This window comes from Nocardiopsis oceani (assembly GCF_054777395.1).
The window spans coordinates 57,672-138,917 of sequence record NZ_BAAHAR010000015.1; the positions used below are offsets into that span (position 1 = coordinate 57,672).

64 protein-coding genes (1 of these 64 cut by a window edge) are annotated in these 81,246 nt (G+C 70.6%); 31 read left to right on the plus strand and 33 right to left on the minus strand.

The genetic code is table 11. From position 1 onward, the window contains the following. A protein-coding gene (locus ACYVDG_RS10760; RefSeq protein ID WP_460749034.1) for a response regulator crosses the window boundary here: on the plus strand, window positions 1-52 show its final stretch. The gene continues 605 nt to the left of window position 1, outside the view; the window shows 52 of its 657 coding nt (coding positions 606-657); its start codon lies beyond the left edge, outside the window; the stop codon is at window positions 50-52. A 133-nt stretch (window positions 53-185) separates the two neighbouring features. Here the strand turns inward: ACYVDG_RS10760 and ACYVDG_RS10765 are convergent, their stop codons facing one another. From ACYVDG_RS10765 to ACYVDG_RS10775, 3 genes are all read right to left on the minus strand, one after another. Further along, window positions 186-1,964, minus strand: a complete 1,779-nt coding sequence (locus tag ACYVDG_RS10765) for a sensor histidine kinase (RefSeq protein ID WP_460749036.1) — start codon at window positions 1,962-1,964, stop codon at window positions 186-188. A 655-nt stretch (window positions 1,965-2,619) separates the two neighbouring features. Continuing rightward, window positions 2,620-3,966 carry an FG-GAP repeat domain-containing protein gene (locus ACYVDG_RS10770; protein ID WP_460749039.1) on the minus strand — a complete coding sequence of 449 codons (1,347 nt, stop codon included), beginning with the start codon at window positions 3,964-3,966 and terminating at the stop codon, window positions 2,620-2,622. 255 nt (window positions 3,967-4,221) lie between these two features. Further along, window positions 4,222-5,583 carry an MFS transporter gene (locus ACYVDG_RS10775; protein ID WP_460749041.1) on the minus strand — a complete coding sequence of 454 codons (1,362 nt, stop codon included), beginning with the start codon at window positions 5,581-5,583 and terminating at the stop codon, window positions 4,222-4,224. Window positions 5,584-5,843: 260 nt separating this feature from the next. On the opposite strand from ACYVDG_RS10775, the gene ACYVDG_RS10780 reads away from it, so the two are divergent. After that, window positions 5,844-7,142, plus strand: coding sequence for an NAD(P)/FAD-dependent oxidoreductase (locus ACYVDG_RS10780; RefSeq protein WP_460749044.1), 1,299 nt, complete (start codon window positions 5,844-5,846; stop codon window positions 7,140-7,142). On the opposite strand, the gene ACYVDG_RS10785 is transcribed toward ACYVDG_RS10780, so the two are convergent. Continuing rightward, complete coding sequence (locus ACYVDG_RS10785) at window positions 7,093-7,779, minus strand: nucleoside/nucleotide kinase family protein (RefSeq protein WP_460749046.1); 687 nt, start codon at window positions 7,777-7,779, stop codon at window positions 7,093-7,095. The two genes, ACYVDG_RS10780 and ACYVDG_RS10785, sit on opposite strands and share 50 nt — an antisense overlap. Window positions 7,780-7,916: 137 nt before the next feature. Continuing rightward, window positions 7,917-8,453, minus strand: coding sequence for an NUDIX hydrolase family protein (locus ACYVDG_RS10790; protein ID WP_460749049.1), 537 nt, complete (start codon window positions 8,451-8,453; stop codon window positions 7,917-7,919). Between the two features lie 461 nt (window positions 8,454-8,914). Here ACYVDG_RS10790 and ACYVDG_RS10795 point away from each other — a divergent pair, with 461 nt between their 5' ends. Beyond that, complete coding sequence (locus ACYVDG_RS10795) at window positions 8,915-9,268, plus strand: STAS domain-containing protein (RefSeq protein ID WP_460749184.1); 354 nt, start codon at window positions 8,915-8,917, stop codon at window positions 9,266-9,268. 177 nt (window positions 9,269-9,445) lie between these two features. On the opposite strand, the gene ACYVDG_RS10800 is transcribed toward ACYVDG_RS10795, so the two are convergent. Next, window positions 9,446-11,359, minus strand: coding sequence for a PH domain-containing protein (locus ACYVDG_RS10800; protein ID WP_460749051.1), 1,914 nt, complete (start codon window positions 11,357-11,359; stop codon window positions 9,446-9,448). Next, window positions 11,356-11,853, minus strand: a complete 498-nt coding sequence (locus ACYVDG_RS10805; RefSeq protein ID WP_460749053.1) for a PH domain-containing protein — start codon at window positions 11,851-11,853, stop codon at window positions 11,356-11,358. Before ACYVDG_RS10805 ends, ACYVDG_RS10800 begins: the two co-directional genes overlap by 4 nt. 120 nt (window positions 11,854-11,973) lie before the next feature. Here ACYVDG_RS10805 and ACYVDG_RS10810 point away from each other — a divergent pair, with 120 nt between their 5' ends. Together ACYVDG_RS10810 and ACYVDG_RS10815 are read left to right on the plus strand one after the other, a co-directional pair. Continuing rightward, the gene (locus tag ACYVDG_RS10810) at window positions 11,974-12,882 is read left to right on the plus strand and encodes an SPFH domain-containing protein (RefSeq protein ID WP_460749055.1); all 909 of its coding nucleotides are present in this window, start codon (window positions 11,974-11,976) and stop codon (window positions 12,880-12,882) included. 16 nt (window positions 12,883-12,898) lie between these two features. Beyond that, a complete protein-coding gene (locus ACYVDG_RS10815; protein ID WP_460749058.1) occupies window positions 12,899-13,150 on the plus strand; it encodes a type II toxin-antitoxin system antitoxin in 252 nt (83 codons plus the stop codon). 55 nt (window positions 13,151-13,205) lie between these two features. Here ACYVDG_RS10815 and ACYVDG_RS10820 read toward each other — a convergent pair whose 3' ends face one another. From ACYVDG_RS10820 to ACYVDG_RS10830, 3 genes are all read right to left on the minus strand, one after another. After that, complete coding sequence (locus tag ACYVDG_RS10820) at window positions 13,206-13,874, minus strand: Uma2 family endonuclease (protein ID WP_460749060.1); 669 nt, start codon at window positions 13,872-13,874, stop codon at window positions 13,206-13,208. Window positions 13,875-14,054: 180 nt separating this feature from the next. Further along, window positions 14,055-15,719: an FAD-binding dehydrogenase gene (locus ACYVDG_RS10825; RefSeq protein ID WP_460749062.1), complete on the minus strand. Its 1,665-nt coding sequence runs from the start codon at window positions 15,717-15,719 to the stop codon at window positions 14,055-14,057. A gap of 212 nt (window positions 15,720-15,931) precedes the next feature. Beyond that, on the minus strand, window positions 15,932-17,026 hold the full coding sequence (locus ACYVDG_RS10830; RefSeq protein WP_460749064.1) for an alcohol dehydrogenase catalytic domain-containing protein: 1,095 nt from the start codon (window positions 17,024-17,026) through the stop codon (window positions 15,932-15,934). A 295-nt stretch (window positions 17,027-17,321) separates the two neighbouring features. Here ACYVDG_RS10830 and ddaH point away from each other — a divergent pair, with 295 nt between their 5' ends. Together ddaH and ACYVDG_RS10840 are read left to right on the plus strand one after the other, a co-directional pair. Next, entirely contained in the window at window positions 17,322-18,155 is an 834-nt protein-coding gene (ddaH, locus tag ACYVDG_RS10835) for a dimethylargininase (RefSeq protein ID WP_460749067.1), read from the plus strand. Between the two features lie 207 nt (window positions 18,156-18,362). Next, the gene (locus ACYVDG_RS10840) at window positions 18,363-19,001 is read left to right on the plus strand and encodes a TetR/AcrR family transcriptional regulator (protein WP_460749069.1); all 639 of its coding nucleotides are present in this window, start codon (window positions 18,363-18,365) and stop codon (window positions 18,999-19,001) included. A 41-nt stretch (window positions 19,002-19,042) separates the two neighbouring features. On the opposite strand, the gene ACYVDG_RS10845 is transcribed toward ACYVDG_RS10840, so the two are convergent. The 5 genes from ACYVDG_RS10845 to ACYVDG_RS10865 form a co-directional block, all read right to left on the minus strand. Next, window positions 19,043-20,476, minus strand: a complete 1,434-nt coding sequence (locus tag ACYVDG_RS10845) for an aminobutyraldehyde dehydrogenase (protein WP_460749071.1) — start codon at window positions 20,474-20,476, stop codon at window positions 19,043-19,045. Between the two features lie 65 nt (window positions 20,477-20,541). Then, window positions 20,542-22,047 (minus strand): purine-cytosine permease family protein, encoded by a 1,506-nt coding sequence (locus ACYVDG_RS10850; protein WP_460749074.1) that lies wholly within the window; start codon window positions 22,045-22,047, stop codon window positions 20,542-20,544. Between the two features lie 108 nt (window positions 22,048-22,155). Next, window positions 22,156-23,787 carry a thiamine pyrophosphate-binding protein gene (locus ACYVDG_RS10855; protein WP_460749077.1) on the minus strand — a complete coding sequence of 544 codons (1,632 nt, stop codon included), beginning with the start codon at window positions 23,785-23,787 and terminating at the stop codon, window positions 22,156-22,158. Continuing rightward, window positions 23,788-24,747 (minus strand): agmatinase, encoded by a 960-nt coding sequence (gene speB, locus ACYVDG_RS10860; protein ID WP_460749080.1) that lies wholly within the window; start codon window positions 24,745-24,747, stop codon window positions 23,788-23,790. It abuts the gene before it with no gap. Window positions 24,748-24,802: 55 nt separating this feature from the next. Beyond that, window positions 24,803-26,359, minus strand: coding sequence for a sodium:solute symporter family protein (locus tag ACYVDG_RS10865; protein WP_460749083.1), 1,557 nt, complete (start codon window positions 26,357-26,359; stop codon window positions 24,803-24,805). A 234-nt stretch (window positions 26,360-26,593) separates the two neighbouring features. Here ACYVDG_RS10865 and ACYVDG_RS10870 point away from each other — a divergent pair, with 234 nt between their 5' ends. The 4 genes from ACYVDG_RS10870 (at window position 26,594) to ACYVDG_RS10885 (ending at window position 32,624) form a co-directional block, all read left to right on the plus strand. Further along, window positions 26,594-28,168 (plus strand): PucR family transcriptional regulator, encoded by a 1,575-nt coding sequence (locus ACYVDG_RS10870; protein WP_460749086.1) that lies wholly within the window; start codon window positions 26,594-26,596, stop codon window positions 28,166-28,168. 154 nt (window positions 28,169-28,322) lie between these two features. After that, complete coding sequence (locus tag ACYVDG_RS10875; RefSeq protein ID WP_460749088.1) at window positions 28,323-29,627, plus strand: GAF domain-containing protein; 1,305 nt, start codon at window positions 28,323-28,325, stop codon at window positions 29,625-29,627. A 760-nt stretch (window positions 29,628-30,387) separates the two neighbouring features. Beyond that, a complete protein-coding gene (locus tag ACYVDG_RS10880; protein ID WP_460749187.1) occupies window positions 30,388-31,620 on the plus strand; it encodes an aminotransferase-like domain-containing protein in 1,233 nt (410 codons plus the stop codon). A 53-nt stretch (window positions 31,621-31,673) separates the two neighbouring features. Next, the gene (locus tag ACYVDG_RS10885) at window positions 31,674-32,624 is read left to right on the plus strand and encodes a D-alanine--D-alanine ligase family protein (RefSeq protein ID WP_460749189.1); all 951 of its coding nucleotides are present in this window, start codon (window positions 31,674-31,676) and stop codon (window positions 32,622-32,624) included. A gap of 122 nt (window positions 32,625-32,746) precedes the next feature. On the opposite strand, the gene ACYVDG_RS10890 is transcribed toward ACYVDG_RS10885, so the two are convergent. The 7 genes from ACYVDG_RS10890 to ACYVDG_RS10920 form a co-directional block, all read right to left on the minus strand. After that, window positions 32,747-33,733, minus strand: a complete 987-nt coding sequence (locus ACYVDG_RS10890; protein ID WP_460749091.1) for an FAD binding domain-containing protein — start codon at window positions 33,731-33,733, stop codon at window positions 32,747-32,749. After that, the gene (locus tag ACYVDG_RS10895; RefSeq protein WP_460749093.1) at window positions 33,730-36,339 is read right to left on the minus strand and encodes a molybdopterin-dependent oxidoreductase; all 2,610 of its coding nucleotides are present in this window, start codon (window positions 36,337-36,339) and stop codon (window positions 33,730-33,732) included. The genes ACYVDG_RS10890 and ACYVDG_RS10895 overlap by 4 nt, the downstream gene beginning before the upstream one ends. Before the next feature lie 283 nt (window positions 36,340-36,622). Further along, complete coding sequence (locus tag ACYVDG_RS10900) at window positions 36,623-38,065, minus strand: NCS2 family permease (RefSeq protein ID WP_460749096.1); 1,443 nt, start codon at window positions 38,063-38,065, stop codon at window positions 36,623-36,625. A gap of 587 nt (window positions 38,066-38,652) precedes the next feature. After that, a complete protein-coding gene (locus ACYVDG_RS10905; protein ID WP_460749098.1) occupies window positions 38,653-41,088 on the minus strand; it encodes a xanthine dehydrogenase family protein molybdopterin-binding subunit in 2,436 nt (811 codons plus the stop codon). Next, the gene (locus ACYVDG_RS10910; RefSeq protein WP_460749100.1) at window positions 41,088-42,446 is read right to left on the minus strand and encodes an 8-oxoguanine deaminase; all 1,359 of its coding nucleotides are present in this window, start codon (window positions 42,444-42,446) and stop codon (window positions 41,088-41,090) included. Before ACYVDG_RS10910 ends, ACYVDG_RS10905 begins: the two co-directional genes overlap by 1 nt. Continuing rightward, window positions 42,443-42,958 carry a (2Fe-2S)-binding protein gene (locus ACYVDG_RS10915; protein ID WP_460749102.1) on the minus strand — a complete coding sequence of 172 codons (516 nt, stop codon included), beginning with the start codon at window positions 42,956-42,958 and terminating at the stop codon, window positions 42,443-42,445. Before ACYVDG_RS10915 ends, ACYVDG_RS10910 begins: the two co-directional genes overlap by 4 nt. Then, window positions 42,949-43,818 carry an FAD binding domain-containing protein gene (locus tag ACYVDG_RS10920; protein WP_460749105.1) on the minus strand — a complete coding sequence of 290 codons (870 nt, stop codon included), beginning with the start codon at window positions 43,816-43,818 and terminating at the stop codon, window positions 42,949-42,951. The genes ACYVDG_RS10915 and ACYVDG_RS10920 overlap by 10 nt, the downstream gene beginning before the upstream one ends. Before the next feature lie 294 nt (window positions 43,819-44,112). Between ACYVDG_RS10920 and ACYVDG_RS10925 the strand changes: the two genes are divergently transcribed. Further along, window positions 44,113-45,696 carry a PucR family transcriptional regulator gene (locus ACYVDG_RS10925; protein WP_460749107.1) on the plus strand — a complete coding sequence of 528 codons (1,584 nt, stop codon included), beginning with the start codon at window positions 44,113-44,115 and terminating at the stop codon, window positions 45,694-45,696. A 78-nt stretch (window positions 45,697-45,774) separates the two neighbouring features. Next, window positions 45,775-46,479, plus strand: coding sequence for a pentapeptide repeat-containing protein (locus ACYVDG_RS10930; RefSeq protein WP_460749110.1), 705 nt, complete (start codon window positions 45,775-45,777; stop codon window positions 46,477-46,479). Window positions 46,480-46,568: 89 nt separating this feature from the next. Here ACYVDG_RS10930 and ACYVDG_RS10935 read toward each other — a convergent pair whose 3' ends face one another. Next, on the minus strand, window positions 46,569-47,456 hold the full coding sequence (locus tag ACYVDG_RS10935) for an NAD(P)H-binding protein (protein WP_460749113.1): 888 nt from the start codon (window positions 47,454-47,456) through the stop codon (window positions 46,569-46,571). Between the two features lie 6 nt (window positions 47,457-47,462). Beyond that, window positions 47,463-48,323, minus strand: coding sequence for an SDR family oxidoreductase (locus ACYVDG_RS10940; protein ID WP_460749115.1), 861 nt, complete (start codon window positions 48,321-48,323; stop codon window positions 47,463-47,465). Between the two features lie 82 nt (window positions 48,324-48,405). On the opposite strand from ACYVDG_RS10940, the gene ACYVDG_RS10945 reads away from it, so the two are divergent. Then, window positions 48,406-49,398: an AraC family transcriptional regulator gene (locus ACYVDG_RS10945; RefSeq protein ID WP_460749118.1), complete on the plus strand. Its 993-nt coding sequence runs from the start codon at window positions 48,406-48,408 to the stop codon at window positions 49,396-49,398. Here the strand turns inward: ACYVDG_RS10945 and ACYVDG_RS10950 are convergent. The 4 genes from ACYVDG_RS10950 to ACYVDG_RS10965 all read right to left on the minus strand — a co-directional run bounded on the left by ACYVDG_RS10950 (window position 49,340) and on the right by ACYVDG_RS10965 (window position 53,790). After that, on the minus strand, window positions 49,340-50,317 hold the full coding sequence (locus ACYVDG_RS10950; RefSeq protein ID WP_460749121.1) for an alpha/beta hydrolase: 978 nt from the start codon (window positions 50,315-50,317) through the stop codon (window positions 49,340-49,342). The genes ACYVDG_RS10945 and ACYVDG_RS10950 overlap by 59 nt on opposite strands. A gap of 54 nt (window positions 50,318-50,371) precedes the next feature. After that, on the minus strand, window positions 50,372-51,301 hold the full coding sequence (locus tag ACYVDG_RS10955; protein WP_460749123.1) for an aminoglycoside phosphotransferase family protein: 930 nt from the start codon (window positions 51,299-51,301) through the stop codon (window positions 50,372-50,374). A gap of 86 nt (window positions 51,302-51,387) precedes the next feature. Continuing rightward, window positions 51,388-52,518 carry an endo-1,4-beta-xylanase gene (locus tag ACYVDG_RS10960; protein ID WP_460749125.1) on the minus strand — a complete coding sequence of 377 codons (1,131 nt, stop codon included), beginning with the start codon at window positions 52,516-52,518 and terminating at the stop codon, window positions 51,388-51,390. Window positions 52,519-52,536: 18 nt separating this feature from the next. Further along, a complete protein-coding gene (locus ACYVDG_RS10965) occupies window positions 52,537-53,790 on the minus strand; it encodes a cytochrome P450 (RefSeq protein WP_460749127.1) in 1,254 nt (417 codons plus the stop codon). Between the two features lie 371 nt (window positions 53,791-54,161). Here ACYVDG_RS10965 and ACYVDG_RS10970 point away from each other — a divergent pair, with 371 nt between their 5' ends. From ACYVDG_RS10970 to ACYVDG_RS10980, 3 genes are all read left to right on the plus strand, one after another. After that, entirely contained in the window at window positions 54,162-55,853 is a 1,692-nt protein-coding gene (locus tag ACYVDG_RS10970) for a serine/threonine protein kinase (protein WP_460749130.1), read from the plus strand. Between the two features lie 313 nt (window positions 55,854-56,166). Further along, window positions 56,167-57,144 (plus strand): glycoside hydrolase family 5 protein, encoded by a 978-nt coding sequence (locus tag ACYVDG_RS10975; protein WP_460749132.1) that lies wholly within the window; start codon window positions 56,167-56,169, stop codon window positions 57,142-57,144. Between the two features lie 56 nt (window positions 57,145-57,200). Continuing rightward, window positions 57,201-57,866: a lytic polysaccharide monooxygenase auxiliary activity family 9 protein gene (locus ACYVDG_RS10980; protein ID WP_460749135.1), complete on the plus strand. Its 666-nt coding sequence runs from the start codon at window positions 57,201-57,203 to the stop codon at window positions 57,864-57,866. A gap of 199 nt (window positions 57,867-58,065) precedes the next feature. Here the strand turns inward: ACYVDG_RS10980 and ACYVDG_RS10985 are convergent, their stop codons facing one another. After that, the gene (locus ACYVDG_RS10985; RefSeq protein WP_460749138.1) at window positions 58,066-59,010 is read right to left on the minus strand and encodes a sucrase ferredoxin; all 945 of its coding nucleotides are present in this window, start codon (window positions 59,008-59,010) and stop codon (window positions 58,066-58,068) included. Window positions 59,011-59,226: 216 nt separating this feature from the next. Then, complete coding sequence (locus ACYVDG_RS10990; RefSeq protein WP_460749141.1) at window positions 59,227-59,976, minus strand: GntR family transcriptional regulator; 750 nt, start codon at window positions 59,974-59,976, stop codon at window positions 59,227-59,229. A 492-nt stretch (window positions 59,977-60,468) separates the two neighbouring features. Between ACYVDG_RS10990 and ACYVDG_RS10995 the strand changes: the two genes are divergently transcribed. The 6 genes from ACYVDG_RS10995 (at window position 60,469) to ACYVDG_RS11020 (ending at window position 66,537) form a co-directional block, all read left to right on the plus strand. Then, window positions 60,469-61,422 carry an ABC transporter substrate-binding protein gene (locus ACYVDG_RS10995; RefSeq protein WP_460749143.1) on the plus strand — a complete coding sequence of 318 codons (954 nt, stop codon included), beginning with the start codon at window positions 60,469-60,471 and terminating at the stop codon, window positions 61,420-61,422. A gap of 39 nt (window positions 61,423-61,461) precedes the next feature. Next, window positions 61,462-62,421, plus strand: coding sequence for an ABC transporter substrate-binding protein (locus ACYVDG_RS11000; RefSeq protein WP_460749146.1), 960 nt, complete (start codon window positions 61,462-61,464; stop codon window positions 62,419-62,421). Further along, entirely contained in the window at window positions 62,418-63,278 is an 861-nt protein-coding gene (locus tag ACYVDG_RS11005; RefSeq protein ID WP_460749148.1) for an ABC transporter permease, read from the plus strand. The genes ACYVDG_RS11000 and ACYVDG_RS11005 overlap by 4 nt, the downstream gene beginning before the upstream one ends. Next, the gene (locus ACYVDG_RS11010; RefSeq protein ID WP_460749151.1) at window positions 63,275-64,156 is read left to right on the plus strand and encodes an ABC transporter permease; all 882 of its coding nucleotides are present in this window, start codon (window positions 63,275-63,277) and stop codon (window positions 64,154-64,156) included. Before ACYVDG_RS11005 ends, ACYVDG_RS11010 begins: the two co-directional genes overlap by 4 nt. A gap of 32 nt (window positions 64,157-64,188) precedes the next feature. Further along, window positions 64,189-64,974 (plus strand): ABC transporter ATP-binding protein, encoded by a 786-nt coding sequence (locus ACYVDG_RS11015; protein WP_460749191.1) that lies wholly within the window; start codon window positions 64,189-64,191, stop codon window positions 64,972-64,974. A 102-nt stretch (window positions 64,975-65,076) separates the two neighbouring features. Further along, window positions 65,077-66,537, plus strand: a complete 1,461-nt coding sequence (locus ACYVDG_RS11020; protein WP_460749153.1) for a benzaldehyde dehydrogenase — start codon at window positions 65,077-65,079, stop codon at window positions 66,535-66,537. A 79-nt stretch (window positions 66,538-66,616) separates the two neighbouring features. Here ACYVDG_RS11020 and ACYVDG_RS11025 read toward each other — a convergent pair whose 3' ends face one another. Next, window positions 66,617-67,555, minus strand: coding sequence for a LysR family transcriptional regulator (locus ACYVDG_RS11025; protein ID WP_460749155.1), 939 nt, complete (start codon window positions 67,553-67,555; stop codon window positions 66,617-66,619). A gap of 69 nt (window positions 67,556-67,624) precedes the next feature. On the opposite strand from ACYVDG_RS11025, the gene ACYVDG_RS11030 reads away from it, so the two are divergent. Further along, window positions 67,625-68,872 carry an MFS transporter gene (locus ACYVDG_RS11030; RefSeq protein ID WP_460749158.1) on the plus strand — a complete coding sequence of 416 codons (1,248 nt, stop codon included), beginning with the start codon at window positions 67,625-67,627 and terminating at the stop codon, window positions 68,870-68,872. 20 nt (window positions 68,873-68,892) lie between these two features. Here the strand turns inward: ACYVDG_RS11030 and ACYVDG_RS11035 are convergent, their stop codons facing one another. Further along, complete coding sequence (locus ACYVDG_RS11035) at window positions 68,893-69,786, minus strand: Lrp/AsnC family transcriptional regulator (RefSeq protein ID WP_460749161.1); 894 nt, start codon at window positions 69,784-69,786, stop codon at window positions 68,893-68,895. Between the two features lie 270 nt (window positions 69,787-70,056). Between ACYVDG_RS11035 and ACYVDG_RS11040 the strand changes: the two genes are divergently transcribed. The 7 genes from ACYVDG_RS11040 (at window position 70,057) to ACYVDG_RS11070 (ending at window position 78,896) form a co-directional block, all read left to right on the plus strand. Next, window positions 70,057-71,427 (plus strand): MFS transporter, encoded by a 1,371-nt coding sequence (locus ACYVDG_RS11040; protein WP_460749164.1) that lies wholly within the window; start codon window positions 70,057-70,059, stop codon window positions 71,425-71,427. A gap of 12 nt (window positions 71,428-71,439) precedes the next feature. Further along, window positions 71,440-73,131 (plus strand): amidohydrolase, encoded by a 1,692-nt coding sequence (locus ACYVDG_RS11045; RefSeq protein WP_460749167.1) that lies wholly within the window; start codon window positions 71,440-71,442, stop codon window positions 73,129-73,131. Beyond that, a complete protein-coding gene (locus tag ACYVDG_RS11050; RefSeq protein WP_460749170.1) occupies window positions 73,128-74,831 on the plus strand; it encodes a thiamine pyrophosphate-binding protein in 1,704 nt (567 codons plus the stop codon). The genes ACYVDG_RS11045 and ACYVDG_RS11050 overlap by 4 nt, the downstream gene beginning before the upstream one ends. Before the next feature lie 62 nt (window positions 74,832-74,893). Next, window positions 74,894-76,531: a zinc-binding metallopeptidase family protein gene (locus ACYVDG_RS11055; RefSeq protein WP_460749172.1), complete on the plus strand. Its 1,638-nt coding sequence runs from the start codon at window positions 74,894-74,896 to the stop codon at window positions 76,529-76,531. 155 nt (window positions 76,532-76,686) lie between these two features. Continuing rightward, a complete protein-coding gene (locus tag ACYVDG_RS11060) occupies window positions 76,687-77,415 on the plus strand; it encodes a dienelactone hydrolase family protein (protein ID WP_460749193.1) in 729 nt (242 codons plus the stop codon). A 96-nt stretch (window positions 77,416-77,511) separates the two neighbouring features. Next, entirely contained in the window at window positions 77,512-78,426 is a 915-nt protein-coding gene (locus ACYVDG_RS11065) for a DNA-binding protein (protein WP_460749175.1), read from the plus strand. A gap of 347 nt (window positions 78,427-78,773) precedes the next feature. Further along, the gene (locus tag ACYVDG_RS11070) at window positions 78,774-78,896 is read left to right on the plus strand and encodes a hypothetical protein (RefSeq protein ID WP_460749178.1); all 123 of its coding nucleotides are present in this window, start codon (window positions 78,774-78,776) and stop codon (window positions 78,894-78,896) included. A 1,474-nt stretch (window positions 78,897-80,370) separates the two neighbouring features. Here the strand turns inward: ACYVDG_RS11070 and ACYVDG_RS11075 are convergent. Next, window positions 80,371-81,102 carry an LPXTG cell wall anchor domain-containing protein gene (locus tag ACYVDG_RS11075; protein ID WP_460749180.1) on the minus strand — a complete coding sequence of 244 codons (732 nt, stop codon included), beginning with the start codon at window positions 81,100-81,102 and terminating at the stop codon, window positions 80,371-80,373. Window positions 81,103-81,246 lie beyond the last annotated feature (144 nt).

Sequence of the window (81,246 nt, forward strand, 5' to 3'; positions counted from 1 at the left end):
CACCCAGGCGGCCGCCTACGCGGTGCGCCTCTCCATGGACCAGACCGCCTGAGCACCCCGCCGGGCCCGGGCCGCCGGGTCGGCGGAAGTCGCGTGTCAGCAAGCGCACCAACGGGCCGCCCTTGAGGGAGCGGCCCGTTCTGGTGCGGTGGGGTGTCTCGGGTGCACCGCACCCGGTCCCGGGGTCAGCCCGCGGGACCCTCGTCCTCGTCCGGGTGCCGGACCGGGGCCGACCACTCGACCACGGTGCCCTCTCCGGGCCCCGTCGCCACCGCCATCGTCCCGCCCAGCTCCTCGGCACGCGAGGTGAGGTTGCGCAGGCCGCTGCGGGCCGCACCCTCCGGGATGCCCCGGCCGTTGTCGGAGACCCGCAGCACCACCTCGTCACCACCCACCGACAGCTCGACGTCCGCGGTGGTGGCCCCGGCGTGGCGGGCGGTGTTGGACAGGAGCTCGCGCAACACCGCGACCAGGTGCTCGCCCGTCCGCTCGTCCACCGCGTTGTCGATCGGCCCCTGGGTGAGCAGGCGCGGCGCGAAACCCAACGTCTCGGCGGTGGCGTTGACCAGCTCCAGGACCTGGGAGCGCAGCCACGAGGTGTCGTCGTCGGCGGAGCTCTGCAGGGCGAAGATCGTGGACCGGATCTGCCGGATGGTGTCGTCCAGGTCGTCGACGGCGCTCTGTACGCGCTTGGCCGAGGTCGAGTCGTCGATCCGCCGCACGGTGCCCATCAGCGTGATGGCGGTGGCGTACAGCCGCTGGATGACCGTGTCATGCAGGTCCCGGGCGATGCGGTCCCGGTCCTCGAGCACGCTCAGCCGCTCGGAGTCCAACCGGGTCTCGGCCAGCTCCAAGGCGACCGCCGCCTGGTTCGCGAACGAGGACAGCATGCTCAACCAGCTGTTCTGGAAGAGCTCCCGGTCCTGGTTGCGGCCGAGCACCAGGACACCCCTGGCTCCGTCGGGCGGACCGAAGGGCAGCACCAGTGCCGGGCCGATCCCCATCCGGGTGAGGAAACCCGCCCCCTCGTGTTCGGTGGCCGAGACGTCGGTGCGCACCGGGGTCCCGCTCAGGTAGACCCCGCCGAGCAGGGTGTCGGCGGCCCGGGTCAGCGTGGCACCCCGGGCACCCGCGGCCAGGGTCCGGCACTGGTCCTCGGGGCCGTCCCACACCCGCACGGTGAGCGTCTCGGGCTCCTCACCGGGCATGGCGATCACGGCGACGTCGGCGTGCGCCATCGTCCGGGCCCGCCGCGCGACCAGTCGCAGAACCTCCTCCGGGGCCGCGCCGGACAGCAGCCGTGTGGTGATCTGCCCCGAGGCGTCCAACCAGGTCTCGCGGCTCTGCGTCTGCGCGAACAGCTGCGCGTTCTCGATCGCGGTACCGGCAGCCGTGGCCAGCGCCCGCAACAGGAGCTCGTCGTCTCCGGTGAACTCCGCGCCGTCGGTCTTGTCGGTCATGTACAGGTTGCCGAAGACCTGGTCGCGGATGCGGATGGGCACCCCGAGGAAGGTGTGCATCGGCGGGTGGCCCTCGGGGAAGCCGCGCGACTCGGGATGGTCGCGCACGTCCCGGAGCCGGAGGGGTTCGGGCTCCTTGATGAGGAGCCCGAGGATCCCCTCGCCCTTGGGCCAGTGGTCGATACACGCGATCTCGTGCGGCTCCAGGCCCACGGGGATGAACCGGCTCATGTTCCCGTCGGGGCCGATCACCCCCAGAGCGCCGTAGCGTGCGTTGACCAGCCGGGTGGCGGTCTCGGTGATACGCATGAGGAGCGGTTCGAGTTCGAGCCCCTCCCCGATGGAGACGACCGCCTCCAAGAGCGTCCGGATGCGCTCCTGAGTCTGGGAGATCTCCGTCATGCGGTGCCGGACTTCGTCGAGTAGGTCGTCCAGACCCACCCGGGGGAGTGACAGCCGGTCCTGCCCGTCGAGGTCGTGTGGATCGCCGTCTGGCTCGCTCATAGGGGACTCATTTCCGGCAGCGCGGTCTCAGGGCTACAACCGAGTCTAGGGCCGTGTTTTCCGGGTTCGTAGCCGCCTGCTGTATCTCCCCCGTGCCCCATGCCACCGTTGCTGATCAGGTGCTTCTCCCAACTAGAACAGTGTTCCGCGCAAGAGTCGAAAGGCCCCTTTCTGTAGGGACCTATAACCCGTAAAAACATAGGAAACGCACGCAGAAAGCACCAGCAGTTCGTCCCGGCGCTTTCTGGAAAGGAAGGGCTCATCCCGCGCCACCCGAGCAGTTCCGCCCCGGTCAGATCGAGTCAACAGAGCCGGGGCATCTCCACGGTCGGATGGTTGACACCCAGCTTGAGTGCTGCTTCGTACACGTGTCTGCTCCGGGAGGGGGAGACGTCGAGGGCTGCCCTCAAGCTTAGGCCGGGGAGGGCCGGTTCGGCTGTTTTCCACAGCTCGAGCCGGCCCGAGTTCGCGGCCGCCTGTTCCAGCGGGGCTAGGGCATGTTCAGCGGACACATACCCTGCTGCGCGTCGCCCCAGCGGCACTGTCACTGCGTTCTCATCAGTCGACAGCCAAACCCGGGCTGACTCCTTCTTCGGCCTTGTGCCAGCACCACTGGATACGCCGCTCGCGACGGGCAGCATCCACCGAACACGCCCTAGAGCCCTTCGGTGGTGAACTCCAGCGGCTCCGGGTCGAGGCCTTCGGGCCCGCCCCGGTACAGCAGGTAGCCGTCGCTCGGGCTGGGGCTCGCCGGGTGGGCGGTGCTCAGCAACAGGTCGGCGTATCCGTCGCCGTCGTAGTCTGCCAGCGCGTGGTGGCGGTAGGAGCCCAGGTCGGAGGTGTCCGGCACCGGCAGTGCGGCGGCACCCTCGCCGGTCAGGCCGTCGGGGCCGCCGAGCAGGACCGTCACGGTCTCGTAGGCGTAGCCCGGACCGGTCATGATCACGGCGTCGTCGTGGCCGTCGCCGGTCACGTCGCCGACCAGGAATCCGTTGCCGAACCCGTCACCGTCCTCGGACTCGCCGGGAACGCCCTCGCTGTCCAGGGTGAGGCGGACCGGCTCCGCGTCCAGGAATCCGTCGGCGCCCCCGTAGGTGTCGACGTAGCCCGGGTGCAGTTCGTCGTCGTGGCCGGGCTCGTTGTTGGGGATACCGCTCACCCCGATGAGCAGGTCGGTACTGCCGTCGGCGTTGAAGTCTCCGGTCGCGTACGCGTGTGCGGGGGCGGTGTCGCCCAGGACCTCCTGCGCGGGACCCTCGGGGCCCGAGCGCAGCACCAGGTGGCTGCCGGGTGACTCGTCCGAACCGCGGACCAGCAGCAGGTCCTCCGCCGCGTCCCCGTCGGCGTCGAAGACCTCCAGGCTGGCGTCCTGGGCGTCGTCGGGCAGCGGCAGGTCCCGGGTTTCGGCGGGGGAGCCGTCCCGGTCGAAGGGTCCGCGGTGGTAGGCGGTCTCGTACTCGTCGACCGGGGTTCCCTGGAGGCGGTCGAGCACGGCCACGTCGGTGTGGCCGTCGCCGTCGAGGTCGCCGACGGCCAGGGAGACCGCGTTCATGCCGGTCGGATCGTCCATGTCCAGCCAGGGGAGCGGTACGGCCTCTCCGGTGGGGCCGTCCGGGCCTCCCCACACGACGAAGCCGCTGCCGGCGTCGACGAGCAGGTCGGTGTACCCGTCGCCGTCGAGGTCACCGGTGTCCAGGACCGTGAGCGGTTCGCCGTTGTCGGGCAGGCCCAGGTCGGAGCGGGTCAGGGTGACCCCGTTGTCGGGGTCGAGACCGTTCTCACCGCCGAACAGCACCCCCACGTACGGCTCGCCGTCGTCCGAGCCGCCTTGGTTCCCGTCGATCGGCAGGTCGGGGAAGCCGTCGCCGTCGACGTCGTCGGGCACGTCCGCGCCGCCGTCCGTGGTCTCGGCGGCGGTCAGGTCGGCGGTGGGTGCGCTGCATCCGGCTGTCGCGAGCAGGGCCGCGGCCAGCAGGGGTGTGAGGGTGATCCGGTGCTTCATGGGTGTCTTCCGCCGCAGTTGTGCATCTGTTGTGCGTACGACGCCGCGGCGGTAAAGGGCGTTTACCCCCTCGAATATGTGGGTGAAGGTTTCCTTCGGTGCCGGGAACCGGTAAGGGCTCGTGCCGACCGCACCGCACCGGATCCGCGCCCCGCCACGCACAGGCAAAGGGCGGGCCGGTCGGCTCGCGCCGTCCGGCCCGCCCTGGGGAGGTGGGGGTTCGGGGGAGGTGGGGGTTTCTGACGGGTCAGCGGGTCAGTTGGTCACCTTGGCGGAGATGTCGTCCAGGTCGTCGTGCCGGGTCTCCCGGCTGACCAGGAGCGCGCCCAGGGTGATCAGGCCGACCAGGACCAGGTAGCCGCCGACCCACCCCAGACCGAAGGTACCCGCGAGCCAGGTCGCGATGTAGGGCGCGAACGAGGCGCCCAGCAGGCTGGCCAGGTTGTAGGCGGCCGAGGCGCCGGTGTAGCGCACCTTGGTCGGGAACAGCTCCGGCAGCACCGCGGCCATCGGGCCGAAGGTCAGACCCATGAGGGACAGGCCGATGATGAGGAAGGCCATCACGCCGACGGTCCCGCCGCTGCCCATGAGAGGGCCCATGGCGAAGCCGAACACGATGATCGCCACGGTGACCGTGATCAGGGTGGGTCGGCGGCCGAACCGGTCCGCGAGCAGCCCGGAGACCGGGGTGAACAGGCCGAAGAACAGGACGCCGATCAGTAGGAAGACCAGGAACTCGGTGCGTTCGTACCCCAGCCCGTTCTCCGGGTCGGTGCCGAAGCCCAAGGAGAAGACGGTCATCAAGTAGAAGAGCACGTAGGTGGCGACCATGATCAGGGTGCCGATGAGCACGGCGGGCCAGTTGCTGCGGAACACCTCGACGATGGGTGTCTTGACGCGCTCGCCGGAGGCCACGACCTTGGCGAAGGCGGGGGTCTCGTGCAGGGTCAGGCGCACCCACAGGCCGACGATGATCAGCACGGTCGAGAGCAGGAACGGGATCCGCCAGCCGTACGCCAGGAAGGCTTCATCACTCATCGCCTGGCTCAGGACCAGGAAGACACCGTTGGCGAGGAAGAAACCGATCGGCGCGCCCAGCTGCGGGAACGTTCCGTAGAAGCCGCGCTTGCCGGGAGGAGCGTTCTCGGTGGCCAGCAGGGCCGCGCCGCCCCATTCGCCACCCAGGCCCAGCCCCTGGCCGAACCGGCAGATCGCCAGCAGCAGAGGGGCGGCCACGCCGATCTGGGCGTAGGTCGGCAGCAGGCCGATCGCGATAGTGGCGATGCCCATGGTCAGCAGGGACGCCACCAGGGTGGCCTTGCGGCCGATCCGGTCGCCGAAGTGCCCGAACACCCACGAGCCGATCGGTCGGGCCACGAAGGCGATGGCGAAGGTCGCCAGCGACTGCAGCCGGGCCGCCATCATGTCGCCCTCGGGGAAGAACAGGTACGGAAAGACCAGGACGGCGGCGGTCGCATAGATGTAGAAGTCGTAGAACTCGATGGACGTGCCCACGAGGCTCGCTGTGAGGACCTTCCGTTTCGGGTTGGTCGGTGGGTCCGCCGTCTCGGTCTGTGGCCGTTGCGGCGACGGGGTGTCTTCGGCGACGTCCGTCATGCGACTTCTTTCCAGGTCAGTGCGGGTGGGTGGCAGGATGCTAGCCGCCCTAGACAACATATGAAACATTTGTCTTAGTATGTGGACTCATGGGTCGTTCGTGGTTGACTCATATCTTCTGGGTGGATTCCGAGATCCCCTGCCGCCTCGGGCTTCGCGGCTCCAGCGTGATGTGCGGCACGGGCCCGGTGTCACGTTTCCGGACCCCGGGCCCGTCATGTGGATCGAACGCACTCGTACCGCCTGACGGAGGAAGACCCATGGCACACGAACTCCTCGTCCTCGGCGCCGGCTACGCGGGGCTCGCCGCGGCAGGTCGGGCCGCGCACCAAGCCCGCCGCGACCGGATCGATCTCCACGTGACCCTGGTCAACGCCACCCCCGACTTCGTCGAACGGGTCCGCCTGCACCAGGTCGCCGCTGGCCAGGACGTCGCGGTCCACCCGCTGCCCCGCGCTCTCGACGGCACCGGAATCGACCTGGTCGTCGGCTGGGCCGAGCACATCGACACCGAACGGCGCACGGTCAGGGTGCGCACCGAAGGGGAGGAACGGGAGCTCGACTACGACACACTCGTGTACGCGATCGGCAGCGACGCCGCCCGGAACGGTGCCCCCGGCGCCGCCGAACACGCTCTCACCTCCGCCTCTCTGCCGGACGCGCGCGCCCTGGCCGGACGCGCCCGAGACGCGGGGACCCGCACGCTCGCGGTCGTCGGCGGCGGTCTCACCGGCCTGGAGGTGGCCACCGAGTTCGCGGAGAGCCATCCCGGCCTGCGGATCGAACTCCTCACCCGGGGCCGTGTCGCGGACGGGGCCAGCCCGCGCGGGCGCTCCCACGTCCACCGGGTCCTGCACCGCCTGGGTGTCGGTGTTCGTGAACACGCCTCCGTGGCGGAGGTAGACGCCGAAGGTCTCCGGTTGGCCGACGGTTCCCGCGTCCCGGCCGACCTCGTCGTCTGGAACGCGGGCTTCACGATGGCCGGCTTGGCCGCCGAGGCCGGACTCGCCGTGGACGACGACGGCCGGGCCGTGGTCGACGGAGCCCAGCGCTCGGTTTCCCACCCCGACGTGCTCGTGGTGGGAGACGCGGCGAACGCGCCAGGGGTGGACGGCCAGCCCCTCCGGATGTCGTGCGCCATGGGCCTTCCCATGGGGTGGAGCGCCGCGGACACGGCCGTCGCCCGCGCGGAGGGGAAGGAGCCCCGGACGTCCACGTTCGGCTACCTGTTCCAGTGCGTGAGCCTGGGGCGCGGGGACGGGTACATCCAGTTCGTGCGCGGTGACGACTCCCCGGGCCGCTTCGTCCTCACCGGTCGGCTGGCCGCCCTCTACAAGGAGCTCATCGTGGTCTCCGCTCTTCGCGGCGTCTACAACGGGGCGAAGGGCGGCCAGGGCCAGCCCAACCAGTACCTGGCACTGGGCCGCTGGGCTGCCCGGCGCTTCGTCCGCCGCCACCTCGGCCGTCACCTCGGCCGGGGCGTCGGACGGGGTAGTGCGTCCGGGCCGCTCAGCGCGCCGAGTAGCGGTCCGAGGACCGGCTCCTGGGAACCCCGCTGACCCGCACCACCCGTGTGCAGTTGTCCCGAAACGCCTTCACGAACTCCCCGTTGGGCCGGTCGCTGCGCGCAACCCACTCCTTGGCGGCGCTCACGCTCGCCCCGCCGGCCATCTGGCGCCGCTGCAGGCGGCGTTCACGCACTCGGTCCTCGGCCTCGACATACCACAGCTCCGTGATCAGCCCTCGGAGCCGTGCCCAGGGCTCCTCGTCACTGGCGAGGTAGTTGCCCTCGGTCACGACAAGTCGGGTGTGCGGTTCCACCACGTGCTGGGCGGCGATCGGCTCGTGCAGCCTGCGGTCGTAGTCGGGGACGTAGACCGCGTGGTCCGTCTCGGTGAGCAGCCGCCGCACCATGGCCACGTATCCGTGCGCGTCGAAGGTGTCCGGGGCACCCTTGCGGTTCCGGCGGCCCAGCCGGTTCAGCTGGGCGTTGGACAGGTGGAATCCGTCCATGGGCAGGTACCCGGCGGTACCCGGGCGGCCCGACCGCTGGTCCACCACACGCACCAGGTAGCGCGCCAGGGTGGACTTTCCCGCCGCGGGGGCGCCGGTCAGCCCGAGCACCACACGGGCGGGGCCTTCGGTGGGGGCCTCAGGGACCAGGGCGAGGACATCGGCGACGAGGGAGTCGAGCATGGTTGACAGCCTAGGCCCTGAGCGCCGGGTACCCGGGCTCCGATGCACGTGAGCAGGCCCCGCGGCCGAGGGACGGCCGCGGGGCCCGGGCTTCCGTTGGGCCCGGGGGGGTCTGCGGGCCCGGTGCGCGTCCGGGGTTAGGGCGCGTGGCCGACGAAAGCGAGGGCCTGCCGGACCAGGATGCCCTGACCGCCGGGCATGTCCTCGCGCACCTGCGGGCTGGTGGCCTCATCGGGGGTGAACCACACCAGGTCCAGGGCGTCCTGGCGGGGCTGGCAGTCACCGCTCACCGGCACGACGTAGGCCATGGCCACTGCGTGCTGGCGGGGGTCGTGGAACGGGGTGATGCCCGGGGTGGGGAAGTACTCGGCGACCGTGAACGGTTGGGGAGAGCTGGGGATGCGGGGCAGCGCGACCGGACCCAGGTCCTTCTCCAGGTGGCGCACGAGCGCGTCCCGGACCCGCTCGTGGTAGAGGACCCGACCGGAGACCACCGACCGGTTGAAGGTGCCGTCGGGGTCGGCGCGCATGAGCAGGCCCACGTGGGTCACCGACCCGGACTCGTCCACCCGGACGGGCACCGCCTGGACATAGAGCACGGGCATGCGGGCGCGGACGCTCTCCAACTCTTCGGGGGAGAACCAGCCGGGCTGGGTGTCAGCGGTTTCGGTCATCGGGTTCGCGGCCGTCCGTCTGCGCGGCAGCGGGCGGACCGCTCCCTCCCTTCGCTCTCTGCGTGTCCCTGGGGTCGGTCGGCGGCCCCCGTTCCCCAGGGGGAACCGGGGCACCGGCCGTCACACGGGTGTCCAAGTACCGCTTTTACCGCACGGGCGCGCGGAACGCACGGTGCGGGTGGGTGTTCGGGAGTGTCCGAGAGAGAGGGGTGCGGGCCCTGTGTGTACGGGGCCCGGACGGGATCGCGGAAGAACACCGTGGGCAGTGGCACCCAGGGCGCCCGTGAAACCTCTGCAGCGAGAATTCGTCGGGTTTTCTCACGGAAAGCCTCCCGGAACCTCACTGGAGAGGTTACGATCTCGTACGCGGTTGCGTAGTGGAAAGGTTACGTCCGGTGAGAGGTGGACGAGTGGCGAAGGATGCCCTGTTCTCGGCCCGGGAGCGTTTCCCCTGTACGGGAGTGACGGTGGTACGCGTCCACGGCGAAGTGGATCTGGCCACCGCCGACCACCTCCGTGATCGGCTGCTCCAGGCAGCAGAGGCCTCCCGGTGCGACTGCCTGGTCGTGGACATGTCCGGCCTCGGCTTCTTCGACGCCAGCGGCGTACGCGCCCTGGTCGCCGCCTACCAGGTGCTGACCCGGCAGGGCCGACACGTGGTCCTCGCCGAGGCCTCTCCCATCGCCGCGCGGGTACTCGACGCCCTCGGCATGCGGCGCCTGTTCGAGATCTACCCCATGGTGGAGATGGCGCTGACGCACACCAGCGGACTGCGCGTCGACGGCGAGCCCATCTTCGACAACCCCGTCCGCTGAAGCAGGGCCGGAGCCGGCACCGTCCTGAACCCGCGAAACCCCTCCCGCCGCGTTCGCCGCGGCCGAAGGGGTTTCGCGTCCGTGTGTGGCCCGCCCCTGGGGCGCCGCCCCGACCTCTGCCGCACCGGTCCCGCCCTTCAATGGGGCGCGCTCAAGGGATGCTCGTCCGAGGGAGACTCAGGGAAGCGCGGACGGGCGCTCCGGCTTGTCGGCCCCCTCAGGGCGATCCAGGAAGGGCGCGAGGAGCTCGGGGACGGCCTCGTCCGCCCACCCCAGGCCCTGGCCCAACCCGACGTCCCCCGCGGTGTACATGCCGCTGCCGGAGGCCGTGGTCGCCGACACGTTGGCCAGCCCGAGCCTGCGCTGGAACGGCGAGCGGGTGATGCGCCAGCCGATCACCGACGAGCGCTCCAGGGTGACGGTGTCGCGGACCCCCATGCCCCTGCGGACCACCAGGTACTTCGGGTGCAGGCCGTGGCCCAGGCCCCGGTAGGAGCCGACCGCGTACCAGAACGCAACGGCGGTGAACAGCAGCGCCACCAAGAACCAGCCCCAGCCCGGGGTGGACTCGGTGGCCGGGGCGAACAGCGGGACCGGCATGAACTGCTCCTCCGCCTGGCGGAACCCGTCCCACCAGGCCTGGGTGGCCCGCTGCTGCAACCACGTGAGCCCGCCGGCCAGGGCGAAGGCCGTGAGGGAGACGACCGTGGCGCGGGTGAAACGGCGGCGCAGCGCCGCCTTCGGGTGCCGGGCCAGCGGCACTTCCAGCGCGGACTCGGGCTCGCGCATCAGGGCGGCCCCCAGCTCGCGGGCGCGCGTCCGGGGCATGGCGGGGGACAGGCGGCTCTTGGCCGCGGTCTTCTGCGCATCGCCCGCGGACAGCCCTGTCGCCACCGCCCGGATGGACGCCCCGCGCACCGAGCGCAGCACGAACGGCTCGTGCAGGACCACACCGTTGAGGCGGCGGCCCTCCACCGAGAGCGACACGTTGGTCAGCAGTCCACGGCGCAGCCGCACCGTACCGTCGGACTCCCGGACGAGCCGGTAGTCCCACCAGGTCTCCACCGCTGCGAGGACCAGGACGACCACGCCGGACAGCATCAGGCCCAGCAGGGCCAGCGGGACGACCAACAGCAGTTGGCCCATCACGAAGCTGGACATCTCCTGGCCGCTGGGCAGGTCGGCCTGTTCGGAGATCCACCGCCAACCGTGCCCGCCGCTCTGCGCGTTGATACCGATCAGGGTGGCGATCACACCGAGCCCGATGCCGAAGGTCGCGGTGGTGGCGGGCGCGTAGGCGAACCAGCGCGGGTTCAGCCGGACCAGTTCGGTCTCGCCGCCGACCGCGTCCTCCTGCTCCGCCCCGTCCGGGGAGTCCGCGGTCGGCGCGGTCCGGCGCAGGAGTTCACGGCGCAGCTGCTCGCCCTGCTCCGCCGTCACGAATAGCAGCTGCAGCTGGTCCGTGCCGCCGGCTCCGGCGGACTCGCCGGTTCCCACCGTCACCGAGCACAGGCCGAAGATCCGTACGTAGATCGGGGCGGCCACGTCCACGCTGCGTACGCGTTCGCGCGGGATGGAGCGGTAGGCCTTGGCGATGACGCCCGAGCGCATCTCCATGCGTTCGGCGGTGACCCGGTACCGGACGGCGCGCAGCCGGATCAGGTCGATGTAGGTCATCACGCCGATGAAGGCGAGCATGGCGGGCAGCGGAAGCAGCGCCCACAGCGCGGAGATCTCGTCGCCGATGTCGAGGGCCAGGAGAACGGTCGCGACGATGGCGGTCGGCACCGCGAACACCGACACCACGGCGGTGTTGGCCCACACGCTGAGTGCGTTCAGCCCCTCCCAGTCGCCCTCGGGGTCGGTGTCCGCGGGAGCATCCGCGGGGACAGCGGCCTCCGGGGCGTCTGCGGCCTCCGGAGCGTCTGCGGAGGCGTCCCCGGAAGCCTCGTCGGCCACAGGTGGATCCGGCTGTGCGGGGGCCTTTGCCTCGGCCGCCGACTCGGGTTGTGGGCGGCGGCCCTCCTCCGGCTGATGCCCTTCTTCGGGGCGTTGGTCCTTGTCGGGGCGGTGGTCGTCGTTGGAGCTCACGTTGCGTCCCCCGGTACGGCCTGGGTGCTGTCGGTGAGCTGGTCGGCCACCTCGGTCGCCAGCTGGTGGCCCAGGCCGCTGATCTCGATCGGGCCCGCGGCCGAGGCGGTCGTGACCGTCACGCTCGACAGGCCGAACGCTCTCTGTAGCGGTCCGCGCGCCGTGTCGACGGTCTGGATGCGCGACATCGGGGCGACCCGCCACTCCTGCCAGACCCACCCGCTGGAGGTGTAGACGGCGGTGTCGGTGACTTCCCAGCGGTGGACCCGGTAACGCCACTGCGGCATCACCACGGTGATCAGTACCCCGATCCCGCCCAGGACTCCGGCCGCGAGCAGGAACCAGAACCGCACCGGTTCCCAGATCAGGGCGGGCACGGCGGGGACCACGGTGAGGACGACCGTCACGGCCGCGGACTGCGCCGTCCACCACCAGATGGCACGCCGGTTCACTCGGTGGTTGGGCGGTCGCAGGCGCAGAGCGTCGGTGCTCATCCCGGCCACCTCTCCTCTCGATCGGGGCCCTGAGGGTGGGCCGACTATTAAAAGTGATATCACAATGCTATGCTCAAGTCATCACCTGAACGGGTGGCACCCCAAGAGGACGGAAGGCAGATGAGCGACGCTTCGAGTGTCACCAGGCCCGCACCCCAGTACCGCGAGCGCGTGGCCTTCGGCTCTGGCGGGATACCCATGTTCGCCGTCTCCGTCGCGCTGTTCCTGGTCGGCGCTGGGATCGCGTTCCTGCCCCTGGCCGGGTTCCCCGGTTTCACGGTCGTGATCGGGGTCGTGCTGGCCGCCGTGGGCCTCGTCCTGGCCTTCGGGCTGACGATGGTCGCGCCCAACGAGGCCCAGGTCGTACAGTTCTTCGGCCGCTACGTCGGCACCATCCGCACCGACGGCCTGCGCTGGGTCAACCCGCTCACCGTGCGCAGGGCGATCTCCACCCGGATCCGCAACCACGAGACCTCCGTCATGAAGGTCAACGACGCCTCCGGCAGCCCGATCGAGATCGCGGCCGTCGTCGTCTGGCAGGTGGAGGACACCGCGCGGGCCTCCTTCGAGGTCGACGACTTCATCCAGTTCGTCTCCACCCAGACCGAGGCCGCGGTCCGCCACATCGCGGGCAAGTACCCCTACGACTCCTACGGCGAGAGCACCGACCTCTCCCTGCGCGACAGCGCCGACGCCATCACCGAGCAGCTCTCCAAGGAGGTCGCAGAACGGGTCGACGCGGCGGGCGTGAAGATCGTGGAGTCCCGGTTCACCCACCTGGCCTACGCGCCCGAGATCGCCCAGGCGATGCTGCAGCGCCAGCAGGCCAGCGCCATGATCGCCGCCCGCGCCGAGATCGTCGAGGGCGCCGTCAGCCTGGTCGACCGCGCCCTGGAACGCCTCTCGGACGAGGACGTGGTCGACCTCGACGAGGAGCGCAAGGCCGCCATGGTCAGCAACCTGCTCGTGGTGCTCTGTTCGGACCGCCCAGCCAGTCCCGTCGTCAACACCGGGACCCTGTACCAGTAGACCCGGGTGAGGTGCCGTGCCCGAGCGCAAGAAGGTACTGCTGCGACTCGACCCCGCCGTCCACGACGCGCTCGCGCGCTGGGCCGGGAACGAACTGCGCAGTACCAACGCCCAGATCGAGTACCTGCTGCGCCGCGCCCTGGACGACGCGGGCCGGATGCCCAAGGACGCCGGAGGCATCCCCAAGAGGGGGCGGCCCCGCAAGGCCGAGGCCGACGAACCCGCCGCCGGGAGCGAGGGCCCGGAGGAGGAACCGGACCAGACATAACGGAGCCGGGTGCCCGAGGGGGACACCCGGCTCCGTGCTTCTGCGGCCGTGCGCGTTATGCGGTGCTCTCCGGCTTCTCCGGCCTTTCCGCCTTCTCCGTCGCTTCTGCATTATCGACCTCCGTGGGGCCCCCGATGTGCCGACGCCAGTCACCGTCGGTACGCAGCAGCCACTGGGGAGCAACCCGTACGGGGAAGGGCAGTTCGGTGTCCAGCACGTCCTCGCCGAAGGCGGCGGCCACCTCGGTGTACTCACCGTCCTTCAATCGCATCTCGATGACGCTCGGTTCGTTGGGGTCGGGAGTGATTACCCAGTACGAGGCTATGCCGAACTCCGCGTACTCGTGGCGTTTGGTGTGGTGATCCCGCAGGACACTCTCAGGGGAGACCACCTCCACCGCCAGCAGCGGGGGTTTGGTCAAGTACGGACTCTCAGCGTCCTCGGCTCGGATGACCACCAGATCCGGGATGCGGTGATGGGTCTTGTCAGCGTTGAAGTTGATGCCGGGGCCGGTGACGACCTCGCACTCCACTGGCGCGATGTTGCCCAGGTGAGTGCTGAGCCGGGTCTCGACGCGGCTGTGCAAGAACACGGGTGCGGGAGACACGTCAAGCCTCCCGTCGACCAGCTCGTAGCGCCGTCCGTCGTCCGGCGTGCGTTGAAGGTCGTCCACCGTGAGCGGTGCAGGTCCCAGGTCCGACTTGCCGATAGCCATGACACTCATCTTGCCTCCTTGCTTGCATGGAGACCAGCATGGTGGAGCCCTGAGGGCCGCAGGTCGGGAATCATGCAATTCGCGAGTATGTGACTACCTGTTTCGTCTCTTGGGAATGCCCGGAACCGGCATTCGCGGGGGGATCGGACCGAGCTCGTCCCATCCCCCCGCGGATACCGTGCCTACTCCCTATCCGAGTGCTGCGGCGGCGGCCCTGCCCGCCGTCCTGCCGGAGAAGATGCACCCGCCGAGGAACGTGCCCTCCAGGGAGCGGTACCCGTGCACACCGCCGCCGCCGAACCCGGCGACCTCACCGGCCGCGTACACCCCGGGCAGCGGGGTGCCGTCCGCGCGCAGCACGCGGGAGTCCAGGTCGGTGTGTAGCCCGCCCAGGGTCTTGCGGGTGAGGATGTGCAGGCGCACCGCGATCAGCGGACCCGACTTCGGGTCCAGGATCTGGTGCGGTGACGCCACCCGGGCGATCTTGTCGCCCTTGTAGTTGCGGGCCCCATGGATCGCCATGACCTGCAGGTCCTTGGTGAAGGTGTTGGCCATCTCCCGGTCCCGGGCCACCACCTCGCGGGTCACGGTGTCGGCGTCCAGCGCGTCGTCGCCGGAGATCTCCCGCATCTTGCGGATCAGCTCCGGCAGTTTGTCCGCGACCACGAAGTCGGCGCCGTGCTCCTTGAAGGCCTCCACCGGACCCGGGGCGCCGGGCAGGACGCGCTTGAGGACGAGCTTGATGTCCTTGCCGGTCAGGTCGGGGTTCTGCTCGGACCCGGAGAGCCCGAACTCCTTCTCAATGATCTTCTGTGAGAGCACGAACCACGTGTACTCGTGTCCGCTCTTCATGATGTGGTCGAGCGTGCCCAGGGTGTCGAAGCCCGGGAAGTACGGCGCGGGCAGCCGCTTACCGGTCGCGTCCAGCCACAGCGAGGAGGGGCCGGGCAGGATCCGGATACCGTGCTTCTCCCAGATGGGGTCCCAGTTCTGGATCCCCTCGGTGTAGTGCCACATCCGGTCGCGGTTGATGATCCCGCCCCCGGCCTTCTCCGTGATGCCCAGCATCCGGCCGTCCACGTGCGCGGGGACCCCCGACAGCATGTGCTCGGGCGCCGTGCCCAGCCGCTCGGGCCAGTTCTGGCGGACCAGGTCGTGGTTGGCGCCGATGCCGCCCGCAGTCACGATGACGGCCTGCGCCCCGACCTCGAAGTCTCCTACGGCGTCCCGGTTGCTGGCCTGGCCCCGCTCGATGCCGCTCGGCGCCAGAACCGTGCCCCGCACACCGGTGACCGTGCCCTTGGTCACGACCAGTTCGTCCACGCGGTGGCGGAAGCGCAGGTCGATCAGGCCGCGTTCGGCGGCGGCGCGGACCCGGCGCTCGAAGGGCGCGACCACGCCGGGGCCGGTGCCCCAGGTGATGTGGAAGCGCGGCACCGAGTTGCCGTGCCCGTTGGCCAGGTAGCCGCCGCGTTCGGCCCATCCCACCACGGGGAAGACCTTGAGGCCCTGCTGGCGCAGCCAGGAGTACTTCTCACCGGCGGCGAAGTCGACGTAGGCCTCGGCCCACTTGCGCGGCCACTCGTCCTCGGGCCGGTCGAAGGCGGCGGTGCCCATCCAGTCCTGGAGGGCCAGCTCCTTGGAGTCCTTGATGCCCATGCGGCGCTGTTCGGGCGAGTCCACGAAGAACAGCCCGCCGAAGGACCAGAACGCCTGTCCGCCCAGGGACTGTTCGGGTTCCTGGTCCAGCAGGATCACCCGTTTCCCGGCGTCGGCCAGCTCGGCCGCGGCGGCCAGGCCGGCCAGCCCTGCTCCGACGACGACGGCGTCGGCTTGGTCGGCTCCGCTGCTCATGGGGATCTCCTCGGGGGTTGTCCGTGCCACCTCGGGCACAGCGTGCGCCATCGTGACGACTGTGCACCGGCGCGGTCTCCACGGCAAGAGTGTTGTGTGCTCTGTGCCACATCATTTGTCAGGGTGTGACAAACGGGTGCGGGGCGGGCGGCGCCCCGGTGGAGGCCGTGCCGCCCACGCTCGGAAAGGGCCCCGATGTCGGAACCCACCCCTCAGGCGCCGAAGCGCACCAGTGACCGGCCGCCCTTGCCCTGGCGCATGCGCTCGAAGGCGTCGGGGACCCCCTCCAGCGGGATCTCGTCGGTGACCATGGCGGCGAGCCGGATGTCGCCCGAACGGACCGACTCGGCGAGTACCGGGATGTCCCGGGCCGGGTCGCTGGACCCGTAGACGCACCCCTGGAGCGTCCGGGCCTGGTGGAACAGTTCCAGGGAGTTGAAGGACACCTCGTCCTTGGCCGAACCCACACCCACGACCGTCACCGTCCCGCCCCGCCGGGTCGAGTTCCAGGCGGATCGCACGACCTGGGCCTTGCCGACCACCTCGAAGGCGTGGTCGACCCCGCGTCCGCCGGTGAGTCCCCGCACCGACTTGTGCAGGGACGGGTCGGAGACCAGGTAGTCGGTGGCGCCCAGGGACCGGGCCAGCTCCTCCTTGTCCGGGGAGGTGTCCACGGCGATCAGCGGGTCGGCCCCGGCGAGCCGGGCGGCCTGCAGGAGGGACAGCCCCACGCCGCCCAGGCCCAGGACCAGGGCGGACTGGCCGGAGCGCAGTTCGGCGGCGTTGTTCACGGCACCCCAACCGGTGAGTACCGCGCACCCCAGTACCGCGGCGACCGCGGGATCGATCCCGTCCGGCAGCGGTACGACCGCGCTCGCCGGGACGACCGTGGCCTCGGCGAAGGCTCCGGTGTTGAGCCCCGGGTAGACGGGGGTGCCGTCGGTCAGTTCGGCGTAGGGGGTGACGGTGCGGTCGAGGGCGTGCTCGCACAGGTACGGCTCGCCCTGTTCACAGAACCAGCAGGCACGGCAGGGCGGAGCCCAGTTCAGGATGACCTGTTGTCCGGGCACCACCTCGGTGACGTCGGGACCGATCGCCTCGACGGTGCCGGCACCCTCGTGTCCGAGGACCGCGGGCCAGGTCTGGTGCAGCGTCCCGTCGGACAGCGAGAGGTCGGAGTGGCACACGCCCGCCGCGACCATCCGGACCCGCACCTGTCCGGGGCCGGGGTCGGGCAGGACGACGTCGCGGATCTCGGGGGGCGCGCCGGTCTCGTGGAAGACGGCCGCCTTGACGTTGGTACTCATGGGAGGTCTCCAATCACGGAATGCAGTGACCCTAGCAATACCGGCCGGTCGGTCGGTTCCGTGGGGTGCCCGTGCCCCTGGCCGGTGTGCGGGCGTCCTGCCGTGAGCGCCGTGACGACGGTCCTGTGCGCCGCGCGTGAACGCCCGACCTCCCCCTCCCACTTTATGGAAAAGCCTATATTGGCGCGGCTTCCGTGCGGGTATCCCACTTTTGTCCGTCCGGAAACCCCGGATGGTAAATGTCTGTACCACCGCGGGCCTACCGGTCTTCGGTGCGCCTCAAAGGGGAGGTTCCATGGTTCGACCTGTCGACTCGGCAGCGGTGACGCCCCGGCACTTTCTGATGTGCCGCCCCACCTACTTCGCGGTGGAATACGCGATCAATCCCTGGATGGACCCGGCCGCGGGCGTCGACCGCGACCGCGCGATCCGGCAGTGGGAGGGACTCCGGGACCTCTACCGGTCGCTCAGCCACCGGGTCAGCGAGATCACGCCGATCGAGGGGCTGCCCGACATGGTCTTCGCGGCCAACGGCGCACTGGTCGTGGACGGGCGCGTCTACGGTGCGCGGTTCGCCAGCGCCGAACGTACTCCGGAGGGTCCTGCCTACTTGGACTGGTTCCGCAAGGCGGGCTATGACGAGACCCTGGAGCCCAAGCACGTCAACGAGGGGGAGGGGGACTTCATCACCCTCGACGAGGCCATCCTGGCCGCGACGGGCTTCCGTACCGAGGCCGCCGCCCACCAGGAGGCAGAACGGCTCCTGGGCCGCCCGGTCGTGACCCTGCAGCTGGCGGATCCGCGCTTCTACCACCTGGACACCGCGCTGTTCGCGCTCTCCGGAGACCAGGTCGCGTACTACCCGGGCGCCTTCACCGAGGGCAGCCGCAGAGTGCTGCGCTCGCTCTACCCCGACGCGCTCCTGGCCACGGAGGAGGACGCCGCGGTCCTCGGCCTCAACGCGGTCAGCGACGGCCGCAACGTCGTCATCGCCGCCGAAGCCACCGAGCTCGCGGACAGACTGCGCAGCTCGGGTTTCGAGGTCCACCCGGTGGAACTCGACGAACTGCGCAAGGCCGGCGGCGGGGCCAAATGCTGCACGCTCGAACTGCGGGGCGCACCTGCGTGACAAACGGGGGGCGGATTCCGCGCACCTCCGTGCGGAATCCGCCCGCTCAAACTCCCTATGGCGTGGGATGCGTCACGCACCGAATTCGGCTCGGTTCGCGGTCGCACAGGTCACGCGCCACGCGGTCGCGAACACGGGAATCCGGCCGGAGAACTCAGGTCCGACGGCCTCTGGCCAAAGCCACCGATCCCACTAGTGTCGGTTCCCGTGAAGACCAAACAGCGCAGACTCCCGCGTCGCGTCAGGGAACAGCAACTGATCGACGCCGCCGTCACCGCGTTCTCCCGGGGCGACTACCACACGGTCAGCGTGGAGGAGATCGCGGAGACGGCCGGTCTCTCCAAACCGACCGTCTACCACTACCTCGGCTCCAAGGAAGGAATCTTCACCGCCTGTGTGCGCCGGGAAATGGAACGCCTCGTCGATGCGATCCGCACCGCCGTACACGACCCCCTGGCCCCGATCGGCGACGACCCGCTGCGGCGGGGGATGCAGGCCTTCTTCACCTTTGTCGTCGACAACCGGGAGAGCTGGACCGTCCTCTACCGGCGCGCGGCCGTGCAGGGAGAACCGTTCGAGGGTGAGACCACCCGCATGCGCGACCGTGTCACCGCCGAGGTCGCCGCACTCATCACCAGCTGCACCGGCGACGACTACGGCGCCCTCGCCGCCAAGGACGCCCAGCTGCTCGCCCGCGTGGCGGTGAGCACGGCCGACGCCTTCACCGACTGGCTGCTGGAGCACCCCGAGGAAACCCCCGACGCCATGGCCGGACACGTCACCGAACTCACCTGGTCCCACTTGCGGTCCCTAGGAGAAAGACCGCGCGTGCAGCGAGTCGGTTGAGGGCGGGCCTGCCGGGGTGAGCACGCGCGGCGCCGCCGGGATCAGTCCAGCGCGCTCATCACGTGCTTGACCCGCGTGTAGTCCTCCAGGCTGTAGGCGGACAGGTCCTTGCCGTAGCCCGAACGCTTGAACCCGCCGTGCGGCATCTCCGACAGCAGGTCGCCGTGGGTGTTCACCCAGACCGCGCCGAAGTCCAGTTCGGCGCTCACCCGCAGGGCCCGCCCGTGGTCGCGGGTCCACACCGAGGACGCCAGGCCCTGCTCCACCCCGTTGGCCAGATCCACGGCGTCGGCCTCGTCGGTGAACCGCTGCACGGTCACCACCGGCCCGAACACCTCCTCGAGCACGATCTCGTCGTCGGCGCGCAGCCCGGAGACGACCGTCGGGGCCAGGAAGTACCCGCTCTCGCCGACCCGGTGCCCGCCGGTCTCCACCCGTGCGTGCGCGGGCAGGCGCTCCAGCAGTCCGGTGACCCGGGCGAACTGGTCGGCGTTGTTGAGCGGACCGAAGTCGCTCTCCTGCGTGCTGGAGCGCCCGGTGACCTGCTGGGCGGCCTGGCGGGACAGTTCGGCCACGAACGCGTCGTGCAGCGAGTCCTGAACGATCACCCTGGTCGCGGCGGTGCAGTCCTGGCCCGCGTTGAGGAAGCCACCGGCCACCACACCGGCGGCGGTGGCGGCCACGTCCGCGTCGTCGAACACCAGCGCCGGGGCGTTGCCGCCCAGTTCCAGGTGCAGCTGCTTGAGGTCGTCGGCCGCGGACCGGGCCACCTGAGACCCGGCCCGCGTGGAGCCGGTGACCGACACCAGACGCGCGGCCGGGTGCTCCACCAGGAGGCGCCCGGTGTCCCGGTCACCCACCACCGTGTTGAGCACGCCCGGGGGCAGGACCTCTGCGGCGGTCTCGGCGAGCATGACCGTGGTGGCCGGTGTGGTCTCCGCGGGCTTGAGCACCACGGTGTTGCCCGCGGCCAGCGCCGGGCCGATCTTCCACACCGCCATCATGAGCGGATAATTCCACGGGGTGATGCCCAGGCACACCCCCACCGGTTCGCGGCGGATCCACGAGGTGCGGTCGACGGCGTACTCGGCGGCGGCCTTGCCCTCCAGGTGGCGGGCGGACCCGGCGAAGAAGCGCAGGGTGTCCACGCAGAAGGGGATCTCCTCGGCCAGCACGGAGGCGCGCGGCTTGCCGGTCTCGCGGCACTCGGCGTCGGCGAACTCCCCGGCCCGCGCGGCCAGGGCGTCGGCGATCGCGAGGAGGGCCTCCTGGCGCTGGCCCGGGGTGGACCGTCGCCAGGACCGGAAGGCCCGGAGGGCGGAGTCCATGGCGGAGTCCACCTCGGTGGGCCCGCAGATCCCGGCGAGCCCGGTCACCTGTTCGTCGGTCGGATCGACCAGGGTCAGGGTCCGGCCGCCCCCGGGGTGCAGGGGCTTGCCGTCGACCAGGCTGTGCAGGGGAGCGTGGCTGCTCATGAGATGTCCTTCGTGTGCTGCGGGTCGGTGCGTGCGTGTGGGAGGGGCGTGGATGTCAGTGCGGGTCAGCGTGCCGCGGTGGCCGGGGCGTGGCCGGCGGCCGGGTCGGTGGCGTCCTCGTCCTCTCGGGCGGGGACCAGGCGCGGTCCCTCTGGCCCGAACACGGAGCGCGGTTCGGGGAACAGGAACAGTGCCGCGGGGTAGGCGACCGCGGCGGTCACCAGGGCGGCGGGCAGGCTGAGGTCGATGCCCGCGGCCAGGTTCCCCAGCGGCCCGACGAGCAGTGGCGTGTTAGCGAACAGCAGGCCCGTCAGCGCGGCCAGCAGCCACGCCGTCGTCGCCCGCCAGTTGATGCCGGCCCGGAACCAGTACGCGCCGCCCCGGCGGCCCTCGTTGAACACCTGGAGGTCCTCCACCAGGTAGAACCCGCGCCGGAACAGGTAACCCAGCATCATGATCACCATCCACGGCGACGTCAGCAGCACGATGAGGATCGCGAAGGCGTTGATGGTCTCGACGAAGTCGAACAGGAACGTGCCCACGAACACCAGGGCGAGCGCCAGGCAGCCCACCACCACGGTGCCCTGCACCCGGTTCAGGCGCGGCACCAGCGACGAGAAGTCCAGACCGGTCCCGTACAGGGCGGTGGTGCCGGTGGACAGGCCGCCGACCAGCGCCACCAGGAGCAGGGGCAGGGCGTACCAGAGGGGTGACATCGCGGCCAGGCCGGACACGTACTGGTTCGGGTCGGCGACCAGGGTCGCGGTGGCCAGGCCGAAGCCGAACGGCAGCAGCGTGCACACCTGCGCGAGGAAGGGCGCCGCCAGCATGCCTCGGGTGGAGGTCGAGGCGTGGATGTACCGGGACCAGTCGCCGAGGAACCCGCCGAAGGAGACGGGATTGGCCATGATGGTGAGCACGGCGAGCACCCAGGTGGGCCAGAAGCCGCCGAGGATGTAGTCGCCGCTCCCGGCGAACGAGGGGTCGAAGGCACCGCCGTAGGCGGCCGCGCCCAACAGCATCAGTGCACTGCCCGCCACCACGGCGACCTTGTTGATCAAGAGCATGAACTGGTAGCCGTACACGCACACCACGAACACCGCCACCGCGATGCCCCCGTAGGCGGCCGCGCGCAGCCCGTCCCCTCCGTCGAAGCCCAGGCGGGCGGCGGCCCCGACAATGGCGTCGCCGCTCACCCACACCGAGATGGAGAAGAACGTGACGGCGGTCAGCAGCGACAGCAGTGAGCCCAGGGAACGGCCCACCACGCCGAAGTGCGCCCCGGAGGAGACCGCGTTGTTGGTGCGGGTGCGCGGCCCGAACAGCGCCATGGGCGACAGGATGAGCGCACCGAGCACCACTCCGACCACGGTGGCGGTGGCCGCCGCGGCGAAACCGAGACCGTAGGCGATGGGCAGGGTGCCCAGGATGATGGTGGCGAACGTGTTGGCGCCGCCGAAGGTGAGGCGGAACAGGTCGAAGGGCCGGGAGGTCTGGTCGCCGACCGGGATCGGGGCGACCCCGTGGCTCTCCACCTCGGTGACCTTCGGTGCGGGTGCGGTTGGGGACACGGCTGGACTCCTCAGGGGATGAGGGGGATCAGGGAAGAGGGGAGGGAACGGGGGCGCGCGGCGCCGTTGACGCGCGCCCCCGGAAAGGAAGGCTGGGAACGTGGGCGTTCAGCCGTCCAGGTGGGTCGGGGCGAAAAGCCCCACGTGCATCGGCAGCACGACCACGCTCGGACCCGGCTGGGCCAGGGCCGCTGCCAGGTCCTGCTCGACCCGCTCAGGGGTTGTGGCCTTCGCCGGGACCCCGAAGGAGGCGGCCAGCGCCACGAAGTCCGGGCGGGCGAGCTCGGTGTGGGTGGCCTCGCCGAAGGCGCCCTCCATGTACTCGCGCAGGATGCCGTAGCCGCCGTCGTCGACGATCAGCCAGGTCACGTCCAGGTCGTGCTGGCGGGCGGTGGCCAGCTCCGCGATCGAGTACATGGCGCCGCCGTCACCGGAGACCGCCAACACGGGACCGCGCCCCGTGGCGGCCGCGCCGAGGGCGGCGGGGAAGCCGTACCCCAGGCCGCCCGAACCCTGCGCGGAGTGCGCCTGGCCGTCGCGCGGGTCCCAGGCCGACCACGCCCAGTAGGCCAGCACCGTCATGTCCCAGAAGCTCGGAGCATCGCCGGGCAGCGCCGCGCGCACGGCGGCCAGCACGTCCTGCTCGGCGGCCAGGTTTTGACCGGCCAGCCGCTCGGCCACCTTGGCCCGCACCTCGGCGACCTCCGCCACCACGCCGGGGGCCTCGGGGCGGCTCTCCACCCGCCGGGCCAGGGCGTCCAGGGCCAGCGCGGCGTCACCGTGGATCCCCAGCGCCGGGACATTGGACTCGAGCTTGCCGAGGTCGGCCTCGACCTGCACCACACGGCCCTTCGGAGCGAGCGTGTGGTAGTTGCTGGACAGCTCGCCCAGCCCCGAACCCACGACCAGGAGCAGGTCGGCGCCCTCCAGGTACTCGGTGGTGTACCGGTCCTCGAGCCACGACTGGAGCGAGAGCGGGTGGTCCCACGGGAAGGCGTCCTTGCCGCCGAAGGTGGTGGCCACCGGCGCCTGGAGCGCCTCGGCCAGCTCCCGCAGGGCCTTGCGCCCGCCTGAGCGGCTCACCCCGCCGCCCGCGAGGACCACCGGCCGCTGAGCGCCGTCCAACAGGCGCGCGGCCTCGTCGATCAGCTCCGCGCGCGGAACGAGCGGAGCGGGATCGGGGTCCACGTCCTGGACCGGCGGGATGACGGTCGGCTCCAACAGCACGTCCTGCGGGATCTCCACCAGCACCGGGCCCGCGGGCGCCTCGGCGGCGGTCCGCCAGGCCTCGGCCAGCGCGGAGGGGATCTGCGAGGTGTGCCGGACCGTGACGGCCGACTTGGTGACGTTGGTGAAACTCGTCGACTGCTCCGGCAGCTCGTGCAGGTAGCCGTGGCGGCCGCCGCCCAGACCCGCCCGCGGGATCTGGCTGCTGATCACCAGCACCGGGGCGCTTGCCGCTCGGGACTCCTGCAACGACGCCAAGGTGAGCAGCGCACCGGGACCGGTGGAGACCAGCAGCGGAGTGACCTCACCGGTCAGGCGCGCGTGGCCGTCGGCGGCGAAGGCTGCGTTGTTCTCCACCCGGCTCGACACGAACCGCAGCTCCGGCGCGCGCCGCAGCGCGTCGAACAGCCCCAGCGCGTGCTGGCCCGGGATACCGAAGGCCACCCCGGCCCCCAGCGCGGTCAGAGTCTCGGTCACCAGGTCACCGCCGTTGCGCGGTGCGCTCCCACCCATCTAGTTCCCCGTCTTCTTCTGGTGGTTCAGGGCCAGCAGGCTGACCAGGTCGTAGGCCACGTGCGAGGCGGCCGTCGAGGTGATCTGGGCGTGGTCGTAGGCGGGCGCGACCTCCACCACGTCGGCGCCCACCAGGTTCAGGTCGGCCAGGCCGCGCAGGATCTCCAGCAGTTCGCGGCTGGTGATGCCGCCCGCTTCCGGGGTTCCGGTCCCGGGGGCGTGCGCCGGGTCCAGGACGTCGATGTCCACGGACACGTACAGCGGCCGGTTTCCGATGCGCTGGCGCAGAGCGTCGGCGATCTCGTCCACGCCCTTGCGCAGGACGTCGCCGGCGGTGACGATGCCGAACCCGAAACGGCGGTCGTCCTCCAGGTCGCGCTTGCCGTACAGCGGGCCGCGGGTGCCCACGTGGGCGATCGCCTCGGTGTCGAGGATGCCCTCCTCCACGGCCCGGCGGAACGGGGTGCCGTGCGTGTAGGGCTCCCCGAAGTAGGTGTCCCAGGTGTCCAGGTGGGCGTCGAAGTGCAGCATGGCGATCGGGCCGTGCTTGCGGTACAGCGAACGCAGCAGCGGCAGGGCGATCGTGTGGTCGCCGCCGAGCGTGACCAACTGGGTCCCCGCGTCGACGAACGTCGAGGCACCCTGGTCCAGCGTCTCCACCGCGTCCCCGACCGAGTAGGGGTTCACGGCGATGTCGCCGCCGTCGACCACCTGGAGGCGTTCGAACGGGGCCACGTCCAGACCCGGATGGTAGGGGCGGAGCAGACGGCTGGCCTCGCGGATCGCGGAGGGGCCGAACCGGGCCCCGGGCCGGTAAGAGACACCGGTGTCGAAGGGGACCCCGATCACGGCGACGTCGGCGCGCTCGACCTGGTCGATGCGGGGGAGCCGGGCGAAGGTCGCCGGGCCCGCGAAGCGCGGGACGAGGCTGGAGTCGGTGGGTCCGATCGGGGTGGTCATCTGGTTGTTTCTCCTGTCGTCGGTGCGGAAACCGGTTGGTCGGCGCTGTCGGCGGCTATGGCTTGTGCCGGTGGGTGGTGGGGGAGTACGCGTCCGCGGCGCCTACGGGAGCCGCGTCCGCAGGCGTCGTGCCCCCGGCGGGGGTCTCCCGTTCATCGGCGGGCTGCTGCTCGGCGTCCTCACCGCGCAGGCGGCGCCGCCAGGTCTCCAGGACCGCGGGGTCGGTGGGCTTGGTCGAAAGGCTGACGACGACGTAGACCGCAAGGGCGGTGCCCAGGCCCACGTAGATCGGCTCGTTGGCCAGGATGTCGGTCAGCACCATGGTGACGATCACCGCCAGTGAACCGGCGAACATGGAGGCCAGCGCGCCGGCGCGGGTGCCTCGGCGCCACACCAGCCCGCCGAGGATGGCCACGAGCAGCCCGCCGACCAGGATGTTGTAGGCGACGGTCAGTGCCGCGACCACGTTGTCCACCGCCAGGGCCACACCGATGGTGGCCAGGCCCAGTACCAGTGTGAAGACCCGGTTGGCGGCGACCTCGTCCTTCTCGGTGTTGTCCTCGGGCTTGGTCTCGCGGCCGAACAGGCGCTTGACCTCGGGCCACAGGTCGGTGGAGGTCACGGTGGAGCAGGCGATGAGCGCGCCGCTGGCGGTCGACATCACCGCGGACAGGGCGGCGGCGATCACCAGTCCGGCGATGCCCACCGGAAGGGTGGCGTCCACCATCATGGTGAACGAGTCGTCGGGGTTGGCCAGGTTCGGGAAGAGCACGGCCGCGGCGGTGCCGATGAGGGCCCCGCAGACGCCGTAGACCAGGCAGTACAGGCCGGCGCCGATCCCGCCAGCCTTGGCCACCTTGGGGTTGCGGCCGGTGAAGACGCGCTGCCAGATGTCCTGGCCGATGAGCAGGCCCAGCGAGTAGATGACGAAGTAGGTCAGGATGGTCTGCCCGCCGATGGCGACGGGGTCGAAGTAGGAGGGGTCTAGGGTCTCCCGCATCCCGGAGAATCCGCCGGCGGTCCACACGGCGACGGGGGTCAGGATGAGCAGGAGTCCGAGGGTCTTGATGGCGAACTGGGCCATGTCGGTCATGGTCACCGACCACATGCCGCCCATCGTGGAGTAGAGCACCACGATGGAACCGCCCAGGATGATCGCCACCACGCGGGGCAGCTCGAACATGCCGCTGAAGATGGTGGAGAAGGCCAGGGTGGAGGGCACCGTCAACATGAAGGTGTAACCCCACATGACCAGGCCCGACACGACCCGGGAGTTGCCGCCGTAGCGAAGGTCGATCATCTCGGCGACGGTGTAGACGCGCAGCCGGGAGATGCGCTTGGCGAAGAACAGGTGCAGGGTCAGGATGCCGGTGCCGATGGCGATCACCAGCCAGGCCCCCGAGATGCCGTGGGTGTAGCCCAGGCCGATCCCGCCGACGGTGGAGGCGCCGCCCAAGACGATGGCGGCCATGGTGCCGGAGTACATCACCGGGCCCAGGCTGCGTCCGGCCACGAGGTAGTCGGACCGGCTCTTGGCGCGGCGCATGCCCCACCAGCCGAGGCCGACCATACCCAGGAGATAAGCGGCGATCACCACGAGGTCGATGGCCATGACGCTCCTTGCGAGACGGGGAATGAGGCACACGGTCCGCGGCGACGTTGACGCAGGTCACAGTGCTTCGGCCAGCGTAAGCAGCCGGTAAGCTCCACTCCAGTGGCCGAATCGCACAAGTTCGCACCGGCCTTTGGGCGAATCATCTACCGGGTGCGCCGGTGTTCTCGTGTAGGCAAGGTTCGGGAAACGCACCGGGGGAGTGCGCGCACCAGGGAAGCGGAAGGGGGGGACATGGCCGACAGCTCAGGCGGAACGGACAGCCACGACGTACCCCTGAGCGTGGTGCTCGGCCGCCGCGACCTCGCCCTGACCACCGTGGTCGACGCGGGCGATCCGGCCATCACCTGGTCCGTGGCCAGCGAGATGGTCGAACCCGCCACGTACCTGCGCGGCGGCGAACTCCTGCTCACCGCCGGGGTCAACCTGCCCGACACGGCGGCGGGCGTACGCGACTACGTGCGCTCCTTGGTCCAGGCCGGGGTCAGCGCCGTCGGCTTCGGCGAGGCGCCGGTGTACGAGACCGTCCCCGAACGCCTCGTCGAGCAGTGCCACGCCCAGGGCCTGCCACTCGTGGCGGTACCCAGGGTCACCGCCTTCGCCGCGGTCAGCCGCGCCGTCGGGGAGGAGCTGGAGGAACGCCACCTGCGCGACGTGCGCCGTCTGGGCGAGTCCCACCAGGCCTTGGCCCGCGCGGTCACCGCGGCCGCGCCCGAGGCGCGCGTTCTGGCGGTGCTGGCTGACTCCCTCGACGGCTGGGCCGCGCTGGAGCCCTCCGACCCCGCCGCAGCCGCGCACCGCACACCCGGGGCGCCCGCGGACCTCGGCGCCGAAGTGCGTTCCCTGCTCACCAAGCTCGTCGCTCCCTCCGGTCCGCGCAGCGCCAAGGCGCCCAGCGGTGCGGACGAGGTCTTCCTGCACACGGTGGGCCAGCCACCGGAGGAACGGGGCGTGGTCCTCGTGGGCCGCCCCGAGCCCCTGGGAATCACCGACCGGGCCGTCCTGCGCACCGCCACCGCCCTGCTCGACCTGCTGTCCCGCACGGCCGACGAAGAACCGCCCGTCCCCGGGCGGCTGCTGACCGGACTCGTCCTCGACGGAGGCCTCGACGAGCGGACGGAGCCCCTGCTCGCCGAACTCGCCGGCATCCCCGCCCCCGGCACCCGTGCCGGAAAGAAGGGGCGCGGCGCTTATCGGGTCCTGCGGGCCAGCCCTCTTCCCCTAGGCCGCCACACCGCGGCCGGGGATCTTCCCCTGGGTACCCCGCTGGTCGACACCGCACCGGAACCCCGGGGCGGTGCGGGAGCCGGCGGTGTTCCCGCCGTGCGCGCGGTCCTCGCGGGCCGGAGTGAGGGGACCCACCGCGAGCACATGGACCTGTTGCGCTCCCACGGCTGGGTTGCGGCGCTCAGCCCACCGGTGCACTCGGACGGACTCCCCGGCGCCGACCGGAGAGCGGCCGCGCTGCTGGTCCGTGCCCGTGCCGTGGGCGCGCCGCTGCTCTCAGACGAGGACGCCGACCCGTTCGCGGCGCTCATGGACCCCGCTGAGGCCGACGATCTCAGCCGGGAGCTGCTGGGGCCGCTGGTCCAGGACACCGAAGCGGCCCGCACCCTGCGCGCGACGCTGCGCACCTGGATCGCCCGGCACGGCAACTGGGACCGGGCCGCGGTCGACCTCGGCGTTCACCGCAACAGCGTCCGCTACCGGATCGGCCGCATCGAGCGGGACCTGGCCGTGGACCTGTCCGACGCCGAACAACGCATGCGGCTGTGGTTCGCCCTCACCCGCCACTCCGCCGAGGGCTAGGGAGCGGTCGGCGTACCGGCAGTCCCACAGGAAACGGAAGCGGACAACCGAAAGTCCTTCCGAATCTCGTGTGTATCCCGGTTCTGTTGGCCCAGCCGGGGCTGAACCAGGAAACTTGGGAACTCCCTGACGAACACGAGGACTGGGGGGCTGCATGACGTTTCCTCCGTTGGACACGGCCCTGCCCTCCGGGGTGGACCCGCGTGAACACGCGATCCTGCTCCGCCGTGTCCACGAAGCGCTGCTCACCGGACGGCCGACGCCCGCTCCGCTGCGCCCCGTGATCGAGGACTCCTGGGGGCGGATGCGCCGCTTCGGCATCGACCCGGACAGCGCACCGCCACGCAAGCTGGCCCGGCTCGACGAGCTCCAACGCAACCGCGCCGCCTCCCCGATCGCGGAGGTCCTCCCACTGATCCGCCGCTCCCTGGTGTCGGTGGCCGAGGACGCCGAGCACATCATGCTCGTGACCGACGCCACGGGACAGGTGCTCTGGCGGGAGGGTTCCCACCGGATCCGCTCGATCGGTGACCGGGTCGGCCTGGTCGAGGGCGCCTACTGGAACGAGGGCAGCACCGGAACCAACGCCATCGGAACCGCGCTCGTGGTGGGCCGACCGGTCCAGGTCTACTCCGCGGAGCACTACGTCCGGAACCTGCACGCCCTCACGTGCGCTTGCGCCCCCGTGCACGACCCCCGCGACGGGCGCCTGCTGGGTGCCATCGACGTCACCGGCCCGGTCTCCACCGTCCATCCCTCCACCCTGGCCCTGGTCAGTGCTGTGGCCCAATTGGCCGAGGCCCACCTCCAAGGGATCCACCACACCCACCTGGAACGGCTCCGCTCGGTGGCCGCGCCGATCCTGGCGGGGCTCGACCGGCCCGCCTTGGTCGTGGACGACGCTGGGTGGACGGCGGCCGCCGCCCACATGGAGCCGGTGCGGCGGGTGCTGCTTCCCAAACACTGCGAGGGCGGGACGGCCTGGCTTCCGGCACTGGGCGAGTGCGCGCTGGAACCACTGCCGGGCGGTTGGCTGGTCCGCCCCCAACCCGAGAAACATTCCTCGCCCTCCACCATCACCCTGGACCTGACCCGGGCCGGCGCACCCTCACTGTCGGTGGCCGGTGACAGCGGCGAGTGGGTCCAGCACCTGTCCCCGCGCCACGCCGAGCTGCTTCTGCTTCTGGCCGTGCACCGCGACGGGCGCTCCGGTGCCGAGCTCTCCCGTGACGTGTTCGGCTCCGACAAACACGTGGTGACGGTACGGGCCGAACTCTCTCGGATACGGCGCAACCTGGGCGGGGTGATCGAGAGCCGCCCCTACCGCTTCGCCGACGAGGTGCGCGTGCACGTCGTCCGCCCCGAGTCGCCCCTGGACCTGTTGCCCGGTTCCCTGGCGCCCGGTGTGCGGGTCCTGAGGGACCAAGCTCGCACTTCGGACGCGGCTGAATGCCCTTAGTAATTGACTCGCAACCTGTTGCAACCGTTGCTCCCTTCGCGCGGATGGGATCAACTAGATTCCGCGCGGCCCGCCCACCGGTGGGCGGCCTCCGGGCAAGAGAGGGCACGGCGGCTGTTCACCGGTGCGGGGCACGTCCGTGCCCTTCGAGCCTTGAGGGGGGTGAGGGGGGCGGTGCGGACGCGTCGACGGGCTAGGGCGGCATCCTCGGAGCGCACCCTAGGGCCCTGAGGGAATCGGGGGAACCCCCAGGGCCACCGCGCACTAAACGGTACGGCCCGGCGGTGTGGACACCGCCGGGCCGTACCGCTGCCGGGTGAAAAGTGCGTCATGGTCCGGTCATCCGCGTGTGAGTCGGAACACGTCCCTGGGTACCGTGCCCGGTGAGGAACCGGGACCGGCCGCGCCCCGCGGGGGTCGTACGGGTGCGGGAAAGCCCTGCTCGAACGTGTTCGACCCGTACTGGGCTACACTCGGGGCATTTCCTGAACCGCGTAGGTACTCGGTTCACACAACCCGAACGCCGCACCGGGGTGCACACACGGCCCAGCCGTCGCGTAACCCGGTGAACCAAGGGGCCCGACGAGGCGTCGAACCAGGAATCAATGTTGATCCCCGGATCGGCCCGTCCCGACGTCCCCAAAGACCGTCCTTCCTTCGGAGGTGGATCGTGTCCGCTGACCACCGAGAGCAGCAGCCCAGCCAACAGGGTTCGCGTGTCGACCCGCACGTCGGCCGCTACGCGGTCCGAGCACAGGGCATGGTCGCATCGGAGGTCAGGGCACTCTTCGCGGTCGCCTCCCGGCCGGAGATCGTCTCCCTCGCCGGAGGTATGCCCAACGTCTCCGCGCTCCCGCTGGAGCAGATCGGCGACCTGGTCAAGGAGGTCGTCTCCGAAGAGGGCGCTGTCGCCCTGCAGTACGGCTCTGCGCAGGGCGACCCCGTCCTGCGGGAGCAGATCTGCGACTACATGACTTTGGAGGGCGTCCAGGCCAGTCCCGACGACGTCATCGTCACGGTCGGCTCCCAACAGGCCCTGGACCTCATTACGCGCGTGTTCGTCGACCCCGGCGACATCGTGCTGACCGAGGCCCCCACCTACGTCACCGCGATCAACACCTTCGCCGCCTTCCAAGCCGATATCCGGCACGTGGGCATGGACGACCAGGGCGTCATCCCCGAGGAGCTGGACCGCTCGCTCACCGAAGCGGCCAAGGCCGGGCGCACCGTCAAGTTCTTCTACACGATCCCCAACTTCCAGAACCCGGCCGGCATCACCATGACGGCCGAGCGCCGCGCCCGGGTCATGGAGATCTGCGAGCGCCACGACGTGCTCGTACTGGAGGACAACCCCTACGGCCTGCTCCGCTACGACGGCGACCCGCAGCCCACCCTGTACTCGCAGGGCAGCGGCAACGTCATCTACCTCGGGTCGCTCTCCAAGACCCTCTCCCCGGGCCTGCGCATCGGCTGGGCCCTGGCCCCGGCGGCGGTACGCGCCAAACTGGTCCTGGCCGCGGAGTCGGCGATGCTGAGCCACTCCACGTTCAACCAGCTCGTGGTCCGCCGCTACCTGAACACCTTCCCGTGGCAGGAACAGATCAAGGTGTTCAACACGATGTACAGCGAGCGCCGGGACGCGATGCTCAGCTCCCTGGAGGCGCTGATGCCCGCCGGGTGCACGTGGACCAAACCCGAGGGCGGGTTCTTCGTGTGGGCCACCCTCCCCGCGGGCATCGACGCCAAGGCCATGCTCCCCCGCGCGGTCAACGAGCGGGTGGCCTACGTACCCGGTACCGGTTTCTACGCCGACGACCGCGGCCGCGACAGCATGCGCCTGAGCTTCTGCTACCCCACCCCAGATCAGATCCGCGAGGGCGTACGCCGCCTCGTCGGAGCGATCGAGGGCGAGATCGACCTGCGCGACACGTTCGGCGCCGCGTCCTCCCCGCCCACCGAAGGCAGCCAGGCACCCACCCCTGACCTGCCCTGACCCCGCCGCGTAAGGGCACCACCATGACAGCAGCAGAGAAGGAGGTCCGCGCCGTGGCTGACCTTGACCGGGTTCTCGTCCTCGCCGGGGGCCTGTCCCCCGAACACGAGGTGAGCGTCCACTCCGGCCGCAGCGTCGCCGAAGCCCTGCGCCGACTCGGCGTCGAGGTACAGGTCGCCGACGTCGACTCCGGCCTGTTGGACCGACTCGCCGCCGACCCGCCCCAGGTGGTCTTCCCCGTCCTGCACGGGTCCGCGGGCGAGGACGGGGCGATCCGCGAGGTCCTGGAACTGGTCGGGGCGCCCTATGTGGGAGCCCGCCCCGACGCCTGCCGCCTGGCCTACACCAAGCCCGCCGCCAAGGCCCTGCTTGCCGAGAAGGGCGCACGGGTGCCGCGCGGCGCCACTCTGCCCAAGTCGGCCTTCCACGACCTGGGCGCCCCGGCGCTGCTGGACCGGCTCGCCGACCGGCTCGGCCTGCCGCTGTTCGTCAAGCCCGACCGCGGCGGCTCCGCCTTCGGCGCCACCCCGGTCGCCTCGGTGAACGACCTGTCGGCGGCCCTGGTCTCCTGCTTCGCCTACAGCGACTCCGCACTCGTGGAGGAACAGGTCCAGGGCACCGAGCTGGCGGTCGGTGTGCTCGACACCGGCGAGGGGCCCGTCGCCCTCCCGCCGGTGGAGATCGTGCCGGACGGCGGCGTCTACGACTACGCCGCCCGTTACACTGCGGGGCGCACCGAGTTCTTCTGCCCGGCCCGGCTGGACGACGAGGCGGTCGCGACCGCGACCGAGGTGGCCCTGACCGCCCACCGGACCCTGGGGCTGCGCGACTTCTCCCGGACCGACCTCATCGTCGATCCGAACGGCGAGGTCATCTTCCTGGAGACCAACGTCGCCCCCGGCCTGACCGAGACCTCCACGTTCCCGATGGCGGCCGCCGCCGCGGGGATGGACTTCCCGGTCGTGTGCCGCGAACTGGCCCACCGGGCCTACCTGCGCGGCTGAGCGCACACCGCCAGCCATATGCGGGCCGCGGGCCCGGTGCCGACTATGGGCTCGTGCCATGGGAGCCGACACAAGGGTGGGCCGCCACGCCACGGCGGCCCACCCGACCCTGCTCCGAGTCCTTACCGGCCCGGAACGTCCAATGCCCTTTCGATTACACCCTGGACGGTCGCCTGGAGCAAGGGGACCTTGTACCCGGTGGCAGGCAGCGGGGAGCACTGGTCAGCGAGGTCCTCCAGCGCCCCCGCGACCCTCGGCCCGGTCACACGGCCGGGTACCGACCCGACCAGGGCCGCCTCCACACCGGGCAGCCGCAACGGGGTACGGGCCACTCCGCCCACCGCGACCGCGGCCCCGGTCACCGGCCCGGTGCCGCCATCGGCGCACGCCAAGCTGACCACCGCCTCCACCAGCGGCCACTCCGCCCGGGACCGCCCGGTCGCGCGCAGGTAGGCGGCGCGCTCACCGGGAACCGGCGCGGGCAGGGCCACCGACACCACCAGCGACCCCGGGGCCAACACGTGGTCCCGGGTCGGATCGGCGCCGTCGTAGAGATCCGCCACCCCCAGCTCGTACACCCGCCCGTTGTAGACCTGGACCGTGGCGTCGTACGCCAGCAGAGCCACCGCCAGCGACGAGGGGTGCGGGGCCACGCAGGGGCCCTGGTCCACCACCACGCCGCGCAGGTGGTCACCGGAGCGCGCCGGGCACGCGTCACCGCCGGTCTGGAAGCAGTCGAACGCCGGGTTGCGCAGGTAGGAGCAGCGGTTGCGCTGGAGCAGGTTGCCGCCCACCGTGGCCGTACCCCGGATCTGCGGCGTGGCCAGCCCGTCGGCCGTGGCGGCCAGCCCCGGATAGGCGGAGGCGAGGCGAGGGTCGGCGCTCAGCTCGCCGACACTGGTCATCGCGCCGATACGGGAGGTCCCGTCCTTCGACCAGCTCGTGATGCGCAGATCCGGCACGTCGAGCAGGTCGACGAGGGGGCCGGGCGCGACCACGCCCGCCTCCAAGCAGGTGGTCAGGTCGGTGCCGCCGGCGCGCAGGCGCGCCCCGCTCCGGGCCAGGTCCTGGGTCACCTCTCCCACGTTCGTGGGGCGTGTGGTGGTCAACGCGGGCCTCCGATCAGTCGGTCCGGGCGGATGGGCAGGTCGTGCGGGCGCCAACCGGTGGCGTCGTACACGGCGTTGCCCAACGCCGCCGCCACACCCACGACCGACACCTCCCCGAGGCCGATCCCGCCGCCGCGCGCGTGCTCGAACCCCTCCTCGTGGAAGTACACCTCGGTCTCGGGCACGTCGCCCAACCCCGGGATCCGGTAGTCCTCCAGGTTGTCGCTGAGCACCACGCCCGAGGCGGGATCGTCGCGCCGCTCCTCGAACAGCGCATACCCCACGCCCTGGACCACGGCGCCCTCGCACTGGTTGCGGGCCAGCCGTTCGGAGTAGATCCGCCCGGCGGCGATCCCCGCCCAACAGCGGGTGGGCTGCACCCGCCCGAGCAGGGTGTCGACCTCCACCTCCATCACGTGGACGGCGCCGCTCATGCCGCGCCCGAGCGCGAAGTCGTCGGCCATGCTCGGACTCAGCTGCCCCCACCTGTCCAAGGCCCGTTCCCCGACCACGCTCAGCCCGTCGGCGGCGCTCAGCGCCTCCTTGAACGTGTGCTCGGGGATCGGCCCGCTGGCGGGCACCTCCGGTGCGTGCTCGCGCAGGCCCTCGCGCAGCCGGTCGGCGGCGTCGGCGGCGGCCGGACCCATGGAGGCGGTGGTGCGGCTACCGTAGGAGCCCGTGCCGTGCACCGAGGCGCTCTGCCCGATCTCCACCCGCAGGTCCGCCGTGCTCACCCCGAGCCGGTCGGCGACCACGTCACCGAGCACGCTCCGGATCCCGGTGCCGATGTCCTGGGTGGCCGAGCGCACCACCAGCGATCCGCCCTCCACCACGAGCTCCACCTGCGCCTGGGGAGCGAGCAGGTACGGCCAGCCCGCCGCGGCCAGGCCCACCCCGCGCCGGTACCGGCCCGAGCGCTCGCCACGCGGGCGGTCCCGCCACAGCGGCAGGTCGGCGACCCGTTCGTACAGGGCCCGCCGCTTGGGGTTGCCGTCCCAGCGCTGACGCAGCGACAGCGGGTCCTCGCCCAGCCGCACGGCCATGGTGTCCACGGCCTGCTCCAGGGCCCACGCCATGGGCGGGCCGCCGGGGCCGCGCATGGGTGCACCCGGGGGGCGGTGGGTCACCACGTCGAAATCGCGCAGCCGCCGGGGCGAGCGTCCGTACATCAGCGCCGCCAGGGCGGCGACGTTGGAGCCCACCGACACCCCGCCGTCGCCGTACGAGTCCACGCTCAGCGCCCGCAACTCGCCGCCGCGCCCGGCCAGCAGCGCCACCCGGGTCCGGTTACCGGGCCGGTGCCCGGCATCAGTCAGTTCCTCGGCCCGGTCCAGAGACACCCGCACAGGAACACCGACCCGCAGGGCCAGCTCCACGGCGGCCTCGACGTCGGCGGTGATCCCGTTCTTGGCGCCGAAAGCGCCGCCCACGTACTCGGTCACCACGTGCACCCGCTCCCGAGGCAGGCCCCAGCGCTTGGCGGCCTTGTCCGCGATCTTGCTCACCGACTGGGTGGACACGTGCAGGTACAGGTCGCCGTCAACCCAGGAGGCCACGCTCACGTGCGGTTCCAGGGAGCTGTGGACCTGGGTGGCGGTGGTGTACTCCTGTGCGACCAGGAGGGAGTCTTTGCGGCGGTGGGCGGCGCGCAGCCTGGAGACCGCGGTGGGGCCGCGCCAGCTCACCACCCCCGGGCCGCGCACGTTGCCGTTCCAGGGGGCCGGCGGGGTGGGCGCCTCCCCGTAGGCGGGAGCGGCGGCGCGCTCGGCGCGGGTGGGGTAGACGGCGGGGGAGCCAGGGTCCTGAGCGGCTTCGGGGTCGACCGCGGCGGGCAGGAGGTCGTGGTCCACCACCACGGCTTCGGCGAGCTCGCGCGCGGCCGCCGCCGTCGGCCCGGCCACGGCGGCGATCGGCTGACCGACGTAGCGCACGGTGCGGTCCTCGCCGAGGAGGTCGACCAGGACGGGCGTCTCACCGTCTGACGCCGCGAGACGCACGTCGAGGACACGGGCGTGGGGAACGGTGGAGCGCACGATCACCCCTTCCCAGGTGCCGGGGGCGGTCACGTCGCCGCTGAACCGCGCGGCCCCGGTGACCTTGGCCGGGGCGTCCGAGCGCGGTGGGTCCCGGTCGGGTTCGGTGTCGAACTCACCGGCGCAGGCGGCGGCCACGGCCGAGAAGATCCCCTCGTAGGCGCCGCACCGGCACAGGTGGCCGGCCAGGGCATCGGCAACGGTGTCGCGTCCGGGGCGGACGTCGCCGTGCTCGGCGCGCCAGGCGTCCACGAACACGGAGGCCTCCACGACGAAGCCGGGTGTGCAGTAGCCGCATTGGAGTCCGTCGTGCGCGGCGAAGGCGCGCTGCACGGGGTGGTCCCCGTTCAGCCCTTCGACGGTGGTGACCGTGCGCCCGGTCAGGTGGCCGGAGGGCAGGAGGCAGGAGGCGGTGGGGGCGCTGTCCACCAGGATCGTGCAGGCGCCGCACACCCCGGAGCCGCAGGCGATCTTAGTGCCAGTGAGCCCGAGCCGCTCGCGCAGGTGTTCGGCGGAGCTGAGTTCGGGTTCGTCTGGAACGGGCGTGGGTGTGCCGTTGACGCGGCTGTCCATGGCGGCTTCCCGGAGAGGCGACTGAAGTTGACGCTGACAACTTAGGTGGCCCAGCGCGCCCTGTCAAAAACCTGGCATCCCCGTCCTGCCTGTCGCCCGCCACCGCGCCCGGCAGGTTCTGTCCACCGCCGTGTCGTTTCGGCGGGGCCGGTAGCAGTTGGCCCTCCAGTCCGGAGGTGTCCGCACTCAAGAGGGAGACCCAACGGGTCCGGGCCGCCGCCGTCCGTTGGCGGCGGCCCGGACCTGGGCGCTCTGCTCTGCGGGCCGCCGTCGGCCTACACCCCTACAACCCGAGCGCGTGCATCGCGAAGTGGAAGGTGAACACCCCGCTGAGGACCCACATCAGCCAGCCGACCTCGCCGAACCGGCCCTGGGCTGACTTCAGCACCGTGTGGGCGATGATCCCGATCCCGATGCCGCTGGCGATGTCGTAGGCGAACGGCATGATGGCGATGGTCAGGAAGGCCGGGACCGATACCGTGATGTCAGACCAGTCGATCGCCTTGACCTGGGTCATCATCATCGCGCCGACCAACACCATCGCCACCGATGCCGCCTGCGCGGGGACGATGGAGAATACCGGTGCGAAGACGATCGCGGTGAGGAAGAGCAGACCGGTGACTACGCTGGCCAGTCCCGTCCGGGCCCCCTCGCTCACCCCGGCGGTGGACTCGACGAACACGAGCGTGGCCGAGGAGCTGGTCAGACCGCCCGCCACGGCCCCGGCGCCGTCGGTGACCAGGATCTGGTTGACGCGCGGCATCTGCCCCTTCTCGTCGGCGAGGTTGGCCTTGTTCCCGATGGCCAGGATGGTGCCCACCGCGTCGAAGAACCCGGCCAGCACCAAGGTGAACAGGATGACCCCTGCCGTGGTGGGGCCGGCGGTCGTCCAGGCGCCGAACATGTCCACCTGGAACAGCAGCCCGAAGTCGGGAGTGGCCACCGGGCTGGCGGGCAGCTCGGGGACGCCGCCACCCCAGTCGTCGGCGTCCAGTCCCGTCACGTAGTGCACGAACACCGCGAGGGCGGTGGCGCCGATGATGCCGTAGAAGATGGCGCCGGACACCCCGCGGGCCAAGAGCACACCGGCCAGGATCAGCCCGCACACGAACACCAGCACCGGCCAACCCAGCAGGTTGCCCTCGTCCCCGGCGGCGCCGATCTGCAGCAGGCTGTCGCCGTCGCCGCCGCTGACGAAACCGGCGTTGGACAGGCCGATCAGCGACACGAACATGCCGATACCGACGCCGATGGCCAGTTTGAGGTTGTGCGGGAGCGCGTTCATCACCGCGGTGCGCACCCCGGTGACGACCATCATGATGATGGCGATGCCCTGCCAGACGACCAGGCCCATCACCTCGGACCAGGCCATCGCGGGCGCCGCCTGGTAGGCGACCACCGCCATGACGCCGAGTGCTGCCGCGCAGGCGATGGGTGCGCGGCCGATCACACCCATCATGATCGTGGTCAGCCCGGCGGCCAGGGCGGTCATGGTGGTCAGCTGGCCGGGCGACAGGAAGTCGCCGTTCACGTCCGGCACGCTGCTGAGGATGATCGGGTTCAGGACGATGATGTAGGCCATCGCCATGAAGGTGGTCAGGCCGCCGCGGACCTCCTGCCCGAGGGTGGAGTTCCGCTCGCTGATGAAGAAGAAGCGGTCGAGCCAGGATCGATCCGTACCGGTGCGCGGTTCCGGCCGCGAGCCGGTGTCGTTGAGTTTGGTCACGTCCCCTCCTGGAGGGATATGAGCACGGCAATAAAGCACCGTGTGTGGGGGGTTTGCTACTTTGCGTAGTCAAACGTGGGTAGGCCAGGACGACGCTGTCCTGGGCACCCGCCCCGGGGCCGAGGGCGTCGGTGATCCGGGGCGGGTGGACTCGGGGGAGGGACGGCGGGTGCTCGCACTGCCCTCGTGGGAGCTTGCGCGGCCCGCGCGCCGCCCCTCCGCGCTAAACGCCGGGGTCAGGGGTTGCGTGCTGTTGGCGTGTGCATAGGTGGATTTCAGTGAATCTCTGCGCCTGTCTGTGTGGACTGTTAAGTTGTTGGTTGTCTGGCCGGTGAGAGTCAAGCGGTCGGGCGCCCACATCCTGCGGCGGCAGGTGAAACACGCCTTTCTATCCGGGTCTTGGGCCTGGCGTCGTCGGGAGCGGCTCGGAGACGGAAAACTGCACGTGGAGCGGGCATAAGACCGGGCCTTGCCGGGCAGTCCGCTGCGAAGCGTGAACCCATGACCCAGTTCTTCGGGGCCGGGTACGGGACTTTCGCCCAGGAATGGTGCGATTCGTTGACGGATGTAGAAACGTCAGCGAGCGGTCACAGGTCGATGCCCACGATGTCCTCGGGCCGCACCGGCGCGTGCGTCAGCGGGCGCTTGGTCGCGTCGCGCACAGCGGCCACGATGGCCGGGGTCGACGACAGCGTCGGCGGCTCGCCCGCGCCTCGCAGCCCGTACGGGGCGTGCGGGTCGGGTCGCTCGAGAACGTCGATGCGCATCGGCGGGGTGTCCAGGATGGTCGGGATCAGATAGTCGGTGAAGGACGGGTTGCGCATCACACTGTCCTTGACCTGGATCTCCTCCATCAGCGCCAGTCCCAGGCCCTGGGTGGAACCACCCTGGATCTGCCCGGCCAGCTGCTGCGGGTGGAGCACCTTGCCCACGTCCTGGACCGCGTCCAGGGCCACCACCTTCACCAGGCCCAGGTCGACGTCCACGTCCACCACCGCGCGGTGCACGCACATCCCGAACTGGGTGTGGGACATGCCCTGGCCCCGCGTGGGGTCGAGCATCTCCGTCGGCCGGTGGTGGTGCTCGCGGGTCTCCTCGATCACGGTGCCCGACTCCGTGGAGTCGCCGAGCAGGTCGGCCAGGGACACCAGGGCCCCCGCGGTCTCCGACACCACCTTGCCGCCGCTCATCGACAGGTCGGAGTCGGGGATCGCGTCCGGGACGATGCCCCGTTCACGGGCCAGCGCGAACACCGAGGCGCGCACCGACTCGCAGGCCATTTTCACCGCGCCGCCGGTCATGTACGACTGCCGGGAGGCCGAGGAGGAACCGGCCGAACCCACCTGCGTGTCCGAAGGTGCGATGACCACCTTCTCCACGCCCAGTTCGGACCGCGCGATCTGGCCCTTGACCGTCACCAGCCCCTGGCCGACCTCGGCGGCGGCCGTGTGCACCAGCACCACCGGCTCACCGCCCACGACCTCCAAGCGGACCCGGGCCGTGGAGTAGTCGTCGAAACCCTCCGAGAAGCACAGGTTCTTGAGGCCCAACCCGTAGCCGACACCCCGCACCACGCCCTCACCGCGGGTGGTCCCGGCCACGCCGCCCGGCAGGGTGCGCTGGTCGGTCGGGTCCGCCAGCTCGGTGCGCTCCACCGGCATCGGAAGGTCACGGCACCGCTCCAACATCTCCGCCATCGGCAGCGGCATGTCGATCTCCTGGCCGGTGATGATCCGCGACCCCTGTGCCATGGCGTTCTTCAACCGCACGTCGACCGGGTGCATCCCCAGCTGCTCCGCGAGCTTGTCCATCTGCGACTCGTAGGCGAAACAGGCCTGCACCGCGCCGAAACCGCGCATCGCGCCGCACGGCGGGTTGGTGGTGTACACGCCGTAGGCGTCCACCAACACGTGGGGCACCTCGTAGGGGCCGACGCCCAGCGACGAGGCCACACCCACCACCGCGGGGGTCGCCGACGCGTACGCGCCGCCGTCCACGATGATCTCCGCCGTCGCGTACAGCAGCGTCCCGTCGGCCTTGGCGCCGTGCTCGTAGCGCATCTTGGCCGGGTGCCGGTGCACGTGCCCGAAGAAGGACTCCTCGCGGTTGTACACGAACTTGACCGGCTTGCCGGTGTGCAGCGCCAGCATGCACGCGTGGATCTGCATCGACAGGTCCTCGCGGGCACCGAAGGCGCCGCCCACACCCGCCAGGGTCAGGCGCACCTTGTCCTGGGGCAGCCCCAGGGCCGGGCCGATCTGCTTCTGGTCCACGTGCAACCACTGCGTGGCCACGTACAGGTCCACACCGCCGTCCTCGGCGGGCACCGCCATCCCCGACTCGGGGCCGAGGAAGGCCTGGTCCTGCATGCCCACCTCGTACTCGGTGGTGGCCACCGCGTCGGCCCCGGCGCGCAGGCGCTCGAGCACCTCCCTCTGGCCCTCCTCCGACCCCGCCACCCCGGCGAAGTCGCCCGTCCGGATCGGCTGGTGGCGCACCCGGTTGCCGGCCTGGTGGTACTCCTCGTGGATCTCGAGGGTTCCCTCCTCGTGGACCAGCGGGTACTCGGGGTCGTGCGCGGCCCGCCGCGAGTCGCTGACCGGGTCCAGGACCTCGTAGTCGACCTTGATGCGCTCCATCGCCCGGCGCGCCGTCTCGGGGTGGTCGGCGGCCACCACGGCCACCGCCTCACCCTTGTAGCGCACCTTGTCGTAGGCGAGCACGGGCTGGTCCTGGAACTCCAGGCCGTAGCGCTTCTCGCCGGGCACGTCCTCGTGTGTGAGCACCGCCGACACACCGGCGACCTTCAGGGCCTCGGTGATGTCGATGCCCAGGATCTTGGCGTGCGGGTGGGGACTGCGCAGGGTCGCACCCCACAGCATGTCCTCCATCCACAGGTCCGACGAGTAGGCGAACTCGCCGGTGACCTTCAGCGTCCCGTCGGGGCGGCGCGGGCTGGCGCCCAGCCCGTCCCGGGTGGTGCTGGACAGGTCCGTGGTCACGCTGTCTGTGGTGGCCTTCATCAGCGGCTCGCCTCCTGCATGAGAATTCGGTGCGCCGCGCGACCCCGCGCGGCGGCGGTCTCGGCGGACAGGGTGCGCAGCTCACCGCGGTCGACGACGGTGTCGCCACCGACCAGGAGCCGCTCCAAGGGCGGGGTGGGTCCGAAGGTCAGCGCCACCACCGGGTCGGCGATCACGTCGTAGCCGAAGCCGTCCACGCGCCACAGGGCGACGTCTCCGACCTTGCCCACCGACAGGGAGCCCAACTCGGCGTCGCGGCCCAGTACCCGGGCACCGCCCAGGGTGGCCAGCTCCAGCGACTGACGGGCGCTGAGCGCCTGCGGGCCCTTGCGGGCACGCGCCATCAGCAGCGCCTGGTGCATTTCCCCGGCCATCGTGGACAGCTCACTGGAGGCCGGGCCGTCCACGCCCAGCCCCACCCGGGCCCCGGCGTCGAGGAGCTCGGTCACCCGGCAGATCCCCGCGCCCAGCCGGGCGTTGGAGGTCGGGCAGTGCGCGATTCCGGTACCGGTCGCGGCGATCCGGGAGATCGCGGTGTCCGACAGGTGCACTGCGTGCGCGAACCACACGTCCTCACCGAGCCAGCCGAGCTTCTCGGCGTACTCCACGGGGGTGCAGCCGAACTCGTCCAGGCACTGCTGCTCCTCCTCGACCGTCTCGGCCAGGTGGGTGTGCAGCCGCACGCCCTTCTCCCGGGCCAACTCGGCGCCTTGGACCATGAGCTCGCGCGAGACCGAGAACGGCGAGCACGGGGCCACCGCGATCCGGGTCATCGAGTCGAAGGACGAGTCGTGGTGGGCGTCGACCGCAGCGCCGGTGGCCGCCAGCGCGCCCTCCAGCGTCTCGACCACGCTGTCCGGCGGCAGACCGCCCTGACTGTGGCCCCGGTCCATCGACCCGCGGGCCAGGTCCAGTCGGATCCCGACCTCCCGGGCGGCCTCGACCTCGGCGGCGGCGATGTCACCGCGGCCGGAGGGGTAGATGTAGTGGTGGTCCGAGGCGGTCGTGCAACCGGCCAGCGCCAAGTGGGCCATCCCCGCGGAGGTCGTCCCCGAGACCACGCCGGCGTCGAGCCGGTGCCAGATCTCGTAGGAGCCCACCAGCCACTCGAACAGCGTGCCGTCCGCGAACAGACCCTGGGTCGCCCACTGGTAGAGGTGGTTGTGCGAGTTGACCAGCCCCGGTGTGGCCACGCAGCCGCGACCGTCCACCCGCTCGACCGGGCCCTCGACGCTGGGCGCGGGACCGGACCCCACCGCGGTGATCCGGCCGTCACGCACCACGACGTGGCCGTCGGCGTACTCCGGGCCGTCCACGGTCACGACGTGGGCGCCCTCGATGACTACGGACCGGCTCATGCTTGGCTCCCGGCTTCCGCGCGCCGCTCCGCGGCAAGGTGCACGGCGTCGATGATCTTCTCGTACCCGGTGCAGCGGCACAGGTTGCCCGCCAGAGCCTCACGGATCTCCGAGTCGGCCGGCGCGCCCTCGCCCGCGCCCACCGTGCGCTCCAGCAGGTCGTCGGTCTGCACCAGCAGACCCGGAGTGCAGAACCCGCACTGCACGGCGCCCGCTTCGACGAACGCCTCCTGGACCACGCCCAGCTTCCGGTCGCTGCCCTTGCCCGCGCCCTCGGCCAGGCCCTCGACGGTGCGCACCTCGTGCCCCTCGGCCTGCCCTGCGGCGATCATGCACGAACAGGCGGTCACCCCGTCGAAGTAGACCGTGCACGAGCCGCACTCACCCTGCTCACAGGCGTTCTTGCTGCCGGGCAGTCCCAGACGCTCACGCAGTACGTACAGCAGGCTCTCGCCCGGCCACACGTTGTCGGCGGTGACGTCCTCGCCGTTGACGTTGAAATTCACGCGCATCGCGTGGACCCCTTCCGGTAGTCGGTGACGGACCAGCTCAGCGCTCGGCGAGCCATGACCGACAGGGCGTGCTTGCGGTAGTCGGCGCTACCGCGCTGGTCGTCGATGGGACGGGCGGCGGCGGCCACGAGATCGCCGAAGCGGCGGACTACCGCCTCCGAGAGCGGGCGCCCGTCCTCCCAGTCGAACTCGGCCTCCAAGAACTCCTCGGCGGCTTCGGCGCGCAGCGGGGTCGGCCCGGCCGAACCCACGCCCGTCCCCACCCTCCGCTTCTCGGTGTCCAGCGCCAGGCAGAAGGAGGTCACCGCGATCACCATGGCGTTGCGGGTACCGATCTTGGCGAACTGCTGCGGGCCGGTCGCGTTGGGCAGCAGGATCGCGGTGATCAGCTCGTCGTCGCGCAGGGCGGTTGTGCGCAGGGACAGGTAGAAGTCGCGGGCCCGCACCCGGCGCGTGCCGCGGACCGACGCGAGCTCGATCTCGGCGTCCGTGGCCAGCAGCGGCGGGTGGGACTCACCGGCGGGGGAGGCCCCGCCCAGGTTCCCGCCGACCGTGCCGCGGTTGCGGATCTGGGGGGATGCCACCGACCGCGAGGCCTTGGCCAGCGCGGGCGCCTTCCCCGAAAGGTGCTCGATGATCCGGGTGTAGGGGACCCCCGCGCCCAACCGCGTGTGGTCGCCGTCCACACCCCACTCGGTCAGTTCCGGGACCCCGGTCAAGTCGATCAGCGCCGAAGGCCGACTCTTGTCGAAGTTCAGCTCCACCATCACGTCGGTACCGCCCATGATGGGCACGCCGTCGGGGTGGGCGCTCCTGGCCTCTAGGGCCTCCACCAGTGTGGATGGCCTCACGAATTCCATGCTCGTCCTCGTCCTGCGCAGTGCGGTCTGGTCACGCCGATCTCGGGCGGCCCCTCGTTAATGGGGCGGTCATGTGAAGTACAGCACTCGCCGTCCGCGCCCATCCAGCCAGTGATGACATGAAGTGATCATGGAACGAACGGCTACTGTTGGTTGTTTCCTACAAGTGGTCTTGGTATGAGCGCGAAAGACACCCGGTCCTGTCGCTTGGCGGTCTTTCATCGGTGCACACTGTGTCCTGGCACGAAGACACCACTGGTGGGACCCGACGCACCCGAACACAGAGGGAAGTTCATGCAGATCAGTGAGCTGATCGCCGTCAAACGACTGCACCTGCGGTTCTTGGCCGGCGCTGAGCACGCCCACCGCGACGTCCGGTGGGCCTACACCACTGATCTGCTCGAACCCGCTCGCTACCTGCGCGGCGGCGAGATGGTCCTGACCGGGATGATGTGGCGCAACCGCCCCGAGGACTCCGAGACGTTCGTGGCCTCGGTCGCCAGCGCCGGCGCCCTGGCCGTGGCCGCGGGAACGGCGCTCGGCGACATCCCGCCGGACCTGGTCGCGGCCTGCGAGGCCCACCAGATGCCCCTCATCGAGGTCCCCGCCGAAACCTCCTTCGGTTCGGTCACCGAGGAGGTGCTGCGCTCCCTCACCCAGCGGCGCTTCACCACCATCGCCGAGACCCGTGACCGGCACCGGCGCCTCATGGCCGAGGTCGCGTCCGGGGCCGACTTCCCCGAGGCCTTCGCCGCCTCCGCCGAGCAGGCCGGGGTCACCGCCTGGGTGATCTCCGCCTGCGGCCGTCACGTGGCCTCCTCGGGTACGCCCCTGGCCCCGGAGGAGCGGGAGCACATCGCGGCCAGGGCCCAGACCTGGTCGGCCTTTCCACACACCATTCGCATCCCCTCGGGTGGAGAAGGCCGAACCCTCAGCGTCGTTCCGATCCAGACCAAGGAGTCGCACCCGCTCTCCAGCTGGCTGCTGGTCTGTACCGGTGACCACGCCACATGGGGCGAGGAGGAGCACGAGTCGGTCGCCGAACTCGTCTCCGTCGGTGTCCTGGCGCGCAGCCGGGACGAGGAGCGGTCCCTGACCACCGCCCGGCACCTGGAAGGGCTGCCCCGTCTGCTCGCGGCCCAGCGCTTCGACGAGGTCACTGCCCTCATGCGCGGTACCGGTGGTGGTGAGGGTCCCGAGCCCGACGACCGCGCGCACGTCGTAGTGAGTGCCATGATGCTGCCCGAGCCGCGCGTGCCCGACCTGGCGCGCCGCGTGGTCGCCGAACTCGTCGCGGACCACCCCGGTGCGGTCGTCACCGGGGACAACGACGCCCTGGCCGTGATCCCGGTGGCCGGTCCCGACCACCGGTCCCGCACCGGCGCCGAGACGATCCGTGCCGAGCTCGTCCACCGCGCCCGCGTCCTGGAGGGAGGGCTGCTCGACTACCGTCTGGCGGTCGGCCTGAGCTCGGCCGCCAGGGGCGTCGCCGAGCTGCGCGGTGCGGCGGTGGAGGCCCGCCACGCCCGCCGCCTGGCCGAGCTGCGCGGGGGCCGCTCCCGGGTGATCGCCGGGGCCGAGATCGACTCGCACGAACTCCTGCTGGCCTCGGTTCCGGAGGAGGTTCAGACCTCTTATCGCGAGCGCCTCCTGGGTCCCCTGGTGGACTACGACCGCGACCACCGCTCGGAGCTGGTGGAGACGTTGGACCAGTTCCTGGCCCACTCGGGTTCCTGGCAGCGCTGCGCGGCCACCATGCACGTCCACGTCAACACCCTGCGCTACCGCATCGGCCGCGTCGAGGAGCTGACCGGCCGGAACCTGAGCAGCCTCGAACACCGGGTCGACCTGTTCCTCGCCCTCAAGCTCCGGGACTGAGCGGCCCAGCGGGGGAGGGGTAGGGCTCCCTCCGTACGCGGCGGTGCTCTGTCGTCGCCGGAGGCTAGAGTCCCCGGCGTGAGTACCGAACTTCTCGCCGACGCCGAGATCACCGACGCCGACCTGTCCGAACTCGACCTGCGCGAAGCCCTGGCCGAGGACCCGGGTGCGCCGCGCGTGTGGACCCGCTGCGACCTGAGCGGGGCCGACCTGAGAGACGCGCACCTGGTGGACACGCGTCTCATCGACTGCCGTCTGGACGGGGCGCGCCTGGAACGGGCGGTGCTGGAGGGTGCGGCGTTCACCGGCGGGGGTGCCCCGGGCGCGACGTTCGCGCACTCCGACTGCACCGACACCCGCTTCGAACGGGTGGACCTGGCCAACACCCGCTGGCAGGGCGCGCTGCTCAGCGACACCGCGTTCACCGGCTGCCGGATGACCGGTGCCGGGCTGAACTCGCTGCGGGGGATCGGTTACACGTTCTCCCAGTGCAACCTGATGCTGGCCCGCTGTAAGGGGCTGGTCCTGCGCGGTCAGACCCTCGAGGGGCTGCGCATGGACGAGGTGGACCTGGCCTCGGCCGATCTGCGCGAGACCGTGTGGGTGGAGTCGCGGCTGCGCGGCGCCAACCTGGTCAACGCAGCGTTCACCGGGGCGGACCTGCGCGGTGCGGACCTGGGGGAGTTCGACCTGCAGCAGGCCGGGTTCCTGCGCGGGGCCACCATCAGCCCTGCCCAAGCTGGGCTGATCCTGGGTTCCCTGGGCATCACGGTGGCCGACTGACCGGCCGAAGGAAGCAGGGGTGCCGATGCGCGTCGGCACCCCCGTTCCAGTAGGGTAAATCTACGTCGTATAGGTGATCTCTCTGCGGGCTACCTGTCCCACACCCCAGAGGAAACCGCGTCTTTAGCAAACTCCGCGAAGGAGCGCGGCTCGCGCCCCAAAGCCTCCCAGACGCCAGGCGAGACGTGAGCGTCCTTTCCCCTGGGGATGGGGGAGAGAGCCAGGGCCAGCGCTCGCGCGTCTTCCTCCGGCCACCCCCGGGCGACCCGCTCGGACACGAATTCCTCGGCAGTGACGGGTGTGTAGGCGACATCCCGGGCCAGTTCCCGCGAAATCTCCTTGGAGACCTCCCGGAGATCCAGTGCACGGGGTCCGGACAGTTCGTAGGTGCGCCCGTGGTGGCCGGGCTCAGTCAGCGCCGCCACCGCCACGGCGGCGATGTCCTCGGTGTCGATCCAGGTGGCCGAGCCCTCGTCCGTCGGTAGCCGCAGCTGGCCCGACCGCACGTCGTCGCCGAGGACCCCCTCGCTGAGGTTCTGCGAGAACCATCCAGGGCGCAGGACCGTCCACTCCAGCCCGCTGTCCCGCACGGCATGCTCGCCGACCAGGTGGGAGGGGACGAAGTTCTCCTCCGAGGTGAACTCCTGAGGGAAGTAGTCCGGGTCGTCGATGCCGCGGCCCGACAGCAGTACGACCCGTTCCAGACCGTGTGCCGCCGCGCGTTCCACGAACGGCGGGGTGAGCGGTTCGGGATCGTACTGGACCACGTACACCGCACCGGTCCCTGCCAGGACCGGATCCCACGTGGAACGGTCCTGCCAGTCGAATGACCAATCCGAGGAGCGGGACGCCGCCCGTACCCGGTGGCCGCCCTCGCGTAGCCGCCGCGCCACTCGGCTACCGGTCATCCCGGTAGCGCCGAGCACCAGGACCGGCTTCGTCCCGTTGCGGTTCCCCGTGTCGCTGTCATGGGTCATGGCGGATCAGGCCTCCCGAACCGGCTCGTCGGTGAAGGCTTCGGCCACGTACGCCGAGAAGTCGCGGGGCTCGCGCCCGAGAGCCTCCTGGACGCCGGGGGAGACCTTCGCCTCCAGGCTGCGGCGGACGGCCGAAAGAGCCGAGACCATCTCCTGGGCGCCCTCCTTGGGCCACCCTTGGTGCAGGAGCTCGTCCACGTACTCCTCAGTTGACACCGGCTCGTAGCGGACCGGCTGCCCCAGGGCCTCGGTGATCTCCGCCGTGGCCTCCGCCACCGTCAGTGCACGGGGCCCGCTCAGTTCGTAGGTGCGCCCGTGGTGGCCGGGCTCGGTCAGCGCCGCCACCGCCACGTCAGCGATGTCTCGGACGTCGATCCAGGAGGCCGCGCCGTCCCCGGTGGGCAGGCGCAGCACTCCCGTGCGCACCCCGTCGGCCAGCATCCCCTCGTTGAAGTTCTGCGCGAACCATCCCGGGCGCAGGACGGTCCACTCCAGCCCGCTGGCCTTCACCGCCTCTTCGCCCCGCAGGTGTGAGGGGGCCTCCTCCACGCCCTCGAAGTAGCCCGGCTGGTCGATCCCGCGCGCCGACAGCTGCACGATCCGCTCCACGCCGTGTGCCACCGCACGCGCAACGAACGCGGGCGTGCGGGGGTCGAGGTCGTTCTGCACCAGGTACACCGAACCCGCGCCCTCCAGGGCCGTTTCCCAGGTATCCGGTTCGCTCCAGTCGAAGCGCCACTCGGAGGAGCGGGAGGCGGCCCGTACTGCCGCGCCCCGATCGCGCAGCCGTGCTAGGACCCGGCTGCCGGTCATCCCCGTCGCGCCGGTCACCAGGACCGGCCGCTGGCTTTTCTTGTTCTCTGTCATGGTCTTGAGTCAACCGCCTCGCCCTGAGACGTGCCATGGTCTAGAAGCTCAGAACGATATCCAGGCGTCTACACTCACGGGTATGGACGCACTCGCCGACCTCCTGGACGGGGTCCGCGCCCGAGGGGCGCTCTTCAGCAAGTCCGTCATGGCGCCGCCCTGGTCGCTGCGCTTCGCCCACGGCTCGCCCCTGACTCTGGTCACCATGGTGCGCGGCCGCTCCTGGATCGCCCCCGAAGACGGCAGCGACCCCCTCCCCCTGGAAGTGGGCGACACCGCCATCCTGCGCGCCCCCGGACCGCATACCGTCGCCAACCCCGCGGACGCGCCCACCAGCTGCACCGTCCTTGACGGACACCTGTGCCTGGGCCCGGACGGCGCCCCGCTCACCGAGGAGGCCAGCCTGGGCATCCGCACCTTCGGCGACTCCCTGGACGCCCCCGACCTGCTGCTCAGCGGCTCCTACGAGGTCACCGGCGACCTCAGCCAACGCCTGCTCTCCACCCTGCCCCCGGTGCTGGTGGTCCCCGCCGACGAGTGCCACGACCGTTTGGGCGCGATGATCGAGGCGGAGATCGGTTGCGCCGCCCCCGGTCAGCAGCTGGTCCTGGACCGCCTGCTGGACCTGGCCCTGATCACCAAACTGCGCGCCTGGTTCGCCCGCCCCGGCGCCTGCCCGCCCGCCTGGTACACCGCCATGGCCGACCCGGTGGTGGGCCGGGCCCTGCGGCTGCTCCACAACCAGCCCGCCCACCCCTGGACCGTGGGCTCCCTGGCCGAAGCCGCCGGAGTCTCGCGCGCCGCCCTGGCCCGCGACTTCCGCGCACTGGTGGGCACCCCGCCCATGGCCTACCTGGCCGACTGGCGCGTCGGGCTCGCCGCGGACCTGCTCCGCGACACCGACACCACCGTCGACGCCATCGCCCGCAGGGTCGGCTACTCCAACGCCTTCGCGCTCAGCAGCGCCTTCAAGCGGCTGCGCGGCACCACGCCCACCGAACACCGCAGGGGCGGGGTCATGCCCCCAGAACCCGCCGCAACCACGGCAGGCGCTGTTCCCGCGCCGACCGGCTGAGCACGGCGTCCGGCACGAACCCGTCGAAGGAGTGGAAACCGCCCGGCCAGACGTGCAGCTCGGCGGAGCCACCTGACCGCCAGATCCGAGAGGCGTACTCCACGACCTCGTCGCGGAAGGTCTCCGCCGACCCCACGTCCAAGAAGGCCGGGGGCAGGCCGGACAGGTCCTGGGCCCGGGCAGGGGCGGCGTAGGGGGACACGTCCGGTCCACCCACCCGGTCTCCCAACAGGGCGCCCCAGCCGGTCGTGTTGGAGCCCTGGTCCCACACGCCCACCCCGGCCATCTGGTGGGCGGACACGGAGTCGTTGCGGTCGTCCAGCATCGGGCAGAGCAGGAGCTGGCCAAGCGCGGTCGGCCCGCCCCGGTCCCGGGCCAGCAGGCAGGTCGCTGCCGCCAGGCCGCCGCCTGCACTGAGCCCGCAGACCACCAGGCGTTCGGGCGCCGCCACCCCCGCGCTCCCGGCGTGTTCGGTCAGCCACACCAGACCCGCGTAACAGTCCCCGACCGGAACGGGGTGCGGGTTCTCGGGGGCCAAGCGGTAGTCTACCGACACCACCGCCAGGTCCAGCTCGTGGGCGTATTCCAACAACCAGGGGATCTCCCAGCCGCGCGGAGTACCGGCGACCATCCCGCCGCCGTGGATCCAGTACAGGGCACCGGTAGCTCCGGTGGGCCTCGTCGGCCGCCACACCAGCAGGGGGATCTGAGTCCCGTCAGGCCCCTGAGCGGTGCGCTGTTCCTCCTCGAAGGCCCCGTTCAGGGTCATGTCGACCTTGTCGCCGGGCGCCCGCTGGCCCCCGCCCACCCGCAGCGCGCTGATCATCTCCGGGGTGACTGTGGGCGGGATCTCCGCGCCGACCACCTCCAGCGCGGCGGCGAGTTCGGGGTCGAACGGCGGGCGGGGTGGAACGGTCACGGGTGCCTCCGACAGTGCGTGTGCTCGGGTGGTGCGCCACCATCGTGCTCCAGGTCACCGCTGGTTCTCCAGTGCCTCGGCGATCCAAGCCTGCACCGCGGGGACGCGGGCGCCCCCCTCCAACTGCCACAGCGAGTCCTCCAGAACCCGCACCAGGGTCCAGGCGCGGGCCCGCTCCCGGTCCAGTCCCGCCACCTCGGTCAGCAGGTCGAGGCGGCGCCGTGTCTCCCGGAGCGGGTCACCGATGGCCTCGGCCTCCGTCCACCGGTTGCGCAGCGCCGGCAACAGCTCGAAACCCGGATCGCCCACCAGGGGCTTGGGATCGATGGCCAGCCACGGCCCCCGCCCCGATCCGGGCAGGGGCGCCAGCACGTTCTCGTAGTGCAGATCCCAGTGCAGCAGCCGGTCGCCGGGTTCGGCGGCCATCTCCCGGGCCAGTCCGGACCACCGGGACAGCGACCTCCGGGACACCGGCTCGACCCGCTCCGAGGCGGCCAGCTGCCCGGCCCGCTCCGCCAGGTCCAAGGCGATCGCACCGAGGCCGCGCATCCCGTCGGGGCCGCGGTACGCGCTCAGGTGGGCCAGCAGGCCGCCGAGCACCTCCAGCGCCTCATCGATCGCCACACCGTCCAGCCGACGAGTGGGATCCAAGGCTTCCAACAGCATCGACCCGGTCTGCGGATCGTGCTCCAACAACCGCACGGACCCGTCTCCGCCCCACGCACGCAGCGCCGCTGGTTCGCCCTCGGTTTCCTCGTCCACCGGCTGGACCTTGAGCACCGCGGCGGTTCCGTCCGGCCGTTCCACCGGAACCACCAGGGCCACGGCGCCGTGCATCGCCTCTCCCGTGGGCCGCAGCGCCCACCGGTCGCACTGGCGCGCGGCCAGCCCCGGCAGTGCCTCGGCCCACGCGGGACCGAAGAAGCGGGTGGTGGTCGCAGCGAGCCCGGGCGGCACAGGAATCGGGGGCGTGTTCTCGTGCATGTCCCCACTCTCCACTGTCCTTCGTCGTTTCGGCCGTGACGAAGGAGGCGGAGGTGCGCGTGCCTAACGCATACCGAACACCACCCCTAGTCTACGGACCCGAGGGTGCCCTGGGACCCCCGGGCCTGGGCGAGGGCGTCGGTGATTCCGCCCAGCGCGGGCTTGGGCTCGTAGTCCTCGTCGAAGGGCAGGGCCGCCGTGTAGCCGGGGAACCACTCGGGAATCCAGGAGTGGTGGTCGGCGACGCCCCACACCGAGACGCCCACGCAGCGGGAGACCGCCAGGCACGACTCGACGACGTGCTGGTACTCGTCCGCCTGCGCGGCCAGCTCCTCTTCGGTGGCCGGTTCGGGGATGCGGATGTCCACCTCGCTGATCTCCACGTCCAGTCCGAGGTCGGCGAAGCGCTGCATGTTCTCGGCGATGTCCTCGGGGACCTGCTCGTGCACGAAGTGCCCCTGGAAGCCGATGCCGTGCAGGGGGACGTCCCGCTCCAGCAGGTCCGACGCCAGGTCGTACAGGGCGTCGGCCTTGTCGCCGCTGCCCTCGACACCGAACTCGTTGATGTAGAGATCGGCCTCCGGGTCCACCTCATGGGCCATGCGCAGGGCTTCGGCGATGTAGTCGTCGCCCAGCGTCTGACGCCAGAGGTTGTCGCGCAGCTCAGGGCCTCCGTCCTCGAAGGGTTCGTTGATCACGTCCCAGGAGGAAATGCGCCCCTCGTAGCGGCCCAGCAGCTCGTCCATGTGCTCGCGCATCACCGTGCGCAGCTCGTCGCCGTCGAAGCCGCCCTCCGCCAGCCAGTCCGGCTGCTGGTTGTGCCACAGCAGCGTGTGCCCGCGCACGTTGAGGTCGTTCTCCTCGGCGAAGTCCACCACCAAGTCCGGCCCGCTCCAGTCGAACTCGTCCCGTTCCGGCTGGACGTGCTGCCACTTCATCGTGTTCTCGGCGGTCACCGACGTGTAGTGGTCGGTCACCACGTCCCGGTACTCGGAGTCGTGTTCCAGCGGGTTCACCGCCACGGCCACGCCCAGCTCGATCCCGTGCGCCTCGGCCAGCGCCGGAAGCTCACTCTCGGGTTCCTCGGCCGGTCCGGGAAGGACCACCACCAGAACCGCGACCACCACGAAAATAACCACGCACACCGCCCCCGCCGACAGCAGAACTCCCCGTCCGCGCGTGGCCGATCGCCAGCTGCCCTCGACAGCTTCTCGCACCCTTTCTGCCCCCACCCTCTACTGGTTGCCGGTGGTGACCGGGAACGCGGACAGGGACCGTACCGTCGTGGTGGCCCGCCGGGTCGGCATCGCCGTGGGCCGTAGCCCCGGAGCCCGTTCGGACAGGGCCCGGAACGCGATCTCGCCCTCCAGCCGGGCCAGCGGCGCCCCCAGGCAGTAATGGATCCCGCCGGAGAAGGCCAGATGGTCACCGGCGCCGGGCCGGGTGATGTCGAACCGGTCGGGGTCCTCGAACTGCTCGGGGTCCCGGTTGGCCGATCCGATCAGGCACATCACCTGCTGCCCGGCCGGGATGCGGACCCCTTCGACCTCAGTGTCGCGATGGGACCACCGCCCGGTGAACTGGACCGGTGCGTCGTAGCGCAGGGTCTCCTCGACCGCTCCGGAGACCAGCGTGGGATCGGCGACCAGCCGTTCCCACTGTTCCCGGTGGCGCAGCAGGGCCATCACTCCGTTCCCGATCAGGTTGACCGTGGTCTCGAAACCGGCGAGCAGCAACAGACGGCACATCGAACCCAGCTCGGCCCCGGTCAGTTCCCCCTCGTCACTCTGACCTACCAGGGTGGAGACGACGTCCCCGCGCGGGTTGGTGCGGCGTTCGGCCATCAAACGCTCCAACAACAGGTCCAATTCTGCCGTCGCGTCCTGGATCTGGCGCAGGTGACGCGCCGAGCGGGCACCGTCCAGTGCCCCGCTGACCACGTAGCCGATCCGCACGAAGTCGGCGTTGTCGCGCTCGGGCACGCCCAGGAGGCGGCTGATGACCGTGATGGGCAGGGGTTGGGCGAAGTCGTGCATCAAGTCGAATTCACCGCGGGCCAGGGCCGTGTCGAGGAGGTCGGCGGTGATCTTCTCGACTTCGGTGCGGTACTCGGCCATGCGGCGCGGGCTGAACGCGGGCCGTGCGAGCTTGCGCAGCCGGGTGTGGTCGGGCGGGTCCATCTGCAGGAAGGACAGTTCGACGCTGTCGAACTGCTGGGGTACCCGGAGGCCCTCGGGCGGGGCGACGCCGAAGTCGCGGCCACGGAGGACCTGGTCGACGGCGGCGCGGGTGGTGGCCGCGAGGAAGGGCAGTCGGCTGGGGACGACGGGGCCCTGATCGCGCAGCCTGCGGTAGGTGGGGTAGGGGTTGTGCCGCCAGGGCCAGTGGAGCAGCCTGCTGGGGTGGTCGCCGCCCTGTGCGGTGAGCCACGACACGCCGTGGGCCAGGCGCAGTTGGGAGTCGATTCGCAGGGTGTCGAGCGTCTTCAAGGGTGAGTAGTCCTCTCGGTGGCACTTTCGATCCTAGGATTCCCCCTGACACCTGATCTGACCTCGGGGTTGGCCGCCTGTGGCCACGCGGGAACTCAGTGGCCGGGACCGGGCGTTTCACCTCCGCTTTCCGTGTTCTCCGCCCGCAGGAGTGAACCCTTGGGCGCTGTCGGGGATCCCATTGGAGAGGGTGGTCCGAACGGGGTGCCTGGACGGGGCGATCGCTCACTGAACACGCCCTAGACTGGGGCCCCGTTCGGGAACGAAACACGCCGCAGAGCCGGAGGTTGAGGACGTTGGGGCCGCTAGAGAGCACTGATCCGGAGCGCGTTGGTCGGTATCGACTGATCGCGCGCTTGGGCGCCGGTGGCATGGGTCAGGTGTTCTTGGGGCGCTCGGCCGGTGGCCGGGCGGTCGCGATCAAGCGCATCCACCCGCACCTGGCCACCGATCCCTCCTTCCGGCAGCGTTTCGCCCGCGAGGTCAACGCGGCCCGGCAGGTAAGCGGGGCCTTCACCGCGCCGGTCATCGATGCCGGGCCCGACGAGGAGGTGCCCTGGCTGGTCACCTCCTACGTGCCGTCGATGCCGCTGGACGAGGCGGTCCAGGCGCACGGGCCGCTTCCCGAGGCGAGTGTGCGGGTATTGGCGGCCGGTCTGGCCGAGGCGCTGGCCGAGATCCACCGGGTGGGTCTGATCCACCGCGACTTCAAGCCGGGCAACGTGCTGTTGGCCGAGGACGGGCCGCGGGTGATCGACTTCGGTATCGCGCGTGCCACCGACGGCACCGCGGCGACGCAGTCGGTCATCGGGACACCGGGTTTCATGAGCCCGGAGCAGGTCCAGGGTTCGGAGCTCACCCCCGGCAGCGACCTGTTCGCCTATGGCGCGGTGCTGGCCTACGCGGCCTCGGGCATCGGGCCGTTCGGGGACGGCAACATGCCCACGATGGTCATGCGCATCATCAGCAAGGAGCCGGACCTGTCCGGCGTTCCGGAGTCGTTGCGCCATTTGGTCTCGGCCTGCCTGTCCAAGGAGGCCAGGGGCCGACCTGGGCCGGGCGAGATCCTGGACTACCTGGGTGATGTGCCCGCAGGTTCGTCGTGGTTGCCTCCGGCCGTGATGATGGGTGTGCAGGAGCAGGTGGCCAGGGTGAACAAAGCCTTGGCGACCTCTGCCGGTGACCCGGGCGCGACCGGCGGCTATCAGCGCACCGAGGGTCTCGGTGCGGGTGGCGCGGCCGTGTTGGGCGGTGCCGCCGGTGCGGTGGCGGGTGCCGCGGCCGCGGGTGCCTTCGGTGACGACCAGGCCACTCAGGTGTCGCCTTCGGCGGGGGCTCAGGACCCCTCGGGCGGGGCGACCTCGGTGCTGGGCGGCCAGCAGCAGGGCGCTCCCTACCAGCCGACGGCCCAGTTCCCGGGTACGCAGCAGCCGGGGCAGACCCCGGCGACCGCGCAGTTCCAGCCGGACCAGAACGCTCCCACGCAGCAGTACCAGCCGGGTGGGCCGGGTGATGACCCCTACGCTTCCCTGTACGGCGGGCGCCGCGAGCAGCAGGCCGATCCTCGGCAGCAGCAGGAGGAGCAGTACCGGCGCCAGATGGAGCAGCAGCGCGTGCAGGAGCAGCGCGAGGAGCAGCGGCGGCGCCAGGAGGCCGAACGGGCGCACCGGGAGCGGGTGCGTGCGGAGCAGGACGCGGCGCGTCGGGCGCAGTCGCAGGCGCGCAGGGCCGACCAGCCGGGGCTGTGGAGTTTCGTCAAGCTGCTGCCCTTGCTGATCATTCCGCTGATCCAGATCCCGCTCGGCTACGGTGCGGCGCTGGCGTGGGCGTGGTTCACCACGGAGACCGACGTGTGGACCGGGACGGCTTACTACTTCGAGCCGTGGAGTATGGACTCGTTCTGGCACGCGACCATGCTCGGCTACTTCATCCTGAACAACCTGGTGGCGCTGGAGTACCTGGTGCGGTCGTTGCGTACCTCGTTCATCACCGGTGTGGTGTTGGCGCTGGGCGTCATCGCGGCCACCAACGGTCTGCTGTACAGCTTCGGTTTCTGGGCCTGACGGCAGACCCGGAGACGCGCCAGGGGTGGTGGGGGCAGGTTCGTGCCCCCACTACCCCTTTTTTTTTCGATAGCTTCGCCTCATTGGTGTGACCAGTGGTCGCTGATTGCAGCCTGTGCAGTTCAGGGCGGGTGTCGGTGCGCCCGCTACACGTTACTGAACGTGTGCTTAGTAAACCTTTGAGTGAAAAAGCTGGCAGAGCACCCATTGTCGCGGTGTTTCGGTGCTGTTAACTTGCACCGTGAAAGCTATGGGAACGCTCCCATCGCTAGATTTCACGAATGGTACTCATATAGACCGACGGAGAAGCACAGTGCACCGACCCCGCTCTACGGCGTGCTTGCTCGCCCTGGCCCTGTCCCTTCCCCTACTCACCCAAGCCCTTCCGGCATCGGCCCAGCAGACCGGACTGCACGTCGACGACCAGGGACGCCTGGCCCATGCCGACGGCAGCGACCTGCTCATCCGCGGTGTGAGCCACCCCCACGCCTGGTTCACCGAAGAGACCGACTCCATCGCCGACATCGCGGGCCTGGGGGCCAACACCGTCCGCGTCGTGCTGAGCAGCGGCGACCAGTGGGACGAGACCCCCGAGTCCGAGGTCGCCGCCATCGTCGACGACTGCAAGGACCTCCAGATCGTCTGCATGCTCGAGGTCCACGACGCCACAGGCTACGGAGAGGACCCCGAGGCCGTATCGCTGGACGAGGCCGTCGACTACTGGCTGCGGATCCAAGACGCCGTGGACGGCGAAGAGGACCACGTCATCGTCAACATCGCCAACGAGCCCTTCGGCAACGACGAGGAGATCAACGAGGGGTGGGCCGAGGACACCTCCAACGCAGTGGAGCGCCTGCGTGACGCCGGCTTCGACCACATGCTGGTCGTCGACGCCCCCAATTGGGGCCAGGACTGGCAGCACATCATGCGCGACGATGCTCCCGAGGTCGCGGCGGCCGACCCCCACGGCAACACCGTCTTCTCCATCCACATGTACGGCGTCTACGAGGACGAGTCGACCGTCGTCGACTACCTGGAGCACTTCACCGACGCCGGCCTGCCGCTCATCGTCGGCGAGTTCGGGCACAGGCACACCGACGGCGATCCCGACGAGGACGCCATCATGGCCCACACCGACCGGCTGGGCCTCGGGTACATCGCCTGGTCCTGGAGCGGCAACGCGGACGAGGTCGCCTACCTGGACCTGGTCGAGGACTTCGACGTCGACCGGCTCACCGACTGGGGTGAGCGCGTCTTCTACGGCCCCAACGGCATCGACTGGATCTCCTGAGACCTCTTCCGTCCACCACCGAATCCCGCTACCCCGCTCAACCGAAAGGATCCCCCATGAGAACCCTCGCCAGGACCGGAGCCCTGACCGCGTCCGCTGCGCTCGTCGGAGGGCTCGCCATCGCCCTGACCCCTGAGGCGGCCGACGCGCACGGTGCCTTCACCTATCCCGCCAGCCGTACCTACGCCTGCTACGCCGACGGGATCGAGGGAGGAGACGGCGGCAACGTCCAGCCCACCAACCCCGCCTGTGCCGACGCCCTGGAGGAGGGCGGCGAGTACGCCTTCTACAACTGGTTCGGCAACCTGATCAGCGACTCCGACGGCCGCCACGAGGAGTTCGTGGCCGACGGCGAGCTGTGCGGACCCACGGACGATTTCGCCGCCTTCAACGCCGTGCGCGACGACTGGCCCACCACCGACATGCCCGCGGGTGAGACCGTCGAATTCCAGCACAACGCCTGGGCACCCCACCCCGGCACCTTCTTCACGTACGTGACCAACGCGGACTGGTCCCCAGATTCCCCGGTGAACTGGTCCGACCTGGAGCTCATCGACGAGGTCGTCGACCCGCCGCTGCGCGAGGGCGGGGTCGAGGGCGCCGAGTACTACTGGGACGTGACCCTGCCCGAGCGTTCGGGCCAGCACGTGGTCTACGTGGTCTGGGAGCGCTCCGACAGTCCCGAAGCCTTCTACAACTGCTCCGACGTCGTCTTCCAATAGCCCTCCTGGAGTCGGTCCACGCGAGGAGCGCCCGCGGGGGACCCGGGTGAAGGCAGGCGGCACCGACCGGATCTGGTGCCGTGACCGCCCGGAGTTCCGTTTCCTACCCCGGAGCCCGCCTCGGCGGGACCGACGAGTGCCCGGCCCCGCGCCACGGGGCCGGGCACTCAGCTTTTCCGGAGTGTGCGGGCTCTGCGGCCTAGGCCTGGAGTCCGCTGTGCAGGTCCTCGTGGATGTCGCGCACCCGGTGGTGGACCGGCCGGGTGGGGGAGAGGTCCGCGCAGGTGGCGGGGCACTCCAGACCCTCCACCGTTTCCACTTCCACCGAGTACAGGCCGCCGCCGTGGCCGAGGGTGACCCGCACGCCGGCCTCGGTCTCCTCCTCGGACAGGTGTGTCAGCGCGTCGACGCCCACGGGGGATCCCAGGCGGGCACGGAGCGCGGCCTCGGCGGCCTGTGCGGGCGGGGAGTCGGTGCAGCGTCCCCGGTAGTTCTCGGGTGGGACCAGGCCCTGTTCGAAGGCGGCCACTGTGCGCACCGCCGACTCCGGGTCCAAACGGCCGAAGTACACGCCATGGGGGAGGGTGACCAGGTTGGCGGCGAAGCGGTCCCCGCCCACGTGCGTGGTCTCCCACACCTCGGCGCGGGCTCCGCCCAGGGCTGCGGCGACCGGGCGGCCCAGGACTGCGCAGCAGGGGTCCTTCTTGGCGTGGGTGCACACCAGGTAAAGGGTGTGGTCCACGGGCGTGCCGAAGGAGGGCGGTTCCGGGTGTTCCACGGCCGTGACGTCGTGGGCGAGCAGTTCGGCGAGGTCGTGGAAGTCCACACGGCGGGCCCAGGGGCGGGAGCGGCTGGCGTGGACGTAGTAGGCGCGCGACGGCCCGTCGGCGGGGGTGCGTTCGCTGCTTCCCGGGCGCTTGATCAGCTGGGGTTTGATGTCGCGTCCGGCGATGCGCTCGGCCAGCTGGGAGATGACGGCACCGTCCAGGCCTGGGCTGCTGAAGGCCGGGTGGCGCCAGGGGCCGTTGTGTTCGATGAGGAGCCAGCCGCCTTTGCGTCCCGCCGTACCGGCGATCTGTTCGTCGGTGTAGCGCGCCAGGGCGGAACAGCCTCGGCCGCCGTCCGGGGCGGTGGGGAGCCGCACGGGTACACGTCCAATCGGGTGGTGCTCACTGCTGGGCGCGCGCCGAGGCGCCGCCGGTTTCCACGCCCGCCACCTGCGGCGGGTTGGTTAGGCTATCCTATTCCGCTGCTGGTGGCTTGGCCGGGTCCGAGCGGGCCGTGCGGGTGGTCCGAATCGGCTACGCGGGTGAACATGAGTGGCCGTGTGGGGGAGTCGCGGGTCCAGAGTGGCTTCCGCTCAGGAGGGGGAGTCGTCGGTCGGCGGTGCGGGAGGCCCGGTCCCGTCCGGTGCGTACTCCGTCAGGATGTGCACCAGTGCCCGGCGTGCCGAGTCCACGTGTTCCTCCGCGGCCGTGGCCAGTGCTGGGCTGGCCCCTCGGCTGAGCAGCCGCACCAGTTCGCGGTGCTCTGCGACGAGGAGGTCCCGGTACTGGGCTTGGGCCCGGCGGATACGGGTCCGCTGGAACAGGTGCACCTGTGAGCGCACACCGTTCCAGGAGTCGAGGAGGCGACTGTTTCCGGCGGCCTCGTACACGCGGTCGTGGAAGGCCATGTCCAGGGCTAGCAGGGTGTGTTCGTCGGCGTCGGCCTCCACGGCCCGCCGCATGGCCTCGACCAGGGAGTCCAGGTCGGCCAGGACGGCGGGGGTCATAGTCTGGGCGGCGGTGGTGGTGGCCAGGCGTTCCAGGGCCGCGCGGACGGTGTAGACCTCGTCGACGTCGGTGGGGCTGAGCTCGATCACCCGGGCTCCCCGGTGCCATTCGCTGCGCACCAGGCCCTCCCGCTCCAGGATGGCCAGTCCCTCGCGCACCGAACCTCGGCTGACGTCCAGGGAGGCGGCCAGTTCGACCTCGCGCAGCGGCGCTCCGGGCGGGACCCGTCCCTCGAGGATGGATTCCCGGACGCGATCGGCGGCCTCGTGGGCCAGCCCTCGCCTTCTTACCCTGCGCATCCCGCTCTTCCTGTCGTTGGTTGGTGCGTGCCCCAACGCCGCAGTTTACGGCGCACTCCTCGATAAATGAGAATCTTTCGGGTCCGTAAATGATGTGCGAATGTTGACATTGCCTCGGGTACTCCCGAGTATGGGGTCGCTGGTGCGGGGAGATAAGCCCCGTGGTCCGGGTCCCGTCCTGGCCCGGACCACGGCCCCTGTCGCAGATTTCGCGCCGTGGCGCCGCCTTCCTTTCGCCCTCCCGCTGACTGTGCGCCCGTTGCCCCCCGGCCGCCCGGTCTGACCCATCCCGCCCGGGCCGCCGCGGCCAGTGGCCCGGTGCTCGCGTCGGCGCCCGTGTGTCGCCGAGGAACGCCCTGACCAGGCATGGTCATCCGATCTTCCGCTGTTCACCAGTCTGAAACGTGCCCGATCCGTGCCTTGACCTGGTGATGCGCATCACCTATGTTCACAAGATGAACACATGTTCGCCTAGCGTACATTTCTCGTAGTCGCGCACCCCCATCCCTCTCACCAGCTGGAGTCCTGATGCGCCCGACGTTGGCCGCCCTCGCCACGGGAGCGGCGCTGCTTGCCGCCACGGCATGCAGCCCCCAAGCCGACAACGCCGACGACGGCGAGATGACCGCCGTCACCGCGGCGGTCATCCCGATCCTCGACGTAGCCCCCATCTACCTAGGCGTCGACCAAGGCTTCTTCGAGGACCGCGGCGTCGACCTGGAACTGGAGTCCGGCTCCGGAGGGGCCGCGATCGTCCCCGGGGTGGTCAGCGGCGAGTTCGACTTCGCCTTCAGCAACATCGTCTCCCTCGTCGTCGCCCGCGAACAGGGGCTACCCCTGACGACGCTCTCCAACGGCGTTACCAGCGCCGGGGAGCAGGGCGCCGACTTCGGCGGCGTGTTCGTGCTCGACGACAGTGACGTCGAGAGCGCCGCCGACCTCGAGGGACTGACGGTGGCCGCCAACAACCTCAACAACATCGGCGACACCACCGTCCGCCAGTCGGTGCGCGCCGACGGAGGGGACCCCGCCGAGGTCGACTTCGTCGAACTGCCCTTCCCGGACATGCCCGCCGCACTGGAGACCGGCCAGATCGACGCCGTCTGGGCGGTCGAACCCTTCGGCTCCACCATCCTCGAGGCCGGACACCGCGAGATCGCCTCCAACTTCGTGGACACGCACCCGGACCTGTCCATCGCCGCCTACTTCGCGGCCGAGGACCGCATGGCCGAGGACCCCGAACTCTTCGAGGCCATCACCGAGGCGCTGCACGAGTCCATGGCCTACGCCGACGACAACCCCGACGAGGTCCGCCGCATCCTGTCCACCTACACCGAGATCGAACCGGACCTCATCGAGGACATGGTGCTGCCCCGCTTCCCCGAGGAGGTCAACGAGGAGTCGGTCGGTGTCCTGGCCGACCTCATGGTCACCGACGGGCTCATCGACGACGCCCCCGACCTCGACGGCCTCCTGCACTGACCCGCAACCGCACCACCCCGCCCGTTCCTGGAGAACTACATGACCGCCAACAAGACCGTGCTGGGCGTGATCGCCGCCGGCGCCGCACTCACCCTGACCGCCGCCTGCGGCAACGGCGAGACCGCCGAGACCGAGGACGGTCTCACCCCCCTCGACGTGGGCGTGCTGCCGATCACCGCGGTCGCCCCGATCTACCTGGGTGAGGAACAGGGGTTCTTCGAGGACCGTGGCCTGGACCTGAACATCGAAACCGGTGGCGGCGGCGCGACCACCGTCCCCCGCGTGGTCAGCGGCGAACTCGACTTCGCCTTCGGCAACCTCGCCTCCATCCTCATCGCCCGCGATCAGGGCCTGCCCCTGACCGTGGTCGCCAACGGTATGACCACCACCGGCGATGCCGACACCGACTACAGCGCCCTGGTCGTGCCCGCTGACAGCGACGCCACCGACGCGTCCGACCTGGACGGCGCCACCGTGGCCATCGACAACCTCAACAACATCGGCGACACCTCGGTGCGCAACTCCGTGCGCGAGGCGGGCGGGGTCCCCGAAGACCTGGACTTCATGGAACTGGCCTTCCCCGACATGCCCGGAGCCTTGGAGAACGGACAGGTCGAAGCCGCATGGGTGGTCGAGCCCTTCCTCACCATCGCCCTCGAACAAGGCGCCACCGAGGTCGCCGCCAACTTCGTGGACATGCACTCCGACCTCTCCATCGCCACCTACTTCACCTCCGATGAGCTCATCGCCGAGGACCCCGAGACCGTGGACGCCTTCACCGAGGCCATGAACGAGTCCCTCGCCTACGCCGAGGACCACCCCGACGAGACCGCGCAGACCCTCAGCACCTACACCGAGATCGACCCCGACCTCTTCGACCAGCTGCGCTGGCCGCGCTTTCCCGAAGAGATCGACCGCGACGCCCTGGGGACCCTGGGGGACCTGATGGTCACCGACGGCATCATCGAAGACCCCGACCTCGAATCGCTGATCCGATGACCGCCAAAGACACCACACACCCCAAGACCACACCTGCCGAGAGCGCACGCTCGGACGGCGCCGGACACCCCCGTGTGCAGAGCTCGGCACCCAACCGGCCGCTGCTCGGCACCCTGGGGATCGTCGGCCTGCTCGCGCTGTGGGAGCTCGCGCCCCGCCTGGGGCTGGTTCCCGAACGCTACTTCCCGCCGGTCTCAGAAGTCCTGACCACCCTCGCCGAACGCGCCACCACCGCCCCGTTCTGGGCGGCCGTGGGGCACACCCTGTACGGATGGGCGCTCGGCCTGGCCATCGCCTTCGCCGCCGCGGTCCTGCTCGGCTTCGCACTGGGGTCCACACCCCGCCTGCGCGCCTTCACCACGTCCACGGTGGACTTCCTGCGGCCCATCCCCTCGGTCGCACTCATCCCGCTCGCCGTGCTCGTCTACGGCACCGACATCCGCTCCACCCTGCTCCTGGTGATCTACGCCTGCTTCTGGCTGATCTACATCCAGGTCCTGTACGGAGTGGCCGACGTGGACCCGGTCGCCGAACAGACCGCCCGCTCCTACGGGCTGAGCCGCCTGTCCCGCATCCGCTACGTCGTGTGGCCCACGACGCTGCCCTACCTGATGACCGGACTGCGCCTGGCAGCGGCGGTCGGACTCATCCTGTCCATCACCGCCCAGCTCGTCATCGGCTCACCCGGCATCGGGGACCAGATCACCAACGCCCAACAGGGCGGCGCCGTCGCCCTCGTCTACGCCTGGATCGTGGCCACCGGCATCCTCGGCGTGCTCATCAACATCGGTGTGCGCGCCCTGGAACGCCGCGTCCTGCACTGGCACACGTCCGTCCGCGGGGAGGCCGCAGCATGAGCCAGCCCACCACCGTCGAACCCCACGCCACCGGGCACGGGGACGGCGAGGCCGGACCCGCCAAGGCCTCGGCCTGGCGCGCTCGCCGCCGCACCGGAGCACCCGGACCCGGATTGCGCGTCCTGCACGTCCTAGCGCTGCCGACCGTGCTCATCGGCGTGTACTGGGCCTTCACCGCCCAGCCCGGGGCCAGCTTCTACACGCCCACCCCCGCCGAGATCGGGTCGGCCTTCGCCGACCTGTGGTTCTCCGACCGGTTCTTCGTCGACGTCCTGCCCAGCCTGGGCCGCCTCCTCGTCGGTTTCGCGCTCGCCGCGCTCATCGGTGTCGGACTGGGTGTCCTGCTCGGCCTGGACGCACGCGTACGCGCCACCGTCGAACCCGTCCTGGAGTTCCTGCGCGCCATCCCGCCGCCCGTGCTCGTCCCGCTGATGATCATGCTCGCCGGCGTCGACGACGGCATGAAGATCCTGGTGATCGTCTTCGGCTGCGTATGGCCCATCCTGCTCAACACCGTCGAGGGTGTGCGCGCCGTCGACCCGGTCCTGTCCGACACCGCCCGCTGCTACGGCGTCTCCGGCCTGACCCGGCTGCGTGTCCTGGTGCTGCGCTCGGCCAGCCCGCAGATCATGGCGGGGCTGCGCCTGGCGCTGGCCCTGGCCATCATCCTCATGGTCATCAGCGAGATGTTCGCCAGCTCCAGCGGCCTGGGCTTCGCGATCGTGCAGTTCCAGCGCACCTTCGCCATTCCCGAGATGTGGGCGGGCATGGTCCTGCTCGGCATCATCGGCTTCGTGCTCTCGTCCCTTTTCGAGCTCGTCGAGGGGCGCGTCCTGGGCTGGTACCGCGGCCTGCGCGCCGCCAACCGGGGGGAGTAGCCACCGTGAACAACCAAGGAGAACGTCCCGCCATGCTCAAGGTCACCGGCCTGCGCAAGATCTACAACGGGGGCGCGACGGCCGTGGAGGCCGTACGCGACCTGACCTTCGAACTCGCCGAGGGCGAGCTGGTCTGCCTGGTCGGCCCGTCCGGCTGCGGCAAGACCACCCTGCTCAAGTGCATCGCCGGGCTTATGGCGCCCACCGAAGGCAGCGTCGAGCTGGCCGACCGGCCGGTCCTGGCTCCGCCGCCGGGTATGGCCGTGGTCTTCCAGGAGTACGGGCGCAGCCTGTTCGCGTGGATGAGCGTGCGGGCCAACGTCGAGCTCCCCCTCAAGGAGAAGAAGCTGTCCAAGGCGCGCCGCGCCGAACTGGTTTCTGAGGCACTGGAAGCGGTCGGTCTGACCGACGCCGCAGACTCCTACCCCTGGCAGCTCTCCGGCGGTATGCAGCAGCGCGTGGCCATCGCCCGAGCGGTCGCCTACGAGCCGCAGGTGCTGCTCATGGACGAGCCGTTCGCCGCCGTGGACGCCCAGACCCGCGCCGACCTCGAGGACCTGGTCCGGGAGATCTGGCAGCGCCTGGGCGTGACCGTCCTGTTCGTCACCCACGACATCGACGAAGCCGTCTACCTGGGAGAGCGGGTTTTGGTGCTGTCCAAATCGCCCACCGTCGTCCAGGATGACATCACCGTGGACCTGCCGGTGGAACGCGACCAGCTCACCACCCGCCAGGACGAGCGCTTCACCGAGCTGCGCGCCCGGGTCTACGCCCAGATCCAGCGGGCCAAGAAGGGCGAGAGCCAACCCGCTGTCTGAGCGGCGATCCGCCGCCAGAGCCGCCTGACCGCCACCTGAGGCGGCCGCCGACCCCGGAGCCACCCGAAAAGCGCGCCGCCACCACACAGAGGGAGAACCACCGTGAGTCTGCTCGCCGCCGAAGAGCACACCTCCGCCATCTTCACCGGAACTTGGACCGCCGCCAAGGGCGGCGACGCCGAGGTCGTCTCACCCTCCTCCGGTACCGTCCTGGGCCGCACCGGTATCGCCAACGCCGAGGACGTGCACGAAGCGGGTACCCGGGCCGCCCGCGCCCAGCGCGCATGGGCCGCCACCTCTTTCGAGGAGCGCGCCGCCGTCATGCGCCGCGCCGGAGACCTGCTGGAGGCCCACGAGGACGAGGTCATCGGCTGGCTGCGCCGCGAGGGCGGGGCCGCCGCCGGCATGGCCGGCTTCCAGGTGCACGTCGCCGCGGGCGAGTGCTTCGAGGCCGCCGCGCTGGCCTCCCAGCCCCACGGCGAGATCCTGCGCACCGGTAAGCCGCGCCTGAGTTTCTCCCGCCAGGTCCCGGCGGGCGTGGTCGGGGTCATCGCCCCGTTCAACGTCCCCCTCATCTTGGGGATCCGCTCGGTCGCCCCGGCCCTGGCCCTGGGTAACGCCGTCATCCTCAAGCCCGACCCGCGCACCGCGGTGGGCGGCGGCGCCGTCCTGGCCGAGGTCTTCCGGAAGGCGGGCGTGCCAGAGGGCGTCTTCCAGGTGCTGCCCGGCGGTGTCGAGGCCGGTGAAGCCCTGGTCGCCGACCCGCACGTGCGCGTCATCTCCTTCACCGGCTCCACTCCGGCGGGGCGCAAGGTCGGCGAGGCTGCCGCCCGCCACCTCAAGCGCGCCCACCTGGAGCTGGGTGGCAACTCGCCGCTGGTCATCCTGGACGACGCCGCCATGGACTCGGCCGCCTCCATCGGTGCCTGGGGCTCCTTCCTGCACCAGGGCCAGATCTGCATGACGACCGGACGCCACCTGGTGCACGAGTCCGTCGCCGACGCCTACGTCGAGCGGCTCGCGGCCAAGGCGGAAGCGCTCGTGGTGGGCAGCACCGAGGAGGACGGCGCGGCGCTGGGCCCGATCATCGACGCCGGACAGCGCGACAAGATCCACCACCTGGTCACCAGCAGCGTTGAGAACGGTGCGCGCCTGCGCGCGGGCGGCACCTACGAGGACCTGTACTACCGGCCCACCGTCCTGGACGGGGTCGACCCGCACACCCCGGCCTACGCCGAGGAGGTCTTCGGCCCGGTGGCCCCGGTGGTGCGCTTCTCCTCGGTCGACGACCTGGTCGAGCTGGCCAACACCACCCCCTACGGCCTGTCCTTGGGCGTGGTCACCACCAACCCGATGCGGGGCATGGAGATCGCCGACCGCATCCCCAGCGGCATCGTGCATATCAACGACCAGACCGTCGACGACGAGGCGGTGGCCCCCTTCGGCGGGGTGGGGGCCTCAGGTACGGGTTCGCGCTTCGGCGGCACCCGCGCCAACCTGGAGGCCTTCACCGAGACCCAGTGGATCACCATGCAGGCCGACCCGGCCCGCTACCCCTTCTAAACCCGCGATGATCTTGCCCCTGTCTCCACCCTCGACGGCCGAGGGTAGAGACAGGGGCAAGATCGCGGCTGTTCGGGGGCTACCCGGTCAGGTCGGGGATGACTTGCGGGCCCACTCGGCGCACGTAGTCGCGGAACAGGGCCACGGCCGGGGGCTCGTAGCCCCCGCCCGAACCGTCCTCGGGCCAGACCACCCCGACCTCCCGCTCGGCCTCGCCGTCCCGGATACGCAGCTCCACCGTCCCGCCCAGCGGCCCCTTAGGGCGGGCGGGCAGGACCGACACCCCCAGTCCCGCCGCCACCAGGCCGCGCGCCGTGGCGATGTCGTCGGCCTCGAAGGCCACTTTGGGGGTGAACCCCGCCCGGTCGCTGAGCCGGTCGGTCAGATGCCGTACCCCGCGACCCGGCTTGAGCAGGATGAACTCGTCACGGGCGGCCGACAGCGCCGCCACCCCGTCCTCGGCGGCGGCCAGCGGATGGTTCTCGGGCACCACCAGACGCAGGTACTGGGTGTGCAGGACCGACGAGGCCAGCCCGGGCCCCGATGGCAGCGGCGAGGTCAGCGCCAGGTCCGCGCCGCCCGAGGCCAGGCGGCGCAACGACTCGGCCCACGCCTCCTGGGTCAGGGTGAACCGCACCCCCGGGTGCTCGGCCCGAAAACCCCGCAGCAGCACCGGCACCACCTCCACCCCCAGCGTGGGCAGGAAGGTCAGCGCCACCCGGCCCTCCTCGGAGCCCGTGAGTTCGGCCACCCCCTGGCGCAGATCGTCCAGGGCCCGCTGCACGTGCGGTAGCAGCATCCGGCCGGCCCGCGTCAGCCGGATCCCCCGCCCCGTGCGCTCCACCAACGCCATCCCCAGCTCCTCCTGCAACCGGGCCAAAGCCCTGCTCAGCGTGGGTTGCGGCATGTTCAGCGACTGGGCTGCGTGCGTGACGTGCTCGGTCTCCGAGACCGCCGCGATCATCCGCAACCGCGGCCCCAGAACCTGCGCGAGCGCGTCCACATCCGGGTTATTCATGCACAACAGTATGCATCAACGTGAAAGCATGCATTGGACGTATGAAAGCGCGCTTTCTAGCGTGGAAGCATGACCGTGACCAGCAGTTCCACCCCGTCCCACGACGCGCGCCCCCGCGCGGGGACCACCCGCTACCGGCGCACGGTCATCGCCCTCGTCGCAGCCGCCGTGGCCACCTTCGCCCAGCTCTGGTCGGTCCAGCCCATCCTGCCCGCCATCGCCACGGGCTTCGACACCTCCGCGGGCCAGGCCGCCCTGGCGGTGTCCCTGGCCACCGGCGGGCTAGCCGGGTTCACCCTCGTCTGGAGCGGAGCCGCCGACCGCATCGGCCGCGCCCGCGTCATCGCGCTCTCCCTGCTCCTGGCCACCCTGATGGGCTGCTTCGCCCCCTTCGCCACCGAGCTGTGGCTCCTCCTGCTGCTGCGCACCCTCCAAGGCGCGGCCCTGGGCGGGGTCCCTGCGGCCGCCGTCGCCTACCTCGCCGAGGAGATCCACCCCGCCGACGCCCCCAAGGCCACCGGCCTCTACATCGCCGGAAACCCCTTGGGAGGCATGGGCGGGCGCCTCTTGGCCGGGTTCGCCGCCGACCTCGGCGGGTGGCAGTGGGGCATCGCCGCCAACACCATCCTCGGACTCATCGCCCTGAGCGTCTTCGTGCTGGTCCTGCCCCGCCAGCCCAAACCCGCCAGCGCCGAACGGACCTCCTCCGGCGCTACCCCTCCCGGGCCCGGTATGGGCCAGCGCATGCGCGCCGCGATCACCACCCGCGGCCTGCCCGCCCTCTACGCCCAGGCGCTGCTCCTCATGGGCGCCTTCATGACCGTGTACAACCTGCTGGGCTTCCGCCTCATGGCCGAACCCTTCGGGCTGTCCCAGGCGACGGCGTCCCTGCTCTTCCTCGCCTACACCGCCGGAATGCTCGGCTCGGCGGTGGCGGGCTCGGCCACCGTCCGCTGGGGGAGCTACGGGGTGCTCGCCACCGCGACCCTGCTCATGCTCGCCGGGTTCGGCGGCCTGTTCACCACGCTGCTGCCGGCACTGCTGGCCGCGCTGCTCCTGTTGACCTTCGCCTTCTTCTCCGCCCACGCCACCGCCTCGGCCTGGGTGGGCTCCCACGCGGTACGGGGACGGGCACAGGCGATGGCGATCTACACCCTCGCCTACTACCTGGGCTCCAGCCTCTTCGGCTGGATCGGCGGCCTGGTCTACGACGCGGTCGGCTGGAACGGCGCCCTGCTCTTCGCCATGGGACTGACCGTGCTCGCCGGGCTCATCGCCCTCAGGCTGCGCCGCCTGCCCGCCCCGGACCGAAACTGAGCCGGGCCCGTCCAAGCAAGTCACAACCGGCTGGTGTAGTCCTCCTTGACCGAGCGCAGATGCGTCCACGTGTCCAACCCGGTCACTCCCGGGAAAGCGCGAAGGCGCTCGAGCGCGGCGTCCAGCTCGACCGGGCTCGACCCCTGCAAGGTAGCCACGGCATCGAACCGGCCGATCGTGGCGACGACGAACTCGACGTGCCCGTCGTCGCGCAGGCGGGGCAGCACATCGTTCGCGTCGGCACACAGCGTCATGCCGACACCCATGGTGAGGAGCCGACCGAAGTGACCGCGCTCCTGCACGACGACCAGCCGGGCGATCCGGGCCTCGAGCATGCGGTGGACCCGTGCGCGCACAGCCGAAGGTGAGCGGTCTACCTGTTCCGCGAGGTCCCGCCATTTCGCCCGGCCGTCGTGCTGCAGGCGGGTCAGGAGGAGGCGGTCGATCTCGTCGATCCGGATCGGATCGAAGCGGTCGTGCTCGAGGTAGCCCTTGTGCACGTTGGTGTAGACGACCGTGTCGGTCCGGACGACCGCCGGGTGGCTCCGCACCTGGGCGAGGAGGGTCTGAACCTCGTCGTGGGTGCGTACACGCACCTCCATGATGAAGTCGTAGACACCGGCGACGACGGACACCAGGACGGTCTCCGGCCACGACGCCACGACCGCGGCGACGTCGTGGAGCGGCCCCCGCGTGGCCACGGACACGTGCGCGATCACGTGCAGGCCGGAAAACCGCGGATGGACCGCGGCGACGACCCGGATCGCACCGGACTCGACCAGGTCACGAACGTGCTCGGCGACCATGCCGCGCGGCTCGTGGAGCGACTCGGCAAGGGCGACCACGCTCGCGCGGGGTGACTGGTGAAGGGCCGCAACCAGCCGCTGGTCAAGATCAATCGAAGATTCCGCCAACGGTCCCCACCTTCCGCGGGGTTCTTTTCTGAAGAAATACTGCGCAGTTCAGTGGTGTCGGCTGCCCGCACCTCACCGTTCCACCGAAGAGGCTGGCGCTCGTTCGTGCAAGATTACTGAATCGGCGACCCAGCGCGAAAGAGATGCCCTTGTTGGCCGCCGTTCACACTCGTAGGCTCACACGCACTCACCAGGCATGGCAACGACAAGGTCTGTGGCCGAAATGACCCGTTACCAGGCCTTCGCCTCCCTCCCAAGGCGGTATGTGCAATGAGCACCGGTTCACCTGGAGCCCAGACCTTCAGCCACCGCCGCGCACTGCGCGCGGGATCGGCTTCGTTCGTCGGAACGTCGATCGAGTTCTACGACTTCTACATCTTCGCCACCGCGGCCGCTCTGGTGTTCGGCCCGTTGTTCTTCCCGGACGCGGATCCGATCACGGGCGTGCTCTACTCATTCGCGACCTACGCGGTCGGCTTCTTCTTCCGCCCGTTGGGCGCCTTCATCTTCGGGCATGTCGGCGACCGGCACGGTCGGCGCCTTTCCCTGGTGCTGACACTGCTGCTGATGGGGGTCGCGACCACACTGGTCGGCGTGCTGCCCACCTACGAGACCGTTGGTGTCCTGGCCCCCGTCCTGCTCATCTTCCTGCGGGCCCTGCAGGGAATCGCCGTGGGCGGCGAGTGGGGTGGCGCCGTGCTGATGTCGGTCGAGAACGCGCCCGACCGGTTCAAGGGTTTCTACGGTGCCTTCCCCCAGCTCGGCAACCCCATGGGCGCTCTCATGGCTTCGGGCATCTTCGCGCTGCTGACCATCCGCGGCTCGGAGTTCCTGGAAGCCGGCGGCTGGCGCATCCCGTTCCTGTTGTCCGCGGTACTGATCGCCGTCGGCTTCTGGGTCCGCTACCGCGTGGAGGAGACACCGGTCTTCGAGACGGAGGTCGCCGAGGACGTCCACCAGGAACTGCCGCTGAAGTCGGCGATCGTGCGGACCTGGAAGATCATCCTGCTCGGCGTCGGCCTCATCCCGATCTCGACCGGCGGCTACTACATCGTCACCACCTTCGCGACCGCCTACGGCACCGAGCCCGCCTTCGGGGTCGGCATCAGCGAGAACGACATCCTCACCATCCTGACCGTCGCCGCGCTGTGCGAGTTGCTGTCCACCCTGCTCATCGGCGCCCTGGCCGACCGGGTCGGCCGCAAACGGGCCATGTTCGTCGGTCTCCTGCTGACCGCCGTCTTCGTCGTGCCGATGTTCGTGACGATGGACCCGGACAACATCGTGCTGATGTTCGTGCTCTTCGCCGTGGTGCGCATCCTGATGAACTTCGCCTGGGCACCGATGGCGTCGATCCTGGCGCAGATGTTCGACCCCCAGGCACGCCAGACGAGCCTGTCCGTGTCCTACGCGGTCGGCGCCGCGATCTGGGGCGGCCTCGCCCCGGTCACCTCCACCGCGCTGTTCAACGCCACCGGCACCATCTGGAGCGTCATCGGACTGTTCGGCGCCATGACCCTCGTCAGCCTCGTCAGCCTGGCCGCCGCCCCGCAGCGCACCGATGACACCTTCGAGGAGGACGTGGCCGCCAAAGCCGCACAGGACCAGCAGGGCGGATCGGCGCCCGACCAGGACACGTGAGGCAGGAGAACGTTGCGCAAGCTGCACACCTTCGACGACGCCCCGGCGGACTGGACACCAACCCTGGTCACCGCCCGGGGCCTGCACACCCTTGACGGCACCCGCCCCGAAGCGAACGCGATGCTCATCGCCCGCGACCGCATCGCCGCGCTCGGCACCGCCGACCAGTGCCGCCGAGCCGCGACGGCGCTCGGACTCGGGCGCCCGCGCGAGACCGACTTCGACGGCGCGACCCTCGTACCGGGCTTCGTCGATCCGCACGCCCATCCGCTGATGCACGGGCAGACGCGCACCTGGGTGGACTGCGGGCCCGCACAGGCACGAACGATCCCGCAGATCATCGCCCGCCTCCAGCAGCGCGGGCGCGAGATGCCGGGGGACAGCCCCGTGCGCGGCTACGGCTACGAGCTCCACAACCTGGAAGAAAGGCGCCATCCCACCCGCCACGAGCTCGACCTGGTCGCGCGGGACCGCGAGGTCTACCTCATGAACGCCTCCGGTCACGGAGGCGTCGTCAACTCCTACACCCTCACCAAGCACGGCATCACACGGGAGACCGAGAACCCGCCGGGCGGGGAGTTCCACCGGGACGCCGAAGGCGAACTCACCGGAGAGCTCTCAGACGCGGCATGCAACATCCTGACCGGAATCACGGGGGTCAAGGTCGCCAACCACGGCCCGAACCTGCACCTGGGCGACAGCGTCGAGGACCACATCGAGCAGCTGCGCACCGCTCAGCACTCGTTCCTGTCCGGCGGAGTGACGACGGTCGGCGACGCCCAAGTGAGCCAACGCGAGTTCGACACCTACCTGCGCCTGGCCGAGGTCGGCGACCTGCGCATCCGGTACTCGATGTACTTCCTCTCGCACCTGCTCGAAGACGTCCTCGCGACCGGGATGCACGGCGCCTTCGGCAACGACCGCCTGAGCTTCGCGGGCTTCAAGTTCTACGCCGACGGCACGCTCGGCGGCTGGACCGCCTACTTCCCCGAAGGCTACGCCGGCGACCCCTGCCGCACCGGCATGCTCTACCACGAGCCCGCCGAGTACGAGAAGCTCATCGGCCGCGCGCACCAAGCGGGACTCCAGACCGCGACGCACGCGCAGTCACCGGATGCCATAGCCATGGTGATCGACGCCGTGGAGCGCGCCCAAGAGGACTGCCCGAGGCCCGATGCCCGGCACCGCATCGAACACTGCGGGCTCCCGACCCCGGCACAGATCGCGCGGATGGCCGACGCCGGAATCCTCCCGGTCAACCAGCCCCAGCACTACTACAACTGGGGTGAGGGGGTCACCGACGGGATCGGCACCGTCGGGGAACGGTTCAACCCGCTCGGTGAGTTCGCCGCGGCGGGTGTCCCCGTAGTGCTGAGTTCGGACGCCCCGGTCGCCGACCCGCTGCCGTTGCAGGCGATCCAGACCGCGGCCACCCGCCGCACCGCACAAGGCAACCGGCTCGGGCCCGACGCCCTGCGGATCCCGGTGCGCAAGGCCCTCGAAGCGCACACCATCGCGGGCGCCCACGCACTCGGCAGGGAGGAAGACCTCGGCTCGCTCACCGTGGGCAAGAGAGCCGACTTCACCGTGCTCGGAGCCGACCCGCTCCAGGCCGACCCCGAAGAGATCAGCGCCATCCCCGTCCGGTCGACCTGGGTCGCTGGGCAACCGGCCTACGACACGGAAGGAGACGTCGACCCGTGAACGAGCCCGCGACCGGCCCACGGGCCGGGGCCGACGCCGCGCCCTCCGCCAACGTGGGTCGGCACGTACTGACGGTGCTGAGCGAATACGGGATCGACACGGTCTTCGGCATCCCCGGCACCCACAACCTCGAGTTCTACCGTCACCTGCCCGAGCTCGGCATCCGCCCGGTGACGACCCGCCACGAGCAGGGCGCCGGTTTCGCCGCCGACGGATGGTCGCTGCAGACGGGCCTTCCAGGGGTCGTCATCACGACGTCGGGCCCCGGCCTGCTGAACGTCCTGTCCGCCGCCGCGACCGCCTACGCCGAATCCCGCCCCCTGATCGTCCTCGCCCCGGGCGTGCCGCTCGGAGCAGAGCACGCCGACACCGGCGCACTGCACGAAACCAAGGACACCCGCGGCGCGGCCGACGCGGTCGTCGAGTGGGCGCAACGCGTGGAATCCGGCCGCCAGGCCGTGCAAGCCGTGCACGACGCGCTCGAGCAGTTCCGCACCGGACGCCCGCGCCCCGTCGCCATCGAGGTCCCGCTCGACGTGCTCGAAGACCGCAGCGACTGCCCGCCGGAGCTGCTCCGGGCCCGGCCGGCCCCCGCGCCCCGGACCGGTGATGCGGCAGACGTCGAGCGGGCCGCGGCACTGCTCTCCGGCGCGGCCCGGCCACTGGTGCTCGCGGGCGGCGGCTCGCGCCAAGCGGCCCAGGTCCTGCGCGAGGTCGCCGAACGGCTCGACGCCCCCGTCGTGACCACCCTCAACGGCCGCGCCGTACTGCCCGAGTCACACCCCCTCGCGGTGGGCGCCGCCCTGCGCCTGCCAGCCGCGCACGACCTCGTCAACGACGCGGACGTACTCCTGGTGGCCGGCTCGAAGATGGGCGAGGCCGAGCTGTGGGGTGGCCGGCTGCACCCGTCCGGGCAGGTCATCCGGATCGACCGGGCCGCAGCACAACTGCACAAGAACATCACCGCGCGGATCGGCATCGTCGGCGACTGCGGCGCCGTCCTGACGCAGCTGCACGAAGCCCTCCCGGCGCACACCGGCAACGACGGCGGGCAGCGCCAGGACGGTCGGCAGCGAGCCGCACAGGCCCGAACCCGCATCGACGCCCAAGGGCGGGAGTGGAGCCCGACCTCGAGCACCTGCGCCGAAGCCGTCGCGGCCGGCCTGCCCGCCGACGTCATCCTCGGCGCGGACTCCTCACAGGTCTGCTACTACGGCACAGCCAACTTCGTGACCCTCGAGCACCCGAACTCCTACCTGTACATGGCCACCTACGCGACCCTGGGCTACGGCCTCCCCGCCTCGATCGGCGCGAAGACCGCCCGACCCGACCGCCCGGTCGTGTGCGTCGTCGGAGACGGTGCGCTCATGTTCTCGGTCCAGGAACTCATGACCGCCGTCGAGCAGGAAATCGACCTGGTGGTGGTGTGCGCGGACAACGGCGGTTACCGGGAGATCGAGGAGAACGAGGCCGACCGCGGTATCGACCCGATCGGCGTCCGACTCGCCCAGCCCGACTGGGTCCGGCTCGCCGACGCCTTCGGTGGAACGGGAACACGGGTGGCCACGGCCGGGGACGTGCCCGCAGCGGTCCGTCGGGCTCTGGAGGCCGGCGGCGTCCAGTTGGTCCACGTTCCCCTGTCGCTCTTCGAACGGTCTTCGACGGCGACCCGCGACAGCGGGCACGGCGAGCACACCTGAGTTCGAGCATCCCCGAGTCCGAGGAAGGCTGGGTCCCTGTGTCCACCGCGAGAACGCGTGACGTGAACAGAACCGCCCCGTCGGTGCCCGCGGCGATGACGCCGCAGAAGGACACCGCGCTCAACTGGATCGAGGACCACCTCGACCGTCTCTCGGCCTGGCACAGCGAGCTGTGGCACCTGGCCGAACCCGCCTGGCGCGAGTACGAGTCGGCGGAGCTGGTGAAGGGCATCCTCCGGGACCACGGATTCGAGGTCGAGGAGGAATCCGGCGGCATGCCGACCGCGTTCGCCGCTCGCTTCTCCCACGGCACCGGAGGGCCGACGATCGGCGGCTACGCCGAGTACGACGCCGTGCCGGGCAACTGCCAGGCCGCCGCGACCAGCGAGCAACCGCGCGCCGGCCTGTCCCGATGGGCCGCCGGCCACACGGACCCGCACAGCGCCCTGGCGATCGGATCGTTGGCCGGGTTCCTCGGAGCCAAAGAGGCGATGACCGCGCACGGCATCGACGGCTCCCTGGTGTTCTTCGGTGAGCCCGCCGAGAAGGTCCGCGGCTCCAAACCCCTCCACGCGGCCGCCGGATACTACGACGGCGTCGACGCCTTCCTCAGTTTCCACCCCGCCTACATGCTGCCCTTCTCCAATACCGTCCGCTGGGAGACCCACTGCCGACCGAACTACTGCATGGTCTACACCTTCACCTGCGACGAACCGCACCACTGGCGGTCAGCACCCGGCGGCGCCCCCATCCCGCAGGCGCACACGGCACCGCGGGCGCCGGGGGCCAACGACGCTCTCGTGATGATGTACACGATGGGCAAGATGACCCGGGAGAACATCCTGCCCTCGGACAGCGGCTGGCTGGTCTCGGAGGCACTGCTGACGGCCGGGCAGGCGACATCGGACAACCTCCCGGCGCACGTCGCCCAGCTCCAGTACGCCTGCCGCCTGGCCGACCTGGACCAGTTGGACACGCTGACGCAGGCCCTGGACCGCATCGCGGAGTCCGCGGCACAGGTCACCGGATGCAACTGGAGGCGCGACTGGGTGTCCAAGTCGCGCCCGGGGCTCGGCAACCACGCCATGGCGGAGGTGACCTACGCCAACATGCAGCTGACCGGCCCCCCGGAGTTCGGTGCCGAGGCCGAATCCGCCGCCCGCCAGATCCAGGCGAACCTCGGCCTCGAGCCGATGGAGCGGCCGTTCCTGCCCGCCTGCTCGGAACTCATCGAGCCCTGGGAAGCCGAGCGACAGCTGCGCCAGACCCTGCCGCCGTGGGTGAAGTACTCCACCACCGACGACTACACCGAGTACTGCTGGCACGCGCCCACGGCCCGCATGTACGTCGGACGCGCCATGCTCAACGCGCCAGAGGGGTATTCGTACCCGGACTGGGCGATGAACGCGCTCGGAGGCATCCCGGAGACCATCGATCCGACATGGCGGGCGGCCGGCCGGACCATCAGCGCGACCGTTCTCGACCTCCTGACCCGGCCCGACGTGCTGGCCGACGCCCAGCGGGAGTTCGAGGACCGCACGGGCGGCGGCATCGGCGGCACGGAGTGGATTCCGCCCCTGTGCGACTACGAACCGCCGACCGGGTTCCGATGGCCCGAGTACGTGACCACCCCGCGCGGGCGCGAATGGTGGATCCCCACGACCCCGGCCGATGCCCAGCACGGGGACCGGTCCAGCTGAAGTCGGGCCACGACTGTCCGCGGCGGACGGCACGCGCGGCCGGAGACCGATCTCCACGGTCCTTCGCGCTGTCCCTTGACCTCAACCCCGGTTGATGCGGTGTACTGCACCGGACCAAGGAAGGAAGATCCGCCATTCCCACAAAGAATCTGCAGATTCCCACCGCGGACGGCCGAGCCGACGCCTTCGCCGCCTACCCCGACCAAGGCGAACTCCACCCGGGCGTGCTCCTGTACATGGACGCCTTCGGCGTGCGGCCCGTGCTGGAGAAGACGGCCCGTCAACTGGCCGACCAGGGCCACTACGTCCTCGTCCCCAACCTCTACTACCGGCACGGCCCGACACCGGTGGTCGAACTCCCCGAGCACATCGGAGAGGAGGTCCGGCCCGCCGTCTTCGCCGAACTGATGCCGTTGATCCAGGCGCACACCCCCGAACGCGCCCTGCGCGACGCCGACGCCTACCTCAGGTTCCTCACCGCCCAGCCCGAGGTCAGCCCCGGACCGGTCGCCGTCATGGGCTACTGCATGGGCGCCGTCCTGGCGCTGCGCACCGCGGCGGCCCACCCCGACCAGGTCGCCGCCGTCGCCGGATTCCACCCCGGCGAACTCGTCACCGAAGCGCCCGACAGCCCGCACCGCCTCGCCGCCGACATCACCGCCCAGGTCCACATCGGCCTCGCCGAGGACGACATGACACCCGAGGCCGTCGGCGAGCTCAACCAGGCCCTCGACGCCGCGGGCGTCGGCCACACGTGCGAGGTCTACCCGGGCACCGTCCACGGCTTCACTATGGCCGACACCGACGCCTTCAACGCCTCCGCGCTCCGGCGCCACTGGGACCGCCTGCTGCCGTTGCTGGGACGCACCCTGGCCACCAGCTGACGCGCCCGGCTCCGGGCCCCAGTTCGTGCACGGGGATGAGGTGGTCCGCCTTAGGATCGGCACAGTTCCAGGCCTCATCCCCGAGGAGAGCACTTCGTGATCCCGTCCAGCGGCCAAGGCCTTCCTCCGCGGCCTGCCGGGACCCCGGTGCCGAGCCACACCGCAGCCGCGATCCGGGCGAGCAGCGCCCGTGTCATCGCGCTCGACACCAGGTTCGGGGCCCGGGAGCTTGTGGGCCCTTCGGTGCGTGCCGCCGTCCGGGCGCACAGGGCAGCGCAGGCCCCATCCCGCGCGGACCGGGACGTGCTCGCGGCCTCGGCCGAGGCCCACCAAGTAGCCGGGTGGATCTGCTTCGACGCCGAACGGCAGGATCTCTCGCGCCGGATGACTCTGGAAACCGTGCGGTCGGCGCGCTCCGCAGGGGACCGGTCCATGGAGTACTTCGCGCTGTCCCAGTTGGCCATGCAGGACGTCCACCTGAACCGGCCAGCCGAGGCCGAGAGCGTCTGCGGCACCGTGGCGGACGAGGACGTTGCCGGGGCAGTGGCCACCCTGTTCACCCTGCGCCGGGCCCGCGCCGCCGCGCAGAGGGGCGAGCGCGCCCGGGCGCAGGCGCTCATCGGCGAGACCTATAGCCGCTACCTGGAGGGACCCCGGCCCGGCGACCCGGCCTGGGCGTGGTGGGTGAGTGTTCCGGAGATCGCCTGGCACCACGGCATGATTCTTGCAGAGCTGGGGGAGTGGCCGCGGTCGGCCGAGCGCTTCACCGCGGCTGCGGACGGTCCGGGATACCAGCGGGCGGAAATCATCGCGCAGACGAGCCTGCTGTGGGCCCTCGCGCATGCGCGAGCCTGGCCGGAGGCCGAGGAGGTCCTGGTGAACCGTGTGCTGCCAAGAATTGCCGAGGTGGGCTCCGTGCGTGCCGAACGCCAGCTCGCTGAGGCTGGCGCCCTGCTTCAGGAGGCGCCGCGCTCCACCCTGTCCGACGCCGCACGTCTCCTGCAGGTGTAACTATCGGAGTGCCCTGCGCGCGCTGTGATGGGGGCGGTGTGGTTCTGCGACCCAGTCAAGCTGCTGCCGCTGGTGCTCGACAGGTTGGAGCAGGGTGGTCGGCTGGTCTTCTCCCATGCCGAGCCGGTTCCCGGGTCCTCGGGGCCACAGGGCATGTACGGGGGCGGCTTCCGCGGACGACGGGTGTGGTTGCACCAATGGGCAGCCCAGCCTGAGGCGTGGGAAGAAATGCTGCGCGCGGCAGGGTTCGCCCGAGCGCGGGTGTGGGTGGAGCCAGCACCGGAGGCTGACCATGTGGGCACCCTGATCGGCGTAGCGCACTGTTAGGCATCTGAGAACGTCCAGGCTTGTTCGACGAATTCGAAGACCTGCCTGTACCCAGCATCGAGGATCAGAGTGCGGACTGCACCGCGCAGACCGGCGATCCCGTCGGTTGCGAGGAGAAGATCCGCTACGGAATCGTCGACTAGACGGAGCACGGTCCGGACGTAGGAGCCCAGGTTGTCCTACGCGCTGGTCTGGACCTGCGATTTCCCGGGTGCGGTGTTCCTCTCAGTGCCTGGTGACAGTGGGTGTTGCGCTTCCTTGCCGTTGGGGCCCTTGGGGTGTGCCCCTTTCGGTGCGGGTGGGGGGTTGCGTGGGTGGGGGTTTGTTGTTGGGTGCGGGTGGTTTCCCGTTTCCTGCCGCTTGATGGTGGCCGTCTCCGCTGCGCGCCTCAAGGTCGTCGCCGTCGTAGCGCTGGCGCGCTATCGAAGGGCGCTCCACCTTGACCCGCTTCGCTGCGACGGCGGGTCGGCGGCAGTCAGGAAACGGGGGACGTGTGGTCGGGGAGGCGTAGGGGCCCTTCGGGCCCCGGGCCTTCGGCCCGGAGGTCCGGCCTTCGCCCGGTCCGGCCTTCGGCCCGGAGGTCCGGCCGTGGCCGGCCGGATTCCTTCCCTTCCGCCTGGTTGTGTCGGCAGGCGCGTCGCAATCCAGTGGCCAGCCAGCGACGAAGGGGCCGAACAGGTGCTCGAGTGGCCGGGCGCGTCCCACCGGTCTGTCGGCTCGGCGGTGGGTCGGGCTGGTGGTGCCGGTGGACCGGCCAGGTGTGGGGTGGCGCGGTCGGTTGTAGGTTCCAGGGCATCGACCCCCCTGCTGGAGGCATTGTGGGCCGAGTGTGCTTCTGAGTGCGGGGTTCACTGGTCCCGGATGCCTCTGCGTGGGGGTTCGGCGCCCCGGGTGGCTCCCACCAGGGGGCGGGGATCCCGTTGCGTCCCCAGCATCCGAAACCCATCCGGTGAAGGTGACCGCTGCGTCCGAAACCGGTTCATCCCCGATGATCTTGCCCCTGTCTCAACCCTCGACGGGCGAGGGTGGCACCAGGGGCAAGATCATCGTCGAAAACGGGGGGCCACGCCTGACCGAAAGCCCGGTGGGACGTGCTCAGGCCCGTGCCCGGCCTGCTCGGGCCCTTCGTCGCCCTCTGGTCACTGGATTGCGACGCGCTGTCCGATGATGCCGGGCGGATGGGCGGGAATCCGGCCGGCCACGGCCGGACCGGGCGAAGCCCGGCCCCCTTCGGGCCGTAGGCCCGGGCCGTTCCCGGCCGAAGGCCGGAGCGTCTGCCGCCCCGACCACACGTCCCCCGTTTCCTGACTGCCGCCGACCCGCCGTCGCAGCGAAGCGGGTCAAGGTGGAGCGCCCTTCGATAGCGCGCCAGCGCTACGACGGCGACGACCTTGAGGCGCGCAGCGGAGACGGCCACCATCAAGCGGCAGGAAACGGGGAAACCACCCGCACCCAACAACAAACCCCCGCCCGCGCGGACCTCCCGCCCACGCTGAAAGGGGAACATTCCAAGGGCCCCAACGGCAAGGGAGCCCAACACCCACTGTCACCAGGCTCTCAGAGAAGAGAGGAGGCCTCGCCCAGTGCTGGGCGGGGCCTTCAAATCGGCGCACGGCCTTACTCGTCGTCAACGCCCCCGTTGTCAACGGCGGCCTTGCGCCTGCGGGCCAGGTACAGGGCAACCCCGCCACCGCCCAGGGCGGTCAGCCCGGCGGCCACGAGTCCGGCGAGCGCCGCACCGGTCACCGGAAGGCTGTCGGAGCCGGAGGAGACGGGATTGGCGTCCGCGGTTCCGGTGTCGCCACCGTTTCCGTCGGCCTCCTCATCCTTTTCGCCCTCGCCCTTGCCTGACTCGTCGCCCGTGGTGGCGACCACCTCGGTCACCTGCTCCCAGGAGCCGTCCAAGATGCACCACCACACCCCGTAGGCGTCGATCCTGTACACCTCGCCGCTGTCGTCGGAGGTGGCATCGTCCTCGGTGACCTCTTCGTACGCCACCTCACCTCCAGCGTCCACGGTGCACAGGTAGTAGACACCGTTCACCACGACGTACACCTCAGCACCGGTGGTGATGATCCCGTCGTCGAGGAGCGCTTCCACGCACTCGACCACGGTGACGCACTCCGCCTCATCCGCGGGCGGGCAGTCCTCGGGCGCCTCGTAGTCGTGGGTCTCGTCGAAGACGAGGTTGTGGCCCTCGTTGTTCACGGACTCGTAGGTCATCTTGGCGCGAAGCTCGCCCTTGGCCGGGTCGAGGCCCTCCGTGGTGGTGTTCGCCTCGCCCTGTTCTTCGTCGATGACAAGCTCGCCGTCGTGCCACAGGGAGTAGAGGTACTCGCCCTCGTGCACGCCGAAGTGGATCTGCGGGGTGTGTCAAGTTAAGGGTGTAACTATTTTTCCTGGTCAGCGGCGTGTCGGGGTCAGCCGGCCCTCGAAGGTCACCTCGAAGGCATTCAGCGCCCGCTTCCACCGGTTGGTCCACTTGGCTCGCCC

Bases quoted from the DNA above. Each gene is read 5' to 3' on its own strand.
- ACYVDG_RS10870 (WP_460749086.1), top strand. From the start codon at position 26,594: ATGGCCGACAGCTCAGGCGGAACGGACAGCCACGACGTACCCCTGAGC.
- ACYVDG_RS10785 (WP_460749046.1), bottom strand. From the start codon at position 7,779: ATGCTCGACTCCCTCGTCGCCGATGTCCTCGCCCTGGTCCCTGAGGCC.
- ACYVDG_RS10825 (WP_460749062.1), bottom strand. From the start codon at position 15,719: ATGAGCAGCGGAGCCGACCAAGCCGACGCCGTCGTCGTCGGAGCAGGG.
- ACYVDG_RS10865 (WP_460749083.1), bottom strand. From the start codon at position 26,359: ATGGCCATCGACCTCGTGGTGATCGCCGCTTATCTCCTGGGTATGGTC.
- ACYVDG_RS10805 (WP_460749053.1), bottom strand. From the start codon at position 11,853: ATGAGCACCGACGCTCTGCGCCTGCGACCGCCCAACCACCGAGTGAAC.
- ACYVDG_RS10875 (WP_460749088.1), top strand. From the start codon at position 28,323: ATGACGTTTCCTCCGTTGGACACGGCCCTGCCCTCCGGGGTGGACCCG.
- ACYVDG_RS11000 (WP_460749146.1), top strand. From the start codon at position 61,462: ATGACCGCCAACAAGACCGTGCTGGGCGTGATCGCCGCCGGCGCCGCA.
- ACYVDG_RS11015 (WP_460749191.1), top strand. From the start codon at position 64,189: ATGCTCAAGGTCACCGGCCTGCGCAAGATCTACAACGGGGGCGCGACG.
- ACYVDG_RS10910 (WP_460749100.1), bottom strand. From the start codon at position 42,446: ATGAGCCGGTCCGTAGTCATCGAGGGCGCCCACGTCGTGACCGTGGAC.
- ACYVDG_RS10925 (WP_460749107.1), top strand. From the start codon at position 44,113: ATGCAGATCAGTGAGCTGATCGCCGTCAAACGACTGCACCTGCGGTTC.
- ACYVDG_RS10845 (WP_460749071.1), bottom strand. From the start codon at position 20,476: ATGAGCAGCCACGCTCCCCTGCACAGCCTGGTCGACGGCAAGCCCCTG.
- ACYVDG_RS10945 (WP_460749118.1), top strand. From the start codon at position 48,406: ATGGACGCACTCGCCGACCTCCTGGACGGGGTCCGCGCCCGAGGGGCG.
- ACYVDG_RS10790 (WP_460749049.1), bottom strand. From the start codon at position 8,453: ATGACCGAAACCGCTGACACCCAGCCCGGCTGGTTCTCCCCCGAAGAG.
- ACYVDG_RS10855 (WP_460749077.1), bottom strand. From the start codon at position 23,787: ATGGGTGGGAGCGCACCGCGCAACGGCGGTGACCTGGTGACCGAGACT.
- ACYVDG_RS10935 (WP_460749113.1), bottom strand. From the start codon at position 47,456: ATGACCCATGACAGCGACACGGGGAACCGCAACGGGACGAAGCCGGTC.
- ACYVDG_RS10955 (WP_460749123.1), bottom strand. From the start codon at position 51,301: ATGCACGAGAACACGCCCCCGATTCCTGTGCCGCCCGGGCTCGCTGCG.
- ACYVDG_RS10810 (WP_460749055.1), top strand. From the start codon at position 11,974: ATGAGCGACGCTTCGAGTGTCACCAGGCCCGCACCCCAGTACCGCGAG.
- ACYVDG_RS10940 (WP_460749115.1), bottom strand. From the start codon at position 48,323: ATGACAGAGAACAAGAAAAGCCAGCGGCCGGTCCTGGTGACCGGCGCG.
- speB (WP_460749080.1), bottom strand. From the start codon at position 24,747: ATGACCACCCCGATCGGACCCACCGACTCCAGCCTCGTCCCGCGCTTC.
- ACYVDG_RS11005 (WP_460749148.1), top strand. From the start codon at position 62,418: ATGACCGCCAAAGACACCACACACCCCAAGACCACACCTGCCGAGAGC.
- ACYVDG_RS11025 (WP_460749155.1), bottom strand. From the start codon at position 67,555: ATGAATAACCCGGATGTGGACGCGCTCGCGCAGGTTCTGGGGCCGCGG.
- ACYVDG_RS10765 (WP_460749036.1), bottom strand. From the start codon at position 1,964: ATGAGCGAGCCAGACGGCGATCCACACGACCTCGACGGGCAGGACCGG.
- ACYVDG_RS10820 (WP_460749060.1), bottom strand. From the start codon at position 13,874: ATGAGTGTCATGGCTATCGGCAAGTCGGACCTGGGACCTGCACCGCTC.
- ACYVDG_RS10920 (WP_460749105.1), bottom strand. From the start codon at position 43,818: ATGGAATTCGTGAGGCCATCCACACTGGTGGAGGCCCTAGAGGCCAGG.
- ACYVDG_RS11040 (WP_460749164.1), top strand. From the start codon at position 70,057: ATGAGCACCGGTTCACCTGGAGCCCAGACCTTCAGCCACCGCCGCGCA.
- ACYVDG_RS10995 (WP_460749143.1), top strand. From the start codon at position 60,469: ATGCGCCCGACGTTGGCCGCCCTCGCCACGGGAGCGGCGCTGCTTGCC.
- ACYVDG_RS10780 (WP_460749044.1), top strand. From the start codon at position 5,844: ATGGCACACGAACTCCTCGTCCTCGGCGCCGGCTACGCGGGGCTCGCC.
- ACYVDG_RS10915 (WP_460749102.1), bottom strand. From the start codon at position 42,958: ATGCGCGTGAATTTCAACGTCAACGGCGAGGACGTCACCGCCGACAAC.
- ACYVDG_RS10770 (WP_460749039.1), bottom strand. From the start codon at position 3,966: ATGAAGCACCGGATCACCCTCACACCCCTGCTGGCCGCGGCCCTGCTC.
- ACYVDG_RS10830 (WP_460749064.1), bottom strand. From the start codon at position 17,026: ATGAGTACCAACGTCAAGGCGGCCGTCTTCCACGAGACCGGCGCGCCC.
- ACYVDG_RS11010 (WP_460749151.1), top strand. From the start codon at position 63,275: ATGAGCCAGCCCACCACCGTCGAACCCCACGCCACCGGGCACGGGGAC.
- ACYVDG_RS10980 (WP_460749135.1), top strand. From the start codon at position 57,201: ATGAGAACCCTCGCCAGGACCGGAGCCCTGACCGCGTCCGCTGCGCTC.
- ACYVDG_RS10970 (WP_460749130.1), top strand. From the start codon at position 54,162: ATGGGTCAGGTGTTCTTGGGGCGCTCGGCCGGTGGCCGGGCGGTCGCG.
- ddaH (WP_460749067.1), top strand. From the start codon at position 17,322: ATGGTTCGACCTGTCGACTCGGCAGCGGTGACGCCCCGGCACTTTCTG.
- ACYVDG_RS10775 (WP_460749041.1), bottom strand. From the start codon at position 5,583: ATGACGGACGTCGCCGAAGACACCCCGTCGCCGCAACGGCCACAGACC.
- ACYVDG_RS10895 (WP_460749093.1), bottom strand. From the start codon at position 36,339: ATGGACAGCCGCGTCAACGGCACACCCACGCCCGTTCCAGACGAACCC.
- ACYVDG_RS11030 (WP_460749158.1), top strand. From the start codon at position 67,625: ATGACCGTGACCAGCAGTTCCACCCCGTCCCACGACGCGCGCCCCCGC.
- ACYVDG_RS10905 (WP_460749098.1), bottom strand. From the start codon at position 41,088: ATGAAGGCCACCACAGACAGCGTGACCACGGACCTGTCCAGCACCACC.
- ACYVDG_RS10880 (WP_460749187.1), top strand. From the start codon at position 30,388: ATGGTCGCATCGGAGGTCAGGGCACTCTTCGCGGTCGCCTCCCGGCCG.